The sequence below is a fragment of the Acinetobacter sp. NS-4 genome (assembly GCF_037402435.1).
Classification (GTDB): domain Bacteria; phylum Pseudomonadota; class Gammaproteobacteria; order Pseudomonadales; family Moraxellaceae; genus Acinetobacter.
The window spans coordinates 1-115,343 of record NZ_JBBEUE010000005.1; the positions used below are offsets into that span (position 1 = coordinate 1).

Annotated in this window: 106 protein-coding genes, 1 tRNA gene and 1 other RNA gene (1 of these 108 running past the window's edge); 60 read left to right on the forward strand and 48 right to left on the reverse strand. The window is 41.4% G+C overall.

The annotated features are described in order from the left end of the window. Positions 1-743: 743 nt before the first annotated feature. Entirely contained in the window at positions 744-956 is a 213-nt protein-coding gene (locus WAE57_RS05300) for a hypothetical protein (protein WP_337708907.1), read from the forward strand. A gap of 52 nt (positions 957-1,008) precedes the next feature. Here the strand turns inward: WAE57_RS05300 and bioB are convergent, their stop codons facing one another. Further along, on the reverse strand, positions 1,009-1,998 hold the full coding sequence (bioB, locus tag WAE57_RS05305; protein WP_086198036.1) for a biotin synthase BioB: 990 nt from the start codon (positions 1,996-1,998) through the stop codon (positions 1,009-1,011). A 303-nt stretch (positions 1,999-2,301) separates the two neighbouring features. Continuing rightward, the gene (gene queG / locus WAE57_RS05310) at positions 2,302-3,396 is read right to left on the reverse strand and encodes a tRNA epoxyqueuosine(34) reductase QueG (RefSeq protein ID WP_337708910.1); all 1,095 of its coding nucleotides are present in this window, start codon (positions 3,394-3,396) and stop codon (positions 2,302-2,304) included. A 24-nt stretch (positions 3,397-3,420) separates the two neighbouring features. Here queG and WAE57_RS05315 point away from each other — a divergent pair, with 24 nt between their 5' ends. Genes WAE57_RS05315 through WAE57_RS05325 form a run of 3 tightly spaced genes read left to right on the forward strand, consistent with a single transcriptional unit; the run spans position 3,421 to position 5,546 of the window. Next, the gene (locus WAE57_RS05315) at positions 3,421-4,911 is read left to right on the forward strand and encodes an NAD(P)H-hydrate dehydratase (protein ID WP_337708913.1); all 1,491 of its coding nucleotides are present in this window, start codon (positions 3,421-3,423) and stop codon (positions 4,909-4,911) included. Continuing rightward, positions 4,904-5,179, forward strand: coding sequence for an acylphosphatase (locus WAE57_RS05320; protein ID WP_337708915.1), 276 nt, complete (start codon positions 4,904-4,906; stop codon positions 5,177-5,179). The genes WAE57_RS05315 and WAE57_RS05320 overlap by 8 nt, the downstream gene beginning before the upstream one ends. Positions 5,180-5,216: 37 nt before the next feature. Next, positions 5,217-5,546 carry a hypothetical protein gene (locus tag WAE57_RS05325; RefSeq protein WP_337708917.1) on the forward strand — a complete coding sequence of 110 codons (330 nt, stop codon included), beginning with the start codon at positions 5,217-5,219 and terminating at the stop codon, positions 5,544-5,546. Positions 5,547-5,552: 6 nt separating this feature from the next. On the opposite strand, the gene ruvC is transcribed toward WAE57_RS05325, so the two are convergent. Continuing rightward, entirely contained in the window at positions 5,553-6,098 is a 546-nt protein-coding gene (gene ruvC, locus WAE57_RS05330; RefSeq protein WP_086175879.1) for a crossover junction endodeoxyribonuclease RuvC, read from the reverse strand. Between the two features lie 122 nt (positions 6,099-6,220). Here ruvC and WAE57_RS05335 point away from each other — a divergent pair, with 122 nt between their 5' ends. After that, entirely contained in the window at positions 6,221-6,796 is a 576-nt protein-coding gene (locus WAE57_RS05335; RefSeq protein WP_237786535.1) for an FxsA family protein, read from the forward strand. Positions 6,797-6,943: 147 nt separating this feature from the next. After that, positions 6,944-7,582, forward strand: coding sequence for a LysE family transporter (locus WAE57_RS05340; protein WP_337708920.1), 639 nt, complete (start codon positions 6,944-6,946; stop codon positions 7,580-7,582). Here WAE57_RS05340 and WAE57_RS05345 read toward each other — a convergent pair. Beyond that, complete coding sequence (locus WAE57_RS05345) at positions 7,579-7,767, reverse strand: hypothetical protein (protein ID WP_337708922.1); 189 nt, start codon at positions 7,765-7,767, stop codon at positions 7,579-7,581. The genes WAE57_RS05340 and WAE57_RS05345 overlap by 4 nt on opposite strands. Before the next feature lie 315 nt (positions 7,768-8,082). Here WAE57_RS05345 and WAE57_RS05350 point away from each other — a divergent pair, with 315 nt between their 5' ends. After that, entirely contained in the window at positions 8,083-8,325 is a 243-nt protein-coding gene (locus tag WAE57_RS05350) for a hypothetical protein (RefSeq protein WP_086175965.1), read from the forward strand. Positions 8,326-8,380: 55 nt separating this feature from the next. Here WAE57_RS05350 and metK read toward each other — a convergent pair whose 3' ends face one another. Beyond that, on the reverse strand, positions 8,381-9,547 hold the full coding sequence (metK, locus tag WAE57_RS05355; protein WP_086197974.1) for a methionine adenosyltransferase: 1,167 nt from the start codon (positions 9,545-9,547) through the stop codon (positions 8,381-8,383). Between the two features lie 713 nt (positions 9,548-10,260). Between metK and tkt the strand changes: the two genes are divergently transcribed. From tkt to WAE57_RS05370, 3 genes are all read left to right on the forward strand, one after another. Beyond that, complete coding sequence (tkt, locus tag WAE57_RS05360; protein WP_337708924.1) at positions 10,261-12,249, forward strand: transketolase; 1,989 nt, start codon at positions 10,261-10,263, stop codon at positions 12,247-12,249. Between the two features lie 164 nt (positions 12,250-12,413). Beyond that, positions 12,414-12,629 (forward strand): hypothetical protein, encoded by a 216-nt coding sequence (locus WAE57_RS05365; RefSeq protein WP_086175964.1) that lies wholly within the window; start codon positions 12,414-12,416, stop codon positions 12,627-12,629. 364 nt (positions 12,630-12,993) lie between these two features. Beyond that, on the forward strand, positions 12,994-13,578 hold the full coding sequence (locus tag WAE57_RS05370; RefSeq protein WP_337708927.1) for a YceI family protein: 585 nt from the start codon (positions 12,994-12,996) through the stop codon (positions 13,576-13,578). A gap of 72 nt (positions 13,579-13,650) precedes the next feature. On the opposite strand, the gene WAE57_RS05375 is transcribed toward WAE57_RS05370, so the two are convergent. Together WAE57_RS05375 and WAE57_RS05380 are read right to left on the reverse strand one after the other, a co-directional pair. Continuing rightward, positions 13,651-14,370: a glutamine amidotransferase gene (locus tag WAE57_RS05375; RefSeq protein ID WP_337708929.1), complete on the reverse strand. Its 720-nt coding sequence runs from the start codon at positions 14,368-14,370 to the stop codon at positions 13,651-13,653. 143 nt (positions 14,371-14,513) lie between these two features. After that, positions 14,514-16,025 carry an aldehyde dehydrogenase family protein gene (locus WAE57_RS05380; protein WP_086175871.1) on the reverse strand — a complete coding sequence of 504 codons (1,512 nt, stop codon included), beginning with the start codon at positions 16,023-16,025 and terminating at the stop codon, positions 14,514-14,516. Positions 16,026-16,229: 204 nt separating this feature from the next. Here WAE57_RS05380 and WAE57_RS05385 point away from each other — a divergent pair, with 204 nt between their 5' ends. Then, complete coding sequence (locus WAE57_RS05385; protein ID WP_337708931.1) at positions 16,230-17,411, forward strand: transcriptional regulator; 1,182 nt, start codon at positions 16,230-16,232, stop codon at positions 17,409-17,411. A 25-nt stretch (positions 17,412-17,436) separates the two neighbouring features. Here WAE57_RS05385 and WAE57_RS05390 read toward each other — a convergent pair whose 3' ends face one another. Beyond that, entirely contained in the window at positions 17,437-18,405 is a 969-nt protein-coding gene (locus WAE57_RS05390; RefSeq protein WP_337708933.1) for an alpha/beta hydrolase, read from the reverse strand. 242 nt (positions 18,406-18,647) lie between these two features. Further along, positions 18,648-19,820 carry an iron-containing alcohol dehydrogenase gene (locus WAE57_RS05395; protein ID WP_237786528.1) on the reverse strand — a complete coding sequence of 391 codons (1,173 nt, stop codon included), beginning with the start codon at positions 19,818-19,820 and terminating at the stop codon, positions 18,648-18,650. A gap of 355 nt (positions 19,821-20,175) precedes the next feature. Here WAE57_RS05395 and WAE57_RS05400 point away from each other — a divergent pair, with 355 nt between their 5' ends. Then, entirely contained in the window at positions 20,176-20,451 is a 276-nt protein-coding gene (locus WAE57_RS05400) for a hypothetical protein (RefSeq protein ID WP_086175867.1), read from the forward strand. A 425-nt stretch (positions 20,452-20,876) separates the two neighbouring features. Here WAE57_RS05400 and WAE57_RS05405 read toward each other — a convergent pair whose 3' ends face one another. The 3 genes from WAE57_RS05405 to WAE57_RS05415 form a co-directional block, all read right to left on the reverse strand. Next, the gene (locus WAE57_RS05405) at positions 20,877-22,952 is read right to left on the reverse strand and encodes a TonB-dependent receptor (protein WP_337708936.1); all 2,076 of its coding nucleotides are present in this window, start codon (positions 22,950-22,952) and stop codon (positions 20,877-20,879) included. A 183-nt stretch (positions 22,953-23,135) separates the two neighbouring features. Beyond that, positions 23,136-24,134, reverse strand: coding sequence for an ABC transporter substrate-binding protein (locus WAE57_RS05410; protein WP_337708938.1), 999 nt, complete (start codon positions 24,132-24,134; stop codon positions 23,136-23,138). 3 nt (positions 24,135-24,137) lie between these two features. Continuing rightward, positions 24,138-24,725, reverse strand: a complete 588-nt coding sequence (locus WAE57_RS05415; protein ID WP_086174364.1) for an ANTAR domain-containing protein — start codon at positions 24,723-24,725, stop codon at positions 24,138-24,140. Between the two features lie 446 nt (positions 24,726-25,171). Between WAE57_RS05415 and WAE57_RS05420 the strand changes: the two genes are divergently transcribed. The 13 genes from WAE57_RS05420 to WAE57_RS05480 all read left to right on the forward strand — a co-directional run bounded on the left by WAE57_RS05420 (position 25,172) and on the right by WAE57_RS05480 (position 40,666). Next, entirely contained in the window at positions 25,172-26,512 is a 1,341-nt protein-coding gene (locus WAE57_RS05420; RefSeq protein WP_237786523.1) for an MFS transporter, read from the forward strand. Between the two features lie 31 nt (positions 26,513-26,543). Next, complete coding sequence (nirB, locus tag WAE57_RS05425; RefSeq protein ID WP_337708944.1) at positions 26,544-29,090, forward strand: nitrite reductase large subunit NirB; 2,547 nt, start codon at positions 26,544-26,546, stop codon at positions 29,088-29,090. 20 nt (positions 29,091-29,110) lie between these two features. Beyond that, the gene (nirD, locus tag WAE57_RS05430; RefSeq protein WP_337708946.1) at positions 29,111-30,736 is read left to right on the forward strand and encodes a nitrite reductase small subunit NirD; all 1,626 of its coding nucleotides are present in this window, start codon (positions 29,111-29,113) and stop codon (positions 30,734-30,736) included. 206 nt (positions 30,737-30,942) lie between these two features. Continuing rightward, complete coding sequence (locus WAE57_RS05435; protein WP_337708948.1) at positions 30,943-33,723, forward strand: molybdopterin-dependent oxidoreductase; 2,781 nt, start codon at positions 30,943-30,945, stop codon at positions 33,721-33,723. Then, on the forward strand, positions 33,720-34,346 hold the full coding sequence (locus WAE57_RS05440) for an NTP transferase domain-containing protein (protein WP_086174359.1): 627 nt from the start codon (positions 33,720-33,722) through the stop codon (positions 34,344-34,346). The genes WAE57_RS05435 and WAE57_RS05440 overlap by 4 nt, the downstream gene beginning before the upstream one ends. Positions 34,347-34,479: 133 nt before the next feature. Then, positions 34,480-35,532 carry a GTP 3',8-cyclase MoaA gene (gene moaA, locus WAE57_RS05445; RefSeq protein ID WP_337708952.1) on the forward strand — a complete coding sequence of 351 codons (1,053 nt, stop codon included), beginning with the start codon at positions 34,480-34,482 and terminating at the stop codon, positions 35,530-35,532. A 1-nt stretch (position 35,533) separates the two neighbouring features. After that, positions 35,534-35,785, forward strand: a complete 252-nt coding sequence (locus WAE57_RS05450; RefSeq protein WP_337708954.1) for a MoaD/ThiS family protein — start codon at positions 35,534-35,536, stop codon at positions 35,783-35,785. A gap of 1 nt (position 35,786) precedes the next feature. Beyond that, positions 35,787-36,305: a molybdenum cofactor biosynthesis protein MoaE gene (locus tag WAE57_RS05455; RefSeq protein ID WP_337708956.1), complete on the forward strand. Its 519-nt coding sequence runs from the start codon at positions 35,787-35,789 to the stop codon at positions 36,303-36,305. 69 nt (positions 36,306-36,374) lie between these two features. After that, positions 36,375-37,298, forward strand: a complete 924-nt coding sequence (gene moaCB / locus WAE57_RS05460; protein ID WP_337708959.1) for a bifunctional molybdenum cofactor biosynthesis protein MoaC/MoaB — start codon at positions 36,375-36,377, stop codon at positions 37,296-37,298. Further along, positions 37,295-38,536, forward strand: a complete 1,242-nt coding sequence (locus tag WAE57_RS05465) for a molybdopterin molybdotransferase MoeA (protein WP_337708961.1) — start codon at positions 37,295-37,297, stop codon at positions 38,534-38,536. Before moaCB ends, WAE57_RS05465 begins: the two co-directional genes overlap by 4 nt. 14 nt (positions 38,537-38,550) lie before the next feature. Then, complete coding sequence (modA, locus tag WAE57_RS05470) at positions 38,551-39,312, forward strand: molybdate ABC transporter substrate-binding protein (protein ID WP_337708964.1); 762 nt, start codon at positions 38,551-38,553, stop codon at positions 39,310-39,312. Positions 39,313-39,339: 27 nt separating this feature from the next. After that, positions 39,340-40,023: a molybdate ABC transporter permease subunit gene (gene modB / locus WAE57_RS05475; protein ID WP_337708965.1), complete on the forward strand. Its 684-nt coding sequence runs from the start codon at positions 39,340-39,342 to the stop codon at positions 40,021-40,023. Between the two features lies 1 nt (position 40,024). Next, positions 40,025-40,666, forward strand: coding sequence for an ATP-binding cassette domain-containing protein (locus tag WAE57_RS05480; protein ID WP_337708967.1), 642 nt, complete (start codon positions 40,025-40,027; stop codon positions 40,664-40,666). A 138-nt stretch (positions 40,667-40,804) separates the two neighbouring features. On the opposite strand, the gene WAE57_RS05485 is transcribed toward WAE57_RS05480, so the two are convergent. The 4 genes from WAE57_RS05485 to cysS all read right to left on the reverse strand — a co-directional run bounded on the left by WAE57_RS05485 (position 40,805) and on the right by cysS (position 43,699). Further along, entirely contained in the window at positions 40,805-41,191 is a 387-nt protein-coding gene (locus WAE57_RS05485; RefSeq protein WP_237786511.1) for a carboxymuconolactone decarboxylase family protein, read from the reverse strand. Between the two features lie 190 nt (positions 41,192-41,381). Further along, on the reverse strand, positions 41,382-41,834 hold the full coding sequence (locus WAE57_RS05490; protein ID WP_237786510.1) for a universal stress protein: 453 nt from the start codon (positions 41,832-41,834) through the stop codon (positions 41,382-41,384). 302 nt (positions 41,835-42,136) lie between these two features. Next, positions 42,137-42,212, reverse strand: a tRNA-Gly gene (locus WAE57_RS05495). 65 nt (positions 42,213-42,277) lie between these two features. Next, the gene (cysS, locus tag WAE57_RS05500) at positions 42,278-43,699 is read right to left on the reverse strand and encodes a cysteine--tRNA ligase (protein WP_337708971.1); all 1,422 of its coding nucleotides are present in this window, start codon (positions 43,697-43,699) and stop codon (positions 42,278-42,280) included. Between the two features lie 420 nt (positions 43,700-44,119). On the opposite strand from cysS, the gene WAE57_RS05505 reads away from it, so the two are divergent. The 8 genes from WAE57_RS05505 (at position 44,120) to WAE57_RS05540 (ending at position 49,875) form a co-directional block, all read left to right on the forward strand. Next, the gene (locus tag WAE57_RS05505) at positions 44,120-45,097 is read left to right on the forward strand and encodes a KpsF/GutQ family sugar-phosphate isomerase (protein ID WP_237786508.1); all 978 of its coding nucleotides are present in this window, start codon (positions 44,120-44,122) and stop codon (positions 45,095-45,097) included. A 3-nt stretch (positions 45,098-45,100) separates the two neighbouring features. Then, positions 45,101-45,640: an HAD-IIIA family hydrolase gene (locus WAE57_RS05510; RefSeq protein ID WP_086174346.1), complete on the forward strand. Its 540-nt coding sequence runs from the start codon at positions 45,101-45,103 to the stop codon at positions 45,638-45,640. A gap of 41 nt (positions 45,641-45,681) precedes the next feature. After that, positions 45,682-46,230, forward strand: a complete 549-nt coding sequence (gene lptC, locus WAE57_RS05515; protein WP_337708977.1) for an LPS export ABC transporter periplasmic protein LptC — start codon at positions 45,682-45,684, stop codon at positions 46,228-46,230. Continuing rightward, positions 46,214-46,780, forward strand: a complete 567-nt coding sequence (gene lptA / locus WAE57_RS05520) for a lipopolysaccharide transport periplasmic protein LptA (protein ID WP_237786506.1) — start codon at positions 46,214-46,216, stop codon at positions 46,778-46,780. The genes lptC and lptA overlap by 17 nt, the downstream gene beginning before the upstream one ends. After that, positions 46,780-47,526, forward strand: coding sequence for an LPS export ABC transporter ATP-binding protein (gene lptB / locus WAE57_RS05525; RefSeq protein WP_086174343.1), 747 nt, complete (start codon positions 46,780-46,782; stop codon positions 47,524-47,526). Before lptA ends, lptB begins: the two co-directional genes overlap by 1 nt. A 162-nt stretch (positions 47,527-47,688) precedes the next feature. Further along, on the forward strand, positions 47,689-48,288 hold the full coding sequence (locus tag WAE57_RS05530) for a YigZ family protein (protein ID WP_337708980.1): 600 nt from the start codon (positions 47,689-47,691) through the stop codon (positions 48,286-48,288). Beyond that, positions 48,281-48,898 carry an acyltransferase gene (locus tag WAE57_RS05535; RefSeq protein WP_337708982.1) on the forward strand — a complete coding sequence of 206 codons (618 nt, stop codon included), beginning with the start codon at positions 48,281-48,283 and terminating at the stop codon, positions 48,896-48,898. Before WAE57_RS05530 ends, WAE57_RS05535 begins: the two co-directional genes overlap by 8 nt. 134 nt (positions 48,899-49,032) lie before the next feature. Then, entirely contained in the window at positions 49,033-49,875 is an 843-nt protein-coding gene (locus WAE57_RS05540; protein WP_337708984.1) for a universal stress protein, read from the forward strand. 143 nt (positions 49,876-50,018) lie between these two features. On the opposite strand, the gene WAE57_RS05545 is transcribed toward WAE57_RS05540, so the two are convergent. The 20 genes from WAE57_RS05545 to WAE57_RS05640 all read right to left on the reverse strand — a co-directional run bounded on the left by WAE57_RS05545 (position 50,019) and on the right by WAE57_RS05640 (position 75,671). Next, entirely contained in the window at positions 50,019-50,684 is a 666-nt protein-coding gene (locus WAE57_RS05545; RefSeq protein WP_337709286.1) for an O-methyltransferase, read from the reverse strand. Positions 50,685-50,819: 135 nt separating this feature from the next. Continuing rightward, a complete protein-coding gene (locus WAE57_RS05550; RefSeq protein ID WP_337708986.1) occupies positions 50,820-51,533 on the reverse strand; it encodes a D-Ala-D-Ala carboxypeptidase family metallohydrolase in 714 nt (237 codons plus the stop codon). Between the two features lie 142 nt (positions 51,534-51,675). Continuing rightward, complete coding sequence (gene fdxA / locus WAE57_RS05555) at positions 51,676-51,999, reverse strand: ferredoxin FdxA (RefSeq protein WP_004279936.1); 324 nt, start codon at positions 51,997-51,999, stop codon at positions 51,676-51,678. A gap of 199 nt (positions 52,000-52,198) precedes the next feature. Continuing rightward, positions 52,199-54,835 carry a DNA mismatch repair protein MutS gene (mutS, locus tag WAE57_RS05560; RefSeq protein WP_237786501.1) on the reverse strand — a complete coding sequence of 879 codons (2,637 nt, stop codon included), beginning with the start codon at positions 54,833-54,835 and terminating at the stop codon, positions 52,199-52,201. A 399-nt stretch (positions 54,836-55,234) separates the two neighbouring features. Then, positions 55,235-57,244, reverse strand: coding sequence for an alpha/beta hydrolase (locus tag WAE57_RS05565; RefSeq protein WP_337708995.1), 2,010 nt, complete (start codon positions 57,242-57,244; stop codon positions 55,235-55,237). A 130-nt stretch (positions 57,245-57,374) separates the two neighbouring features. Then, a complete protein-coding gene (locus WAE57_RS05570) occupies positions 57,375-58,289 on the reverse strand; it encodes a hypothetical protein (RefSeq protein ID WP_337708997.1) in 915 nt (304 codons plus the stop codon). Between the two features lie 111 nt (positions 58,290-58,400). Continuing rightward, complete coding sequence (cysE, locus tag WAE57_RS05575) at positions 58,401-59,210, reverse strand: serine O-acetyltransferase (RefSeq protein WP_086197918.1); 810 nt, start codon at positions 59,208-59,210, stop codon at positions 58,401-58,403. Then, positions 59,203-60,060, reverse strand: coding sequence for an RNA methyltransferase (locus tag WAE57_RS05580; RefSeq protein WP_337709001.1), 858 nt, complete (start codon positions 60,058-60,060; stop codon positions 59,203-59,205). Before WAE57_RS05580 ends, cysE begins: the two co-directional genes overlap by 8 nt. Before the next feature lie 33 nt (positions 60,061-60,093). Beyond that, positions 60,094-63,663 (reverse strand): DNA polymerase III subunit alpha, encoded by a 3,570-nt coding sequence (gene dnaE / locus WAE57_RS05585; RefSeq protein WP_337709002.1) that lies wholly within the window; start codon positions 63,661-63,663, stop codon positions 60,094-60,096. Between the two features lie 296 nt (positions 63,664-63,959). Next, positions 63,960-64,655, reverse strand: a complete 696-nt coding sequence (locus tag WAE57_RS05590; RefSeq protein ID WP_237786495.1) for a methionine ABC transporter permease — start codon at positions 64,653-64,655, stop codon at positions 63,960-63,962. Beyond that, positions 64,652-65,677, reverse strand: coding sequence for a methionine ABC transporter ATP-binding protein (locus WAE57_RS05595; protein WP_237786494.1), 1,026 nt, complete (start codon positions 65,675-65,677; stop codon positions 64,652-64,654). The genes WAE57_RS05590 and WAE57_RS05595 overlap by 4 nt, the downstream gene beginning before the upstream one ends. 73 nt (positions 65,678-65,750) lie before the next feature. Then, positions 65,751-66,623 carry a MetQ/NlpA family ABC transporter substrate-binding protein gene (locus tag WAE57_RS05600; protein WP_337709005.1) on the reverse strand — a complete coding sequence of 291 codons (873 nt, stop codon included), beginning with the start codon at positions 66,621-66,623 and terminating at the stop codon, positions 65,751-65,753. Positions 66,624-67,376: 753 nt separating this feature from the next. Then, positions 67,377-68,660 (reverse strand): phosphoribosylamine--glycine ligase, encoded by a 1,284-nt coding sequence (gene purD, locus WAE57_RS05605; RefSeq protein ID WP_337709007.1) that lies wholly within the window; start codon positions 68,658-68,660, stop codon positions 67,377-67,379. Positions 68,661-68,790: 130 nt separating this feature from the next. Then, positions 68,791-70,365 carry a bifunctional phosphoribosylaminoimidazolecarboxamide formyltransferase/IMP cyclohydrolase gene (gene purH / locus WAE57_RS05610; protein WP_337709009.1) on the reverse strand — a complete coding sequence of 525 codons (1,575 nt, stop codon included), beginning with the start codon at positions 70,363-70,365 and terminating at the stop codon, positions 68,791-68,793. 94 nt (positions 70,366-70,459) lie between these two features. Beyond that, positions 70,460-70,729, reverse strand: coding sequence for a DNA-binding transcriptional regulator Fis (fis, locus tag WAE57_RS05615; protein WP_001086304.1), 270 nt, complete (start codon positions 70,727-70,729; stop codon positions 70,460-70,462). A gap of 391 nt (positions 70,730-71,120) precedes the next feature. Beyond that, positions 71,121-71,996, reverse strand: a complete 876-nt coding sequence (locus WAE57_RS05620) for a DUF3426 domain-containing protein (RefSeq protein ID WP_237786489.1) — start codon at positions 71,994-71,996, stop codon at positions 71,121-71,123. Between the two features lie 3 nt (positions 71,997-71,999). Then, complete coding sequence (gene prmA, locus WAE57_RS05625; RefSeq protein WP_337709011.1) at positions 72,000-72,917, reverse strand: 50S ribosomal protein L11 methyltransferase; 918 nt, start codon at positions 72,915-72,917, stop codon at positions 72,000-72,002. A 133-nt stretch (positions 72,918-73,050) separates the two neighbouring features. After that, complete coding sequence (locus WAE57_RS05630) at positions 73,051-73,929, reverse strand: bile acid:sodium symporter family protein (RefSeq protein WP_337709013.1); 879 nt, start codon at positions 73,927-73,929, stop codon at positions 73,051-73,053. A 216-nt stretch (positions 73,930-74,145) separates the two neighbouring features. Further along, a complete protein-coding gene (locus WAE57_RS05635) occupies positions 74,146-75,036 on the reverse strand; it encodes a bile acid:sodium symporter family protein (protein ID WP_337709015.1) in 891 nt (296 codons plus the stop codon). Positions 75,037-75,173: 137 nt separating this feature from the next. Then, positions 75,174-75,671, reverse strand: coding sequence for a hypothetical protein (locus WAE57_RS05640; RefSeq protein WP_337709017.1), 498 nt, complete (start codon positions 75,669-75,671; stop codon positions 75,174-75,176). 254 nt (positions 75,672-75,925) lie between these two features. On the opposite strand from WAE57_RS05640, the gene mnmG reads away from it, so the two are divergent. After that, a complete protein-coding gene (mnmG, locus tag WAE57_RS05645; protein WP_337709019.1) occupies positions 75,926-77,806 on the forward strand; it encodes a tRNA uridine-5-carboxymethylaminomethyl(34) synthesis enzyme MnmG in 1,881 nt (626 codons plus the stop codon). Between the two features lie 43 nt (positions 77,807-77,849). Here the strand turns inward: mnmG and WAE57_RS05650 are convergent, their stop codons facing one another. Next, complete coding sequence (locus WAE57_RS05650; RefSeq protein ID WP_337709021.1) at positions 77,850-80,177, reverse strand: SIR2 family protein; 2,328 nt, start codon at positions 80,175-80,177, stop codon at positions 77,850-77,852. A gap of 372 nt (positions 80,178-80,549) precedes the next feature. Here WAE57_RS05650 and mhpT point away from each other — a divergent pair, with 372 nt between their 5' ends. Then, on the forward strand, positions 80,550-81,755 hold the full coding sequence (mhpT, locus tag WAE57_RS05655; RefSeq protein WP_337709023.1) for a 3-(3-hydroxy-phenyl)propionate transporter MhpT: 1,206 nt from the start codon (positions 80,550-80,552) through the stop codon (positions 81,753-81,755). 118 nt (positions 81,756-81,873) lie between these two features. Beyond that, complete coding sequence (locus WAE57_RS05660) at positions 81,874-82,200, forward strand: hypothetical protein (protein ID WP_337709025.1); 327 nt, start codon at positions 81,874-81,876, stop codon at positions 82,198-82,200. A 60-nt stretch (positions 82,201-82,260) separates the two neighbouring features. Here the strand turns inward: WAE57_RS05660 and glnG are convergent, their stop codons facing one another. Both glnG and glnL read right to left on the reverse strand, forming a co-directional pair. Further along, a complete protein-coding gene (glnG, locus tag WAE57_RS05665; RefSeq protein ID WP_086174317.1) occupies positions 82,261-83,742 on the reverse strand; it encodes a nitrogen regulation protein NR(I) in 1,482 nt (493 codons plus the stop codon). Beyond that, a complete protein-coding gene (gene glnL, locus WAE57_RS05670) occupies positions 83,729-84,838 on the reverse strand; it encodes a nitrogen regulation protein NR(II) (RefSeq protein ID WP_086174316.1) in 1,110 nt (369 codons plus the stop codon). Before glnL ends, glnG begins: the two co-directional genes overlap by 14 nt. A gap of 360 nt (positions 84,839-85,198) precedes the next feature. On the opposite strand from glnL, the gene rimO reads away from it, so the two are divergent. From rimO to lpxA, 12 genes are all read left to right on the forward strand, one after another. Continuing rightward, positions 85,199-86,542 (forward strand): 30S ribosomal protein S12 methylthiotransferase RimO, encoded by a 1,344-nt coding sequence (gene rimO, locus WAE57_RS05675; RefSeq protein ID WP_086197899.1) that lies wholly within the window; start codon positions 85,199-85,201, stop codon positions 86,540-86,542. Between the two features lie 58 nt (positions 86,543-86,600). Then, on the forward strand, positions 86,601-87,329 hold the full coding sequence (gene pyrH, locus WAE57_RS05680; RefSeq protein WP_337709029.1) for a UMP kinase: 729 nt from the start codon (positions 86,601-86,603) through the stop codon (positions 87,327-87,329). Positions 87,330-87,407: 78 nt separating this feature from the next. Then, on the forward strand, positions 87,408-87,962 hold the full coding sequence (gene frr / locus WAE57_RS05685; protein ID WP_337709031.1) for a ribosome recycling factor: 555 nt from the start codon (positions 87,408-87,410) through the stop codon (positions 87,960-87,962). Between the two features lie 6 nt (positions 87,963-87,968). Further along, positions 87,969-88,721 carry a polyprenyl diphosphate synthase gene (gene uppS, locus WAE57_RS05690; protein WP_237786480.1) on the forward strand — a complete coding sequence of 251 codons (753 nt, stop codon included), beginning with the start codon at positions 87,969-87,971 and terminating at the stop codon, positions 88,719-88,721. A 3-nt stretch (positions 88,722-88,724) separates the two neighbouring features. Then, the gene (locus WAE57_RS05695; protein ID WP_086174311.1) at positions 88,725-89,549 is read left to right on the forward strand and encodes a phosphatidate cytidylyltransferase; all 825 of its coding nucleotides are present in this window, start codon (positions 88,725-88,727) and stop codon (positions 89,547-89,549) included. Beyond that, positions 89,550-90,746, forward strand: coding sequence for a 1-deoxy-D-xylulose-5-phosphate reductoisomerase (ispC, locus tag WAE57_RS05700; protein WP_337709035.1), 1,197 nt, complete (start codon positions 89,550-89,552; stop codon positions 90,744-90,746). A 3-nt stretch (positions 90,747-90,749) separates the two neighbouring features. Further along, positions 90,750-92,105: an RIP metalloprotease RseP gene (gene rseP, locus WAE57_RS05705; RefSeq protein ID WP_337709037.1), complete on the forward strand. Its 1,356-nt coding sequence runs from the start codon at positions 90,750-90,752 to the stop codon at positions 92,103-92,105. A 41-nt stretch (positions 92,106-92,146) separates the two neighbouring features. Then, a complete protein-coding gene (gene bamA, locus WAE57_RS05710; RefSeq protein WP_337709039.1) occupies positions 92,147-94,663 on the forward strand; it encodes an outer membrane protein assembly factor BamA in 2,517 nt (838 codons plus the stop codon). Between the two features lie 36 nt (positions 94,664-94,699). Continuing rightward, positions 94,700-95,197 (forward strand): OmpH family outer membrane protein, encoded by a 498-nt coding sequence (locus tag WAE57_RS05715; protein WP_237786476.1) that lies wholly within the window; start codon positions 94,700-94,702, stop codon positions 95,195-95,197. A gap of 3 nt (positions 95,198-95,200) precedes the next feature. Next, complete coding sequence (gene lpxD, locus WAE57_RS05720; protein ID WP_237786475.1) at positions 95,201-96,268, forward strand: UDP-3-O-(3-hydroxymyristoyl)glucosamine N-acyltransferase; 1,068 nt, start codon at positions 95,201-95,203, stop codon at positions 96,266-96,268. A 5-nt stretch (positions 96,269-96,273) separates the two neighbouring features. After that, the gene (gene fabZ, locus WAE57_RS05725) at positions 96,274-96,759 is read left to right on the forward strand and encodes a 3-hydroxyacyl-ACP dehydratase FabZ (protein ID WP_171263214.1); all 486 of its coding nucleotides are present in this window, start codon (positions 96,274-96,276) and stop codon (positions 96,757-96,759) included. Beyond that, a complete protein-coding gene (gene lpxA, locus WAE57_RS05730; RefSeq protein ID WP_086174304.1) occupies positions 96,756-97,544 on the forward strand; it encodes an acyl-ACP--UDP-N-acetylglucosamine O-acyltransferase in 789 nt (262 codons plus the stop codon). Before fabZ ends, lpxA begins: the two co-directional genes overlap by 4 nt. Positions 97,545-97,592: 48 nt before the next feature. Here lpxA and WAE57_RS05735 read toward each other — a convergent pair whose 3' ends face one another. Continuing rightward, the gene (locus WAE57_RS05735) at positions 97,593-98,483 is read right to left on the reverse strand and encodes a YbgF trimerization domain-containing protein (protein ID WP_337709290.1); all 891 of its coding nucleotides are present in this window, start codon (positions 98,481-98,483) and stop codon (positions 97,593-97,595) included. Positions 98,484-98,777: 294 nt separating this feature from the next. On the opposite strand from WAE57_RS05735, the gene ffs reads away from it, so the two are divergent. Further along, positions 98,778-98,874: signal recognition particle sRNA small type (gene ffs, locus WAE57_RS05740), an RNA gene on the forward strand. Between the two features lie 321 nt (positions 98,875-99,195). Here ffs and WAE57_RS05745 read toward each other — a convergent pair. The 4 genes from WAE57_RS05745 to WAE57_RS05760 all read right to left on the reverse strand — a co-directional run bounded on the left by WAE57_RS05745 (position 99,196) and on the right by WAE57_RS05760 (position 102,183). After that, complete coding sequence (locus WAE57_RS05745) at positions 99,196-99,789, reverse strand: regulatory protein RecX (RefSeq protein WP_337709043.1); 594 nt, start codon at positions 99,787-99,789, stop codon at positions 99,196-99,198. A gap of 86 nt (positions 99,790-99,875) precedes the next feature. Next, the gene (recA, locus tag WAE57_RS05750; RefSeq protein WP_086174301.1) at positions 99,876-100,919 is read right to left on the reverse strand and encodes a recombinase RecA; all 1,044 of its coding nucleotides are present in this window, start codon (positions 100,917-100,919) and stop codon (positions 99,876-99,878) included. Positions 100,920-101,063: 144 nt separating this feature from the next. Beyond that, a complete protein-coding gene (locus WAE57_RS05755; protein ID WP_337709046.1) occupies positions 101,064-101,504 on the reverse strand; it encodes a S4 domain-containing protein in 441 nt (146 codons plus the stop codon). After that, a complete protein-coding gene (locus WAE57_RS05760) occupies positions 101,497-102,183 on the reverse strand; it encodes an HAD-IA family hydrolase (RefSeq protein ID WP_337709048.1) in 687 nt (228 codons plus the stop codon). The genes WAE57_RS05755 and WAE57_RS05760 overlap by 8 nt, the downstream gene beginning before the upstream one ends. 13 nt (positions 102,184-102,196) lie before the next feature. Between WAE57_RS05760 and WAE57_RS05765 the strand changes: the two genes are divergently transcribed. Further along, positions 102,197-103,051: a 3'(2'),5'-bisphosphate nucleotidase CysQ gene (locus WAE57_RS05765; protein ID WP_337709050.1), complete on the forward strand. Its 855-nt coding sequence runs from the start codon at positions 102,197-102,199 to the stop codon at positions 103,049-103,051. 58 nt (positions 103,052-103,109) lie between these two features. Continuing rightward, the gene (locus tag WAE57_RS05770) at positions 103,110-103,853 is read left to right on the forward strand and encodes a histidine phosphatase family protein (protein WP_337709052.1); all 744 of its coding nucleotides are present in this window, start codon (positions 103,110-103,112) and stop codon (positions 103,851-103,853) included. Positions 103,854-103,994: 141 nt separating this feature from the next. Here WAE57_RS05770 and rpsT read toward each other — a convergent pair whose 3' ends face one another. Beyond that, a complete protein-coding gene (gene rpsT, locus WAE57_RS05775) occupies positions 103,995-104,261 on the reverse strand; it encodes a 30S ribosomal protein S20 (protein ID WP_067724582.1) in 267 nt (88 codons plus the stop codon). Between the two features lie 215 nt (positions 104,262-104,476). Here rpsT and WAE57_RS05780 point away from each other — a divergent pair, with 215 nt between their 5' ends. The 5 genes from WAE57_RS05780 (at position 104,477) to WAE57_RS05800 (ending at position 109,358) form a co-directional block, all read left to right on the forward strand. Beyond that, the gene (locus WAE57_RS05780) at positions 104,477-105,142 is read left to right on the forward strand and encodes a nucleoside-diphosphate sugar epimerase (protein ID WP_337709057.1); all 666 of its coding nucleotides are present in this window, start codon (positions 104,477-104,479) and stop codon (positions 105,140-105,142) included. 12 nt (positions 105,143-105,154) lie between these two features. Further along, entirely contained in the window at positions 105,155-105,667 is a 513-nt protein-coding gene (rraA, locus tag WAE57_RS05785) for a ribonuclease E activity regulator RraA (RefSeq protein ID WP_237786468.1), read from the forward strand. A 24-nt stretch (positions 105,668-105,691) separates the two neighbouring features. After that, positions 105,692-106,468, forward strand: coding sequence for a glutathione S-transferase N-terminal domain-containing protein (locus WAE57_RS05790; protein ID WP_337709059.1), 777 nt, complete (start codon positions 105,692-105,694; stop codon positions 106,466-106,468). Positions 106,469-106,776: 308 nt separating this feature from the next. After that, positions 106,777-107,460 carry a response regulator transcription factor gene (locus tag WAE57_RS05795; RefSeq protein ID WP_337709061.1) on the forward strand — a complete coding sequence of 228 codons (684 nt, stop codon included), beginning with the start codon at positions 106,777-106,779 and terminating at the stop codon, positions 107,458-107,460. Continuing rightward, positions 107,457-109,358: an ATP-binding protein gene (locus WAE57_RS05800; protein WP_337709063.1), complete on the forward strand. Its 1,902-nt coding sequence runs from the start codon at positions 107,457-107,459 to the stop codon at positions 109,356-109,358. The genes WAE57_RS05795 and WAE57_RS05800 overlap by 4 nt, the downstream gene beginning before the upstream one ends. A gap of 438 nt (positions 109,359-109,796) precedes the next feature. Here the strand turns inward: WAE57_RS05800 and WAE57_RS05805 are convergent, their stop codons facing one another. The 3 genes from WAE57_RS05805 to WAE57_RS05815 all read right to left on the reverse strand — a co-directional run bounded on the left by WAE57_RS05805 (position 109,797) and on the right by WAE57_RS05815 (position 112,149). Then, positions 109,797-110,966 carry a cupin domain-containing protein gene (locus WAE57_RS05805; RefSeq protein ID WP_337709065.1) on the reverse strand — a complete coding sequence of 390 codons (1,170 nt, stop codon included), beginning with the start codon at positions 110,964-110,966 and terminating at the stop codon, positions 109,797-109,799. Positions 110,967-111,172: 206 nt separating this feature from the next. After that, on the reverse strand, positions 111,173-111,766 hold the full coding sequence (locus tag WAE57_RS05810) for a Maf family protein (RefSeq protein WP_337709067.1): 594 nt from the start codon (positions 111,764-111,766) through the stop codon (positions 111,173-111,175). Continuing rightward, positions 111,766-112,149, reverse strand: coding sequence for a DUF2237 domain-containing protein (locus tag WAE57_RS05815; protein ID WP_086174290.1), 384 nt, complete (start codon positions 112,147-112,149; stop codon positions 111,766-111,768). The genes WAE57_RS05810 and WAE57_RS05815 overlap by 1 nt, the downstream gene beginning before the upstream one ends. Before the next feature lie 141 nt (positions 112,150-112,290). On the opposite strand from WAE57_RS05815, the gene WAE57_RS05820 reads away from it, so the two are divergent. The 4 genes from WAE57_RS05820 to WAE57_RS05835 all read left to right on the forward strand — a co-directional run. Continuing rightward, on the forward strand, positions 112,291-113,478 hold the full coding sequence (locus WAE57_RS05820; RefSeq protein WP_237786462.1) for a phosphoglycerate kinase: 1,188 nt from the start codon (positions 112,291-112,293) through the stop codon (positions 113,476-113,478). Positions 113,479-113,627: 149 nt separating this feature from the next. After that, positions 113,628-113,900 carry a hypothetical protein gene (locus WAE57_RS05825; protein ID WP_237786461.1) on the forward strand — a complete coding sequence of 91 codons (273 nt, stop codon included), beginning with the start codon at positions 113,628-113,630 and terminating at the stop codon, positions 113,898-113,900. 123 nt (positions 113,901-114,023) lie between these two features. Next, positions 114,024-115,061 carry a class II fructose-bisphosphate aldolase gene (fba, locus tag WAE57_RS05830; protein WP_237786460.1) on the forward strand — a complete coding sequence of 346 codons (1,038 nt, stop codon included), beginning with the start codon at positions 114,024-114,026 and terminating at the stop codon, positions 115,059-115,061. A gap of 95 nt (positions 115,062-115,156) precedes the next feature. Further along, positions 115,157-115,343, forward strand: partial view of a DMT family transporter gene (locus tag WAE57_RS05835; protein WP_337709073.1) — the 5' portion only. Its footprint extends 680 nt past the window's final position; only the first 187 of its 867 coding nucleotides appear in the window; its start codon is at positions 115,157-115,159; its stop codon lies off the right edge, out of view.

Genomic DNA, 115,343 nt, shown 5'->3' on the forward strand with positions numbered 1-115,343 from the left:
CTAGCTAAATTAATCTCTGTTGCACTCTCATTTGAGAATCTAAGATAAAATTCATGATCTTGATTTTTGAATAAATTATTGTTTTTCAATATTATTTATATTTTAACATCCGGTAAAATCTAAGATTTTGTTATGTTTTCTTGTCTTTAATGATTGTCTTGTCACTTTAAGGTCTTAAAGGGAATTTTAATTTTGTAATTTTCATCATAAATTATGGTTAAGTTATTTGAATTGTCATAAAAATATGGTAATAAATAGTGGTGATGTTTTTTTAGTCACATTGATATTTCGGGATGAAATGTATTTTTAAAAAAGTTAAATTTTAAAAACAATGAGAAGGGAGTTGGGACGATGCTTCAATTACTTATGAAATTATTTTGCTTACATGTGTATGAATATGAACACATGGAAGAAATAGGGGAACATAAGGAATGCAGAAAGTGTGGAGTGAATAAGCCACTTTAATTGAATTATATTGAACATTAAAAAGTGAGCATAATGCTCACTTTTTAATTTTGAAAAAATAAAAATTAATAGTAAATGAGGACACGCCCTAGCTACTACAGTCTGTATTTTGGGAATTCTTTATAGAGCTAAACTCTATAAAACTGACATGAAAATAATTTTTTCAGCATGACTAACTGCAACTAAATAAAAAATGCAAAATGATTGAGAAAGCAGTAAAAATAAAAAAAGGATAAAATGTTACAATACACCTCTAAAAACTGTTTGAAACTGTATTTATGAGCATGGATTTTACGGCGGATACTTACATTGTAACTGATCGATTGGCAGACACTTTGGTCTGGTTAAGCCATCATCAGGATTGTTTTGATTCGTTCAGTTACGACACTTTTACTCAAGAGTTAGTGGTTTACCATGCCAATGGGGCGGATATTATTCGTGAGGGGAATTATCTCAATGCACATTATGGTATTTTGATTAGCTCTATCTAAATGCTCAAATAAAAAAAGCCCATATGGGCTTTTTTTGTACAAGATGAGAGGTTTAACTTGCCATTGCATCTACAGAAAGTTCTTTAACCGTCGGTTTGGCTTTTTCTGCAATCAAACCCAATTTATCAAATAATTGTTTGTCCTTGCCTTCGCCAGCATTCGGGGTGGTTAAAAGTTTCTCTCCGGAAAAGAGCGAATTGGCACCTGCCATGAAAGCCAGAGCCTGATCCGCATCAGACAAAGATTCTCGCCCTGCGGAGAGGCGGATATAGCTTTTTGGCATAATAATGCGGGCTACAGCAATAGTACGAATCCACTCGGTAATATCCAGTTTTTCCACATCAGCCAGTGGTGTGCCTTCAATAGGCACCAACATATTGATGGGTACCGATTCAGGATGAATTGGTAACGTTGCGAGTTCGTACAAAAGACCAATCCGATCTTTACTGTTTTCACCTAAGCCAACAATCCCACCACTACAGACTTTCATACCTGCTTGACGAACATGATCCAAAGTATTTAAACGGTCATCAAAGGTACGAGTGCTGATGACATTAGAATAGTATTCGCGTGAGGTATCCAGATTATGATTATAGTAGTCTAGGCCTGCATCTTTTAAACGTTCTGCCTGCGATTGATTGAGCATGCCTAAAGTCATACAGGTTTCCAAACCCAGTGACTTTACTTCACGTACCATTTCCAGCACATAGGGCATATCGCGTTCATGCGGATTACGCCAAGCTGCACCCATGCAGAAACGCGATGAACCGGAAGCAAGCGCTTCTTTGGCTTCCTGTATCACTTTATCTACTGCAATACGTTTTTCTGCTTCCAGTTTCGAATCGTAATGTGCCGATTGTGAGCAGTATTTGCAATCTTCAGGGCATTTGCCGGTTTTGATTGAAAGCAATGTGCTGACTTGAATCGTGTTGGCATCAAAATGTTCTCGATGAACCCGTTGTGCCTCAAAAACTAAATCCAGAAAAGGCTGGTTATATAAGGCCTGAATTTCATCTCGTGTCCAATCATTGCGTACATTCATGAATGAAAATCCATAATCATCATTATTCATTGCTTTTATCATACATAATTTATGCTAAAACCAAAGGCATAATTGACCAAATCTCATGGTATCTGTCGATTAAATTTCATCATTTTTCGTTATGATGAAATTGTATATTTAGTTACAAACTAAAGCTTTTTATTGTAAATATCGCTGCAAAGTTTTTTTATTATTTTTATAAGTTTGTTCTGATCTGGAGCTTATGTTTTTTCTTAGGGTAAAACTTTGTCACTATCTTGAATGTAAAAAAAGAGAATTAAATTTTAAATTTAGCTTAAAAATTTAATTGAATTTTAGCAGCTGTTCTTGAATCGCCCAATCAATATGGACTTGCACAATCTCATCATGTAAATCACGTGTCTGCTTTAAAGTTTCCATAATTTCTGTGGAAAATGGCGCATTGCCCAAACCAATCGCAATATTACGCATAAAGCTTTGGTAACCGGTGCGCCGTAGTGGACTACCTTCGGTATGGGCTAAAAAAGTCTGTTCATCCCAATGCCATAAGTCCAGTAAACTGACCTGATCCAGACCATGTCGCGGGTTAAAATCTTCTATGCTGGCTTTCTTGGCAAAACTGTTCCAGGGACAAATCAGCTGGCAATCATCACAGCCAAATACACGGTTACCAATCCCACGGCGCAATTCTTCAGGAATGATGCCTTGATATTCAATGGTCAAATAGGCAATACATTTACGTGCATCCAGCATATAGGGCTCAACAATGGCCTGGGTTGGGCAAATATCAATACACGCTGTACACGAGCCGCAGTGCTTGCTGGTTGGACCGTCAAAGGGTAAATCCAGCGAGGTAAATAGCTCGCCCAGGACAAAAAAAGAACCTGATTTTTTATGAATGAGCAGGGTGTGTTTTCCGGTCCAGCCCATGCCGGCATTTTCAGCCAAAGATTTTTCAAAGATTGGAGCAGAATCAGCAAAGGGACGAGATTCAAAATCTCCCACTTTTTCCCGAATTTTGCTGGCTAATGTTTTGAGACGGCCACGCATGGTTTTGTGGTAATCACGGCCGCGGGCATAACGTGCAATGATGGCGGCATTCGGTTCATCCGGTACATAACGTGGTTTGGGTGTTTCGACCAGATAATTCATCCGTACACAAATGATACTTTTAGTACCAGGCACCAGCAAAGTAGGATCGGCACGTTTTTCCAGATTTTCTTCCAGAAATTTCATGTCGCCGTGATAGCCACGTTTTAAATATTCCTGAAAACGCGGTAATTCTTCTTGAGCATCCGGTTTGGCAATGACACAATCACTAAAGCCTAATTGCAACGCCTGCGCTTTAATCCACGCTTTCAGCGCTTCAGGATCATGTTGATCTACAGGAATTTTTTGTGAAGGTGTGGAAGAAGCCATAATGATATAAAAAAAGGAAGAACAATGCCTCAGCAAGTTTACCATAGCCCTGTTTATCATAGCCAAAGTATTCAAGCCTGGGAACAACGCTGGTTTGCCAAGCAAAACAGTTCTTATGCGCTCATGCAGCAGGTGGCCTGGAGGATTGCGCAGCGTTTAGTTCCTGTTTTTCAACAGGGCAATATACAAAATATCGCAGTCTGCTGTGGGCAGGGCAATAATGCAGGCGATGGTTATCTCACGGCTAAATATTTAAAACAGTATGGTTTTAATGTTGATATTTATGCCGCTGAATTAGGTACATCAAAAGATTTACACAGCGCCTATCAGGAAGTAGTAGAGGCGAAAATAAAGATATATTCAGGTTTTACCTTTCAGAAACCCTATGACTGCTTTATTGATGCCTTATTTGGTATCGGTTTAAATCGTGAACTTAGCTCAGACTGGCAGCAAATTATTCAAACAATTAATGCTCAAACTGGTTTGAAAATTGCCATTGATATTCCAAGTGGCTTACAAGCAAATAGTGGTCAGCCTTTAACCTGTGCCATTAAAGCTGATTACACTTATACAGCTTTGGGCTTAAAAGCTGGACTGTTTACCGGACAAGGCAAAGAGTTTGTTGGACAGGTCGAGGTCATTTCCCTGATTCCTGCCGATGCAGAATTAAAACCGATAGCACAGCTTTCACCGCATAGCATTTCATTACCGCAACGTGAGGCTTTTGGTCATAAGGGCAGTTATGGTCATGTTTTGATTATCGGTGGTCATGCGGATATGGGCGGTGCGGTAATGATGGCAGCCGAATCTGCTTTTAGTGCGGGCGCGGGAAAAGTCACTGTTGTCTGCCATGAAAAACATCACACTGCAATTTTGGCACGTTCACCCAATATCATGCTACGCGATATCAACGCCTTGACCAAAGCTGAGATTCAGCAACTTTTAGATCATGTTGATGCGGTGAGTTTCGGGATGGGACTCGGCCGTGATAGCTGGTCAGAACAGCAATATTTTAAATGGTTCCCTAAAATCAATTCCTCTGCACATTTACATGTGGTGCTGGATGCTGATGCTCTATGGTTTTTAGCCGAGCATCCAGAAGCATTAAAACAGGATAGTTATGCAACACCGCATCCGGGTGAGGCAGCAAAACTGTTACATTGTTCGGTAAAAGAGGTTGAAAGCGACCGGATTACAGCAATTCATAAACTACAGGAAAAATATGCTGGCCAGTGGGTGCTGAAAGGCTCAGGTAGTCTGATTCTGGAAGATCAATTGTGGATTTGTACCGCTGGAAATGCCGGAATGGGAACGGGCGGTATGGGGGATGTATTGGCCGGTATGACTGCAAGTTTAAAAGCGCAATTTGCAGAAAAAATTCATCTGCATGAAATTGTGACTTTGCATGCTTTGGCGGGTGACTTATTGGCTCAGCAAGGCATACGTGGTGTGCAGGCTCATCATATGCATGATGCGGTATATCGTGTAGTAAATACAGGAAGCTGTGATGAATAAGGCGATGAAGTTGCTAATTCAGGGCAAGGTACAGGGAGTTGGTTATCGGCGTTGGTTTGCCAAGCAAGCCTTGGAATTAGAATTGAAAGGTTATGTCCAGAATCTGCAAACGGGTGAAGTTGAAGCCTTGGTTATGGGCGATGAACAGATCATTCAGGAGCTTTTAAAACGAAGTCTGCTGGGGCCGAATCGGGCGGAAGTATCCCGGATTATTCAAACACCAGTCCAGCCCGATGCTCATCTTAAAGAATTTAAAATCCTGTGTTAAATGAAAACTTGATAAGAATAATGATTAAGGGGAAAAGATGGATAAATATCTGGGGGTGGTTATAGTGGTGATCGTTTGTATAGGCATCGTCATCTATACGCAGCGCGCAGATGCTGGTTCAACCAGTAGGTCATTTAAAGACATTGTGCAAAAAGAATTTGGCAAATATAAAGTTGTTGAAAGAAATGATGTGATTCTTATAGGTGAATACAATACACATGACCAATTTGAAGAACGGATCATGATTCGGATTGATCCGAACCAGAAAAAGAATATAAGAAATTTTGGTCGGAGAGTGACTTTCACCTATAGCAAGCAACCCTCAGTCCGGGAAATGCGTCAAGATTTTGCGCAATATCTTTCATGAATTGACTTAGCGTCTGCGAACACTAGATCGGCTACGGCCACGTGCCATGCCACCTAAGGCATTCAGTACCGCCATTTTACTCATACTGCCAGAGGCATGTGCGTGACAAATGGCTGCGGCCAGTGCATCGGCAGCATCCTGTTGCGGTTTGATGCTTAAATTTAAAATTCGCATCACCATCATCTGAACCTGTTCTTTATCCGCTGCACCATAACCGACTACCGATTGCTTGATTTGACGAGCCGTATATTCAGCCACTTGTAAATCCAGATTCACCAAAGCGGCAATCGCGGCACCACGAGCTTGCCCCAGTTTTAGCGCAGAGTCCGGGTTTTGTGCCATAAACACCTGTTCAACTGCGGCTTCGGTAGGGCCATGAAATTTAACAATCCGTTCCACACCTGCAAAAATCCGTTTTAAGCGTTCAGGCATTTCCGGAGTTTCGGTACGAATGGTTCCTGCATCTACAAAAGTCAGTTTCTGCCCATCTCTTTCGATGATGCCGTAACCTGTTAAGCGTGAACCGGGGTCAATACCGATAATTAATGACATGCAAAGCCTTTAAAAATAAAATAATGCCCATATTGTTACATAAGCGTAGCAAAAAAGCTTGATAGTGATTAAGCAGTTAATGACTACACCTTATTCATTTTGTTGAGATTAGATTAATTTTCATGAAATTATTTCTTATTGTACTGGTTGGCTTAATCCTGGAAGTTTTTGTCTGGATTGGCGTGGGTGACCTCGTCGGCAGTATGTGGTACGTATTTTTCTGGTTTGTTGCAGCCTTCTTTATCGGTATGAACCTGATTCGTAAATATTCGGCAGGGGTCATGCCACAGATGCAGCAAATGCAAATGGGGCAAATGACAGGCGATCCTGCCTTGAGCAATAATTTACCTAAAATTTTGGCCGGTTTTTTCCTGCTGATTCCAGGTTTAATTACCGATGTTTTGGCATTGTTAATTTTGATTCCGGGCGTTCAGAATGCCTTTAAAAATGTCATGATGAAAACCATGGCAAAACGTCAGCAAGCCATGATGGATAAAATGATGGGTGGCATGATGGGCAACATGAATGGTATGGGCGGTGATGCTCAAGGACAGAATCCATTTGCCGATTTAATGCGTCAAATGCAAGGCATGCAACAAGGCGGTTCGCAGCGTCACGATTCCAGCATTATTGATGGTGAAGCACGTGAAGTAACGCCGGAAGCGAAAAAAATTGAAATGAAAGATGTGAATAAATAAATCCATCTTTTCTTTTAAAGTTGAAGCCGAATCATTATTCGGCTTTTTTATGTGCTTCATTTTTATCTAAAGTATTTAAAGCATGGAACCATGCAAAAAATTTAACAGGCGATATAATACTGATTTTTAAAAATCTTCCTTATTGCTATGTCATTGCTTTTGACCATTTGTGCACTGCATTTTGTTGCACAGCTTAGCCCCGGGCCGGATGTTTTACTGATTGCCAAAAGTTCAGCATCGACTTCAAGAGCCAATACCTTAAAAATTATTTTGGGAATTTCTTTAGGGATCGTAGTTTGGGTGGTGCTGACCTTGTTGGGCTTTAGCGTACTGATTCAACAGTTCCCATGGATTCAACAGGTTTTAATGCTCGTTGGGGGCTTATTTTTGGCACGTATGGGCTGGGCCATGTTGAATGGAGGGCTCAAAAACCTGCAGCAAGCCACCCGTTTAGATGACAATGCTCCCTCTGGTACAGCTGATGCTAAAAACTATTTATTGCAGGGACTTTTCACCAATCTCTCCAATCCCAAAACGCTGATTTATTTTAGTAGTGTTTTTTCTTTAGCCTTAAGTTCTTCCGCTTCAACACATTTAAAAACCCAGCTGGCTATCATTATTCCCATACAAACTTTTTTGGTTTTTACTTTATTGATGCTGATTCTATCCATGCCAAAAATTAAAACGGCATATCAGCGTTCTGGCAGTTATATTGATGTGATTTCGGGGGGATTATTCCTGATTTTTGCCATCTGGTTATGGTATGACGCATTGGCCATGCTTTAACTTTTTTTACTGGTATTATCAGTTGCAGGTGTATACGGGGGAGTAGTGGATATGACTTCCTCATTTTTTTGTGGCTGTGCATAACGATTGGGGCTTAATGTGGTTTCGGTATTTTCAGAGCCCTGATAGCTCCGACTACGGTTGGCACGTTCGCGTAAGCCGCCTTTTTTAATCAGTTGAACCATTCAATACTCCCAGTCTTCACTGCTATTTTAACTAAAAACATGAGCACATGGGAGAGGATTAAAACCTGCAGGTTAAATTGTGAGGTATTCCATTGTGTTACAAATAGTGTCTCTTGTTTTTGATGGTTAATGAATATATTTTATTAAAAATGAGTATTTGGGGTGAGTATTTAAAATATTTATATTGGAGTTAATTTTAATTATTGATAAATAAGCTTGTATCTTAAAAAAGACTGGCATAAGATTTTAGTGAGGCTCCAGTCTATCGGCTATAAGCGGATGGAAAATAAAAACAAAATTGGCAGGAGTATACTTATGTTATATCAATATCATTGTGCCTGTTGTAACAAGGTTGTTGAATCAACCGAAAAAGAATGTACAAATTGCGGTTCACATAATATTAAAAGCCCTTATGGTTTCTGGATTTTTTGTGTTTTAACATGCCTGGCTGCGGTAATTATCTTTAAAGTCGTACATGTTTATTTGCAAGACCATCAGGAAACACCGGTGCAAATTTCTTTACTCGATGTTTTAAATGGAGGAGGGAAAAGCAAATAATGTATAATTCCAGCAACAAAAAAGCCCACAGATGTGGGCTTTTTGATGAAAAAAATTACAGTCCAGCAGAGGCTTTAAGCGCTTCAACTTTATCTGTTTTTTCCCAAGTAAATGCAGTATCTGAACCTTGACGGCCAAAGTGACCATAAGCAGCAGTTTGCTTATACATCGGTTGAATCAGGTCTAACATGCGGGTAATACCATACGGGCGCAAGTCAAAGTGTTCACGAACCAATTGAATAATGAATTCTTCAGGCACTTTTGCAGTATTAAATGTATTGATTGAAATTGAAGTTGGCTCAGCAACGCCAATCGCATAAGACACCTGAATTTCACACTTGTCAGCCAGGCCAGCTGCAACGATGTTTTTCGCAACATAACGACCTGCATAAGCAGCAGAACGGTCAACTTTAGATGGGTCTTTACCAGAGAAAGCACCACCACCATGACGTGCCATACCGCCGTAAGTATCGACAATAATTTTACGACCGGTTAGACCACAGTCACCTACAGGACCACCAATCACAAACATACCGGTAGGGTTGATGTGGAATTTGGTGTCTGCATGGAACATTTCTGCAGGAATGATTTTCTTCACGATTTCTTCAATCACAGCTTCTTTAAGATTGGCTTGTGAAATTTCAGGATCGTGCTGGGTTGATAATACCACTGCATCTAAACGAACAGGCATGCCATTTTCATAAGCAAAAGTCACCTGACTTTTCGCATCTGGACGTAACCACGGTAAACGGCCATTACGGCGTAGTTCAGCCTGTTTTTCCATTAAGCGATGTGCATAAGAAATAGGAGCAGGCATCAAAACATCAGTTTCACGGCTTGCATAACCAAACATTAAACCTTGGTCACCGGCACCTTGATCTTCAGGTTTTTGACGGTCTACACCTTGAGCAATTTCAGGAGACTGTTTACCAATCATGTTGATGACAGCACAGGTTGAACCATCAAAACCAAGGTCAGAATGGTGATAACCAATACCATTTACGGTTTGACGTACAATTGCTTCGAAGTCAACATTTGCAGTTGTTGTGATTTCACCGGCAAGTACTACCGCACCCGTTTTTACAAGCGTTTCACAAGCAACCCGTGCATATGGGTCTTCTGTTAAGATTGCATCCAAAATAGCGTCACTGATTTGGTCAGCCATTTTATCCGGATGGCCTTCGCTTACAGATTCCGAGGTAAATACAGCGTACTCGCGCATAAGTCCTATCACAGTTAATTTTAAAGACCCGATATGTTACATCGAGTTAGACTTTTGGACTAGTTCTACACGACCAAAATGACTGAAATTATTTCAATTTCACGACTTTTTAATTGATATATGCATCCAAAAAACTGATAAGCAGAAGAAATTCGGCTTTAAAGCTGGAATTTAGGCCTGAACGAATTTTGTTAAGCAAATATTTAATCAGGGATTGAAAAGTGTGACTGCTATTGATTGGAAACTTTTATGGAGATTGGAAAATGTGTTTTATAATATGAATAAAATTATAAATATTATGTATTTATTTTATTTACTAGGTAAAAATTTATACTTAATAAAGCTTGAGATGATTAAATTGAATAAAAGTTAATACGATAAAAGTAAAAATTAAAAGATGTTGAATTTTTCAGTTGGTTATATTTAAGCTGAATTTTATTCATCTTTTTGGATTTTTCTGTTTATTCCTCAATCTGAAGGGTGGAGTTCAGTTTGCTCCAAAATAAATCAGTCATGACATTTATCCATGAACTAAGTGTTTGCAAATGATGTGAAATTGAGCTCTGCCTGCATTAAAATAAGCCCAGTCACGAATAAATAGTGAAATGTTGAGTATTAGGCTTTACCCCTTGCTGTTTTTTTAAGACAATATAGCCAGCTTTGAATTTTCCTATTCATCATATTCTTTAAACGATTTAGTTGGACTCTGACCTATGACAACCCCGCTTAACGAACGTCGTATTGCAAACGCAATTCGTGTATTGGCAATGGATGCTGTGCAAAAAGCAAATTCAGGACATCCAGGTGCTCCAATGGGGATGGCAGACATCGCTGATGTCGTTTGGCGTGAATTTTTAAATCATAACCCAACAAATCCACAATGGGCCAACCGTGACCGTTTCGTATTGTCGAATGGCCATGGCTCTATGTTGCAATATGCGTTATTGCATTTGACTGGTTATGATCTTTCTATTGAAGATTTAAAATCTTTCCGCCAGTTACATTCTAAAACTCCAGGTCACCCGGAATTGGGTTATGCACCTGGTATTGAAACAACCACTGGTCCATTGGGTCAAGGTATTGCCAATGCTGTTGGTTTTGCACTTGCTGAAAAAACTTTAGCTGCGCAATTCAACAAAGATGACATTAAAGTTGTTGACCATTTTACTTACTGTTTCCTAGGTGACGGTTGCTTAATGGAAGGTGTTTCTCATGAAGCATGTTCATTGGCAGGTACTTTGGGTCTCGGTAAACTTGTTGCTTACTATGATGACAACGGTATTTCAATTGACGGTGAAGTTGAAGGCTGGTTCTCTGACGATACAGAGCAACGTTTCTTAGCTTACGGCTGGCAAGTGATTAAAGTTGATGGTCACGATGCTGCTGCAATCCGCCAAGCAACTGTTGCAGCAAAAGCTGAAACTGCTAAACCTACTTTAATTATCTGTAAAACTGTGATTGGTTTAGGTTCTCCAAATAAACAAGGTAAAGAAGATTGTCACGGTGCACCACTCGGTAATGATGAGATTGCATTAACTCGTGAAGCGCTGGGCTGGAAAGAAGAAGCATTTGTTATTCCTGCTGATGTATATGCAGCTTGGAATGCAAAAGATAAAGGTGCTCAATCTGAAGCTGCGTGGAACGAAACTTTCGCTGCTTATGCTGCAAAATACCCAGCTGAAGCGGCTGAACTTAAACGTCGTTTAAGCGGTGAATTACCGGCTGATTTCGTTGCTAAAGCAGATGCTTATATCGCTGAAGTGAATGCAAAAGCAGAAACTATTGCAACGCGTAAAGCAAGCCAAAATGCTTTACAAGCACTTGTACCTTCACTGCCAGAAGTACTAGGCGGTTCTGCTGACCTTGCAGGTTCTAACCTGACTTTGTGGAAAGGTGCACAAGGTGTACAAGACAATCCAGCGGGTAACTACGTACACTATGGCGTACGTGAATTCGGTATGACTGCAATTGCCAACGGTGTTGCACTACACGGTGGTTTCATTCCTTACGTTGCTACATTCTTGATGTTTATGGAATATGCACGTAATGCAGTGCGTATGTCTGCACTGATGAAACAGCGTGTGATTCATGTTTATACTCATGACTCAATTGGTCTGGGTGAAGATGGTCCTACACACCAACCTGTAGAACAGATTGCATCTTTACGTGGTACGCCTAACTTAAATACATGGCGTCCATGTGACACTGTAGAAGCTTCTATTTCCTGGAAATCTGCATTGTTACGTAGCGAAGGCCCTACAGCGTTAATCTTCTCTCGTCAAAACTTGCCATTCCAAACACGTAATCAAGCACAAATTGAGAACGTGGCTAAAGGTGGTTATGTACTGGCTGAAGAAAAAGGCGAATTGAAGGCCATCATCATTGCTACAGGTTCAGAAGTTTCATTAGCAATGGAAGCACATGCACAGCTTGAAGGTGTACGTGTGGTATCTATGCCGTGTGCAGAAGAATTTGTGAAACAGGATGCAGCTTACCGTGAAGCAGTTCTTCCATCTCATATTCGTGCACGTGTTGCTGTTGAAGCAGCTCATGTCGATTACTGGTGGAAATTTGTTGGTCTTGACGGTCGTGTGATCGGTATGACCACTTATGGTGAGTCTGCTCCAGCGAAAGACTTGTATCAGTACTTCGGTATTACCACTGAAGCGGTTGTTGCAGCGATTAAAGAAATTACAGCTTAATTCATCACGAATTAACAGTTAAAAAGACGCCCCAGTAAAAGGGGCGTCTTTTATTTTTTAAAATAACGATATTTCAACGAATGATTAAAAATGAAGGTTTAAAATTTAATCATTCATTGGAGTATTCAGTATAAATGGCAGCGTGCTGCCAAAGCGAGGAAAATATGAGCCTTTATGATCAGATTAATGATGAAATTGTCCTGATGGATGCGGGTGAGCAAAAGTGGATCGGTCAAGATTTGCCGCTTGCAAGCATGATGGCTGTTGAACTGATGCTGCAAGATCTGCAAGAAGATAAAGTGATTAAAATCCGCCGTAAAAACCATGAGAAGCATACCGGTATGAAACAGGTGGATCGTATTCTGGTGGAAAAGTTATAGAGATGAAAACTCTGTAAAAAGCCCCAAATGGGGCTTTAATTATTTTGGAAATTTAGAAGTCATCTGTTGTGTACAGCCTAATTTGCATTACTTATCATCATGATTTTTATAAACTGTAGATTTTTGTATTAAATCATTAATAAAAAGACAAGAAAGCTGCAAGGGCATAAAATTGCAGATCACGATTTAAAATAATTTATGATAATTATCAATATATTAAAATAATAACATTGCATCGTTTCATTTATTGCCCTAGGTAAGCCGGTAATTGTTCTATTCTTGCAACATATCGTTTTATCTATATCGGTGAATTAAGATAAGAAAGGTATAGACTAATAACCATTCCAAAGCGAGATAATGACACATGAATTTCAAAGCAATAACTTTAGGTTTGGCGGTAGCATCGGTAGCAACATTGTCTTTGGCAAAACCGGTGGCTTACCAAATTGATCCAACCCATACAGCGACTGTATTTACCTGGAACCATTTTGGTTTTTCTACCCCATCTGCAAACTTTAGCGACATTCAAGGTACCATTAACGTAGATAATGCAAAACCTGCAAATTCATCTGTAAATGTGACCATTCCTTTATCGAGTTTAAATACCAACGTAAAAGCATTGGATGAGCATTTAAAAACAGCAGATTTTTTTGATGCAGCTAAGTATCCAAACATCACTTTTAAAAGTACCAAAGTTCAAGCTTTAGGTAAAAACAAATACAAAATCACGGGTAACCTGACTGTAAAAGATGTAACTAAACCGGTAGTTTTAGATGTAGTTTTAAACAAACAGGGCGTACACCCAATGACTAAAGCTGAGTCTATTGGTTTCAATGCAACGACTTCATTCAACCGTTCAGCATTTGGCGTAGGTGCTTATGTTCCGAATGTAGGCGATAAAATCACGGTAAACATTACCACTGAAGCCTCTGTTCCTGCGAAAAAATAAGTACGAATTGGCTCATAAAAAAGCACCATTGAGATGGTGCTTTTTTATTGGAAGTTAATTTAACAAGTTAATTTAAATTGCTGAAATCTGTTTAAGATATGCCTGCAATACAGTATGTGCCTGTACTTCTAATGCAGTGGCGTATTTTTCATTATCTGCGCGCAAAGCAGGGATGTTGATATTGGCTTTTCGTAACTCACAGGTATGGCCAATCAGCCATTTTTCCAGACTTTCTGGGGCAACTTCAAGATGAAATTGTAAGGCCAGAATATTTTTCCCCACAGAAAATGCCTGATGAGGATAAACTTCTGAACCTGCTAATAATGTAGCCTGTTCAGGCAAATCGAAGGTATCGCCATGCCAGTGTAATACAGCAGTTCCAGTTAATGGCTCAAGCAGATTATTTGCATGATCTGTAATATGGAGTTGGCTCCAGCCAATCTCTTTTTGATGGCCTGCATAAACTTTGGCACCCAAGGCATGGGCAATCAGTTGAGCACCCAGACAGATGCCTAAAGTGGGCAAGTTTTCTTTTAAGCGAACTTTTAGTAAGTCTATTTCTTGTTGTAAGAAAGGATAGTCTGCTGTTTCATACACTCCAATCGGTCCACCTAAAATAATGGTTAACCCTTTGTGCTGCATAGCCTTAGTTAAATCATCTACACCGGCTTCAAAATAACGCACCCGAAAACCGAGTTGATAAAAGACATCTTCTAATGCCCCCAAGTCTTCAAAGGCAAGATGTTGAATGGCATAAATGGTGTCGGGAAAATCTGGAGAGGCTGTAGTCATACTGTTTTTTCTAAGCGGTCAGGAATAAGAGCAATTTAGCTTGAATAGTCATAAAAATGAAGATTTCTCTAGGGACTCTTTGTAATTTAAAGCAAAAAAAGCGAACCGAAGTTCGCTTATTTATGCTTTACACAGATAGGTTTTTAGAAGAAGCCCATTGGCTTGGTGGCATAGCTCACCAGCAAGTTTTTGGTTTGCTGGTAATGATCAAGCATCATCTTGTGGTTTTCACGTCCAATACCTGATTTTTTATAACCACCGAATGCAGCATGTGCAGGGTAGATATGATAACAATTGGTCCATACACGACCCGCTTCAATCGCACGGCCTGCACGATATGACGTATGCGCTGAACGTGACCAGACACCTGCACCTAAACCATAGATGGTATCGTTGGCAATTTTGATGGCATCATCAAAATCTTTAAAGGTGGTCACTGCAAGTACCGGTCCAAAAATTTCTTCCTGGAATGTACGCATGTCATTGGTGCCTTTGAAAATGGTCGGTTCAATGTAGAAACCTTGGCCGACTTCATGGCGTGCTTCACCACCCGTCAGTAGTTCAGCACCTTCTCCACGGCCGGTTGCGATACAGCCAAGAATCTTGTCTTGTTGTTCCTGGGAAGCCTGTGCCCCAATCATGGTGTCGGTATCTAGCGGATGACCGGTCTTAATGCGTTTTACACGCTCTACTGCCATCTCTAAGAACTGGTCAGCAATACTTTCCTGAACCAAAGCACGTGATGGACAGGTACAGATTTCCCCCTGGTTCAGGGCAAACATGGTAAAGCCTTCCAGTGCTTTTTCTAGGTAGTCATCTTGTTGCGCCATGACATCTTCAAAGAAAATGTTTGGTGATTTACCGCCCAACTCCAAGGTTACCGGAATAATATTTTCGGTGGCATATTGCATGATCTGCTGACCGACAGCTGTTGAGCCAGTAAATGCAATTTTGGCAATACGTGGGTTGGTAGCCAATGGGCGACCCACTTCAACGCCATAACCATTCACAACGTTTAATACACCTGCAGGCAACAGGTCTTGAATCAGTTCAACCAGCACCAAAATACTGACCGGAGTTTGTTCAGCCGGTTTTAAAACAATACAGTTACCTGCAGCCAGAGCCGGAGCTAGTTTCCAGGTTGCCATTAAAATCGGGAAGTTCCATGGAATGATTTGTCCGACTACACCTAAAGGTTCATGAAAATGGTAGGCAATAGTATCTTCATCGATTTCTGAAATGCCGCCTTCTTGTGCACGGATACAGCCGGCAAAATAGCGGAAATGATCAATCGCCAAAGGAATATCGGCAGCCAGGGTTTCACGAATCGGCTTACCATTATCCCAGGTTTCAGCAACCGCCAAAAGCTCCAGATTGGCTTCTAAACGGTCGGCAATTTTTAACAGGATATTGGAACGGGTCGTTGGCGATGACTTGTTCCATTGTGCTTTGGCTTTATGTGCCGCATCAAGAGCCAGTTCAATATCTTCAACGCTAGAACGCGGAACTTTGGTGAAGGCTTTGCCATCTACAGGCGAAATATTGTCAAAGTATTCTCCTTTGACAGGAGCTACCCATTGTCCACCAATGAAGTTTTCATATTGGGCTTTAAACTGAACTTTTGAACCAGGTTGGTTAGGATCGACGTAACGCATATGTATTTCCTTTGCTTATTTTAGTGTCTTAAAACCGTATCTACAGCTTTGGTATATAAGGTACTTGTGTACATTATATGATTAGCATAACCTGAATAAGGTTGGAGAAAGGTTGGATACAAGAAGGTTTACAATCTTTTCAATCCAGCATAAAAAATAGCGATTACAGTGGATGTAAATCATGAATTGTTGTGAGAATAAGGAATGATGACAAAACAAAATTTGATGCAAAAAAGGCATAAAATTGATCAGTTTAGGCAAAGTAGCAGTTTATCTGTCTTACATGCGGAACAACTGGGTCAAAGTATTGCGAGTTCCTGGCAACGTTCATCCTCGGCCGAAATTCCCAAGGACCGTTTAGCCGCTCCACTGGTCCACTTACAAAAAGAAACCTATCCTTCGGCTTTGGCAAATGCCTTGCAACATTGTGCACAGGATTTAAAGCATATTGCCGAACAGTCTTCGATGGTGATTGCAGTCGGGGATATCGGTAGCACCATTATCTGGACGGCATCCAGCCCACAAATGCAGAGTGCAGCAGAAAGTGTGCATTTTATTGAAGGCGGGCAATGGCGCGAGGAACTGGTCGGAACCAATGCCTTGGCACTGTCATTAAAAACCCAGCAATCCAGTTGCGTTTTTTCTAACGAACATTACATGCCTTCCATTCATGATTGGGTCTGTTATGCTGCCCCGATTATTGATCCTTATTCCAAACAGGTGTTGGGGGTGATTGACTTGTCGACCACCTGGCAAAAGCATAACAGTTTGGGACTGCTTGCAGCGGAACGCTGTGCTTCGATTATTCAATCGGCTTTGCTGGAATACCAAAAGCAGCGTCTGTTTATTCGGGCTTTTTCTGTGCCTCAGGTTTTGTTTAACGGCAAGGTGCTGGTTCTGACCCCACGCCAAATTGAAATTTTGACCATCCTGGCCTTATGTCCACAAGGTTTAAGCCTGGATAATCTACATCAGGCTTTATATGGTGAGCGAAAAGTCAGTATAGGCACCTTAAAAGCAGAAATGTCACAGTTGCGTGATGTACTGGGTGGTATGCTGGGTTCCAGACCTTATCGGTTGTTGGCCCATGTCGAGGCTGACTTTTTATTGACAGAACAGTCTTTGGATGCCGGCTATATTGATTCGGCCTTAAAACTGTGCACCGGCATATTTTTAGCCAAAACGGAAAGTCCTTTTTTATGTGCCTGGCGCGATTGTCTGGAATCACGTTTAAGTGATGCCATCTTCAAAGCCAATGAAACCGATGTTTTACTTAAACATGTGGCACGTTTTCCTGAAGCGATTGATGCGGTGGAGCGCTTGATTGAGCTGATGCCCAGAACCCATCCCGTGCATCAAACTTTGCTTAAATATAAAGATAATTAATGCCAATATTGCTGCATCATTATCTTTATAAACCTTTCAGTTCTAGCCATTCAAACAGCTGTTGATAGACATTTTCGCGCACCGATTTTTCAGACAGCACCAAATCATGTAAGCCATTTTTGATTTCGCTGAGGGTGACATCACCTTTAATTTTTTTGGCATATTTGTCTATATGTTTGACATCCAGAATCACATCACTGGTTTGAGCATATTTATGCCATTTTTTCGGATTTTTGGTTTGGTGTGAATGCATGACCAAGGCAGGGACATTTAATGTCACTCCTTGATGAATTTCTTTTTGTGCTTCAAAAATTGCCCTTACAAAACTCAGGCGTACCAAAGGGTAGGAAGGCGGTTTCCAGTCCAGATTAAAGTACCATTCGCCATGGAAATTTTTATGCAGGCTGGGGGTATACCATTTATTCAGATTGCTGGGAATTTTTAAATCCGGACAAATTTTGCCGACCCGGCTTAAATTGGGAAGGCCGAGCTTTTTTTTGATCGGATTCATGTTGAAGTCATAAAAGGGACTATTGACCCAGAGTGCCTTAATTAAAGGATGATCAGGGTGATGTGCAGCATATAAAGTGGTGGTGAGTCCGCCTGTCGAATGGCCAGAGAGCAGAACGGCATCATGCCCTTCAGCCGCAATAATGTTTAAGGCTTCAGTAATTTCGGCATCGTATTCGGCAATTTCACGTACGTTATAATATTTTTGATGAGGCAGAATCGAGCGGCCATATTTACGTAAATCGAGTGCATAAAAGTCAAAACCATGCTGGTTAAACAATTCTGCCATTTCGGTTTGAAAAAAATAATCAATAAAACCATGAATATATAATACGGCTTTGTTTGTGGCTTGCGCTGCTTTTTTTCGGATTAAAGTAGCCGTAACTTGTCCTTCATAATCATCGGGGAAATTTAAAGTGGCCTGTTCATAGCCTGTACCTAATACATCTAATTGATAAAGGGGAAGGGTGCTGCCATTGCTCATTTTTATACTCATTTAGAATCATCTGCTTTTTTCTTATCCTTCCTGATGAGCAGTGATTTGTCAAATTGAATTATTTTTATAAAAAAAGAAGCAACCGCAGTTCTTTATCCTGTAATAAAAGGAACAGGATAAGCCAAGAAAGGGTACCGGATACTTTTTCTTGGCGCACTTCTTGACGAAGTGCAAACCTTGGTTGCTAAAAGTGTAAGTCAAAGATTGGAGAGAAGACTTACCTTGAGGACTTACAGCGCCGCTTTGAATATATCAACCACTTGAGCATGGCTGGCTTTACGTGGGTTGGTTAGCATGCATGCATCTTTCTGTGCATTTTCTGACATGATGGCTAAGTCGCTTTCTTTTACGCCCAATTCAGCTAAACCTGATGGAATGCCAATTGAGGCTGAAAGTTGACGAATCGCCTGGATCGCTTCATAAGCTGCTTCAGTTACGGTTAAGCCCTCTGTATTTACCCCCATTAACTGGGCGATTTTGGCATAACGGTCCGGGCAGGCAATCAGGTTAAACTCGCATACATGCGGAAGTAATACGGCATTACATACCCCGTGTGGCAAGTTGTAGAAACCGCCCAGCTGATGTGCCATCGCATGGACATAACCGAGTGATGCATTGTTAAAGGCCATGCCGGCAAGATATTGCGCATAGCTCATGGCATCACGCGCTTCCAGATTATTACCATTGGCAACGGCAGGGCTGAGCCACTCGCTAATCATGCTAATGGCTTTTTCTGCACAGGCATCGGTAATTGGATTGGCTGCAGTGGAAACATAGGCTTCAACCGCATGCGTCAAAGCATCCATCCCTGTTGCGGCAGTTAAGGCTGCAGGTTTGGCCAGCATTAATTTAGGATCATCAATGGCAATGAGTGGGGTACAACGCCAATCGACAATGGCCATTTTTACATGGGTTTCGGTATTGGTAATAATACAGAAGCGCGTCATTTCAGATGCAGTACCCGCTGTGGTGTTGATCGCAATCAGCGGTGTCATCGGTACGGTGCTTTTATCAATCCCTTCATAGTCACGGATATGACCACCGCCAGCGGTTACCAGGCCAATACCTTTGGCACAGTCATGCGATGAACCACCACCTAGGGACACAATAAAGTCACAGGCATGTTCGTTATAAGCTTGAACGCCATTATGAACATTAATATCGGTTGGGTTAGGCTCTGCACCCGGGAAAATGTGACTGTCTACACCAGCATCTTTCAAATAAGCTGCAATGCTATCTGCCACACCAAATTTGAACAGGCCTGCATCTGTCACAATTAAAGCTTTTTTTGCGCCTAAACTTTGTGCCTTTGCGCCAATTTCTTTGGCACAGCCTGGGCCGAAAAGTGAAACACAGGGAATATAAAAACCGTTGGTTTGATCTGCAATATTTTTAAAAGCCATGGTGCGATTCCTTCTACCATTCATTGTATTATCGGTGACCCTCACCGTGATTTGAGTATTCAATGAAGCGTAAAAAAATCCCACCTACCAAAAACCTACCATTTAAATTTTGATATTTTTTATGCCGAGATTGTAGAAAATTAAAATGCTGAAGGGCTTGGAATTAGCTTGAATGAGTGATACAACTTTTAATGTAAGAGATAATCTAAAAAATCATTTTTTAGGGATAAAAAAAAGGATTAACAGCAAATCTGCAAGGGCTATATTAGTATTTTGCTGATCGCAATGGATCATCTATTACTGAACACGCAATATTCTATTTGTATGATTGTTATATGAAATTTTAGGGGGGTGTATGGAAGCCGCACAAAAAAAAGATGTCACATTATTGCATGCCATACATAAAATTTTACTGCAGGAATGGGATCCCTTGGGGATTTGTTGTAATCCGTCCATGCGGGATGAATATGAGGATTATTTACCAAAAATTTTTAACATGCTGAATGAAAATGCAAGCGAGTCGGAAATTTTTGATTATTTATGGCGCATTGAACATAAGGTGATGGAACAAAAGGGCAATAAACAGCATACCTTAAGAATAGCGAGTTTGCTGAAAGCCTTGCTTGTTTAACATTTACCTTGAATGGGGCGATGGGTAGTTTATTCAAAGATTTATTTTTATCAGATCTCTTTCATAAATCAAAAAATGTTCAATATTAGATTTTTTTAAATCAGCACGGCCTCATTTGATTGATTTAATTTTTTTACCTTTTCGTAGGCAATCTCTCTACTTTTGAAAGGTCAAAAGTAGACAAAAACCTTTTGTTTCCCATACACGACTTCCTTGTCGTGATGGGAAACGTGTGGCATCCATGCCACACTCATGAATCCAATACCTACTAAAAATCTATTTTCAATTTTGGCTTTACGAACAATTTTTAGTTTCTAAAATAATTTGTGAAAGCAGTCTATTGACTCAATCAGAAACAAGCCTAGATACAACAAATAAAGTGTTATAAAAAAACCGGTGTCTGGCACCGGTTTTTACCTTTTAGTTTAGAATTTCTTTTCTACACTGATAAGTACACTTGGAATAGCGTGATTTACCCGTGATTCATACAGGCTGCCATCCGACTGTTTGGTTAAACGCTCTTTATAATCTGTACTTAAAACATTGCGTGCACTGAGTGTGGTTGCCCAGTCATCATTAAAGCGTTTGGTCACACTGATATCCATGTTAACCCGTTCATTGCTGGTACGGTCATAAGGCTGGTTATCCAAGGCACGGGTAAATTCAGGAACATAGTTCAGATTCACACTGCTGGAAAGACGCCAAGGCTGATAGTTATAAGACAAACCGGCACTTGCTGTATAAGGCGCAACATCACTGGCTAAACGTTGTTGATGATTGGCATCTTCAATTTTTGCACGTACGGTAGATAGTTGACCATTCAACATCAATGAATGTCCATTTTCAGTTTGCTTTAAGGCATAACGACCGGAAACCTCAACACCGTAAGTGGTGGCATTGTCCTGGTTAATCGGTCTTTCAACAAAACGACCGTTTTCCTGACGAATCACTTTCTCAATATAATCCTCAATTTCGCGTTGGTACGCCGTGATATTGATGCCGCCTGCCAGGGTGTTATAACCCAAGGTAGACTCAAAGGCGGTAATTTTTTCCGGACGTAAATTTGGATTGCCGCCACGGTCAGGGTTATTCAGGCTGCCGGCATCACTGTCGGTAGAAACAGAAACCGTGGGTAACAGCTGGTCTGTTTTTGGATTGCGGAACGCCTGGCTGATATTGGTTTGTAATGACCAATGATCGTCAAAATCAAAGCGATGAGCCCAAACGGGGCTAAAGTGCTGGTCACTATAATCTACCAGTCCTGAACGATGAATCCATTCCTGACGCGCACCCAAGGTTAGGGTTTGCCGGTCGCTAAACTTCCAGCTACCTTCGGTATAGAGTGCATAACGCTGTTCATCCAGTGTATCTGTAATATTGCTCTCAAGTTCACTCGAGCGAATATCACTACCAAATTTCAGTTGCTTGGTTTCACCAAACTTACGCACACCATCATAAGCCACACCATATTCATTCACGGTTTCATCGGTATAGCTGCTGAATAGCGGTGACTGGGTCGATTCAGTTTCATTTTGCTGTTCTACAGAAAGACGAATCTTGTCGGAATTGCCCTTGTCCTTGCGTTCATAACGGGTATTTAAACGGATACTGTCGTTCTTGTCATTTTGAGTCTGATCGCCACGGATACCGTCACTTTCATTATTACGATAGAACACTTCGGCAACCAGTTTTTGCTGGTCATCCAGCTGATACTCTACACGCGGTGCCAGCATTTGCGACTTGCGTTCAGTAATGCGCTTTTGTTCGCGGGTTTCGCTGCTGGTTTGGATCTGGGTGATCGAGGTGGTGTCATTCCACATCTGGTTGGCAGACATGCTGTATAACCAGGCATTATCACGACCATCGGCCTGAACACTGATATTTTTACGTTGTTCTTCTTGTTGATCCGATTTTGCCAAGCCATATCCCGCACGGACGGTTCCACTGATGCGGGCATGATCCAGCGGTTCTTTTAGAATAATATTGATGACTGCGGAAGATGCCACGGAGGCCTGAGCGACACTTGGCTGTTTGGTAATTTCAATCCATTCGATCATGTCTGGCGTGATGCTGTCAACAACCGACATGCCACCGCGTGGGCCACCTTGAACCGGTTCACCATTGATTAAAAATACCGGGGCACCACCGCCACGAAAACGCATAGCTGAAGCACCGCCACCTCCACGTGGACCTTGTCCCGGTGTGGGCATCTGAAAACCGGCGGCACGGCGTAAGGCATCATTCACGGATTGATCACCAAATTGCAGCATTTCTTCACGCGTGACAATGGTTTTCGCTACAGCACTGATATCGGCATCTTTGCTCTGGGTGGGCGTTGCTTGAAATTTTAGGGTTGCCAGTGTTTGTACCGGGTCTGTTTGAACAACCGTGCTGTTTGTTGTGGCATCGCTAATCGTGTCAGCCGCCCAGCTTGGGGAGATAAAACTAAACAGTGCACAACTCAGGGTGCTCCATTGCCAACGCGGTTGTATGCGTTTCATTATTGAATGTTCCCTATGTAATTTTGCGTAAGATAACGTAAAAATATGGAGAAAATTTGTGGGAAACTGCAGAAATGAAAATAAACCATAAAACTGGATTACAGCGATAAAATAATCAAAATGAATGGCTTAACCCCAGCATTGTGATTATTTTTTGTGGCCGGGGGCAATGCGGATGCTGCCTTATTTCGTCAAAGATAAAATACAGTTTTGGCTGATGTTTTCAATCATCGTATCATTCAAGTGAATTGGGTTGTCCCATTTCAGCATTTGCTGAGTCAGCCATTTAAAATCTTCTACCTTTGGCACAGATGTCTCATCGACAAAATTGCGGATAATATTTTGAATGGAATGGAATTTTTGTACATGAATGCTGTCGGAACATTGGAACTGAACAATATTAAAGTCAACTAGCATTTTCCAGACTTCGGTATAGTCCTCCAGCGTCTGCAATTCTTGCTGTGCTTTTTCAATCGCAGCCACTAAAGCACGGTGAGTATGAGGATGCTGTGCTGCCCAGTCGGCCGTGACAGCCAGTACCTTGTCTGCAATCTTGGGAATAATATCCTGACTGCTGGCCACAATCTGACTGATGCCCAACAGTTCTCCTTGAGTGTTCCAGGGTTCCCCGACACAGAAACCATCTATCACATGATTGCTTAAGGCTTCCACCATATACGGAGGCGGAAGGGTGGTGAGTTTGATTTTTTCTGCGACCTCAGCATTGGCAAGGGCTAACCATTCTCTTAAACAATAATGATGAATGGACTGCTTAAACACATGCGCCAGTTGAATTGATTGTTGTGTTTGTATGGCGGAGACAATTTTTTCTGCCGATTGTTGGGCATTATCTTGCGCTGAAATGTGCAGGTCGAAACATAATTTCTGGCTCAAACTGATAAAGGCGCGGTTATGACTGAGCACCAATGCCGTTTGTAAGGGAATGCCCAACTGGTCTTCACCTAGTGCTGCGGCAGGAAGCATGGCAGACAGGCAATGGGCGGCATCCAGAAAGCCGAAGGCCAGCCGGTCTCTGAGACTTGCCCATGAGGCTTCCTTGACTAAGGTAACCTCCAGACCAAGCTCTGCAAAAAAGCCACGCTGTTTGGCCCAAAGGATAGCCACACAGTCAAGCAAAGGAATGTAGCCAATCTGGATTTGGGTTTTTTCTAAATCTGTCATGGGCTAATCCTTGAATTGGTTTTGTAACAGTTGTTGGGCATCCAATAAACGCCGTGCCATTTCTCCAATGGTCATGCGATGGCTCATGGCATTTTTTCTGAGTAATTGAAATGCCTGATCTTCAGTGAGGGAATGCAATTGCATCATCAGTACTTTGGCTTGATCTACCACTTTACGGTCAGCCAGTTTATTTTTGGTCTCTTCCAGATCATCCAGTAATTTTTTATGTTTTTTATACTGGGCAATCGAAATTTCCAGAATGTTTTGTAGTTTGGCCGGATCAATCCCGTCCACGATATACGCCGTGACCCCGGCATCAATGGCACTTTTAATAGTGTCTTTATGACTGTTTTTAGTAAACAGCACGGTGGGTAAATCGAACTGGCTGACACAACTTTCAATAATGTCGCGATGGGGATGATCCATGTCCAGCAAAATCACATCTGCGTGTAACTGTTCTAAACGGAACAGGCTTAAATGGTCGATGGTCAGGCAGGCAACCACCTCGAAATGATGTTCGATCAGGGAAGCTTTTATATAGTTGGCACGTTCTTGATCGTCATCAATCAGTGCAATTTTTAGTTTTGGCATATTGAGCTAAATACCATCTAAGCAGAGCCAGAAAAATTTATATCTAATCGAAAGCAATTTAAATGCCAAAATTAATAAAACTCTATTTTTTTATAAGAATCAGACATAAAACTTGAATCGAACAGCGTATTGCACTGTCTTGATGCAAAAATGCGCTACGAGGAAGCACAAGTGCAGTTGCTGTGAATACTCATTTTGTTGTTCAGTAGAGCAGATGAAGCAACTGGTTTGTGCAAAAAAAAGTAAAACTTAAATAAAAATGTTAAAAAATAATAATTTAAAGATATTTTATTATTATTGGCACAGTCATTGCTTAATCTCTACTGAGTCAAAGACGACTCTAAAAATTTGTAAGACGGCCAACGATGTCCGTTCTGATCGAATCTGCTATGCAGCTATCCGCATAACAGATAACCCAATACGTTCAGTTCAGGAAGGAGAAGGTTATGTCTTCAAATTTATATGAAAAAAAGGCAACAAAAATAAGTCTTTTTAGTTTTAACAGCGCGGCGATGAGAGCCTTCCACATGAGTTGGCTCGCCTTTTTTGTCTGCTTCTTTGCCTGGTTTGCCTGTGCACCTCTAATGCCGGTCATTGCAGGTGAATTTCATCTTACTAAAGATCAAATCGCCAATATCAATATTGCCGCCGTGGCTATTACCATTATTGTCCGGCTGATTGTCGGGCCTTTATGCGACAAATACGGTCCACGCAAAACCTATACCGCATTATTAATTATCGGCAGTATTCCTGTATTTGGTGTGGCATCTGCCAACAGCTATGAATCTTTCTTATTTTTCCGCTTATTGATTGGTGCGATTGGTGCCAGCTTCGTGATCACCCAATATCACACCAGTATCATGTTCGCTCCAAATGTGGTGGGTACGGCCAATGCTGCATCAGCAGGTTGGGGTAATGCGGGTGGTGGTGCAACACAAGCGCTTATGCCGTTAATGCTTGCTGCCTTGGTGATGTTTGGTGTTGAACAAGCGATGGGCTGGAGAATTGCCCTGATTGTTCCAGGTGTGATGATGCTGATTGTCGGTGCGCTTTACTGGAAATTCACTCAAGACTGTCCACAAGGTAACTTTAAGGAACTTCGTGCGCAAGGCATTCAAGTCGGTAGCGATAAAAAAGGCGGTATGGCAATTCTGATGCATGCTGCGCGCAACTACCGTGTCTGGATTCTGTTTGGTGCCTATGCTGCGTGTTTCGGTATCGAAATCTTCATTCATAACATCGTGGCAATGTACTACGTCGAACATTTCAGCTTTGGCCTGAAAGAAGCAGGGCTGGCTGCCGGGATCTTTGGTTTGTTGGCGCTGTTTGCCCGTGCTTTAGGTGGAATTGTTTCTGACAAAGTGGCAACCAAAAAAGGTCTGGATGGTCGTACCAAAGTGCTGTTTACCATGATCTTGATGGAAGGTTTGTTCCTGATCGTGTTCTCACAAATGAACAGCGCAATGCTGGCGATTTTAACCATGACCGTGTTTGCCTTATTTACCCATATGGCTTGTGGTGCAACCTATGCACTGGTGCCATTTATTGACCGTGATGCTTTGGGTGGCGTAGCAGGCATTATTGGTGCAGGCGGTAACGTAGGTGCAGTTGCAGCTGGTTTCTTGTTGAAAGGCATGCTGGATATTCAAACCTGCCTGATGTTTTTGGGGGGATTTGTAGTCCTTGCAGCAAGTTTTGTTCTGATGATTCGCTTCTCGGTTGAACATAAAGAGAAGGAACAAAAATTGTATGAACAAGCAGTGCTTGAACGAAACAACATGGCTTAAATCAATAGATTAAAAGAATAGGAGAAGCAATATGAAACTGGTAATGATTGGCCATGGCATGGTAGGACACAAATTTATTGAATCCGTGCTTGAACATGCAGGTGATGAAGTTGAAATTACCATCTTGGCAGAAGAACCACGTTTAGCCTATGACCGTGTTCATTTAACCGAATATTTCACCGGTAAATCAGCCAAGGACCTCACACTTTGCCGTGCAGATTTTGCTGATGCTTATGGGATTGATCTGCGTTTAAGTACTAAGGTAACTGCCATTGATAGCTTAAATAAAACAGTCACGACCAATCATGGTGATGTCATTAGTTATGACAAACTGGTGCTGGCAACCGGTTCATATGCTTTTGTTCCTCCTATTCCGGGTAATGAGCGTGAAAACTGTTTTGTTTATCGCACCATTGAAGATCTGGATGCCATTCGTGCAGCCAGTTTAAATGCCAAGACAGGTGTGGTAATTGGCGGTGGCCTGTTAGGTCTTGAAGCTGCTAAAGCACTGCATGATCTGGACTTGGAAACGCATGTGGTGGAATTTGCACCCCGTTTAATGGCAGTTCAAATTGATGATTTGGGCGGTAAGGTTTTACGCGCAAAGATCGAAAATTTAGGCGTAAAAGTTCATACTCAAAAAGCCACACAATGTATTGAAGCGGGTAGCAATACCACGCATGTGATGAAATTTGGCGATGGTTCTGAACTTGAAACCGATATTGTCTTATTCTCTGCGGGTATTCGCCCACGTGATGAATTAGCGCGTCAAAGTGGACTCGCGATTGGTGAACGTGGCGGAATTGTGATTAATGATTATTGCCAAACTTCAGATTCGAACATTTACGCGATTGGTGAATGTGCGCTTTGGCAAAATAAAATCTACGGTTTGGTGGCTCCGGGCTATGACATGGCACGTATTGCAGCAAAACATGTCATGAATCAAGCCTGCAATTCATTTGCTGGCGCCGATATGAGCACCAAGCTGAAACTGATGGGGGTTGATGTGGCCTCGGTGGGTGATGCCCATGCCATGACCCCAAATGCGCTCAGCTATTTCTATGCCGATGAAGATGCCATGATCTATAAAAAGATTGTGGTGAATGCGGAAAAAACCAGATTACTTGGTGCCGTTCTGGTGGGCTGTGCCAAAGAATATAACGACCTGCTGCAAATGATGCTGAATGGATTGGAAATTCCAGAAAATCCTGAAAGCCTGATTATGCCGGGCTATGCACAATCAAGCGCCAAAGCTGGTGGCAGCGGTGTCGATTTACTGCCTGACAGTGCAACCATCTGTTCATGTAATAACGTGTCTAAGGCCGATATTTGCAGTGCAATTGCAGAGGGTTCAACTTCACTCGGTGCACTGAAAAAATGCACCCAAGCGGCAACAGCCTGTGGTGGCTGTGCGCCACTGGTCACGCAAGTGTTGAAGTCTGAATTGCAACGCCAAGGCGTGACGGTCAATAACCATCTGTGTGAACACTTTGCCTATTCACGCCAAGAGCTGTATCACCTGGTTCGTGTTAATGAAATTAAGACTTTTGATGATCTGATCGGGCAGCATGGTCATGGCTTGGGCTGTGATATCTGTAAACCAACGGTGGCAAATATCCTAGCATCTTGCTGGAATGACTTTGTATTAAAGCCAAGCCATGCCGGTTTGCAAGACAGTAACGACTATTATCTCGGTAATATTCAAAAAGATGGTTCTTACTCAGTCGTACCGAGAATGGCAGGTGGTGAGGTCACTCCTGAGGGCTTGATTGCCATTGGTCAAATTGCCAAAGAATACGGTTTATATACCAAACTCACCGGTGGACAACGGGTCGACATGTTTGGTGCGCAAGTGCATCAACTGCCTGAAATCTGGGAAAAACTGATCAATGCAGGATTTGAGTCGGGTCATGCTTATGGTAAATCTTTACGTACTGTGAAATCCTGTGTCGGCAGTACCTGGTGCCGTTATGGTGTGGATGACTCAGTCGGTTTGGCCATTTTTCTGGAAAACCGCTACAAGGGCCTACGTTCACCACATAAACTGAAAATGGCGGTGTCTGGCTGTACCCGTGAATGTGCTGAAGCACAAAGTAAAGATGTGGGGGTAATTGCCACTGAAAAGGGCTGGAACTTATATGTTTGCGGGAATGGCGGCATGAAACCACGCCATGCAGAACTACTGGCATCGGATCTGGATACCCAAACCTTAATCAGATATATCGATCGTTTCTTTATGTTCTATATCCAGACCGCAGACCGTTTGCAACGTACTTCGGTATGGCGTGACAACCTGGAAGGTGGTCTGGATTATTTAAAAGATGTAGTCGTGAATGACTCGCTTGGTTTGGCAGCTGAACTGGAACACCGTATGAACCATGTGGTCGGCACCTATCAAGATGAATGGCGTACTGCGGTGGAAGATATGGGAGTCCGTAAACGCTTCGTCACCTTTATCAACGCAAAAGTTGAACAACAAAATGATCCACACATTCAATTCGCTGAGGTTCGCGGTCAAATCCGCCCAAAAACCGAGGCTGAACGTGATGTGACACGTATTCCTGTTGTTGAAGCTTAAAAGAATGAAGGAGAAAGAATATGACAATTTTAAAAGAAATGAATGATTTAGATTGGATTGAGATTTGTAGCCTCGATGACATTACCCCGAATACCGGTGTGGGGGCTTTAATTGAAAACCAGCAAATTGCCATTTTCCGTGTCGGTAATGAAAAACGGGTCTATGCCTTAAGTAACCAGGATCCTTTCAGTCAGGCTTTTGTGATGTCGCGTGGCATTATTGGCGATTTGCAAGGTGAACGTGTGGTGGTATCTCCCATCTACAAGCAGCATTTCAGTCTGGCCACCGGACGCTGTCTGGAAGACAAAGACCAGAAACTGCTGGTATTTCCAAGCAAGATTGAAAATGGCAAGGTCTGGGTCAGCCCGACACCGCAAAAAACTTACATTACCAATAACGGCACTTCTCAGGAAAAAATGAAACTGGTGTTGGTGGGCAATGGTCTGGCAGGTATGCGCTGTCTGGAAGATTTGCTGGATATGGCGCCTGAACGTTATGAAGTGACCGTGATTGGTGAAGAACCGTGGGGCAACTATAACCGCATAATGCTTTCACCCGTATTGTCGGGTGATAAAAGCATTGATGACATTATGCTGCATCCGCATGCATGGTATAGCGACAAAAACATTCGCTTTATTGCTGGTGATGCCGCGGTAAAAATTGATCGCCCACGTAAGCAGGTCTATACCGAAAAAGGCGTGGTGGTGGATTATGACCGTTTGATCCTGGCGACAGGTTCCAAACCCTTTGTTCCGCCAATTCCCGGTTCGGACTTAAAAGGTGTGATCAGTTTCCGTGATATCTATGATGTCAACAGCATGCTGGAGTACTGCAAAACCAAGAAAAATGCAGTGGTGATTGGTGGCGGTCTGTTGGGGCTTGAAGCGGCTTATGGGCTCAAACAACGCGGCATGAAGGTGACAGTTTTGCATCTGATGGATCGCATCATGGAACGTCAACTGGATAGTCGTGCCAGCAGCTTATTAAGACAAAGTATTGAAGCCAAGGGTATTAATATCATGACTCAAGCCAATACCGAACAACTGATTGGCGAAGAGGGTCATGTTACTCAAATCAGGCTGAAAGATGGCACTGTATTAGACGCTGATCTGGTGGTTTTTGCCGTGGGGATTCGTCCGAATATGGCATTGGCGCAAAGTGCCGGCTTACGTTGTAATCGTGGCGTAATCGTCAATGACACTATGCAAACCTTTGACCCAAGTATTTATGCGGTGGGGGAATGTATTGAGCACCGTAATCAAACCTTCGGTCTGGTTGAACCACTTTGGGGCCAAGCCTTTATTTGTGCCTCACATCTGGCCGAACACGGCAGCCTGACCTTCAAGGCACCAACGGTTCCAACCCAGCTCAAGGTCAGCGGCTGTGATGTATTTTCAGCGGGTCGAATTGATTTAGAAAATGGTGAACCCCAGGACGATTACGAAGACATTATTTTGAATGATGAAAAACGTCAGATTTATAAACGCATTATTATTCAAAAAGATAAAGTCATTGGTGCAGTGCTGTTTGGTGATACTGAAGATGGTGCCTGGTATGCAGAGCTGATTTCTGACCAAACGCCAATCAGTAATATTCGTAATAAATTGCTCTTTGGTAAAGATTTTGCATTAAAGAAAGCAGGTTAGTTCATTCAGTAGAGAAAGCTTTATTGTGGATGTATCTCAGCGGTAAATAAAGCGTATGAATAGGTAGAAATCTCCCCTAACCCCCTCTTTGAAAAAGAGGGGAATAGCCTGACAAAAAGCTGATCAAATCAAGAAAAGCTCCCTCCTTTATTAAAGGAGGGTTGGGGAGGATTAAAGATGCTTAGGTAAGGAGCTAAGGAGCGATCATGAAGAGTATTCCCATTATGGAACTGCATAGCTCCACAGAAATAAATACCAAAATCACCAATACCACCTGTCCCTATTGTGGGGTAGGTTGTGGTGTCACTGCGACTGTGCAGGACACTGCTTTAGGGCAAAAAGTGTCGGTTGCAGGGGATGTCAATCATCCATCCAACTACGGCAAGCTGTGCATTAAAGGTAGCAATCTGGCCGATACCATTGGCCTCGAAGCACGCGTTCTCCATCCTATGCTTGGTCGCAAGAAAAAGCGTGAAAAGACCGACTGGAATACTGCAACGGATTTAATTGCCAATAAGTTTCAGCAATGTATTGATCAATATGGTCGTGACAGTATTGGCTTTTATGTGTCGGGGCAATTGCTGACTGAAGATTATTATGTGGTGAACAAGTTCGTCAAAGGTTACCTCGGTACAGCCAATATCGATACCAATTCACGACTCTGTATGTCATCTGCGGTTGCTGCACACAAACGTGCTTTCGGTGAAGATATTGTTCCGGCGAGCTATGAAGATTTTGAACATACCGACATGGTGGTGTTGGTCGGTTCCAATACGGCATGGTGTCATCCGGTGTTATATCAACGCGTCATGAAAGCCAAAGAGCAACGTGATCTGTTTGTGGTGGTGATTGACCCGCGTTTTACCAGTACCTGTGAAGCAGCAGATTTACATTTACCGATTTTACCGGGGCAAGATGTCGCTCTATTTAACGGCTTATTACAGTATCTGGCGCAAAATGGCCATGCAGACCCAGATTTTATTGATCAATATACGCAAGGCTTAGAACAAGCTTTAACATACAGTCAAACTGAATCGTCCATTGAAGATGTCGCTGTACGTACTGGTATTTCACTGGAAAAACTGCAAGTTTTTTATCAGAAATTTGCCCAAACTGAAAAAGTGATGACCCTGTTTTCCATGGGAGTGAATCAGTCTTCACAAGGGGTGAATAAAGCCAATAGCATAACCAACTGCCATTTATTGATGGGGAAAATTGGCAAACTGGGTGCTGCACCATTTTCCATGACTGGTCAGCCGAATGCTATGGGCGGTCGTGAAGTCGGTGGTTTAGCCAATATGCTGGCGGCACATTTAGAACTGGAAAACGAAAGCCATCAGCAACTGGTGCAAAACTTCTGGCAAAGCCCTTATATTGCCAAGCAGGCTGGCTTTAAGGCCGTTGATTTATTCCATGCGGTAGAAAGTGGCAAAATCAAAGCCATCTGGATTATGGCCACCAATCCTGTGGTGAGCTTACCCGATGCCGATCAGGTGAAACGTGCCTTAGATAAATGTGAATTTGTGGTGGTGTCGGATATTTGCCAAGACACCGACACTACACAATATGCCGACGTGCTGTTACCGGCTTTAGGGTGGGGTGAAAAAGATGGTACCGTCACCAATTCTGAACGCCGTATTTCCAGACAGCGTGCATTTTTAGAAGAGCCAGAACAGGCTAAAGCCGACTGGTGGGCGATCAGTCAGGTGGCAAAATGCATGAGCTTTGATGGTTTTGATTTTAACAATAGCCATGACATTTTTCTGGAACATGTCCGTTTATCGGCACATCAAAATGCAGACTTAAGCCACCGCGATATAACGCCACATTTCCGATATTTTAATTTAAACGGCTTAACGGATTTAACATTTAATCAATATGATGACCTAAAACCGGTGCAGTGGCCGGTCTGGACTAAACATCAAAAAGAAGACGCTGTCGCTCGGTTGTATTCCAAAGGTCAGTTTAGTCATGCGGATGGCAAAGCCAAATTTATTGCCATTAGCGCAGTTAATCCCGTCAATCAGGTGTGTAGCGAATTTCCTTTGATGCTGAATACTGGGCGGATTCGTGACCAGTGGCACACCATGAGCCGTACCGGTTTATCTGCCAATTTAAGTAGCCACCGTGCAGAACCGTATTGTGAAATTCATCCGCATGATGCCCTAAAATATGGGGTCAAAGATGGTGAACTGGTAGAAGTCAAATCGAAATGGGGCAACTGTGTTTTACGTGCGGCGGTCAGTGATGATATTCGTCGCGGACAGGTCTTTGCACCGATTCACTGGAATGATCAGGTCGCATCGGATGCGCGGATTGGCAAGGTCGTTAATCCGGTGGTGGATGCCATTTCCGGTGAACCTGAATTTAAACATACCCCGGTCATCATCCAGCCATTTTATAGCCAATGGCAGGGCGTATTTTATGTGCGTCAGGGCTTTGAAAAGGTCGTGCAATCTTCCATTCAAAACACCGTGTGGTGGACCAAAATCACTACCGCCAAAGCCGTGCGTTATGAACTGGCAGACCGTAAAAAATTTATCCAGACCACTGAACAGTTAAAAGAGCTGTTACCGTTTCAGGATGAAAGTTTTGAATGGCTGAACATTGAAGATCAAACCGCCCATATCAGTCATAGTATGGTGTTGAAGGATGGGCACTTGATTGCCAGCCTGTATATTGCACCGAAAGCTTTATTGCCGGACCGCGACTGGGTCGCAAGCCTGTTTAAGCGTGAACGTTTAAGTGCCATGCACCGTAAAGCCTTACTGGCAGGACAGCCAATGTCGATGGCCAACAATGAAGGTCCACTGGTCTGTAGCTGTTTTAAAGTCGGTAAAAACCGAATTATTGATACCATCAAAACCAAAAATATCACTGATGAAAAACAGGTTACTGCATGCCTAAAAGCGGGCGGTAACTGCGGTTCATGTTTGCCTGAAATTCGTGGCCTGATTAAAGCCTGTCAAATGGAGGCGGTAGAATGAGAAAAACATTAAAAAATGCTGTTTATCCGAGTACCGATCTGGTGATTTTAGCCGGGGGGCAGGCACGGCGCATGAATGGCATCAATAAGCTGTTGCAGAAATTTGATGACCAGATTCAACTGATCAAAATCCATCAACAGTTAAAATCCGATGTAGCGCACGTCTGGATTAACAGCCACCGGGATGATTCGATTTACCAGAAAATTATTCCCAGCATTCATTGCTATCAGGATGATGAAAGCGGCTTTTTAGGTCCACTGATGGGCATGAAAAGCGCCTGGGCACATGTACAGGCCGACTATGTACTATTTGTCCCCTGCGATGTGACCTATATCCCTTCACGAGTTCTACTCAAGTTGCATCAGGTTTTGGCGAAAAACAGTCTGGCAGAGGTGGCCTATGTAGAAATTAATGGTACGGCCCTGTATCCATTTTGTCTGCTTAAACGCAGTAGTCTACCTACCTTTATCAATCATCTCGAACAAAAACAGCGCAGTCTAAAACACTGTTTTGCCGACTTGCACGCCCAAGTAGCAAGTTTTAAAAATCGTGCCCTATTTTTTCACAGCATTAATTCACTGGATGAGCTACAGCAGCATCAACAACTTAAATTTCTGCATTAAAACAGAATCTTTTGCCTTTGGCACAAAGTTGGAACACTTATTGCAATTCTAACAATAACAAGATTGGGCACTTTAAATCTTGCGCACAACATCTGTGCAATGACAACAAGATGCCTGAAGATGGATGTTCAACATGAATATGATGACAGAACTTGAAACCGATGCGCGATTTGTCGATCAGTTTGGTCGCAGCAAGCGTAAATTGCGAATTTCAGTCACCGATCGCTGTAATTTTAAGTGTGTCTATTGCATGCCGGAACATCCTGAATGGATGAAAAAACACGACTTGCTCAGTTTTGAAGAGCTTTATCATTTTTGTGCTTTTATGGTGCATCGTGGCATAGAAGCGATTCGCATTACCGGGGGAGAGCCTTTAATGCGTCAAGGGGTGGTGCATTTTGTGGCACAACTGCAAAACCTGAAACCCTTGGGACTGAAACGCATCTCTATGACCAGCAATGGTCATTATCTCAAACAATATGCACAGGCTTTAAAACAGGCTGGACTGGATGATTTGAACATCAGTCTGGACAGTTTGGATGCTGATCAATTTAAACAGCTGACCCAAAAAGATTTAAGCCCCGTACTTGACGGAATTCGTGCAGCACAACAGGCTGGTTTGCCGATCAAAATCAATAGCGTATTGATGAACGGCATCAATGACAATCAGATTTTGCCGTTGGCACGCTGGTCAGTTGAGCAAAATATCCAGCTACGTTTTATTGAATTTATGCCGCTAGATGGTGAGCGTAAATGGTCGACTGCACATGTGGTCAGTGAACAGCAAATTTTAAATCATCTCGGTACTGAATTTACTTTAACCCAAAGGACAAATGATTCAGTGCAATCAGCTTCGGAACCAGCACGACAGTATTTTATTGATGGTCATCCGCTTGGAATCATATCCACCATCACTAACTCATTTTGTGGCAGCTGTGATCGGCTGCGTTTAACTGCACAAGGCGAGTTTTATAACTGCCTGTTTGCACCGCAAGGTTTGCAGCTAAAAACTGAAATTAAAGCACTGGCTGCATCTATACCTTTGATTGAACTAAGCTTACATCACACTTTATCAAATTATATCTGGAATAAAGAACAAGGCTTTCATGCCATAGAGCAACGTTTAAAAAATCAAAGTATGGATAAAAGCAGCCGCAAAATTAGTATGCACATGCTTGGAGGTTAAAATGCCACAGATCAAAATTCAAATTGAAGCCTTCGGTGCGGTAGAACGACAATTACCCGCAAATCTGGAAATGATGTGCAGCTCATACAGCACGGTTGCTCAGGTATTGGCTCAAGTAGCGCAAGATTATCCGGCAGCTTTTACCATGATTGAACGCTGTGCCTGCGCCATCGGTGAGGACATCATTCCCAGACAAACCCGGCTTGATGCAGACAGTACGCTGGTGCTGTTGTCGCCAGTGGCAGGAGGTTGAAATGACATTATTGAAAACATTTTCCAGAATTCAGGATACCGCCTTAACCCTAGACAGCTTTGATCAGATTCAGCAATTTCCTGAATGTGGCGGGATTGGAGTGTTTATTGGAACCGTGCGTAATCATCATGAAGGTAAAGCGGTTAAAGCGCTGAAATATACCGCTTATGCCCCTGTCGCGGAAAAAATGATCCGTCAGATTGAGCAGGAGATTCAAGCCAAATACTCGGTGTCTTATGTGCGAGTAATTCATCGTATTGGCGCTTTGGATATTGGTGAAAAAGCCATTATTGCCATTGCCTATGCTGCACATCGCCGGGAAGCTTTTGCCGCATGTGAAGAAGCCGTTGAACGGGTAAAACATGAAGTTCCGGTATGGAAAGAGGAATTTTATCTGGATGGCAGCAGTCAATATGTAGAAGGTTGCTGTATCCGTAAAGATACAGCGGAACAGGGGCATGCACATCATCATGCAGATAAACAATATGCACACGCTGATCATGCACATTGTCATCATTAAAAGCAGACTAATCTACTGATTGAATCAGGGTAGATGTCAGTCAACAGCAATATTTAAAGGAAATATGCAATGAAAAATGTCGGGATGAAAGCAGAGAGTTATCGTACTGCAGTAGCCACTGGGATTCTGCATGCCCCACCACATTGCATTGAGTTGTTACGTAATGGCAATACCGAAAAAGGCGATGCACTGAAAACCGCACGGATTGCGGGAATTTTAGCGGCCAAACGTACCGATGAACTGATTCCGCTATGTCATCCATTACCGATTTACCGTGCCGATGTGGAATATGAACTGTTTGATGCGCATGTCGAAATTATTGCTACCGTAGAAACCATTGGTCCAACGGGTGTGGAAATGGAGGCTTTAACCGCAGTCAGCCTGGCTGGGTTAACGCTGTATGACATGCTGAAACCTCATTGTGAACCGGAAGACCTATGTCTGGATCAGGTTAAGTTACAAAAGAAAAAAGGTGGCAAATCCCATTTTACCCGTGCTTTAAAAGAAGCTTTGCCTGCGTCTATCATTGTGCTGTCGGATACCGTGGCCGCAGGCAAAAAACCGGATACGGCAGGGAAAAATGTATTGGAAATTTTACAGGAAGCCAATTTTGGCCAGATTGCATACCAAGTGATTCCGGATAGCCCTGAACAGTTACTGGCACTGATCGAACAGCAAAAAAATGACTATCCGCTGATTTTAACTGTGGGTGGTACAGGGCTGGGGCCGAAAGATTTAACCGTGGAAACCATCCAGCCCTTATTAAAACGGGAGATTCCCGGGCTGATGGAAGCCTCACGCAGTTTTGGGCAAAAACGTACGCCTTATGCTGCCTTAAGTCGCGGTGTGGCCGGATATATCGAGAACAGTCTGGTGATGACCTTGCCGGGAAGTCGCCAAGGTGCCAAAGAATCCTTAATTGCAGTGCTGCCTGCATTGGTGCATTTATTTGATGTGCAAAAAAATATTCCACATCAAGGTGGCTATCAATGAATAGCCTAATGTCTGGGTGCGGAGCAGAGCCTGGTCTGATTACGGTAGATCAGGCCTTGAATTTAATTTTGCAGAAGCCCCAGAGCCTCGCCACGGAAAGTCTTGGCGTAAATCGAGCGCTAAACCGTTATTTAGCGCAAGATGTGTATGCTGCCATCAATCTGCCCTTATTTTCGCAAAGTGCCGTAGATGGCTATGCGCTGTGTGCCCAATCTGCAATTGAGCCGCGTAGCGAATTTAAACTGATCGGTGAAATTCGGGCCGGACAACAGGATGAGCTGCAACTCCAAGCCGGGCAGGCGGTGCGGATTTTTACCGGTGCCAAAATTCCGTTTGGAACCACCACGGTGGCGCGCCAGGAAATTGTCAAGCTCATCGATTCAGGCAAAATTGAAATAACGGAAAACTTAAAAGCCAATGCCGACATTCGTGATGTGGGTGAAGAAATTTCTATCGGGCAACTGCTGGCCAACAGGGGGCAGTTACTTTCTGTAGGTGCCATTGCATCCCTAAGTATGGCCGGCATTCAAAGTGTTGAAGTTTTTAAATATCCTAAAGTTGCGGTGGTGATTACTGGAGATGAGGTTGCAGAAAGTGTAGCTGACTTTACAGCAGGAAAAATTTTTGATGCCAATGGGCCTTTGATTGAAGCATGGTTTCAAAATGCAGGACAACAGGTCGAAATATTCCATGTGGCAGATACGGAAGATGCGGTTCAGGCACTCATTCAGGAATTATCGGCAAGTCATGACCTGATTTTAACCACCGGCGGAGTATCGGTTGGAGATTATGATTTTATTCGACCGGTAGCACTGGATTTAGGCTTTGAACAGCTGTTCTGGAAAGTGAAACAGAAACCGGGCAAGCCGATGTTCTTTGCAGAATTAACCCGAGATGACTGCACACGTTGCTATTTATTGGGACTACCGGGCAATCCCGCAGCAGTCTATGTAGGCATGCAAATTTATACGGCAACTTTATTAAGTGCCTTACAGGGACAAAAGCAGCAGCCAAACTGGTTTAGTGCAGTACTCACCCATGATTTAAAAATGGACAGCAGAGAACGTTTTTTAAGAATGTCCGCCAGTTTTGATCAGTCAGTTTTAAAAGTGAAAAGTCTGTCCAAACAGCAGTCGCATATGCTGAGCAATTTAATGCAGGCCAATTGTCTGGTACGGATTCCCGCAGGGAAAAGTTTGGCTGAAGGGGATATCGTTCAAGGCTTATTTATTCACTAATGAGGAAAATGCACATGAAAAATTTTCTGTTTTTATCAGTTTGTTTTGCATCTATATTTTTTGCAACCCATGCTGGAACAGTGAAACTTTATGCTGCGGCCAGTCTGAGCGATGCCATGACCGATATTGCCCATATTTACCAGGCCAAACATCCTCAAACTAAAATCGTACCTGTATTTGGTGCATCCTCAGCTTTGGCCAAACAGGTGCAGGCTGGGGCGAGCAGTGATGTATTTTTCTCGGCCGATCAGGACTGGATGAATTATTTGATCAAAAAGCAGATCATTCATCAAAACAGAGCCAAGTCCGTATTGTTTAACCAACTGGTGGCCATCAGTCCAAAAAATTTAAACATTGCATTTAAGCCACAGCCCAATTTTAAGTTTGCCCAAGCATTTAAAGGGCATCTTTGTACAGGACAAATGGAATCTGTGCCTGCGGGTAAATATGCCAAACAGAGCCTGATTCAGCTGAACTGGCTGGATCATTTAAAGGGTCGGATTGTCGGAACGGATGATGTCCGTTCAGCCTTGGCTTTTGTTGAGCGAGGTGAATGTGAGGTGGGGATCGTCTATAAAACCGATGCCTTGATCAGCCAGAAAGTAAAAATCATCGGTACTTTTCCGGCAAACTCACATAGCCGGATTGCGTATCCACTGGCTTTAACCAAGCAGGGCGAAAAAAATAAAGAGGCAGCGCAGTTTGAACAGTTTGTGGAAAAAAGTGCTCAAGCCAAAGTAGTATTTAAAAAATATGGTTTTAGCCTGAAATCTTAGGCAGATCACGGGGGAAATGGCTGAAAGATGTTAAGTCCGGAAGAACTGAGTGCACTTTATTTATCAGCCAAAGTGGCAAGTTTTGCGACCTTGTTTTGCTTGCCTTTTGCTATCGGATTGGCGTGGATATTGGCACGGCATGAATTTCGGCTTAAGTTTCTGGTTGAAGCATTTTTACAGTTACCGATGGTACTCCCTCCTGTGGTGCTGGGCTATTTACTGCTGGTGCTATTTGGCAATCAGGGCATCATTGGAAAATATCTGCACACACTGGGCATACAGCTGGCCTTTAACTGGAAAGGCGCGGTTTTGGCATCGATGATTGTGGCATTTCCCCTGATGGTGCAACCGATTCGGCTTTCATTTCAGCTGATGAACCAGCAACTGGAACAGATTGCCGGTTCACTGGGAGCGGCGCCGTGGAGAGTATTTTTCAGTATTAATTTGCCGCTGGCTATTCCCGGTATCCTGATTGGCAGCATTTTATGTTTTAGCCGCAGCCTGGGAGAATTTGGTGCCACCATTACTTTTGTGGGCAATATTCCGGATGAAACCCGCACCATTCCCATCGCGATTTATTCCTTGCTGCAACAATCCAATGGTGAAGATATGGCAATGCGCTTGGTGGCTTTATCACTCATTTTGGCTTTTAGCGCTTTGATTGCCAATTACTTTATTCTGCAAAAATATCAACGCAAATTGGGAGTCTGAAATGTTGAAATGTAATTTTCAATATCAACAAGATAATTGCCTGTTGAATATTGAACTGGAGATGCAGCAGTCACTTTTAGGCATTGTTGGTGCTTCGGGTTGTGGCAAGAGCACTTTGTTAAAAAATATTGTGGGATTATTAAAGCCTACTCAGGGTTATATCCAGTTTAATCAGCATATTCTGGTCGATACCCGGCAGAATATTCAGGTGCCGATGCATCAACGTAAAATCGCTTTAATTTTTCAACAGGCTTTGCTATTTCCGCATCTGAATGTAAAACAGAATTTGTGCTATGCAGAAAAAATGCTGGCTGCATCGGAACGAAAATTCCAGTTTGATGAAATTGTCGAGTTGCTTGATCTGAAGGCCTTGATTCAACGTAAAGCCCATCAACTTTCGGGTGGGGAAGCACAGCGGGTTTCAATTGGTCGGGCACTGTTATCTTCACCAAATCTATTGCTGCTGGATGAGCCGCTTACCGGACTAGATAGCCAGTTAAAACAGCAGATTTTACCTTTTTTAAAACGGATGAAAGATGAGCTAGACGTGCCGATGATCTATGTCACCCATCATAAAGAAGAACTGGAATATTTACAGGCTGAAACTTTGCAGCTCAGTCAAGGGAAATTGCAGCCTCAATAAAACGTTCAGATGGATGTGTCTAAATGACTCAGGCTATTAAAAATGAAATAGCCTAAGTTTAGAATAGTCTAACCAGACTGAATCATAAAATACTTAAGCTATTTCTATAAAAATCAAGCAAAAAAAACTAAAACACGCCTATTCAGGTTTTTGATATTCATTAATGACTTCGAGTGCAGCACGGAAAGCTTCCTGGGTAGCGGGTGCGCCACAGTATGGCAAGCTGTGTAATAATACTTCCTGAATTTCTTCTACAGTTGCACCGTTATTGAGTGCACCACGGACATGCCCTTTAAGTTCGGTTGGGCTTTTTTGGGCAGTTAAAAAAGCAATGGTGATTAGTGAACGATATTTACGCGGGAGAACACCTTCACGTTGCCAGGTTGAACCCCAGGCATGTTCGTTAATCCAGTCTTGTAACGGTTGAGTAAAGGCCACAGTATTGTCCTGTGCACGTTTTACAAAAGTCTCGCCCATAACTTCAGTACGAACTTTTAATCCATTTTCATAATCTTGTTGTGACATGTTTTACTCTTTGCATATCTATAAAAAAGATGTGCGCAAAGTTTATGCTTCAAGCATGATGATGTGTATTGGTTTATGGTCGTAATAGTATTGTCATTTTGGTGATATTACTCTGGCTTTTATTTTTATAAATGTTAAATCACTATAAATAAATTAACCCACATGATGTGGGTTAATTCAGGATTAAAAACTATGAATGGGTGTGTTTGACCACAAGTACAGGAACATGACTTGCCGTCAGAATGTCTTGTGCGATACTGCCAATAAAAGTCTTTTTCAAACCTGTACGCCCATGCGAGCCGACTACAATTAAATCAGCATTTAATTCATCGGCAAGTTCAGCAATGCCTTCACTCGGTGATTGTTTGGCTAAAAGTTTAGTTTCTGCTGTAATGCCTGCTTCAGAAAATCTGACAGCTAGCTCAGCCAATATATTTTTAGCATGGGCTTGGGCCTCCATAAAATAATCTGTGACTCCAGGTACATTTTTATAAAAACTGACACTGGTTAAAGGATCGATAACCACAATACTGACTATAGTCACTTTACTTCCCATGGCTTTAGCCAACATCATTGCTTGGTCAGCTGCAGCGAGAGAGATAGGGGAATCATCCACAGAAACTAAGATGTGCTGGTAACCCATGATGCTATCCTCTTGTTTCAAGATTCATTATCTGTTCAAAGATTAACATAGCTGGAATGAGGGGAGGGAAAAGGATAAAAATGTATCTTTTATACTTAATTCAGCAAAATATTAATCATATGAATTCACTAAAATATTTATTAAATCTGAAAATTATTTTTTGATTTATAATACTAAACATCAAACCTATTTTTATATTTTTAAGTTGAGCTTCCTTGGAGGCTCAAATTACCTAAAAAAATCAATGATAAAATCTTGTTATAAAAAAAGCCCTTATCAATGATAAGGGCTTTTTCGTATTCTGGAGCGGGAAAGGAGACTCGAACTCCCGACCCCAACCTTGGCAAGGTTATGCTCTACCAACTGAGCTATTCCCGCAATATGGAAGTGAATTATAGAGAGTTTAATTCAACTGTCAACTCTTTATGCTTCCAAATGTTTAATTAATCAGCACGACGCCAAATTGTTCCTTGACGCGTATCTTCCAGAACTACACCTTGATCGAGCAAAGACTGGCGAATTTCATCGGCTTTAGCAAATTCCTTGGCTTTTTTTGCATCTTTACGTTGCTGAATCAAATCTTCAATCTGTTGTTCTGACAAGCCTAATGCTTCCTGACCAATATCCGACTTCAAGAAATCATCTACATTGTGCTGTGCCAAACCTAAAATATTGGTCAAGTGACGTAAAGTAGAATAATACACTGCAGCCTGTTCGGCATTTTCATCTTTCACGGCACGGTTCAATTCTTTGTTAATTTCAAACAGCACAGCAATAGCTTCAGCGGTATTGAAATCATCACGCATGGCTGCATTAAAACGCTCAACTAAAGCATCATCTAAACTATCTACCGTTTTTTCACCATAAGCTTGTTGATAAGCTTTAAATGAATGATAGAAACGGGAAAGGGTATTTTTTGCTTCTTTTAAAGCGGTGTCAGAGAAGTTAACAGGGCTGCGGTAATGCGAAGAAACAATAAAGAAACGGATCACTTCAGGATGGAACTTATCCATTACATCACGAATGGTGAAGAAGTTACCTAAAGACTTCGACATTTTTTCGCCATCAACATTAATAAAGCCGACGTGCATCCAGTAATTGACATACTGTTCACCAGTTGAGGCTTCCGATTGCGCAATTTCATTTTCATGATGCGGGAAAGTTAAATCTGAACCGCCACCGTGAATATCAAAATGGTTGCCTAGGCAGCAGGTCGACATGGCTGAACATTCAATATGCCAGCCCGGACGGCCATTGCCCCAAGGCGAAGCCCAAGAAGGTTCGTTTTTCTTGGCATGTTTCCACAGTACAAAGTCAAAGGGATGTTTCTTTTCTACTTCAACATCAACGCGTTCAGAGGCGCCAGCCTGCATATCTTCAAGCTTACGGCCAGAAAGTCGGCCATATTTGGCAAATTTTTCTACTTCAAAATAAACATCGCCATTTGCAGATGGATAAGCCGTGCCGTTATTGACCAAGTTGCCAATCATGTTTTGCATCTGGTCAATATAATCCGTCGCACGAGGAGCTTCATCTGGATGCAAACAACCTAAATTTTCCGCATCTTCGTTCATGGCTTTGATAAAACGATCGGTCAATGCAGTAATGCTTTCGCCATTTTCATTGGCACGTTTGATGATTTTGTCATCAATATCGGTGATATTACGTACGTATTTTACATTCCAGCCCTGACTGCGCAGGAAACGGATAATGTAGTCAAATGCAACCATAACTCGAGCATGACCAATATGACAGTAGTCATACACGGTCATACCGCAGACATACATGTCGATATGACCTTCTTTACGAGGTACGAATTCTACTTTTTTACGTTGCTCTGAGTTATATAGAACAAAAGGTTGCATAGGTCTTCAAATTGTTTCTACCAAAAGATGGCTCATCTTAACCTAAGCATTTTTTTTCATAAAGTTAAAACGAAAAAATGCAGGATTTTTTTAGCAGGATCGTTCTGTGGAAACATCAAAAGGTGGACATTCTCAGTTTGTGGGAGGTGCAATGCTATACTCCGCTTAAATTAAAATAATGACTTAAAAAGATTAGGGGATAAAAATTGAATCAGCAATCATTCCAATTTATGTGAAATGAGAAGAATAGGGATATATTCTTTTTATCCACAAACCATAATTTCTGCACAATTCATGAAATCTTATACATATTAAAACGTGCCATTTGCATAGATATGATAAAATTGCGAAAATTATTTTTTGCTAGACTGAGTCAACTCTATATAGAGTTAAGGTAAACCTACTTTGAACCCACCAAATATGCCAAATCAAATAGACTTTCAAAAAGTCGCATTAGAAACTTTGCGTATAGAAGAACAAGCGCTAGAAATATTGGCGACGCAAATTGATGAACGTTTTAGTCGTGCCTGCGAAATTATTTTGCAGTGCCGAGGGCGTTTAGTCATTACCGGTATGGGAAAGTCAGGGCATATTGGCCGTAAAATGGCAGCAACCTTTGCCTCTACAGGTACGCCATCATTCTTTATGCACCCAGGTGAAGCGGGACATGGCGACCTGGGCATGCTGGTTCCTGGTGATGTGTTAATCGCTATTTCAAATTCGGGCAAGAGCGACGAAATTATGATGCTCATGCCCTTAATCAAACGCTTGGAAATTCCTTTAATCACCATTAGTGGGCATGACAAAGGCCCGATGCCGCAAAATGCGGATGTGGCTTTAACCTTGGGGAATATCCAGGAAGCATGTCCACTGGGTCTGGCACCGACCTCAAGTACCACTGCAACTTTGGCTTTAGGCGATGCCTTGGCGGTTGCCTTGCTTGATGCACGTGGCTTTACTGCCGATGATTTTGCTTTGTCTCATCCCGCTGGTGCTTTGGGCAAACGTTTGTTGCTACATGTCAAACACCTTATGCATACAGGCACAGAATTGCCAAAAGTATCTCCAGATACACCAATGAATCAGGTTCTATACGAAATTTCAAATAAACGCCTAGGTTTAACCACAATTGTGGATCAAAATGACGTTCTATTGGGTATTTTTACCGATGGAGATTTACGTCGCCTAATTGATAAGCAGCAGGGTTTTGATGTGAACTTGGCTGTTGCTGAAGTCATGACTAAAAATCCTTTAACCATTTCACAAGACGCTCGTGCGGTTGAAGCTTTAGAGCGAATGAACGAAAAGAAAATCAATCAATTTGTTGTCGTAGATAGTGCAAATAAGGTCATTGGTGTGATTAGCATGCATGACTTGATTCAAGCCGGGGTAAATTAATAAATGGCATCTTATATTTTATTGGAACAGGCGCGTCATGTTGAAGCCTTGGTTCTTGATGTCGACGGCATTCTGAGTGATGGTTTTGTCACCCTGACCAATACCGGTGATGAAATCAAGTCTTTTGATATTCGTGACGGTTTGGGCATGAAACTTGTACAGAAAGCAGGTGTGAAAGTCATTATTATTACTGGACGTAAAAGTAATATTGTGGAAAAGCGCATGTCCGATCTTGGTGTCGACCTGGTTTTTCAGGGCCGTGAAGATAAAGGTGTTGCATTACGTGAAGCCTGTGCCCAATTAAATGTTGCTCCAGAAGATTGTTTGTATATGGGCGATGACTGGCCTGATCTTTCAGCATTTGCGATTGCAGGCATGAAAGTGACGGTACCGAATGGTCATGTAGAAGTTCGACGCCGTGCAGATCTGGTCACACAGGCCATGGGCGGTCGTGGTGCGGTGCGTGAAATCTGTGACATGATTTTAACGGCCAAAGGAGCTTATGAAGAGCTTCTTGAAAAATATACCGCTGTCCCACATTAATTATTAAATAATCCATTGAATTTGAGTTAAGTACCACACTTATGGATACAAAAGTTTTATACGTAACTGCTATAGCAATTGCAGCTATAAGTGGTGGTTACTACTATTACAGTGGTAAGGGTAACAAGCTTGAGGTTGACTCAGCCAGAAGCATGACTTATTCCGCTGAAAAAATTAACCTGACTCAAACCGATGATAACGGTAATTTGCATGTCCGTGCCCAGGTGGATCGTCTGGAACAGGACTTGCAAAAAGAAACGGCAAAACTGACCAACCTCAATGCCTCAATGTATAAGAACGGCGCAGTAGATGCGACTTTTTATGCCAAAGTTGCAAATAGCTATGATGATAATGAACGCGTGGTTTTGTCAGGGAATGTAGTGGCAACCAAGCTGATGCAACAAGGCCAAATGCAGTTTCGGACTCAAGAATTAACCGGATATCCTGAAACCCGGGAAATTGAAACAGATAAACAGGTCATTGTGCAATCTCCGCAAGCTGAATTCGTAAGCCAAGGTCTGAAAGCCAATTTAAATGACGGTCAATACGAATTTTTTAATATTCGAGGAAAATATGAACCAAAATCTTAAGCTTACATTGTCTAAAACCTTGCTTAAGCAAGCAGCTTTAGTCGGTTTGGTTGTATTCTCGTCGGCAGCGGCATTTGCCATTCCTTCTGACCGGAATCAGCCCATTTCATTGGTCGCTGACCGTGCCACCTATAATGAAAAAACAGGTGTGACCACTTATACTGGTAATGTCATCATTGAACAGGGCACCATGAAGTTGCAAGCCAATTCAATTGTGGCAAATCTGAACAGTCAAAAACAAATCAGCACCATTATCGCGAGTGGCGGTCCTGCACGTTTCCAGCAAAAAACCGATGTCAATAAAGGCTTGGCCAAAGGTCAGGCACAAAAGATTTTATATAATGCCGAAACCGGTATCATCACTTTGACTGGCGGTGCATGGTTACAGCAAGATGGGGCGAGTATTCGCGGTAATACCTTGAAATACAGTATGAATAAAGGTGATGTAGAAGCAACGGGTACACCAAACAATACCGGCTCATCTTCAGGCCGTGTGCAAATTGTTATTCCGCCATCAAGCTCAAAATCTTTCCCGGGAGCACGTGATTAATGGATCAATCACTCAACCAGCCTCAAACGCTTTGTATTAAGCACCTTGCAAAAAACTATAGTAAAAGATGGGTCGTCAAGGATGTGTCTTTCCAGATGCAGAGTGGGCAAATTGTAGGCTTGCTTGGTCCCAATGGTGCAGGTAAAACCACAAGTTTCTATATGGTGGTGGGTTTGGTTCGTATGGACAAAGGTGAGATTCATTTAGATGATCTCGACCTCTCAGATTTGGCCATGCATGAACGAGCCCGTAAAGGTATTGGTTATTTACCACAAGAAGCTTCTATTTTTAGAAAACTGACGATTTCTGAAAACATCATGGCGATTCTGGAAACCCGTAAGGATTTGAACAAGCAGCAACGTCAGCAGCGTTTAAATGAATTGCTGGCTGACTTTAAAATCAGCCATATTAAAGATTCATTGGGAATGAGTGTGTCGGGTGGTGAACGACGCCGTGCTGAAATTGCCCGTGCTTTGGCCGCCGATCCTAAGTTTATGTTACTGGATGAACCTTTTGCCGGGGTCGACCCAATTTCTGTCGGTGATATCAAGGATATTATTCGTAACCTGAAAGACCGTGGAATTGGTGTATTGATCACCGATCATAATGTACGTGAAACTTTAGCGATTTGTGAGCATGCATATATTGTCAGTGAAGGTGCAGTGATTGCGGAAGGCACACCGCAAGACGTACTGGAAAATGAAACTGTACGTAAAGTCTATTTGGGTGAAGATTTTACTGTTTAATTAAAGTTTAATCAGAATGATCTCATCTTATAAATTACAGTATCATTTAACTTAAAATATTTTTTAAATTTAAGAAACCTTCTTTTATAGAAGGTTTTTTTGTATCTGCAAGTCGATGAAAACAGGCTATACTGCCGCTGTGTTGTTATTTATTCCAGATTTATGCCATTTACGATTGCATCCCCAGTTACTTTTGAAGAAGACATTAAGAAAAGTCATTTTCAGGCAATTGCTGCTCCTGTAGAAAATGAACAGGCAGTAAAAGACTTTTTAGAGCTGCATAAAGATATCACCACGACACATCAGTGCTGGGCATGGAAAATAGGCCACAATGTCCGTTTTAATGATGCTGGTGAGCCATCAGGTACAGCAGGCAGACCGATTCTGGCCACGATTGAAGGCAATGAATTAACCAATATCATCGTTCTGGTCAACCGCTGGTATGGTGGTATTAAACTGGGTACAGGCGGTCTGGTGCGCGCCTATGGCGGTTGTGCAGGGCAGTGCTTGTTACTGACGGAAAAAATCGAACTGATTGAAAAGAAAAAGGTCAGTTTTTCCTGTCAGTTTAATGAATGGGCTATTTTTCAATATGAGCTGAACCAGCAACATATCGAATTTCAGGAACAATATACTGCCACAGGTGTACAGGTCGAAGCCCTTTTACAAGTCCATCAAATCCAGCCTTTTGCACTGAAAATTCAGGATGTAACCCGCGGCCGTGAACAACTTAAAATTGTGGAAGAGCCAGACCATGACTGAGCAAGACCCGTTGTTAAAATATCGCGAACAGCATAAGCATCGTTTGAATTATATGCCCTGGTTATATTGGTCATTAAAACCGAAAAATCGTGGCTGGGCGGAAGAATGGCAAAAGGAATATCAGGCTTATTTAATGGAAATGGAAACAGTCGAGATTGGTGAAAACTGTTTTATTTCACCATTGGCCCATATTTTTGCCGAGCCGGGTCGCAAGATTAGCATTGGCGATAATACTTTCATTGCCGCAGATTGCACGCTACATGGGCCTTTAGAAATTGGCAATGAAGTCGCAATCAACCATCACTGTATTCTGGATGGTGGTAGAGCAGGGATTAAGCTGCATGATCAGGTCCGTATGGCCGCATACTGCCATCTGTATGCCTTTGACCATGGTATGGAACTGCAGCAGCCCATTTACCAGCAACCGGTACGTTCGCAAGGCATCGAAGTGGGGCAGGATGTCTGGTTAGGGGCGCATGTTGGAGTTAAAGATGGTGTAAAGATTGATGCTCATGCCATTGTCGGCATGAATAGCATGGTTACCAAAAATGTTGAAAAGGCAACTATTGTTGTGGGCAATCCTGCAATATTTATTCGTCATCGGGATTAAAAAATTTCAATAAAATGAATATGAATCAGCGAGTAAGTTTAATTACATAAAAGCATGCACAGTGACAAAGAGATATGCTAAGTTAAAAATAACAATTAGACTTACAGCCTGTATGGGCGAAAAGCGAGGCGAAAATGAAACGTGTAATCGCTTGTATTGATTCTTCTCCATGTGTAAATGCAGTTGCTGAAGCTGCGGCATGGGTTGCGAAGCAGACACAACGTGAATTGGTATTATTACAGGTTTTAGACTATTACCCAGCCAGTTATCATTTGGGTGAAATCAGTGGGGTAATTGGTTTTGAAAGTAATGCAATGTTACTGAAAGAACTGGCAGAACTTGAACAAAAACAAAGTGAACTGGCACTGGATTACAGTAATAATCTTTTAAATCACATTTCTGAAATGATTCAGCAAAAATATCAGATTAGTGCCTCGCATCTGCAAGAAAAAGGCGATTTTTTAGAACAAAGCTTTCATGTGCTTAAAGAAGATGACATAGCCATTATTGGCCGAGTCGGGGAGCGCTCTGCGGAACGAAACAGGCCGATCGGCAGTAATGTCGAAAATTTTATTCGTGGTGCAAAATGTACAATCATGACAGTTGGAGAACAGTTTAAGCCACCAACCCGATTTATTTTTGCCTATGAATATTCACCGACCTGTGTCAATTTGATGAAACGTGTAGCGCAAAGTGATTTATTAAAATTATTGCAATGCCATCTGCTATATGTCGGTGATCATCCGGAAATACTGAATGAGCCTTCACAGTATTTACGTGATGCTGGCCTTGATGTGGTGACTGAATACCGTTATGGTGATGTTTCGGAAAATATACTTGAATATCAAAGCGAACATGGGATACAACTGATATTACTCGGTGCATTTAGTCACAGTAAAATTCGCCAATTCTTTTTGGGTAGCGTGGCAACCAGTATATTCCGAAATTCAAGCGTACCGTTATTGGTGGTGAAATAAGTATTATCAATACTTTACAAATACGCTTAATAATTGGTCATAGTTATCCGCATAACTTGTGGATAACTATATGGACAGTATTTGTAAATAGCTAATAAATAAATAAAAAAACAAAAAGATTGTTTTTTAACCTTTGTGTCATATTATTTCACTATGGCGATAGCAAAGCCATCATGTCCTTTGCTTCCAACTGTTTGTAAGGCGGTACAGGACAGAATTCGAGGATGGTCTTGCATGGCGGCAAACATATCACGAATACCTTCAATACTTGGTTTGTGATTGTCGGGGTTAATGATATCACCAGCGCGAATTACATTATCCAGTACAATAATGGTCCCTGAATGTGACAGGTTTAAGCTAAGTTCCAAATACTCAGGATAACTCTGTTTGTCGGCATCAATAAACACAAAGTCAAAAGGTTCAAAATCGTCAGGTAATGCCTTTAATACATCTGCGGCACGGCCAACTTTAAGATCAATGGTCTGCGGAAGTTTGGCATTATCGATATTTTCCTGACCCAAGGCTGCATGGGTATCACGACCTTCAATGGTCAGGATATAACCATCCTCAGGCAGGGCACGCGCAAGCCACATGGTACTGTAGGCAGCAAAAGTACCCAATTCAAGCACACGCTTGCACTTGTTCATTTGAATAAGCATTTGCAGCAGCATGCCCTGATTGGGCGCGACGGCAAGGTGATCTGGAAAACCTTTATCTTCGGTGTTTTTTAATGTCTGTTGCAGAATGGGGTCTTCTGGAATTAAATGTGAATCGATGTAAGCATCAATCTCTGTCCACATTTGTTGCATAGTTTTGTCACCTGTGTTGCGATGCATGCATTTTAAACCTTTCCATTCAGAGTGCAATTTATCGTTTTGATTTATTGAAAATAGGGCAATAAAAAAGAGATCAGTAGGATCTCTTTTTTTCCACAATACACGATTTTAAAAATTACACATCGAGCTGTGGCGTGAGTGGTCTGGACCCCAGGTACGGTAACCTTGAGTGTCAATATGGATTTGACCAGAAGCATACAAGCCCAGCCCCATATTCAGGCTTTGTCCGTACTGCACCCAGAATTGACATAATTTAAATTTGCTATTTTCAATAAATGCATAATCTTCTGCTTGGGGCACTTCAGGCCCAATACGGAAATCGATCGCCGAATTAAATAAGTGGCGTGACGAATTTGCACCACCCGCACATTGGTTAAGTGGCAAATCCCGGTAAACGGAGGTCACTTCAAAGTCAGTAAGCACTTTGGCAGCAACCAGGTATTTAAAGACACGTAATGTCGCAATCTGATTGTTCCACAATTCACGATTTGGAATCATATATTGGGGACGGCCGCATTTTTGCCAGTCACGAGCGGTACGCAATAATTCAAAACTCGGGATAATATTACCCACCCCATTACGTTCCAGAAAAATTTCATATTCACGTACACGATGTAAATTATCACCTATTGCTATCCATGAATTATAAACATAAGGCACTGTTTTAGGGGGAATTTGGCGTTCCAGGCTAATGCGTTCTTGGGGTATGAAGATCCGTTTCCCATCGGGTGTTTGCCCTTGTTTATGAGGAGATGTGCTACATCCAATCATGACAAGTGGGATTAGGGTCAGGCCCAGTAATCCCTTTAAAACATGCTTCATTATAGAAATCAAATATTTATAAACACGAGCTATTTTAATCTAATTTGACGGATAAAATTTGAAAATATTGCAATCAAATGTATTTTTTCAGTATAAAAAAAGATCAGCATAGGCTGATCTTTTTTCAAGTCCAAGTACAGTATTATTTTTCCAAATACTGTAACTTGTCAGCTTTACCATTCCATTCTTCACGGTCAGCAGGCTGATCGCCAATTTGAGTGATATTTGGCCATTTTTGTGAAAGATCAGCATTAAGTTCAATAAAGACTTCTTGACCTTCAGGTAACTCATCTTCCGAGAAAATAGCATTAGCCGGGCATTCAGGTTCGCATAATGCACAGTCAATACATTCATCAGGATTAATTACGAGGAAATTTGGACCTTCGTAGAAACAATCTACCGGACAAACTTCTACGCAGTCTTGGTATTTACATTTAATACAATTTTCAGTGACAACAAAGGTCATGGCGACAGCTACCTAAAAAATATGGTTCTAATTACTCTTGCAGTATTTTAGGCAAAAATGCTGCTAACTAACAATTGCTTTTATTGATATTTGTTATATATAGCGCTGTTAATTTTGATAAAAATTGCATATTTCATTAAATAATTGTAGTAAATGAAAAAGACTTCTATTTAGAAGTCTTTTTTGGTGCAAATTTTGATTAGCTTTCTAATGCATCTTTTAATGCATAAATCTGTTGCAAGGCTTCCCGAGGAGAAAGGCTGTCTACATCTAGCGATCTTAACAGATTCAGTGCAGGCACATCTTTTTCAATTTCCACCACACGTTCAATGATTTCAATAGCAGGTTCATCAACCACACTAAATAAATCATTTTGTACGGCTTTATTGAGTTGCTGATGTTGCTGCTTTTCCAAAATCTTCAACCGGTTTTGCGCCTCTTTAATCACGCTGGCTGGAATACCGGCCAGTTTGGCCACCTGCAAGCCATGACTTTGACTGGCAGGACCATGCTGAACCTTGTGCAGCAAAATTAAATTACCGTTCAGTTCTTTGGCAGTAACATGGTAGTTATCAATTCCTGACTCTTTACCCAGTTCGGTGAGTTCAAAATAATGGGTGGCAAATAAGCACAGGCATTTAATGCGCTTGCTCAGGTCAATCACACAGGCCCAAGCCAAAGATAGACCATCGTAAGTACTGGTACCGCGTCCGACTTCATCCATCAACACCAAGGACTGGTTGGTGGCATGATGTAGAATCTGTGAAGTTTCCGTCATTTCCACCATAAAGGTCGATTTGCCGGTAGATAAGTCATCTGCTGAACCAATACGAGTAAAGACGCGATCAATTGGGCCTAATACTGCCGATTTGGCCGGTACGTAAGCACCACAGTAGGCGAGTAGACTGATCAATGCAGTTTGGCGCATAAAGGTCGATTTACCACCCATATTCGGCCCGGTCACAATGGCCATACGGTGGTTGTAATCTAAAGTGGTATCATTCGGAGTAAAGGCTGTCTTGCTTAAGGCTTCAACCACAGGATGTCGGCCGGCAACAATTTTGACCCCAATTTCAGGGCTGTATTCTGGACGTGACCAGTTACGCAAACGGGCCTGATGGGCAAAATTGGCCAGCATGTCAATCTGCGCAATCGCGCTACTCATCATTTGTAAATTGCCAATGTCTTGACGTAATTCATCCAGCAGCATTTCAAACAGCATTTTTTCACGCGCCAGGGCACGTGATTCGCTCGACAGAACTTTATCTTCAAAAGATTTCAGTTCTGGGGTGATATAGCGTTCAGCATTTTTTAAAGTCTGGCGACGGATATAATGATCCGGTGCCTGATCCGCCTGAGCACGGGTCAGTTCAATATAGTAGCCACTGACACGATTATAGCCAATTTTTAGGGTTGAAATGCCGGTGTTGGCACGCTCTTGAGTTTCAAGGTCGATCAGGAACTGGCCGGCATGATCACGGATTTTACGCAGCTCATCCAGTTCGCTGTCAAAGCCTTCTGCAATGACGTTGCCATCACGCAGTAATACCGGAGGATTTTCGACAATGGCAGACATCAGGCGTTGATGTAAGCCATGAAAATCACCCAGTTCATCATTCAATTGCTGAATTAGATCAGATTGCTTGGCTTGTGTCATCGGCTGAAGGGCATGACGTAAGAACGGAATTTGCGCACAGGCTTGACGCAGTTGTACCAGATCACGCGGACGCGCACTGCCTAAAGCCACACGACTCAATACACGTTCAATATCACTAATCTCTTTCAGGACCAGACGAACAGGAGACTCATGATAGCCATTCAGCATGGCGGCAATGGCATCCAGACGGGCATCCAGTATTTTGGTGTCGCGTAAAGGCTGCATCAGGGTACGGCTGAGCAGACGGCCACCCATTGCGGTCTGGCAGTCATTAATGAGCTGGAATAAAGAGGTGCCATGATCAAACAATGGTTCCACCAGTTCCAGATTACGCCTTGTGACCGGATCTAAAGCAATAAAGTCACTGCTTTGTTCCAGTTGAATGGAACGGATATGCGGCAGTGCAGTCTTCTGGGTTTCTTTGGCATAATGAATCAATGCTGCTGCAGCGGCTTTGGCAAGCGGTAAATGATCAATACCAAAACCGGAAAGAGTAGCTACCGCAAACTGGTCACATAAAGTTTTTTGCGCATTGTTCAGGTTGAAATCGACATTGGGACGGCGGGTTACAGGGCAGTCGAGCTGTTTTTTAATTTGCTCGATAATATTGGGGTCAACAATGTCTTCATCGACCACAATTTCACTTGGCATTAAGCGGGAAAGCTCAATGGCCAGCTGCTCGTGCTGGAACTCCTGTTGCTGGACTTTAAAAATACCCGCACTCAAATCCAGCAGTGCAATACCAATTTGGCCTTGCTGTAGGCACAGTGCAACCAGATTGGAAGATTGATAACTGTTTAACAGCGCATCATCGGTCAGGGTGCCCGGAGTAATGATACGGACTACACCGCGTTCAACCGGACCTTTACCGGTAACCTCACCCAGCTGTTCACAAATAACGACCGTTTCGCCTTTTTTGACCAGACGGGCCAAATAGCCTTCGGCTGCATGATAGGGAACGCCTGCCATGGGAATCGGTTCACCATTGGCCTTGCCACGATGAGTTAAGGTAATCCCCAATAATTTGGCTGCTTTGTGGGCATCGTCAAAAAACAGTTCATAGAAGTCACCCATACGATAAAACATCAGTGAATGTGGATGCTGCATTTTGACGCTCATGTACTGCTGCATCATAGGCGTTAAATTGGAAAAATCAGCCATGATTTCCGGGTAACTCATTGAGGTAAAATCCTTAAATATTTGAATACATTTAAATCGTTAAAACTTGGCTGTCTCACCAATTTCAAATTTATGCATAAATCTCTGCCAGTTAAATCCTAGACTTTGGCGCTGCTATTGTTGTCATTTTCAAGCCAACCCGATCTAGGAAAAAACTGAGTCTCATCTGCCCAGATATCTTATCAAATTTGCAGGAATTTCGAAAAATGCTTTGCAGTAAATGGGTAAAAAATAGAAAAACAGCAACTCTGCTGTGATGCAAAAGCAAACCAAAAATGTTTTAGCGTGAAGCAAAGATGAGTGGCAACGATTCAATCTGTTCATTCTGAGCCGATCGACCAGCAAAGTTCACTTTGCCTGACTTTGCCAGTCGATCTTTTACTGAGGTTTCAATGGACATTAAGGTTGATGCAAACTGAGTTTGGTCAAATGTAGTCGTAATATTCGACGCAGTTCCAAAACCGCTTCTGGCGTTTCCTGAATCGAATGGCCACCCTTGATGATTTTTTCCGAAGCAGCACCATCTAAATGCGCGCTTCTATAGGGCACCACATCATCAGTAATGATATTGGGATCATCGCTTGTAGTCACATTGCCCATAATGGAGTGGAACACCAAGCCTTTACGTGGCTGAATATCTTTGGTGAGTTCCATGAATTTGGATTGGTGACTTAAATCACTGGGGCCATTTTGGATGAGACCATGATCAATCTGCTGCAACAAGTCTTTAAAATCCAGATCCTGACTTTGTATGCTATCGCTAATTGCAGAGAGAAATGCGCCAGGAATGCGGATGATTTTACGTGCTGCCCTGGTAAACCAGCGATCGGCGTAATCAGTTCCTTTGTGTGGGCTTGCGAGAAAAATGGCACGAGAGAAATTAGGAATATCCTTCATCACCAAACGTTGCGAAATGATCGGTAATTTTTGATATTTATTTAACTGGCGATTATTCATCATCGATAATGCTTTTTTGGTGGTATCGGCATCACTGACCAAAAGACGGGCGATAATGCCGCCCATACTATGTCCAACCAGTACTGCATCTTTTTTGGCTGGTGCATTGGCATCGACCTGGGCAAAGGCTTGAGTGAGCAGGGCATAAATCTGAAAGCGGCTTTCAATAATCGGCATATTGGTCGAATAAAACACTTGCCAGACCTGAAAGTTTTCCCGCAGTACCGTATCCCCCATAATATCGTTGGTCAGACGAATCCAGGCTTCCGGGCTACTGGCCAGACCATGCACCAGTACAATCACTTTTTTATTCGGGTTATACGGTTCTAGCATGTATAAATGCGGCATGGTGAGATGTTCATCACGATTGATCAGGGTCAAATAAGCTGCTTTGCCCAGATTGTTTTGCGCCAGCCATAAGCCATACGGGGTAGAGAAGTTGGCAGCCAATGGGTAGTTTTTGCCGCCTACATTGACCTGTTCGTATTTATAAGGGTCAAAGGCTTTGAGTTCAAACTCTGCATTATTTAAAATATCTTTGACATTGGTTGCCGACTTGGGCTGTGCAGTCAGTGTGGCTGCCAGATAGCGCGCTTGATGAATATTCGGATTGATGCCATTTTTGTAACTAAAATTTATCGGGTCAATAATATAGGGATGTTTAGATTCACCGATATCCTCTTTGACTTGCGGTAAAACTAAAACAAATTCTGAACCAAAACCATCGCGGCGGGTGATCGAACGTAAACCTGAAAAGTTCAGATTATAACTGGAAAGCAATTGTTCAATTTTTTGATCTTTTAATTGAGGATAGTAATCGAAGTTAATGCTGTAAATGCTTTTACCGACTTTAATTTGCGGTTCTACAGTCGTGGGTTTGTAGCGTAAGCCATAGGCTGAAACCAGTTTGGCCAGGGCTAAATTATAAAAGTCACGAATCTGAACCTGCCGGTTATCAAAAATACGGCCTTGGGGTTCACGTTTGGTTTTAAACATATAGGCATAGCTATAGCGAATGCTTCGATCCAGCATATACAGTTGCTGATCTAAACATTGCTCATAGGTGTCTTGCTGCAGTTTTTGTTTTTCTTCAGAGCGGGTGCTGCTTAATATGCCGACTTTACAATCGGTTGATTTTTCGAAGGTTAAGGCTTTGGCTAAATAGATTTCACTTGCTGTAGAGAGCAGTTGTTCATCCTGAATTTGCGGAATTTGTTGCAGTTCCTGAATACACTGGTCGGGTTGATCGGAGCAAATTTTAGCTTCACGACCGGTCATAGACAGGACATTCAAGCTGGCTTCACTCAATTTATTGCGGGTCAGAATACTGTCACGTTCATTGGCAATCGAGACATTGATGGCTTGGCTTTTAACACTGACAATTTGACAACCTGTAAGCAGGTAACTACTCAGCAGCGAAGCAAATAAAACTTTATATATTTGTTTTGGCATAAAGATTGTCAACTAAGTATTGTTTGAATTTTTCTTCATCATACGATAATTCTTCTAATTTTCAATTCATGCACATAAAAATAGGCCGTACTGAACGGCCTATTTGAAATGCTCATTTAAGATTTAAAAATTAAGGGGCTTTAGCTGGATTAAGCACTTGCCATACATTCCAGCGACCTTGTTTTTCAATTTCAGTAATTAAACGGTCAGCAACTTCAGCTTCCTGCGGATATTTCACTTTGTAATTTTTCAGCACCTGAATTGCATTTTTCTTTTGTTCCATGGCAATGTAGTTATTTGCCGCACAAAGATAAGCTTCCTGCACACCCGCTTTCATGGCTTTATCTAAATAAGGAATGGCTTCACGTTGACCACCACCTTCAGATAAACCAAAACCAAACCAGAAGTTTGCTTCGGCATCATTAGTGTTGATTCTTAAAATGCGCTGTGCATAGGTTAAAGATTTGGTGGTATAGACTGAACCCAAGTCCAAGTTACGGGCCATTACGCTGGCTTTAAATGCACGGATCAACACATCAAAAGATGCATTGTCTTTAGAAGCCAGGGTATCCAGCTGCTGAGTCACTTGTTTGAGTTTAGCTTCAAAGCCTTTACGTTCCTGACGTTCAGTGAAACGAGGCGGGTAATGACGTGCCTTGCCTTCTACCAACTGCAAGAAGTCATCAATTTCAGTGATATCAAATTCATTATCACCGGCAATAACAGCATATTTTACATTACGTTGATTGGTGTTTACTGTAGGAATGATCAGCTTGTTGACATCAAGGGTTACTTTTTTCGACGGATCACTTGGTGAGGTCACCTCCATTTTTGTTACAGGCTGTGCAGCAGCTTTTTGTAATGCAATTTCAAATGGAGGAGGCGCATCATAGTTAAATGGATTCAATGCATAGAACGGAGCGGTCAATTCAGGTTCAGTGAAAACAATAGGGGAATTCGAATTTTTATCTTTTGTTGGTGTCGAGCTACACCCCGAAAGTAAAGAAACAGCAATTAAGGTACATGCCAAAGGCTTAAGAGTCATATGGATCATCCATTCATTTAATTTTAAAATTGGTCAGTCAGTATGTTCCTCAGTCTAAAAAAATGTTCAGGAACATACAAGTAAGCGCTTGTTAAGATTCAGATCAACTGGTTAAGCTTTAGATTGACTGCTTTGTGCTTCACATTCGCGGCGCACATCTTCAATGATTTTAAGTTCTTCAACACTGAAGGGCTGTTCATTTTGCTGCTGTTTTTTAAAAGTCGGATCAAGCAAAGATAAACGCTGGCATAAAGTATTCATGCGTTTTTCATTAAGTTGGATACGATCCAATAAAATACGCATGCCATCCAGAATCGGGTCGGACTGATCCGGTGTTGCTGCATAAGGCTGGAAACCAATACTTTCTGCATAATCACGACGACGCGCTTCTTCTGCATCTTTAGGCTGGTCTTTGGTAATAAAGCGCGCCGGATTACCGACAGCTGTGGTATTCGGTGGAACGGCTTTGGTCACCACGGCATTTGAACCGACCTTTGCATTTTTACCTACAGTAAATGGGCCGAGAATTTTTGCCCCGGCACCCACGACCACGCCATCTTCCAAAGTCGGATGGCGCTTGCCTTTATTCCAGGTGGTGCCACCTAGCGTTACGCCGTGATACAGGGTGACATCATCACCAATCTCGGCAGTTTCGCCAATCACTACGCCCATACCATGATCGATAAAGAAACGGCGGCCAATTTTCGCACCCGGGTGAATTTCAATGCCTGTGGCAAAGCGGCTAAAAGAAGACAGCAGGCGAGCCGAGCCTTTACACTCTTTTTGCCAAAGTTCATGAGCAACACGGTGCATAATCAGCGCGTGTATGCCAGGATAAGTGGTAAGAACTTCTAAAGTGTTTCGTGCTGCAGGATCGCGCGCGAATACAGCTTGTATATCTTCTTTGAGCTGCTTAAGCATTAGATTGATCCTCTGAAGAATCGGTTGTTTTGTCTGTAGATTTTTTCCATGTACCGTTATTTAACGCCTGTACACGGCTGAATATGCCACGAAGTAAATGATATTCCATACGATCTAATTGTATACGTCCAAATAATCGGCGCAAGCGTAAAGGCAATAATCGTGGGTTTTTCGGGTCCATAAATTCAATTTCAGCCAGCATTTTTTCAATATGCGGGTAAAACTGTTCCATTTGCTCATGGGTGACCAACGGTTCGTCCCATTGCATGTCAATACTGTCAGTCACGTGCATTGTTGCTTCAGGATCTTCCTTCTGCTCAGTCAACGCCATTGCTGCCATGCGCATTTCATAGCAAATCACCTGAATGGCTTGCGCAACATTGAGTACGCCGTAATCGTTATTGACTGGAATAGTGACGTGATAATTGGCCAGGGCTAATTCTTCATTGGTCAAGCCACGGTCTTCACGGCCAAAAATCACCGCAATTTCCTGTTTGTCTTGTACTACCGCTTGTAATGATTTTTCTGCCGCAGGTCGGGCATCCAGTAAAGGCCAGGGAATGGTACGGCTACGCGCACTGGTTCCAAAGACCAGATGGCAATCTTTAATCGCTTCTTCTACAGTGGGTACAATTTCAATCTGTTCAATCAGATCGGCTGCACCTGCGGCCAAGGCATCAATATCCGGATGCGGATAGGTTTTGGGCGCGACCAGTACCAGCTTGGATAGGCCCATGGTTTTCATTGCACGTAATGCGCTACCAATATTGGCTGGCAAGGTAGTATTAACCATGACAATACGCACATGGGAGAGATGTGCGGAAACCACAGCATTGTCAACTTGACTCATAATGTGTCCGATTTGAATTTAAATATTTAAAAATTAAGAATATTGACTGGCTTCAGCCTGATACATGTCCATCGCATCATCCATGCTCACATTGGCTGGAGGCGGCGGGACATTGGCAGGCCTGGCCTGTTCGTAACTGACGGCTTTGGCTGCTTTGGATTTAACCTGATATTCAATATGAATCACTTCTTTGCCAAAATAGTCACGTAATTTCGCCAGCAGTTCATCCAGTGGTGCCACGTTCCAGTTCAGGCCCAAGTTGATATCAGCAGAGGCATAGGAATAATCAATCTGTAATTGCATCGGGATATGATTACACATGTCGACATTACAGAATGGCGTTAAAATCTTGCGTAAATCCTGACTCAGTGAAGCGGTGAGATGTTCCGGGTTCAGCTTGATCTGAATGCTGTTGGCACGTTTTTGACGGATTTCATTCAGGCTAAAGGCTTTGGTCAAGCGTCCCATAGGGCGGTCAAAACCTTCACGCTCGTATATTTCGCCTTCAATCACCACTACTTTTTCATTCTGGATGATGTCTTTAAAACGCTGGAAACGTTCATGATTGGCCGACACTTCAATACGTGCTGTACCATCATCTAGAGTCACTATCATCCGGTTCGGGAAATTGGCGATATCTACAACCAAACCGGCAAATACGGTGGTCACACCACGACGGGTCGGGGTCAGTTCATTAATACGGACTGGAATAAAAGATTTGAGTTCCGGACGATACACATCAATCGGGTGGCCAGTTAAGTACAGGCCTAAGGTATCTTTTTCACCTTTGAGGCGGACTTCATCAGACCACGGTTTTACCGGTTTTGATGGTTTACGCTGAACTTCTTCAACTTCACCAAACAAATCCATAATACCGGTTTCACGGTTCGAGCGTGCCTGTTCAGCGGCTTGTACCGCTTCAGGGAGCTGTGCCATTAAATCTGCACGTTCAATCCCCAAACAATCCATAGCACCTGCACGAATCAGCGCTTCGAGGGTACGTTTATTGATTTTCTTTAAATCGACCCGGTGGCAGAAGTCAAATAAGTCTTTATAGGGGCCATCACTGACACGCGATTCAATCACCGACTGCATTGCTGCTTCACCCACGCCTTTGATCGCACCCAAACCATAGACAATGGTATTTTCGCTACTGGCATGGAATTGATAGATCGACATGTTCACCGAAGGTGGAAGCACTTCCAAATTGTTATGACGGCAGTCATCAATCAGGAACACCACGTTGTCGGTGTTCTGCATTTCCGAAGTCATGACCGCTGCCATAAATTCAGCCGGATAATGCGCTTTTAACCAGGCGGTTTGATAGGCAACCAGGGCATAGGCGGCGGCGTGTGATTTGTTAAAACCATAGCCGGCGAATTTTTCCATATAGTCGAAGATATGGTTGGCGGTCGCTTCATCAATATCTTTTTCAGCAGCACCCTTAATAAAGATTTGGCGTTGCTTGACCATTTCTTCAGGTTTTTTCTTACCCATGGCACGGCGCAGTAAATCCGCACCGCCCAGGCTATAACCGGCACAGAACTGCGCAGCCTGCATGACCTGTTCCTGATACACCATAATTCCGTAAGTCGGCTCTAGTACGCCTTCTAACAGTGGATGTAAATATTCAAACTCACCACCATGCATACGATGGATAAAGTCAGGAATAAGATCCATTGGACCCGGCCGGTACAAGGATACGAACGCGATAATCTCTTCAAACTTACTTGGGCGTGCTTCCTTGAGCATTTTTTTCATGCCCACGGATTCAAACTGGAATACTGCCGTGGTGTTGGCAGAAGCGAAAATTTCGTAAGCTGCTTTATCATCCAGCGGAATATAGGAAATATTTACCGGCTCGCTAATATCAGCACGTGCATTGATATGCTGAATCGCATCTTCAATTACGGTGAGGTTACGCAGGCCCAAGAAGTCGAATTTGACCAGACCGGCCGATTCAACGTCGTCTTTATCGAACTGCGCCACACGTCCTGTACCATCGGCATCACACATGACTGCTGAATAGTCGGTGAGTTTGGTCGGTGCAATCACCACACCACCGGCATGTTTACCGGTATTACGGGTAATGCCTTCAAGTTTCAGAGCCATTTCCCAAATTTCAGCGGCATCATCGTTGTCAGGATTGGATGGATTGGTGACAATGTCTTTCAGCTGTGGCTCGGCTTCTATGGATTCTTCCAGACTTAAACCTAAAGGCTTGGTGGGAATCATTTTAGAAATACGGTCAGCCAAACCATAGGATTTACCCAGAACACGTGCTACGTCACGGATTGCACCTTTAGCAGCCATCGTACCGAAGGTTGCAATTTGCGATACCGCATCGTGACCATATGTACGAGCTACATATTCAATCACGCGGTCACGACCGGCAATACAGAAATCGACGTCAAAGTCGGGCATCGATACACGTTCCGGGTTCAAGAAACGTTCGAACAGCAGGTCATAGCGCAGAGGATCAAGATCGGTAATCTTTAAGCTATATGCAACCAGTGAACCTGCACCTGAACCACGACCCGGACCCACAGGTACGCCGTTACCTTTAGACCACTGAATGAAGTCCATCACGATCAGGAAGTAGCCCGGGAAACCCATGTCGAGAATAATCTTCACTTCAAAGGCTAAACGCTCGTCATAAGGTTTGCGGATTTCTGGCCAGTCTTCATCGCGCTTTTCAGGCGGATAAAGAAAGTTAAGTCGTTCTTCCAGACCTTGTTCGGACAAATGGGCAAAATAGGTATCAATGGTATGGCCTTCCGGAATCGGGTAGTCCGGTAAGTCATTAAAGCCTAAGCGTAAAGTGACGTTACAACGCTTGGCAATGTGGTAGGTATTTTCAATCGCTGTTGGAATATCTGAAAATAGTTCAGTCATTTCCACAGCGGTTTTAAAGTACTGTTCAGGGCTATAGGTTTTAGGACGGCGGTTATCACCCAATACATAACCATCGGCAATACAGACCCGTGCTTCGTGGGCTTCAAAATCATCACGTGTAATAAAGTGCACATCGTTATGGGCGACTACGCCAATATTGTATTTTTTTGCAAGTTTGACGGCTTCTTCAATAAAGGCATCTTCATCAGGGCGGTTGGTGCGAGTCAAAGCCAAATAAACCCGATTGCCAAATTTTTCAATCCATTCCTGAAGGAGGGGTTCAGCCTTATCTGGATTTGATGTGATCAGCATTTTGCCGACATCAGATTGCATGCCCAATAGCACAATCAGGTCTTGATGCTGATCTAAAATCCAGTCTTTTTGCACACAAGGAATATCAAGTTGCTGCCCTGAAATAAAACCTTCAGAAACCAGTTCGGTCAGACTGCGCCAGCCTTTGTTGGTCATGGACAACAAGGTCACGCGATGTTCAGCATTATTCAGGCGGATTTCTGAACCTAAAATGGGTTTAATGCCTTTATCGAGACATTTTTTATAAAATTTTACTGCGGCATGCAGGTTGGATAAATCTGTTAATGCGAGGGCAGGCATATCTTCATTTGCTGCAGCTTTGACTAAGTCAGGTATACGTACGATCGATTCTGTAATTGAAAATTCTGTATGAATACCAAGATGAACAAAGTGCATAAATGAGTCCCTGCAAAAACCACTGGATAGTTTAGCATGCTCTAGGAAAAGTCATGGACTAATATTTAGCTAATTCAAGTTCAAATTTTATTTTTTGGCTGGAAAAATAGCCGGGATTCCTCAGGAAATTAAAACCTCATCGCTGCAACAAAATGAAATGGATTTTAGAATTTTGAGTTCTCTATCAAGGCTAGAAGATGGAGTGTGTAACGATCCGCTTATTCAGATTTATATTTTTGATAAAAAAAGCCCTCCATGTGGAAGGCTCTTAAATGTGGGGGATTAAGGTTATAACGTTATCTTAAACGTGACAGCCATTCACCAAAGGTTTGTACAAATTGCACCAGCAATAATAGCACAATCACGGTCAAAATCACCACACTGGTATCAAAGCGCTGATAACCATAAGAAATGGCAAGATCACCAATACCACCGGCACCGACCGCACCCGCCATTGCAGTGGCACCAATCAGGCTGATGGTGGCAGTGGTCAGGTTTAAAATCAGTGAACTGCGTGCTTCAGGCAAAATAAACTTGAAAATAATTTGCAGTGGCGAAGCACCCATGGCTTGTGCTGATTCGATAATGCCTTCATTCACTTCAAGCAATGAAGTTTCAATCAATCGGCCCATATAAGGACCAATATAAATGGTCAGCGGCACAATTGCGGCCCATGTACCAATTGATGTCCCCACCAGCAATTTGGTCAGTGGAATAAAAGCAATCAGCAAGATAATAAAAGGCAGTGAACGCAGCGCATTTACAATCGGGTTTAAGCCATGATAAATCACCCGGTTTGGCAGAATGCCTGCCGGACGGGTCACCAATAAAATGATGGCCTGGATAAAGCCCCAGATACAACCAAACAGCATGGCAAAAAACACCATATGAAAGGTTTCTTGCAATGCTGTCACAAATTGATCAATCGACAGCGAACTTTTCCAGTAAGGTGCCGTGATTTCTGTCAGCCATTGAACGAACAAATCTCTCATGCGCTGACTCCAGATTGCTCAACTTTGACACCATTTTGCTTGAAAAATGCAACAGTCTGTTCAATTACAGCAGGTTCACCTAAAAGCTGTATAAACATTTGTCCAATCACTGAACCGTTAATTTCAGTCATATTGGCAAACAAGATATTCAAGCTGATATCAAACTGTTTAATCGCTGCCTGTACCACGGTTTCTTGCGCAGAAGTACCCAAAAATTGCAGGCTATAAATGCTGTTATGATTTTTGTTTTCCAGGCTATTTAAAATGTTTACCGGTAACTGTTGTTGCAATACAGTTTGAATAAAATTCTTGGTGGTAGGATGCTGTGGCTGACTGAAAATTTCTAGTGTCGAACCCGTTTCGATGACCTGACCTTGTTCCATTACCGCAACATAATCACACACAGATTCAATCACGTCCATTTCATGGGTCACCATGACAATGGTAATGCCTTGTTCTTTATTAATCTTTTTAAGCAAATCTAAAACAGACTTGGTGGTTTGCGGATCCAGTGCAGAGGTCGCTTCATCACAGAGTAGAATTTTAGGATGATTGGCAAGGGCACGGGCAATACCGACACGCTGTTTTTGACCGCCAGACAGTTCATCCGGATAAGCATCTTTTTTATGCTTAAGATCAATAAACTCGAGCAATTCTGCCAAACGCTTTTCACGATCGGCTTTGCTCCAGCCCAACAATTTCATTGGCATTTCTATATTGGCTGCTACAGTTTTGCTCTGCAACAAATTAAAATGCTGAAAGATCATGCCAATGTTGGCGCGTTCCTGACGTAATGAACGTGCATTTAATGCGGTAAAATCTTTTTGATTAATGATGACTTGACCATCATTTGGTCGTTCGAGCAAATTAATCAGGCGGATTAAGGTACTTTTACCCGCACCACTATAGCCAATAATGCCAAAAATACTGCCAGCTGGAATCTGTAAATTAATTTGATCCAGGGCACGAATTGTTTGACCTTTAAGCTGATAGTGTTTTGAAATATTTTTAAATTCAATCATATGGTCAAAAACTATCTATAAAAAGAAAAACAGGCAAAGAAGCTTTGCCTGTTTAGATGAACCAATTATATTACTATTTTGCTTCAGTGAGATAGCTAATCGGTTTATTTACGTCAACTTTAGTACCACCAAACTTTTCCTGAACGTATTTGTTCACTGCTTCCGTATGGTAAAGCGCGCCCACTTTTTTTAGTACAGGGTCATTTTGACGACCTTCTGCAACGGCAAGAATGTTGACATTTATTTTTGTGCTTTGGTCTACTGGCTCATAGTAAATAGAGTCTTTCAGTACATTTAAGCCACCTTCCATTGCTAGGGTATTACCCAGGACAATCGCGTCGACTTCATCTTTTACACGTACTGCAGTGGCCATCTGAATCGGTTTAATTACAATCTTTTTATTGTTTTCAACAACATCGGCAGGGGTACCTTTTACGTTGTCAAAATTAGCTTTTAATTTTACCAAACCGGCAGATTGAAGTAACAATAATGCACGTGATTCATTTGCACCATCGTTAGGAATGGCAATGGTTGCACCGGTTTTGAATTCATCCAGTTTCTTCACTTTACTTGAGTAAATACCCATTGGTTCCAGGTAAGTGGTAGAAAGCGGAGCAATCTTGTCTTTATTGGATTCGTTGAAAGCAACCAGATAAGCATAAGACTGGAATGCATTCACATCAATTTCTTTATTTGCAACAGCAGTGTTCATAGACACATAATCGGTGAAGTTTTTCACTTCAAGTTTAATGCCGGCAGCTTTGGTTTCTGGAAGTGTCGCAATATAACGCCAGATTTCAGCATCAGAACCTGTAGAAGCCATAGTGACAGTTTGCAGACCATTTGCGTCTTTCGTTTGAGCTGCATCATTTGCAGGTGCTTCCTGTTTACCACAGCCAGACAAGCCAACTGAAAGACCTAAAATAAGACCAAGGAGCTTTTTCATGTATATGTCCTAGTAAATTTAATTTGGCGATAAATTTACGAATATGTCATTGGAGAGATTAAATCAAGTGTGAATCAGATTAACTGATTGATGCAGGTGACTTTAAAATGTCCTTTTCATCAACGCAATTGGATATCAGTAGCATCATGGAGAGAGGTTTTTTTGTTTGAATAAAGCAAATTGCTGTAATCAAACAATTTTCATGATGACTTATTCCTAAAAATTGGACACATCATAACAATTTTTTTTTATGCATAATAGTGATTATAAATCCGATATTTAGCTTAATTTTGTATAATAAAGTGAGGCGTTTTTATAAATTAACTCATAAAACAATAGATTAAATTTATTGAAATGAGTAAAACTGATAATTAAAAAAATTTTGTTTCTATATAAATTTTTTGAAAATACAAAGCTGAAAAAGGGATAATGATAAAAAATTTTTAATTGTTTGGTATTGATTCATTTTCTAAAAGATAAAGTTCATTAATTAACATAAATTCTCGTATTTGCTTTTTGTAGTGTTTATTGATTTCTCCGTGCGCGCGTTCATTTCTATATGCTGTAAAAATGTTAGTGAACAAGCGTCCTATAGCATTTGATACCTCTTCATTATATTGTTTACTCGATAGAAGTAGGGCCTTTTCTATATTCTGTTGTGTTTGAAGCATAAATCCTAAGACTTCTAAACAATCTTGAGTATAGCAAGTAAAAAACCCGCACTAGGCGGGTTTTTTTGCTGAATTAAATCAATCAAGCATTTTCACGTGCAATCGCACGGTAACCAATATCTTTACGATATTGAACGCCGTCGAAAGTTACTTTTTGGCAAAGCTCTAAAGCTTTAGCTTGTGCTTCACCAATGGTATTCCCCAGTGCGGTCACACAAAGTACGCGGCCACCAGCGGTTACGATTTCGCCTTTTTCATTGGCTTTTGTACCAGCATGGAAAACTTTGGCATCTGTCATTTCAGTATCTAGGCCTGAAATCACATCACCATTGCTTGAAGTTTCAGGGTAGCCTTTAGATGCAAGCACGATGCCTACAGTCTTGCGCTCATCCCATTCAGCTTCTGCAGGAAGGTTACCTGCAATACCTGCTTCAACCAGATCCACCAAAGATGATTTCAGACGCATCATGATTGGCTGGGTTTCAGGATCACCGAAACGACAGTTAAACTCGATCACTTTTGGTTGACCTTGTTCATCAATCATCAAACCGGCATACAAGAAACCTGTATAAACATGACCATCTTTTTTCATGCCTTCAACGGTTGGACGCATCACTTCATTCATGGTTTTTTCGAATACATCCGCAGTAACAACTGGAGCAGGAGAGTATGCACCCATGCCGCCTGTGTTAGGACCTTGATCGCCTTCAAAAATGCGTTTGTGATCTTGAGACGTTGCCATTGGTAGAATGTTGTCGCCATCAATCATACAAATGAAAGACGCTTCTTCACCGGCAAGGAATTCTTCGATCACAACACGAGAACCAGCATCGCCAAATTTATTGCCCGCCAGCATGTCATCAATGGCATCAAATGCTTCTTGATTGGTCATGGCAACAATCACGCCTTTACCCGCAGCAAGACCATCAGCCTTGATTACAATCGGCGCGCCATTTTTTTCAACAAATGCTTTTGCTGCATCGACTTCGGTAAATACATCATAAAAAGCAGTTGGAATGTTGTGGCGTTTTAAGAAATGCTTGGCAAATGCTTTAGAGCCTTCAAGCTGCGCTGCAAATTGAGTTGGGCCCCAAACTTTTACACCAGCTGCACGGCAGGCATCAACAACACCGTTTACTAGCGGCGCTTCAGGACCCACAATCACCAGTTCAACTGCATTATTTTTTGCGAAATCGATAATCGCAGCATTGTCTAGAATGCTTAAATTCACGTTTTCACATTTATTTTCAGTTGCTGTTCCAGCATTACCGGGTGCAACAAAAACTTTAGCGACTTTTTCATCCTGAGCGATTTTCCATGCCAATGCATGTTCACGACCGCCATTACCCAAAACTAAAATATTCATCGGTTCATACTCCATGAATCGAAAATGACATAAAGTCCTCAGCCTAAAAATAGGAGAGGACTTTATGCAAGATTAGAAATCTGTTTTAAACCACATGTATGGCTTTGTCATTACATTCTAAGCTGTGTACTTAGTGGCGGAAGTGACGCATGCCAGTGAAGACCATTGCAATGCCAGCTTCGTCAGCCGCTGCAATTGTTTCTTCATCACGCATTGAACCGCCCGGTTGAATAATGCATTTGATACCCACTTTTGCAGCGTTATCAATACCATCACGGAATGGGAAGAATGCGTCAGACGCCATTACAGCACCTTCAACTACGAGTCCGGCATGTTCCGCTTTGATTGCAGCAATACGAGCTGAGTTTACGCGGCTCATTTGACCTGCGCCCACACCAATAGTTTGACGGCCTTTCGCATATACAATTGCGTTAGATTTAACGTATTTCGCAACTTTCCAGGCAAAAATCATATCGTCGATTTCAGCTTCAGTAGGTGCACGTTTAGTCACAACTTTAAGGTCATCTTTAGTGATCATGCCTAAATCTTGATCTTGTACTAACAAACCACCATTTACGCGTTTATAGTCAAGTTGAGATTGGCGTGCATCAATTGCAGGAAGCTCACCACATACCAGTACACGTACGTTTTTCTTCGCACCTGTTACTTCTAAAACACCTTCAGCGATGCTTGGTGCAATAATCACTTCAACGAATTGACGGTCAACAATCGCTTGTGCAGTTGCCACGTCTAATTCACGGTTAAAAGCAATGATGCCACCGAATGCAGATTCAGGGTCAGTTGCATAAGCTAAATCGTAAGCAGCTTTAATGCCGTCTAGAGATACTGCAACGCCACATGGGTTTGCGTGTTTTACAATCACACATGCAGGTTTAGCAAATGATTTAACACATTCAAGCGCTGCATCTGTATCTGCAATGTTGTTATAAGATAATTCTTTACCTTGTAACTGTTTAGCAGTTGAAACAGAAGCTTCTGTTGCAGTTGACTCTACATAGAAAGCAGCTGATTGATGTGGGTTTTCACCATAACGAAGATCTTGTGCTTTGTTCAATTGTGTATTGAAAGTACGCGCAAACTTGTCTGCTTGACCTTCTTCTTTACCAACGCGAGCGCCAAGGTAAGAAGCAATCATGCCGTCATATTGAGCTGTATGTTCAAAAGCTTTCACTGCTAAGTCAAAACGGGTTGCATGAGATAAAGCACCTTCAGCTTTAAGCTCAGCTACCACAGTTGCATAGTCAGAAGCATTTACTACAATGCCTACAGAAGCATGGTTTTTCGCAGCAGCACGAACCATTGTTGGACCACCGATGTCGATATTTTCGATCGCATCAGCAAGTGAACAGTTTGGTTTTGCAACAGTCGCAGCAAACGGATAAAGGTTTACAACCACCAAATCAATTGCATCGATGTTGTGTTCTGCCATCACAGCTTCATCTAGACCACGACGAGCCAGAATACCACCATGAATTTTCGGATGTAGCGTTTTTACACGGCCGTCCATCATCTCTGGGAAACCAGTGTGCTCTGAAACTTCAACTACGGCAACATTGTTGTCTTTTAACAACTTGTAAGTACCACCCGTAGATAAAATTTCTACCCCAAGAGCAGCAAGGTCTTGTGCAAACTCAACAATACCAGTCTTGTCAGAAACAGAGATTAAAGCGCGTTTAATAGTCATGATCTTCGTCACAGTTTTCAAAGGAACAGATTAAAACAAATAGGCAAAATACAGGTAAAAAAAATGCCTGCGGAAGCCGCAAGCATTTTATCATTTATTCACTCATTAAACCGTGAGCTTTTAACTTTTTACGTAAAGTACCACGGTTTAGTCCGAGAATCTCGGCAGCACGAGTCTGATTGCCACGCGTATACTCTAGAACTACAGACAAAAGAGGCTTCTCCATTTCTGCCAGCACCATGTCATACACCTGAGAGGGTTGCTCGCCTTGCAATTGTGCAAAGTAGTGGCGAACTGCGCGATCTACGTGAATACGAAGAGCGACATCAGATTGTGCAGTAAAAATAGGAGACTTGCTATTCATGCGAATTAATCCGAAAAATCAAATATCACTTGGGTAAAGAGATATATAAAAGTGGTCTATAGAAATTCAATGAGTTCTAGTTTTAGATCCTAAAACTAGAACTCTAAAACTTGATCATTTAGCTTGCCACAACTCGACGTTTCTGATCGAAATTTAAGCGTAACAATAGATTAATATTTGTTACCACTCAAAATCAAAACAAAAAAATCTACTCTATACGCTATATTTAATAAAGCGCATTTCAGTTAGACGATTTTGTTGTAAAAATTTTCGAGGAGTTTGCAGCACTAAGCTTTCGTGGCGCGTATCATAGCATTGTCTAAGAAAAAGTGAGCAAGAAAACTGCATTTTTTTTACATTTTTTTGTATTTTTTAATAGTTTTTTTTAATTTTACGGACGAATTATTTCTAAACTATAAGTGTCAAAGCTTTTACGTGCCACCGGAACACTAAATTTGAATTTAAAAGGACTATTCTGGGGAATTCGTTGTATCCCTTGCAGGCTGCTGATCAAATATTCAGAAGGTATAAAGGAATAAGTAGATATGGTTTGACCATTCTCTTTCAAATTTACCCGAATAATAGGAAGTGCCAAACTTTGGGTGTGGTAGTTAATCAATTCGCCTGTGAACTGGGTTTGTTGTTTGGAAATTTGTTTAACCTTTAGCTTGTTGGTGGAAATAAGATGATAATTCTGTTCCATAATTGAACAGCTAAAGCTCTGGCAGACAGTGTTAAATAGCGCACTAAATACCGGGCTATTATTTAAAATTTTCGGGTTAAACCAAAAAAACTGCAAAATAAGTAAACTGACTAAGCATAAGTTAATCGTTCCCCATAAAACATAGTGCCACGCACCATATTTTTTCTCTTGTTCGGCTTTTTCTGACCAATTCAGTGTAGGGTAATTACCAATAGGTTCGGTACTAAAATAATTTAAGTTATTGAGATAGGTTTTTAAATCAATATTCGAGTTTTCAACTTTACGGTCGAAAATGTTTAATAAATGTTGTTCTACGTGTGGATGGCTAATGAGCTGATCGGGAGACAATTCATTGGATGAATGTGTTTCTCGCTTGAGATTTAACGAAGAACTAGCAGGAGGAGTAGAGGAAGTATCTTCTTTCTCTACTACCAGATGGTTCAATGCATTAAAATTGGTCGAGCATTTTGCACAACAAACCATGCCCCGAGCAACTGTAAGTTGAGCCACAGAGACTTTGTACTTGGTCAAACAGTTAGGGCAGGAGGTTTGTTTTTCGCTCATAGTCTATTCAAGATTTGTAGGGGTATTTTGGCGTTTACCCGAAATTCGACACCAATGTTCTTCACGTTTTTCGACTTGCAGTATATCAAAAAATTCAGAATAAACACTAGAAACATCAGCAACTTGCTCTTCTAATATGCCGGCAAGTGCGAACTCTCCCTCAGATTTAACCAAAGTTGCGAATTCAGGCGCAAGGGTCATTAACGGGCCTGCAAGAATGTTGGCAACAAACACATCGGCTTTTTGATTTTTAAGTTCTTCATTGAACTCATCCGGTAAACCTACAAACAGGTTCTCCAGTACACCATTCAATTCAGCATTTTGTTGGGTTGCTAAAACAGCTTGAGGGTCAATATCAGTCGCATAGACTTTTTTAGCACCCAGCAATAAAGCAGCCACGCCCAAAATGCCTGAACCGCAGCCATAATCGATCACAATTTTATCTTTCACATCGGTCTTGCCTAACCATTGCAGGCAAAGAAAGGTACTTGCGTGGTTGCCGGTACCAAACGCCAGGCCTGGATCAAGCTTGATATTTACGGCATCGGCTTCAGGAGCTTCCATCCATTCAGGCACAATCCAGTATTTCTCGGCAATCTGGATCGGTTCATAAGCATCCATCCAGGTACGTTCCCATTCCTGATCTTCAAGAAATTCATAACGTACTGGTGCTTCAGGCATTTGAGCAGTAATAAAGGTAATCAGTGCATCAACATCAATTTTTTCGTCATCTTCCTGAGCATAGATGCCGGTCACAATGACTTTGTTCCAGAGTGGAGTTTCACCTGGAAGTGGTTCAAGCAAGTCCTGATTTTCAGCATCATCTAAAGTTACGCTCACTGCACCTAATGAACTTAATAGTGTTTCAGTGAAATCGACTTGAGCTTGCTCAACAGTAATATGAATTTGTAACCACTTCACGGAGATAACCTAAATTTGTCTTTATAAAGATGCCATTGTAACGGAACTTGGGCTGAAACAACTATATATTGATAAAAACTATCCTGAAAAAGAAAAGGACGTCCATGTACGTCCTTTTTTTATGGAAGCTGAATCAGGTGGGGATAGCGGCCGCTGGATGAGCTGCGAATTTATTCAAAAGCATGCCAAATAGCCCGGCAAAGATATACATAAAAATAGAATATACCGCAGCTGGCATGGCTATGGTGGAGTTGGCCATAACGGTAAGCGCAATGGTCATGGCCAGAGTACTGTTGTGGATGCCAATTTCAAATGCACAGGCACGCGCCTGGGCACTATTAATGCCAAGTAGCCGAGGCACGAAATAACCAATACACAGGCTAAACATACAGAACAGTGCAGTAGCTGCTCCCACTTGAGTCAAGTACTCAGCAATATTCTGACGTTCACTCACAATAGCACCAATAATAATTGATATTAAAAATATGACAGCGAATATACGTAGCGGCTTATTTAATTTTTCTGTGAAATGTGGAGCATAGTGGCGAATCAGCATGCCTATACAGACCGGGATGATGATAATGGCAAAGACCTGAATAATTTTACTGAATTGAAGATTGATTTGCTGAGCGTCTTGCATGAAATGTGCAATAGAAAAATTTACAATTAAAGGTAGTGTTATGGCTGCAATGACTGAATTGATTGCAGTTAAGGTAATATTCAGTGCAATATCACCCTTGAACAGATAGCTAAACAAGTTGGCTGTGCTGCCACCAGGTGAAGCTGCAAGCAGCATTAGCCCTACCGCAAGTAATGGGGGAAGCGCCAAAACCTTGCAGATCACAAATGCAATACTGACCAGTACAACCAGTTGGCAAAATAGCGTAATTAAAACGGCTTTAGGATGTTTGCTGACTCGGGCAAAGTCTTTGGGGGTTAACTCCAGTCCCAAGCCCACCATAATAATAGCCAGTGCTAAAGGTAGTAAAATGGTAATGATCCCTGAATCCATGTGAAATCTCCTTTTTTATTTATTTTTCTTGATTTAAGTTTGTACTGATTTTTTCTATGTAACTATATATAACTATCCCGATTGAATAGAAATATGAACACATATGCAATACAGGTTACTGCTCCTGTTTTACATAAATGTATAAATTGAATTTATTTTTTATAGGGGGGGTGCAATATGCTCTATTGAGGCATTTTTCAACAGGGCAGATGTATTTTAACTATTTAAAGTATGTGCGTTACTTTTATTGAGCAGTTGGGGATTTTTGTTCAGGATATAACCAAATGCAAAGGCAAACACATACATAAAAATAGTATAAATTCCTGCCGGAATGGCAATCGTAGTATTTGATAACACGGAAAGTGCAATAGTCAGCGCAAAACCTGTATTGTGAATCCCCACTTCAAAGGTACATGCTCGTGCCTGCCTATCGGAAATTCCTGCTAAATGGGGAACCAGATAACCCACTAAAAAACTGATGAGGCAAAACAATGCCATGGCAATGCCAATCTCGGAAAAATATTCAGTGAGATGAAGCCTTTCTTTATAGAGCGCATACAAGAAAATCGAAATTAAAAAGATGACTGAAAAAAATCGCATAGGTTTATTGAGTTGTAATGCGGTTTTTGGCGTATACGAACGAATCAGCATACCTAAACAAACCGGAACAAAAATAATTAAAAAGACCTGAGTGATTTTTTCAATAGGCATGGCAAAGCTTTGAGACTCGCCTAAAAAATAATGCATGGATAAATTGACAATAAAAGGCAGGGTAAAGGTGCAAATAATAGAATTAAGGGCTGTAAGGGTAAGGTTTAAGGCCACATCTCCCTTAAAAATATAGCTAATCAAATTTGCTGTAGGGCCACCAGGAGAAGCAGCAAGCAACATTAAGCCAATAGCTAAAAGTGGAGATGGCTTAAATAAAATACAAATAAAAAATGCAACGCCCACCAAAATGACTTGTTGTGAAAATAAAGCTAAAAAAATAGCTTTGGGGTGATAACGGATACGAAGAAAATCTTTAACTGTAAGTTCAAGTCCTAAGCCCACCATCATGAAGGCAAGTATAAGAGGTAAAAAAAGGGTAAAGAGTCCTGAATCCATGGAATATCCTTTTTTGTTTTTATCTTTTGATATCCTTAGAGTTTAAACAAGATTTTTAAATAAGCAATATATGAAACGGGTAAAATTCAAGTATTTTACCCGTTAATAATTTGAATTAAATTAACTTTTTATGGAGATTACTGCGGTTGCATCTCAGGTTGTGACTGCATTTGAGGCTGAGTTTGCATTTCAGGTTGTGATTGCATCTGATGTTGCATTTGTGGTTGTGACTGCATCTGTGGTTGAGATTGTTGCATTTGCATTTGCATTTGCATTTGTGATTGAGAAGGACGAGGTGGCATATAGCCTAAAGCACATTTACCTTTCATTTCGCTACCATTAATGGTTGCTGTTGTTGCTTTGTTATCTCCATTACTACATGTGGAGTAAAGTTCGGGTTCATCTCCCCTAATAGACGCATTTTTTGAAGAAGGGAAGAATTGGGTTTCACACGTACCATTCCAGATCACAGCACGGTAGGCAAAAGTGACTGGCGTTCCCTGAGATTTACCTTTACAGACCTGCTGGTACTTTTGCGCATTATAATCCGTGTCAGACTTGGCATTGACCGAAGCTGCAAATGAGGCGAAACATAAACCGCAGAGCATTGAAGAGAGGAAAATATTCTTATTCATCTTTGATACCTTTGTTTGTAATGTACCACCTGTTTAGCTTAAAAAATAATCAAATTAAAACAATGCGAATCAAGTAAATATTGAAGATTAAATGTTTCATTTCTATAGTAGGTCTGAAAAGCAAGATTACATTGCAACATTAGCAGAGTGAAAATCAATTCATTGCTCAGTGAGAAATTCGACTCATTTTGTCAACTTATTTTGCTCAGTTTTGATATAATACTCCGTCATCATTTTTTATCTCTCAAACCATTATGCATTATCCTAAAGTTTACGATGTCATTGTTATCGGTGGCGGTCACGCAGGTACCGAAGCAGCTCTCGCTGCAGCGCGTATGGGTCGACAGACTTTGCTCTTAACTCACAACATTGAGACTTTAGGGCAGATGAGCTGTAACCCGGCCATTGGTGGTATTGGTAAATCTCACCTGGTACGTGAAATTGATGCCTTGGGTGGTGCAATGGCATTGGCTGCCGATAAAGGCGGTATTCAGTTCCGTATTTTGAACTCACGTAAAGGTGCGGCAGTACGTGCAACGCGTGCACAGGCTGACCGAATCCGTTTTAAAGCGGCAATTCGTCATACCCTGGAAAATCAGGCCAATCTGGATATTTTCCAGCAAGCTGCAGATGACTTGATTGTTGAAGGCGATACCGTTAAAGGTGTGGTTACGCAAATGGGTATTCGCTTTGATGCGAAAACTGTTGTGTTAACCACGGGTACTTTCTTGGGCGGTGTAATTCACATTGGTCTAAACAATGCATCAGGTGGTCGTGCGGGTGATCCTCCATCCATTTCATTGGCTGCGCGCTTACGTGAATTGAACTTGCCGGTAGGTCGTTTAAAAACAGGTACGCCGCCACGTATTGATGCACGTTCGGTTGATTTCTCTGTCATGACACCACAGCCGGGTGATTTCCCGTCTCCGACCATGTCATTCATGGGTGATGCGTCTATGCACCCTGAACAGATCAATTGCTATATTACCCATACCAATGAACGTACCCACGACATTATTCGTGGCGGACTCGACCGCTCACCGATGTATACCGGTGTGATTGAAGGTGTAGGTCCACGTTACTGCCCATCGATTGAAGATAAAATTCATAAATTTGCCGATAAAGACTCGCATCAAGTGTTCTTGGAGCCTGAAGGTCTGGATACGCATGAGCTTTATCCAAACGGTATTTCTACTTCGTTGCCGTTTGATGTGCAGTTTGAATTGGTTCGTTCTATCCGCGGTATGGAGAATGCACACATTCTTCGTCCGGGTTATGCGATTGAATATGATTACTTCAATCCGCAATCTTTAAAGTTCTCGCTTGAAACCAAATCGATTAATAACTTGTACTTCGCAGGTCAAATCAACGGTACAACCGGTTATGAAGAAGCCGGTGCACAAGGTTTATTGGCTGGCTTGAACGCTGCACGCCGTGCATGGGATCAGGAACAATGGACACCTAAGCGTGATGAAGCGTACATGGGTGTACTGGTTGATGATCTGATTACACTCGGTACCAAAGAACCGTACCGGATGTTTACCTCACGTGCGGAATACCGTTTGATGCTGCGTGAAGACAATGCCGATCAGCGTTTAACTGCCATTGGCCGTGAAATGGGGCTGGTGGATGATGAGCGTTGGGCATCTTACTGTGAAAAAATGGAAGCGGTAGAAACAGAAAAAGGCCGCTTGCAACACCTTTGGGCTGCGCCAAACAATCCGATGGGTAAAAAATTCGTTGAAATGACTGGTGCAGATCTGTCTAAAGAATGTTCTGCTATTGATTTGTTAAAACGTCCTAACATCAGCTTTGCTCAAATTGCGGAACTTACAGGTTCAGAAGTTTCTGCGTTTGTGGGTGAGCAAATTGAAATTGCGGTGAAGTACGAAGGTTATATCAACCGTCAGCAAGAAGATGTAGCGCAAATGAAGCGTCTGGAAGAAACACGCATTCCAGCAGACTTTGATTATGATGTGGTTTCAGGTTTGTCTCGTGAAATTACTCTTAAACTGAAAGATGTGCGTCCTGAAACATTGGCTCAAGCAAGCCGTATTCCAGGCGTAACACCAGCAGCTGTTCAATTGGTGATGATTACTATTCGTAAGAATAATCAGGCGAAAAAATCTGCTTAAGATTTTTAGTAAAAAAAAGCCTGCGATATGCGGGCTTTTTTATTTAAGGGGCTTTATCTACTTTTTCTTCTTTGGTTTTGAGGCGATCTAGAAGTTCAATGAACCATTGTTCATTGCGGACATTATAAAGGTCATCATTTTTATTAAATTTATAGGATGAAATAGGTATATTCAGGTTTTCACTAATCAATAGGTATTCTTTAGCTTTTTTTTGATCATTAATGAGTGAGTAGTAACATCCTAATAAATGGCTTATAGAATTATCTTCATTGTATATTTCAAGCCATAGTTTTGAAGCTGAAGCTAAGAATGTTTTATTTTTTATAAGTTTGCCTAACTCGAATAAAGCTATAGAGTAATTCTTTGTTAGGTATAGATTTTTGATATCTAAATATTTTTCATGGTATTTAAGTGTTTTGTGATATAGATCTTCATTATTTTTAATTTGTGCTAGAGCTAATTGGGCTGCTCCATAATTTACTATTAGATTAATGTTTTCAGGGTGTGAAACAAGTTCTATTTTACAATAGTTGATACTTTTCTTAATTCTATTTTCATCACTTTGTAATTTTGCTATGCTGATAAGTGAAGCGCTATAATTAATAATAGTTGTAATATTTTCGGGTTCTAGCTCTAAGGATTTTTCTAATAGCTCAATGGATTCTTCTAGATATTGATTAGAATCTGTTGTGGCTATCTTAGAAAACTCATATAGTGCATTTGCATATGAGTTTATCGTATCGAGATGGTTTGGTTTTAATTGTAAAACCTTATTGTATAGTTCTAATGTTCTTCTTATATAGATATTTTTTTTATTAATTTTAGCTAAGTGATATAAGATGTTAGCATTTTCAATTAAGCATAAATAATCATTTGGTGATATTTTTATAGCTTTTTCGATCTGTTCTAAAGCATTAAGAAATAAACCTTCGTTTTGTTTGTATATTGCTAGTTTCCTAAGTGATATTGCATAAGCACATAGGGTGTAAATATTATCAGGCTCGATTTTTAGTGCATTTTCAAAAAGTTTAAATGACTTTTCATAGAGGTCTTCACTATAGTGGTGTGCAGCAAATTTGGTTAATGCTAAAGCATATCTTCCTATAATTGTTACATCTTTAATATTAGAATTTATATCAAAGCATTTTTCATAGAATGAGAGTGATTTTTGAATACGCTCTCTCTCATCAGATAGCATTAATTGATAAGCGACTTGAGAATATGCTTGGTAAAAGTTAGGCTCTAGCTCAATTGCTTTGTTGAAAAAAGTATTAAACTGTGACTCATTCTTATTTAAGAAGGTTAAAGATTTTCCTAAGTATGCTGATGCGATAATCTTGGTAATTGGTTTAATAGATAAGTCTAGATTTTTAACTTGATTGATAACGGCTTCAAATTTTTTAGCATGTAGAAGTTCCACTAATTTTATTATGGTAATAGTAGGTTTATTGGCATCAGCAATAGCTAACGTTTTCTTGGTATCTTCTAGTATGTCAATTTCACTATCTGATGTAGGTAAAGGAAACTGATTTACAACCTCACAAACACCTTTTAAGTGTTTAATTGGATCTTTAAATAATTCGGTCGGGAAACATTTTAGTTCTATTGCAAGTTCTAGAAGAAATCGATCTGCATCTTGTTCGCCAATAAAGTTGCGATGATTTGGATTTATCTCAATGAATTCTTTAACATTATTATTAGGTTCTTTAGAATAATCAATCCAAAATAAGCGATGTTGACCAATAAAATTTTCTTCTACTAATTTAAAGAAAGCATCAGCGCCACCGCTATAGCCAATAAATAATGTGGGAGAATTATTGATAGTATTTTTAATAAAAGTTTTTAATTTTTCGGCTTGTTTTTCTGTATCAATATCTGAGTTTGCGAGCTGAAAGCCACTCCATTGGCCATGAAGGTGAATAATAGATTGATTAGGGATGGCACTAAAGTATTCTTCTGATAAAACTTTAAGATCATAAGTTGGTGGATAGAAATTATCTAAGCTACATGCACGATTAAGAATATTGTCAAAGTTAAACGTTAAAACTTTACCAAGATAGCCATTTTTTAAAAGACTTGATAAGGCAATATGTGCCCAATTAATTTTAGATTTTTTAATATGTTTTTCAATTAAGTTTTTTTGTTCGCTTGGTACGAGTTGACTCATGCAAGCGCCATAATCTTTCCTCTGCTCATCATTGAGTGATTTAAGGTGGCCTTTAAATCTCTTGTTAATTTCGCTTATAAGTTCGTTTGCCAATGGCATTCCAGCACTTTTTGAACAACCAGCTCCAGTAAAGACAACTAAAGGAGTTCCTTGTTTTTTGCTATCTCTTATAATCTTTGCAATATCTTTAACTGAAAAGCTCATTTTATAAATTATTAAAAAATATAATTTTTTTATTATATGAAATCTAAATCAATTTAACACTGCTTTTTCTCTTAGTAAAAACCCGCTGAATGCGGGCTTTTTATCGTTTAATTTTAAACCATTGCTTTTGACTATGGTTTAATCATAAATAACTACCGAAAACATAAGTATTTGAAAATGTAGATTAAATTATAAAAATAAGATTTAAAAAGTCTTTTTATTTAATCTTTTAAGTCTAATTCAATGAATATCTGTTGTAGTGAGGGACAATAAACCCGACCATTGTAGTGGTATTTATTTGAAAGGATTGATCTGAAAATAGCGAAGCAAATTGCTGCAGGGTAATTTGCTTACTATGGACGGAGTTCAATCATGGCACAAATACAAACAGCTAAAATGCAGAAATTCTTAACGGTGTTTCTGTGTTTTTGGGTCGCATTTTTTGAGGGTTTTGATCTTCAAGCCCCCGGTATTGCAGCAAAAGGAATTGCTGAAACATTTGCTCTAGACCAGGTGCAAATGGGCTATGTATTTAGTTTAGGTGTTTTTGGGATGTTGTTTGGCGCATTCTTTGGCGGCCGAGTAGCGGATTATTTAGGTCAAAAGAAAGTTTTAATGCTTTCAATTGCAATTTTCGGCCTATTTATGTCACTCACTGCAATTGCGCCGAGTGTTGAAATTTTATATGCAGCGCGCTTCTTTACCGGCTTAGGCTTGGGTGCAGCAATGCCAACCATGATTTCCGTGGTAGGTGATGAAGCGAGTGAAGCCAATCGCGGTAAATTGAATAGCTTGATGTATTGCGGATTACCAGTAGGTGCAATTTTTGTTGCGGGTTTGGCTATCTTATTTAAAGATATTTCTTGGCATACGCTTTTCCTGATTGGAGGCTTGGCGCCATTAGCACTGCTCCCATTCATGGCAATGATTCTTAAAGATAAGCATAAGGAGGTTGCTGTTGAGCAAGCCGCGACTGAAGTTGTTCCATCTATGGTGCAGGTATTGTTTAAGCATCAGCAATATAAATATACGATGCCGCTTTGGGTAGGTTTCTTCTTTACCCTGATGATCAATTATATTTTGATTAGCTGGTTACCTAATTTGCTGATGGAGCAAGGCTTGGAAAAACCACAGGCTTTCATGGTGATGCTGGTATTCCAGGTAGGCGCTGTAATTGGTACTCTGGCTTTGGGTTATTTGCTGGACCGTTTAAAACTGTGGCAGATGGCAGCAATTATCTATAGTGGTTTATTTATTGCCCTTGTATTGTTATTTACTTCTACCTCTATTCCAGTACTTGTTCTGGCCGGGTTTATGGGCGGGATTTTCTCGACAGGTGGCCAATCAATTTTGTATGGCATTTCACCGATTTTCTATTCGGGCACAGGTAAAGTGACAGGCGTGGGCAGTGCGATTTCTTTGGGTCGATTAGGTGCCATGACTGGGCCATTATTGACAGGGAAAATCTTGGCGATCGGCTTGGGAACTTCGGGGATTTTAATGGCAAGTTTACCTGCTGTGGTCATTTCAGCAGTGGCTGTGACTGCGTTATCGCGTTATAAATCGGCACATAAATAAATTTGTAAATTTTATAAAAGGGAATCCTCGAGATTCCCTTTTTTTATTGAGGATTTTTAAGGATTCACTTTACTGGAGTTTGTTAATATAGTCGGATAGAAAACTGAATCTAAATGTTATGAGCTATCAACTGATCGAACTCGATATTCAAGCCACAGATAATATCCAATGTCCACACTGTCAGCAGCAGGTGATCAATTGGGCTGAAGAGCAATATATACAACCCTGCGAGCATGTATTATTTGTCGCCATGGATATTGGTTTTGAATATATGACTGATGAATTTGAGCAAACCATGCCACGTTGTGTAGATGATTTGCATGCTCATGATGATCAGGTGAATATGTTTGCCGAAATTGCCAAATCAACTTATCAGGATTATGTGATTTTTAAGTCTGATCTGGGGGTGGAGGGATATTTTCGTTATATAGGTTTTACTGCCTGAATAGTGTCTAATAAAAAAGCTCCCGAAGGAGCTTTTGTTTTTTAAATGGGTAGAAAAAGTTTAGCTTTCTATCACTTCTTCTTCAACGTCATCATCTGCCGTGTCCATCCCCAGTTCTTTGAGCTTGCGAGTCAGCGTGTTGCGACCCCAGCCCAGCAATTCCGCAGCATGGCGTTTACGACCACGAGTTTGCTGTAAAGCCGCGGTAATTAAAGTGCGTTCAAACATTGGAGTGGCAATGTCCAAAATCTTCATCTCACCGTTTTTCAGTTTCTGAATGGCCCATTGACCCAATAACTCATCCCAATGATGCAGTGAAATACGGTCAAAGGTATTGTGCGGCTGCGCATCTTCACCTGAGCGCTGAATTGGAATCTGTTTTAATTCTGAAGGAAGATCTTCAGGATATACTTCACGACCGGTAATCATCACTGTAAGCCAGCGACAGGTATTTTCTAACTGACGCACATTGCCTTGCCAAGGCAGTTGTTGCATATATTCTTGGGTTTCAGGACGCAAGATCTTAGGATTTACGCCGAGTTCTTTACCCGCGCGAGCCAGGAAGTGCTGTGCCAGCATAGGAATGTCTTCACTACGATGAGCCAGTTTTGGAATATGAATACGGATCACATTCAGACGGTGATACAAGTCTTCACGGAAGCGTCCGTCATGCACCAGTTTTTCCAGGTCTTGGTGCGTTGCGGCTACAATACGCACATCGACCTTAACCGGAATATGTCCACCGACACGATAGAACTCGCCATCTGCCAAGACACGCAGTAAACGTGTTTGGGTTTCAAATGGCATATCCCCGATTTCATCTAGAAATAGCGTACCGCCATTGGCTTGTTCAAAACGGCCTTGGCGCTGTGAATTGGCACCTGTGAATGCACCTTTCTCATGACCGAAAAGTTCAGTTTCAATCAGGTCCTTCGGAATGGCTGCCATATTCAAGGCAATAAAAGGTTTGCTGCTACGCGGTGAATGGCGGTGTAGCGCATGAGCAACCAGCTCTTTACCTGTTCCAGATTCACCATTAATCAGCACAGTAATATGCGATTGTGACAAACGGCCAATGGCACGAAACACTTCCTGCATGGCAGGTGATTCACCAATGATTTCAGCAGACTGAATTGGAGGAGCAATTTTGGCAGATTCTTGCTGCTGTAATTTGGCAATGTGCAGAATGGCACGGTTGACCAAGGCCAAGGCTTCATCAATATCAAACGGTTTAGGTAAATATTCAAAAGCACCGGTTTGATAACTGGATACAGCAGATTCCAGATCCGAATGCGCAGTCATAATAATGACTGGTAAATCTGGATGACTGGTTTTGACTTTGCTCAAGAAGGTCAGACCATCAATGCCGGGCATACGAATGTCAGTTAAAATTACATCGGGGGTATCTATGCTGAGCTGATCGAGTGCAGATTGTGCTTCTTCAAAACTGGTAACGTCAAAACCTTCTTCTTTAAAAGTTTTTTCCAATACCCAGCGCATGGCACGATCATCATCAATGACCCATATTTTATTTCGCGACATGGTTAGACTCCCAAGGTAAATATAAGCTAAATACTGTTTTTCCTGGAACAGATTGGCATTCAATCATTCCACTATGTTGGTGCATTATGTTTTGCGCAATACTCAAACCGAGACCGGTACCTTTAGCACGTCCTGTGACCAAGGGGTAAAACACCGATTCTAAAATTTCTTCTGGTACACCCGGACCGTTATCTTCAATATCAATTCGTACCGCGGAGCGTTTTAATACACCATTAATAGTGACCAGACGCTGAATCCGGGTTCTTAAAATCAGTTCAGGCTGATGGTCTACAAAAAACTCTTTGTTTTCCATCATGGCTTGCACGGCATTGACGCTGATATTGAGCATGACCTGAATCAGCTGGTCACGATCTGCCATGACTTCAGGCAAGGACAGGTCATAGTCACGGGTAATTTTGATTTTCTTTTTGGTTTGATTGGTAATCAGTGAACGGACACGTTCCAAAGGTTCATGCACATTGACCAGTTCATAACTTGGCAACTGGCGAGAACCCAGCATGGTATCGGCCAAATTACGTAAACGGTCTACTTCACTAATAATAATGTCGGTAAATTCTTCATATTGTGGATCGTTCAGGCTGCGCGCCAGTAACTGGGTGGCACCACGGATGCCGCCTAAGGGGTTTTTGATTTCATGTGCGACACCGCGAATCAGTTGCCGAGCGACCTGGTGTTGCTGAATCAGGTTTTCTTCTTTGGATATTTTCAGCATCCGGTCAATCTGGTTTAACTCGATCAGTAGAAGCGGGTGATAGGGTTTTTCCGAGTTGATTTGTGAAACGGTATAATCCACATGAATATCTTTAAAGTTGACGCTAATGGTAGCTTCACGACGCGTATAATGTTGTCCGGTTTTAAAGGTATTTAATAGGGCTTCTTCAGTATTAAACTCATCATCGGGCATATGCAGCAAATTTAAAACCGGTTGTCCCGCCGCACGCAGTAAACTAATGTCGAATAAAGATTCACAAGAAGAATTTAAATAAAAAATATTAAGGTTACTGTCGACCAATAAAATTGCGGTGGTTAAATTATCCACTAAAAGGCGGTAGTCGATAGCGACGGGTTGATCCATTAGCGAAAGTATCCTGTGTTAAAATAGCGCAATGGCATCTGCACTTCTTGTCATTTCTCCCTGTTATGGGACATTCAACGAGTTAAACGTTGTCGAAATAAAGCAAAATGCACGCCAACTTTGAGCATGGGTATAAATATAAATTCTGCCGCTATAAAAGTGTGCTTTTTTGTTTTTAATGACAGAATTTCAATTCCATAGTAATGGAAATAAAATTATTGGTGAACCAAAATAGTGCATATTAAATATTTGCTAAAAATATAGGCATATTTTGGTGCGTAATGCAAAGAGTCGGGATTTCAGCTGTTTTTATCAGTGGAAAAGACATACAATACGCGCATTACAGTGGAGTGCAGATTCATGAAATCCCCCAAAGTCGGTTTTGTTTCTTTAGGTTGTCCTAAGGCATTGGTAGATTCCGAACGAATTTTAACTCAGTTAAAGACTGAAGGTTATGATGTAGCATCAGATTATGATGGTGCTGATTTAGTTGTTGTTAATACCTGTGGTTTTATTGAATCTGCAGTACAAGAATCTTTAGATGCGATTGGCGAAGCCATGAGCGCAAACGGTCGTGTGATTGTGACCGGCTGTTTGGGTAAAGATGAAGACAAAATTCGCCAAATGCACCCGAATGTCTTAAAAGTGACGGGTGCTGCGGCATATCAAGAAGTGATGGAGGCCGTACACGAGTACGTCCCGGAACCACCAAAGCATAATCCGTTTATTGACCTTGTTCCTGAACAGGGTATCCGTTTAACGCCAAAACACTATGCCTATTTAAAAATATCCGAAGGCTGCAACCACCGTTGTACCTTCTGTATTATTCCAAGCATGCGTGGTGACCTGGTTTCACGTCCGGTTGGTTCGGTTTTAAACGAAGCCCAAGCGCTGAAAAAAGCCGGTGTAAAAGAAGTACTGGTGATTTCTCAAGATACTTCGGCCTACGGTGTGGATACTAAATATAAATTAGACTTTTGGAATGGTCAACCGGTTAAAACCAAATTCTTCGATATGTGCGAAGCTTTGGGTCAACTTGGAATCTGGGTGCGTTTGCACTATGTCTATCCATATCCACATGTAGATGCTGTGATTGACTTGATGGCGCAAGGTAAAATCCTGCCATATCTAGACATTCCTTTTCAGCATGCCAGCCCGCGCATCTTAAAATTGATGAAGCGACCAGCGCACAGTGAAAATACTTTAGAACGCCTAAAACTTTGGCGTGAAAAGTGCCCTGAGCTGGTCATTCGTTCTACATTTGTGGTGGGTTTCCCGGGTGAAACTGAAGAAGATTTCCAAATCCTGCTGGAATGGTTAAAAGAAGCTCAGCTGGATCGCGTGGGTTGCTTTACCTATTCACCTGTTGAAGGTGCGACAGCAAATGACTTGCCGGATCATGTGCCGGAAGAAATCAAGCAAGATCGCTATGAACGTTTTATGCAAGTTCAGCAAGAAATTTCAGCAGCCAAACTGCAAAAACGTATTGGCCAAACCATGACTGTACTGGTTGATGATCTGGAAGAAGAATTCCCGGTTGCTGTGGCTCGTTCGTATGCAGATGCGCCTGAAATTGATGGCAATGTCTTTGTGGAAGATATTGATAAAAGCCAGATTAAAGCCGGCGATTTGCTGGAAGTCGAAATTACTGATGCAGATGAATATGATTTATATGCCAAGTTAATTCAGATTAAATCTGCCTGATTTGTAATTTAAGTATACGAATAAAATTTTAGATATTGGAAGATTTGGAGATTTCCTGATGATGGACTCAAAAAAGCCCCGTTATGAACGTATTTTATTGAAACTTTCTGGTGAAGCACTTGCTGGAAATAAAGACATGGGTATTGATGCACAAGTGCTTGATCAAATGTCTTTAGCGATTGCTCATCTGGTTGGTTTGGGTGTTCAGGTAGGTATTGTGGTTGGTGGTGGTAACTTGTACCGCGGTAGCCAATTGCAAAAAGATGGTTTGGTTGGCCGTGTAACCGGTGATCAGATGGGGATGCTTGCTACTGTGATGAACGGTTTGGCATTACGCGATGCCTTGGTACGTCGTAATATTAAAACCCGTTTAATGTCTGCTTTACCCATTGGTGCAGTGGTTGAATCATATTCAAGTCGTGATGCCATCCGTCATTTGACTCAAGGCGAAGTATGCGTATTTGTTGCCGGTACAGGTAATCCGTTCTTTACGACCGATACAGCAGCTTGCTTGCGTGGTATTGAAATTGAAGCCAATCTGATCTTGAAAGCAACCAAAGTGGATGGCGTTTATAACAAAGATCCAAGCAAATATGATGATGCTGTGAAGTATGAAGCACTTACATTCGATCAAGTACTGGATGAGAAATTGGGTGTGATGGACTTAACCGCGATTTGCCTATGCCGTGATCATAACGTACCACTTCAAGTTTTCGATATGAACAAAGCTGGTTCATTGCTTTCAGTCGTAATGGGTGAAAAAGAAGGGACTCACGTTACGAATTAATGTACGTGAGCCTGAAAGCTCTTTATACTACACGCTATTTAGTTATTACATCTCTTAGAATTAAGTAAGGAAGATCATATGATTAACGATCTTAAAAAAGACAGCGAAGACCGTATGAACAAGACTTTAGAGTCTTTGGAACATGGTTTTGCCAAAGTTCGTACTGGTCGTGCACACCCATCTATTTTAAATGGTGTGATGGTTTCTTACTATGGCTCTGACGTTCCATTGAACCAAGTGGCAAACGTTGGTGTTGAAGATTCACGTACATTGTTGGTTCAGCCTTTTGAACGTTCAATGGTGTCTGCAATTGATAAAGCGATCCGTGAATCAGACTTGGGCTTAAACCCGATTACTGCGGATGCGATTCGTGTGCCCATGGCTGCATTGACTGAAGAAACCCGTCGTGACATGCAAAAAGTTGCACGTACTGAAGCAGAAAATGCCAAAGTTGCCATTCGTAACATCCGTCGTGATGTTTTGGGTGACATTAAAGTTTTATTAAAAGAAAAAGAAATTTCTGAAGATGATGAACGCCGTGCATCTGATGATATCCAGAAAATCACCGATAAATTTGTTGCTGAAGTAGACAAGCGTCTTGCTGCGAAAGAAGCTGAATTGATGAAGGTCTAAGATTGAATGACCGTATCAGAAGACAGTAAGCATCTTCCAAAACATGTTGCCATCATTATGGATGGCAACAATCGTTTTGCAAAAAAAAAGCAAATGCAAAAAGGTGCAGGCCATCGGGAAGGTAAGAATGTCCTCGATCCGATTGTTGAGCACTGTATAGAAAATCAAATTCAAGCCTTAACCGTTTTTGCATTTTCGAGTGAAAACTGGAATCGTCCTCAGTTTGAGGTTGATTTACTCATGAGCTTGTTGGAAGAAACCATTCATGAGCAATTGCCACGTATGGAAAAATTCAATATTGCTTTGCGCTTTATCGGTGACCGTTCACGGTTATCTGTGCAATTGCGCGAGTTAATGTTGCAAGCTGAACAAAGGACTGCTAATTTCGACAGCATGACTTTAACCATTGCTATCAGTTACGGTGGTATGTGGGATATGGCTCAGGCTGCAAAACAGATTGCAGTAGATGTGCTGGCAAAAAAAGTTGCGGTTGAAGACATTGATGTTGAGTTGTTTGGACAGCATGTCTGCATGGCCGATTTACCTGCTGTGGATTTGCTCATCCGTACAGGTGGTGATTATCGCTTGTCGAATTTTTTACTTTGGCAAGCTGCTTATGCTGAACTTTATTTTACCCCCACCTTGTGGCCTGAATTTACTGTTGAAGAATTAGATGATGCATTCGCCGTCTTTGCTGGGCGTGAACGTCGCTTTGGTAAAACTTCAGAGCAAATCCAACAAGAGAAAATTGAGAATTAATAAATGTTAGAGCGGATTATAACCGCATTGGTATTGGTAGCAGTCGTACTGAGTTGTATGTTTGCTACACAGTCTCAGTATCCAATGTTTATGCTGATGATTGTTGCAGCAGGGGTGGCTGGGTATGAGTGGTTTAAGCTTATGCCAAGAAAAAATAAAAATCTGGTTAAGCCTTTAGCATGGGTTTACGGACTTGCCACTGCAGCTTTAGCAACCTTGGCCTTATATTTTAATGATATCGCTCTGCTGCTTTGGGCGGCTTCCATTATTTGCTGGATACTCAGTATCTTTTGGGTTAAATCGTATCCAAGCTATGATGGATGGTACAATTCCAGCCTCAAGGTGATTGGATTTATTTTAGTTTCTGCTGCGGTTACCGCAATTTTCTCTGTATGGCATAGCTCTCCATGGTGGCTCATGTACCTGTTTTTACTGGTATGGGGTGCAGACAGTGGTGCTTACTTTGTTGGGCGTAAACTGGGCAAGAAAAAGCTTGCTCCGGATGTCAGTCCAAACAAATCAGTAGAAGGCTTGTACGGTGGTATTTTTACCGCCATGCTAATTGTCGTAGCAGTAGAAATTCTTTATCTCGATTTAACCCTTGCCCAGCATATTTTATTTTTAATTTTATCTGTAATTACGGTATTTAGTTCGGTTCTGGGTGACTTGTTTGAATCCATGATCAAACGTCGTGCTGGAATTAAAGATTCAGGTCGTATTCTGCCAGGACATGGTGGTGTACTTGACCGTATTGATTCATTGCTTGCTGCTGCTCCAATTTTTGCAGCAGGCATGTATGTTTTAAAACTTATTGGTGTAGATTTATAGATGTCACAATCTGTTTGTATATTAGGTGTAACGGGTTCAATCGGTCAAAGTACCTTAAAAATTCTGCAACAGCATCCTGAAAAGTATTCTGTTTTTGCAGTCACGGCGCATAGCCGAATTTTAGAACTTGTTGAAATATGCAAACAGTATCGACCAAAAGTGGTGGTTGTTCCTTCCAGTCGAGTTAAAGAACTACAACAATATTTTAACGATCAGTCCTTAACTGATATTGAAATTTTGACCGATGAAGCTGGTTTGATTGCTGTTGCCGAGCATGCTGATGTTGATGTGGTGATGGCAGCAATTGTCGGTGCTGCAGGTCTATTGCCGACCTTGGCCGCGGTTAAGGCTGGTAAGCGTGTGCTGCTTGCCAACAAAGAAGCACTGGTAATGTCGGGTGACATCATGATGCAGGCTGCACGTGATTATCAGGCTGAATTGCTACCTGTTGATTCTGAACACAATGCCATTTTTCAATGCTTGCCTGAAGGTTATTTTCACAACGAGAGAAATGGACAACCGAAGCAAGGTGTATCGCGTATATTGCTCACTGCATCTGGCGGGCCATTTTTAAACCATAGCCTGGAACAATTACAAAATGTGACGCCTGCACAGGCCTGTAAACATCCGAACTGGTCTATGGGACAAAAAATTTCAGTTGATTCAGCAACTTTAATGAATAAAGGGCTGGAGTTAATTGAAGCCTGTCATCTGTTTGCAATTTCAGAACAGTTTGTAACAGTGGTGGTACATCCACAGAGTATCATTCATTCTATGGTTCAGTATGTGGATGGTTCGACTTTGGCACAAATGGGTAACCCTGATATGTGTACACCAATTGCGCATGCACTTGCATGGCCAGCACGTATTCAAACTCATGTGCCTGCACTCGACCTGTTTATGAATCAGCAATTGGATTTTCAGGAACCTGATACCACACGTTTTCCGGCATTAAAACTTGCACGACAAGCCATGCAAACGGGTGGTTTGGCCCCCGCGATTTTAAATGCTGCCAATGAAATTGCAGTTGCGGCGTTCTTGAAAAATAACATAGGCTTTACTGAAATTCCTCAGCTGGTAGAACAGACCTTAAATCAGGTCGAAGGTGGTGCTGCAGAATCGATTGAACGTATTTTACAGGTCGATCAAATTGCGCGAACTGTCGCCCAGCAAATTGTCATCAATAAAGGAAGCTAAAACATGAGTGCCTTGTTTATTATTGTGGCAGCAATACTTCTTCTTGGACCGCTTATCGCGATACATGAGTTTGGGCATTATATTGTTGCACGTAAACTGGGTGTTAAGGTTTTAGTTTATTCGATTGGTTTTGGACCCACTTTGCTGAAGTGGACATCTAAAAAGTCTGGCATTCAATATCAGCTTTCCGCATTGCCCTTAGGTGGTTATGTGAAAATGCTGGATGAACGTGAAGGGCATGTTGCACAAGAAGATTTACCCCGAGCATTCAATCGTCAGCCTCCCTGGAAGCGTATTGCAATTGTTGCTGCAGGGCCATTGATCAATCTGGTTTTTGCCGTGTTATTGTTCTGGATTTTATTCATTCCAGCGCAAGAGCAACTCAATACCCGGGTAGGTAAAGTGTTACCCAATACACCTGCTGCTACAGTTCAAATGCAGGTTGGTGACAAAATTACTACAGTTGATGGAACAGCGGTCAATACGTGGGAAAAATTAAATTTTGCCTTGGTGGACCGTGTCGGTGAAACAGGTTTTATTGAAATTCAGGCCGATCGTCACGGCCAACTTGAAACTTTTAACTTACCTATTCAAAGCTTTTTGAAAAATCAGAATCAGTCTGCATTAGATAGTTTAGGCTTTATGCCATACCGTCCACCTATTGCTCCTGTGGCAAGTAAGCTGAGTGAAGATGGCGCGGCTATTCGTCAAGGGATGAAAGAAGGCGATAAAATAGTTGCCATTGATGGCGTGAAAATGAAAGATTGGTTCGATGTGGTTCAAATTGTTCAGGCTTCGCCAGAAAAATTATTAAAAATAGATGTATTACGTCAAAATCAACTGGTACATTTGCAAGTGATGCCGCAAGCTAAACGTGACAACATGGGCAATGTTTCAGGTGTACTTGGTGTACAAAGCATCCCCGGAAAAATAACCATTCCTGAAGAATATAAGCAAACCATTCAATACAGCCCCACTGAAGCATTGGTGATGGCTGTTGATAAAACGGGTCAAATTTCAGGTATGATTTTGAACTCGATCGTCAAAATGGTACGTGGTTTAATTGGCGTGGATAATTTATCTGGACCAATCACCATTGCCAAGGTGGCAGGGCAAAGTGCAGAAATGGGTTGGCAAACCTTTATCTCATTTATGGCGTTAATGAGCGTGAGTTTGGGTATTTTAAATTTATTGCCTATTCCAATGCTTGATGGTGGACATTTGGTTTACTATGTTATTGAGTTAATTCGTGGTAAACCTGTTTCTGAACAAATACAATTGGTTGGTTTAAAAATTGGTATGGTACTGCTCGGCAGCATGATGCTCCTTGCATTATTCAATGACTTCATGCGTTTATAACAACGTAGATATGTAATAAATTAACATCGGAAAAGACTGGCATGCAGCACACACATTTATTTATGCCTTTGGCACTCGTTAGTGCAATGGCAGCAGTACAACAAGTATATGCAGCAGATGAATTCATTGTCCGCGATATCAAAATTGACGGACTTGTTCGTTTAACGCCAGAAAATGTTTATGGGATGCTGCCTGTCAATGCTGGCGACCGTGTCAATGATGCAACTATTGCAAATGCGATTCGTGCTTTGTATGCCACCGGTTTGTTTGATGATATCAAGGCATCTCAACAAGCAGATACGCTTGTTTTTACGGTGATAGAACGCCCAATCATTTCAAAGGTTGAGTTTAAGGGAAATAAACTTATCCCTAAAGAAGCCCTGGAAGAAGGGTTGAAGAAGATGGGTATTGCAGAAGGCGAGGTTTTGAAAAAATCTGCTTTGCAAACCATCGAAACAGAACTTGAACAGCAGTATATGCAGCAAGGTCGTTATGATGCCGATGTTAAGGTAATCACCACTGCCAAACCGAATAACCGTGTAGATTTAACCATTGATTTTGTTGAAGGCAAGGCGGCAAAAGTTGTTGATATCAACATCATCGGCAATACCGTTTTTAAAGAAAGCGAAATCAAGCAGGCTTTTGCGGTTAAAGAAAGCGGTTGGAGTTCAATTGTTACCCGTAATGACCGTTATGCGCGTGAAAAAATGGCTGCCAGCCTTGAAGCTTTACGGGCTTTATATTTAAACAAAGGTTATATTAATTTCAATATCACCAACTCAAGTTTGAACTTGAGTGAAGATAAAAAGAATATCTTTGTCGAAGTGGCTGTAGAAGAAGGTGAGCAATTTAAATTTGGTGAAAGCAAATTCTTAGGTGACGCACTGTACAAACCTGAAGAATTAAAGGCTCTGCAAATTTACAAAGATGGTGAGATTTATTCTCAAGAAAAAGTCAACGCAGTCAAACAGCTTTTACTGCGTAAGTATGGTAATGCAGGTTATTACTATGCTGAAGTCAATATTGTTCCGCAAATTAATAAAGAAACCAAACTGGTTGATTTGAATTATTATATTAATCCAGGTCAGCAAGTTACGGTTCGTCGTATCAATTTTACCGGTAATACAAAAACTGCCGATGAAGTATTGCGTCGTGAAATGCGCCAGATGGAAGGTGCATTGGCCAGCAATGAAAAAATTGATTTATCTAAAGTTCGTCTAGAGCGTACCGGTTTCTTTAAAACTGTTGATATTAAACCGGCACGTATTCCAAATGTCCCTGATCAGGTGGATCTGAACGTCAATGTTGAAGAGCAGCATTCAGGTACCAGTACTCTGGCAGTAGGTTTCTCGCAAAGTGGTGGTGTAACTTTCCAGGCAGGTTTAAGCCAAACTAACTTCCTGGGTACAGGTAATAGTGTTTCGATTGATTTATCCCGTTCGGAAACACAAGATTATTATAATTTGAGCGTAACCGATCCGTACTTTACCATTGATGGTGTCCGTCGTGGTTATAACATGTACTACCGTAAAACCAAGCTGGATAATAACTATAACGTCAACAACTACGTGACAGACAGTTTTGGTGGCGGTATTACTTTTGGTTATCCAATTGATGAAAACCAAAGTGTGAGCGCCGGTTTAAATATTGATCAGACTGATGTTACTACTGGTCAGTATGTTTCAACTTATGTGCGTGATTATTTGTTAGCGAATGGTGGTAAAACCAAAAAGACATCTACTTACTGTACGGTAGATACAGTATTAGACCCTGCTACTGGTGCATACAACTGTCCAACTGGCAGTGAATCAGCACCATTTGGTAGTGAGTTTACAGGTGACTTCCTGACTTATAACTTAAACTTGGGCTGGTCTTATAACACCTTAAACCGCCCAGTTTTTCCAACATCTGGTATGTCACATCGCGTGAATGGTGAAATTGCATTACCAGGCAGTGATGTGGAATATCAAAAAGTCACTTATGATGCACAAGCCTTCCAGCCTTTAGGTAAGGGCTTTGTATTACGTGGTTACGGTAAGTTGGGTTATGGTAATGACCTGCCATTTTATAAAAACTTCTATGGCGGTGGTTTTGGCTCGGTTCGTGGTTATGATAATAGTACTTTAGGTCCTAAATACCCTGGAGTTACCTATAATGAGTCAAGAGCAAAAGACTATGATCCGGAAGATGTAGGTGGTAATGCTTTAGTGCAATTTGGTACGGAATTGGCCTTGCCGTTACCATTTAAAGGCGATTGGACTCGCCAGGTTCGACCAGTACTGTTTGCTGAAGGTGCGCAAGTTTTTGATACTCAGTGTAATGTTCCATCGGGTAATTTATATTTATCAGGCAGTAAGCAAGATCCGGGCATCGATGCGAAAAAGTATTGTGAAGACAACTTTGGTTTTGATGCTAATAACATGCGTTATAGCGTAGGTGCTGGCTTTACCTGGATTACCATGATTGGGCCATTATCTCTCAGTTATGCTTATCCGTTAAATGATAAAGCCGGCGATAAAACAAAAAATATCCAGTTTGAAATCGGTCGTACTTTCTAAGTACGGCCCTGAACAGGTTTAATAAAGGATATTTGCATGAAGAAAATATTAATGAGTTTGGCTTTTGCCGGTTTGGCAAGTACATCGATTGTACATGCTGCGGGTTATGGTGTGGTTGATTTAGAAAAAGTGGTAGAAAATAGCACTTATTTAAAACAGCAAAATCTTTCTTTACAACAACAAGTAAAGCCGCAAACTACCAAGCTTGAACAGTTGGCTAAGCAACTGGAAGCTCTGCAGCAACGTGCTCAGCAAACGCCTAATTTATCAGATGCTGAAAAGCAAAAAATGTCTGTGCAATTTCAGACTCAGCTAAAAGAGTTTAATACGCTGCAGCAAAGTGTACAGTCAACCGTTCAGTCTACGATTCAGGTGATGAATAAAACTTTAGGGACTCGAGTCAAGCAAGTGGCAGAACAATTGCGTAAAGAAAATAACTTAGATGTTGTTTTGAATAAAAATTCTGCACTTGCTTATGACCCTAAATATGATTTAACTGATAAAATGATTCAAAAGGTTAACGTTATTAAGTAATCAATGAATCCTAGACAATTTCGCTTAGAAGATCTTGCCCGTCTGGTACAGGGTGAGCACGTAGGTCAATCTGATTTAATATTAGAAGGGTTGGCCAGCTTAGATGCGGCTCAAGCGAAACATATTGCATTTGTAAATGCTGATAAATATCTAGATCAGGCACGTGCTTCAAAAGCAGGTGCGTTGATTGTTACTTCAGCTCTAAAAAATCAGTTAGATACGCACAATAACTTTCTTGTGGTCGATAATCCTTATCTTGCTTTCGCAATCCTGACGCATGTTTTTGAAAAGAAAAATCAGCATCAGGGAATAGAAAGTACAGCACAAATTCATCCTTCTGCAATAATTGCCGATAGTGCCTATATTGGGCATTATGTTGTCATTGGTGAACATTGCGTGGTGGGTGATCAGACGGTCATTCAATCACACGTTAAAATTGATGATGATGTAGAAATTGGTAAACAGTGTTTTATTGATTCACATGTCACTTTAACCGGTGAAACAAAAATTGGTGATCGCGTCCGTATTCATGCCAATACTGTGATTGGGGGAGAAGGCTTTGGTTTTGCTCCTTATCAGGGTAAATGGCATCGTATTGCACAATTAGGTTCAGTTAAAATCGGTAATGATGTCCGCATTGGATCAAATTGCAGTATTGACCGTGGTGCACTCGATGACACCATTTTGGAAGATGGTGTCATTATTGATAATCTTGTGCAAATTGCCCATAACGTAAAAATTGGTGCAAATACAGCACTTGCTGCGAAATGTGGTATAGCCGGTAGCACAACAATTGGCAAAAACTGTGTACTGGCTGGAGCAGTGGGAGTAGTAGGGCACATTAATATTGCTGACAATGTCACAATTACCGGTATGTCAATGGTCACAAAAAGTATTTCTGAGGCAGGAAGCTATTCTTCAGGTACACCGATGCTGGAAAGTTTGCACTGGAAACGGGCTGCGGTACGCTTTAAACAATTAGCAGATGTGCCATTGACCCAGTTACTTAAACGGCTTGATCATATACAGGCTCAAATCGAGTCCCTTGAATCAACTTTTAAGCGTAAATAGATATGATGACTGAGTCGAATACTCCTGCATTTACGAAACCTGAATTGCCAATGCACATTCAACAAATTCGTGAATATTTACCTCACCGCTATCCATTCTTATTGGTCGATCGCATTGTAGATGTGACTGACAATGGCATCGTGGGCTATAAGAATGTTTCAATCAACGAAGAGTTTTTACAGGGGCACTTCCCGGGCTACCCGATTATGCCAGGCGTTTTGATTGTTGAGGCATTAGCTCAAGTCTCTGGTATACTTGGTTTTATTATGAATAATGAAAAACCTGGTCCAGGTTCATTGTTTCTTTTTGCGGGTGTTGAAAAAGTCCGTTTTAAAAAACAGGTCGTTGCTGGTGACCAATTGGTATTAAAATCAGAATTGGTTATGCACAAACGTGGAATTTACAAATATAATTGTATAGCCACAGTGGATGGCGTTGTAGCAACAACTGCGGAAATTACGGTTTCGCATCAGAAAATAGAGCAGGCATGAGTAATAACGATTTAATTCACCCAACCGCCATTATAGACTCATCTGCAGTCATTGCTGCAGATGTACAAATTGGCCCTTATTGTATTATTGGGCCACAGGTCACCATTGGTGAGGGCACCAAGCTACATGCACATGTAGTGGTTGGTGGTTATACTCGTATTGGGAAAAACAACGAAATATTCCAGTTTGCGAGTGTGGGTGAAGTTTGTCAGGATTTAAAATATGCTGGCGAAGAGACCTGGCTTGAAATTGGCGATCACAATTCAATTCGCGAGCATTGCAGCTTGCATCGTGGTACGGTTCAGGATCAAGGACTCACCAAAATCGGTAGCCATAATTTATTGATGGTTAATACTCATATTGCACATGACTGTATGGTAGGCGATCATAATATTTTTGCCAATAATGTCGGTGTTGCTGGACATGTGCATGTAGGCGATCATGTGGTTGTGGGTGGTAACTCTGGTATTCACCAATTCTGCAAAATCGATTCTTACAGCATGATTGGTGGCGCATCGCTGATTTTAAAAGATGTACCTGCTTATGTGATGGTTTCTGGTAATCCAGCACATGCCTTTGCAATGAATGTTGAAGGTATGCGTCGTAAGGGATGGTCTAAAAATGTGATCCAGGCCTTACGTCAAGCCTTTAAATTGATTTATAAAGAGGGTTTAACAACCGAGCAGGCCATACAGCAGATTCGCACGGATTTGTTGCCTGAAGCACCTGAGGCACAGTTATTGATTGATTCTTTAGAGCAATCTAAACGTGGTATTGTTCGTTAAGCGAATATAGCTAAAAAAGACACCCGTTTGGGTGTCTTTTTTTTGTTTTTATTTCTTTAAATATCCCACTTCTTCAGATTTAGGATAATTTTTTTGCAGTTTGGTTTTAAGCTGCGTGGCAAGGGTAGTGTTGTGATCGACATCTTTGGCTATATTGTAGAGTTGATATAGAGAGCGTGAGGCCTTTGCAGAATTGGGGTATTGATTGACCACAATATTATAGTTCTTTTTAGCTTCGCTATAATTGGTGGGTTCAATCGCCAGATTAAATTCAGCGAGCCAAAAATAGGCATTACTAATGTAGACACTATTGGGATTATTCTTAATAAAGTTTTGCATGGGCGCAATAGCTTTTTTTGCACCGCCTTGTTTATAAGCATCTAAAGCGACAGTATAGGCTGCTTTATCCAGTTTAGCTGAAGACTGAGCGTTAATGGCCATTGCTTGCGAATTGGCGGCTGTTGCCTTAGTAGTTGGTGCTTGCGTATTTGTAGTTTTGGCTGCTGGTCGTGTGTTGGGTGCTACTGGGGTTGAGCTGGTTGTGTTGGTGCTGGGTGAAGTATCCTGTTGGTTATCCTCCTCTGGAGTTGCACTTTCCGGGTCAACCTTTTGTTGCAATAACTCAAGACGCTGGTCCAAGTCAGTATAGCGATTGGTCAGTTCGTGTTTAAGCTGTTCAATTTCGTTGTCCTGTTCTTCAATTTTCCCACGCAAGATACGAATGTCATTTTCTAATTGCTGGTTTTTTTGCATGATTTGCCAATTCAGATTGGTTGGTACATTGGCAACAGCTGCACCTGAATTAATGGCGACATTGTTAGCACTAGATTCAATACTGCTATTTTGACTTAAATCACGTGATTCAATCGGGACATTGGCATAAAGTGAAGCGGAACCCAATAAGGTGAGTACACATAAAGCATGCTGTTTGAGCATCATAAAAACATCCATTTTGTATTTTTCGGTACTTTCTAAACCCAAGATTTTAGAGTGTGACCATTTAAAAGACATGACGACATTAAAAACGTCCAGCTCATGAAATGCAATATGCATTTACAATCTTGTCGTAGTTTTAAAGTAATTGATTGTGCTGGTAGAAAGCAGGTAAAAATGCCGTTTACACTGCATATTGTTTTTTAAATAATCAAATGAAATTGCTGTGGCTAGAAAAGTGATTTGAACGCTTGCAAGTTAAATAAAAATCTCTATACTCTGTTCTTGCAATGGTAGCCCTGCCGGTTACTTCGCAATTGTACTCCACGAACCCCGCCAGGACCGGAAGGTAGCAACGGTAGTGGAAATATGATGTGCCGAAGGCTTGCTGGTAGGGTTGCCACCAGTTTGTAAAAATATTAAAAAATAATAAACATCACACTTCCTATTATTTCCTCAATATCTCGTTATTTTAAAATTACTCGCAGCATTCCGGAATTGAATATTCAGAAATTAATGGTTTTTTATGAGCGGATGGTGAACGGTTTCAGTCATTTGCACATTATGACGGAATCGAGTCAGCACAAATATATAAAGCTTTATGAATATCTGGATCAATATGATCAGATCAAGACTTTTCTGCGGAAAAATTTCGAATATAAATATAATCATTAAAATGAATAGTGATACTTTCTAAATCGGTTCACATCTAAAAATTCTAATCATCTTCACGACGACTAATGGCTTTGAATATCGCATCAAGGTCAAATCCTCGATACTGTAAGAAGCGTATTTGTTTGGCCTTCAGTTTAGGATCTCGTTCTACAGTTTTGCCGAATTTTTTCACTTTGAGCTGATAAGCTTGCTCATTCCAGTCAGTTTCCTTTAATTCTTCCTGAATCAGTTCTGTATCAATTTTCTTGTTTTTCAATGCAAACTTAATCCGGTTTGGACCTTTACCTTTGCGTTTCTGGCTGGACAGCAGCATTTCGGCTACACGCTGGTCACTTTGATAGTTCTCGGTTGCCAGTTCATCTACCAGTTTTATCACTTCATCACGATCCATCGCATATAATGCCAGCTTTTCGACCAGATCGGCCTTGGAATATTCTTTGCGTGTGAGTACGGCAAAAGCATATGAGCGTAACCGGGTGCCGGTTAAGCCTTGAGCTTTAGGCTGTGGATCAGTTTCAAAATGTAGAGCATCTGGATTGGATGGATGTGAGCAGATAGAAGATTCAGCAGGGGATTCATCAAATTGTTGCTTGAGTGCTTCATAGTCAAGCATTTTGGGAAATTTTGGATTACTCATATTGTGTATCTATCACATCAAATAAAAACGCCCCGTAGGGCGTTTTACAGTTTAACTCGAAAAATTCGACTTTAACATCATGCTTATTAAGCATCTAGAAAGTCTGGCTCTTCTTCATCTTTTTCTTCAATTGGCTTGGTCACTGGGGTTAACAGCTTTTCGCGAATTAGGCGGTCAAGTTCCTGTGCAATTTGAGGATTTTCCTCTAAATGGCGGATAACGTTGTTTTTACCCTGGCCAATTTTATTGCCTTGATATGAATACCAGGCACCGGCTTTTTGTACCAGTTCTTGAGCTACTGCAAGATCAACCAGTTCGCCTAGTTGGTTCACACCTTTACCATACAAAATCTGGAATAACGCTTCTTTGAACGGAGGCGCCATTTTATTCTTCACGACTTTCACCCGTGTTTCAGAACCGACAATTTCGTCACCTTCTTTCACTTGACCAATACGACGGATATCCAGACGTACAGAAGCGTAGAATTTAAGTGCGTTACCACCAGTTGTGGTTTCAGGGCTACCGAACATTACACCAATCTTCATACGAATCTGGTTAATGAAGATCACCATACAGTTCGAGCGTTTTGCATTGCCGGTAATTTTACGTAGTGCCTGACTCATCAAACGTGCTTGTAAGCCCATGTGCGAGTCGCCCATTTCGCCTTCAATTTCTGCGCGAGGCGTTAGTGCAGCCACGGAATCGACAACGATCATGTCAATTGCACCAGAACGTACCAGCATGTCTGCAATTTCAAGTGCCTGTTCGCCATTGTCCGGCTGAGAGACCAACAGGTTGTCCAAGTCTACACCCAATTTTCGGGCATACTGAGGATCAAGCGCGTGTTCGGCATCAATGAAGGCACAAGTACCCCCAGCTTTTTGACATTCTGCAATCGCTTGCAAGGTCATTGTAGTTTTACCTGAAGATTCAGGACCGTAAATTTCAATGATACGGCCTTTAGGTAGACCACCAATACCGAGCGCGATGTCCAGGGTTAAAGAACCTGTAGATACGGCTTCAACTGCCAGTACAGTGTTATCGCCAAGACGCATCACTGTGTTTTTACCAAACTGTTTTTCAATCTGGCTTAGGGCAGCATTCAGCGCCTTACTTTTATTATCATCCATCTCACAACCTCAAAACGATGTCACAAAAATATTAACTTAAGTGGATGAGTTACTTTAAAACGTGTTCCACCCAAGTATAGTGACAGATTCATTCTTTATGTTCTATATCAATTCGGTCGAGTACGACAGAATATGACGCTTAAATTAATCATGACTATAAGACCAGTCTTGGTCAAATTGCTGATCATTATCTTGTTTAAATTTACTGATTTGCCGTCGATCTTTTTTACTCGGTCGATGTTCGGGTCGGGCTAGATTATGCAACTTTCTTTGGGTTGTAAGCAACTCTCGTTTTGCAATACTGACTTCTGTTTCTTCATACAGGAGTTGGGCTATTGGGGCAGCTCCGCGATTTCCTGACAAGGCCTTTATCACAATGGTTTTCCGCTCAAAACCTTGTTGAATGGTCAGTTCCATTCCGATACGTACTTCTTTGGAAACCTTGACCCGTTCACCGTTATGATGGACTTTACCGCCTTCAATTGCAGCTTTGCAGATGGAGCGCGTTTTAAAAAAACGTGCTGCCCATAACCATTTATCGATACGCATACTTTCAACATGCTGCTGTTGAGAAGAATTAGGCATATATTTTCAAATCCTCAGCTTGTTTTAACATGGCTATCAAGTCAGTTAAATCTTGTAAAATCGGATAAGGACTTTCTGTCCTGACCACTCCTTTAGATGAGGGCTGGGCAAGGGTAATTAAATTGCGAATGCCAAATTTTTCTGCCCCTTTAAGTACTTTTTCCGTATCATCAATAAAATAGGCCTGATCGATTGAAAAGGGATGCAGTGCATGCAGTTTTTGCCAGAATTCGATATTTTCTTTAGCATAACCGATAAGTTCACTGCTGATAATAACATCGAAATAATGCGCGATTTGGGTCTGTTCGAGTTTGAATTTTAAACCTTCACAATCGGCATTGGTTGCAATCCAGCAGGAATAGTCCTGGGCTTTAAGATATTGCAGTAATTCTACACACCCTGCACGTAAAGCGACTTTATGTTTAAACTCATGTTGTAGTGCAAGGGTGTCTACACCTACCTTGGCACTCCAGAAACGGGTGGAATACCAGTTTAAGGTATGATTGTGTTGCTGATAAAATTGAAATAGCGCTTGGGTGCTTTGTTCGAGTGTGCAGTTATGCTGGGCAGCATAACGAATGGGAAGTTGATGATTCCAGATGAAATCATCATAAGCAAGATCAAGAAGCGTGCCATCCATATCAAAAATGATGGTGGGTTTTTCTGAATAATTCGGCATATGAAGGTAATCTATGTTTAGAGCAACGACAGCACCGCAAGATGCTTTGATTTTACAGTTGGTTCCCATTGTGACACAGGCATGTGAAATTTTGCGAGCAGAATATCAGGCCTATTGTGCGGGTAAAGTCTTCGATGTAGAGCATAAACATGACAATTCTCCAGTGACTCAGGCAGATTATCGGGTCAATGAATTTATCACCAAGGCATTAAAGCAGACTTTTCCGCTGATTCCTTTATTGTCGGAAGAAGGTGACAATAGCCAACGCAAGCAATGGCAGAATTTCTGGTTGCTTGACCCCCTGGATGGCACCAAAGAATTTCTGCATAAACGCCCTGAATTTACAATTAATTTAAGTTTGGTAGAAGGTGCATATACCACCTTTGCGCTATTGGCCATACCGACTGAACAAACTATATATTTTTGTCCCAAACAAGGCTTGCCTTTAAAATTTGAAATTCAGACCCGGCACTGGCTGCAATATCTAGACGATGAGCAGTCTAAAACTGTTCAGGTGGGTTTAAGTCAAAGTAGTCAAAACAAGCCCAAATATGCCGAATATCTGGATATTTTAAAAAAGCAGGTTGAAGTGGTAGAGTTTAAGGCGGGTAGTGCTTATAAGTTTTGCATGATGCTGGAAGGGGAAGTGGATATTTACCCACGTTTCCATCCGACCAGTGAGTGGGATACCAGTGCAGGACAATGCCTGATTGAGCGCATCGGTGGTGGGCTGGTCGATTTTAAGGGCAGACCTTTTTTATATAATCAGCGCGATAGTCTGCTCAATGGCGGCTTTATTGCTTTTCGTAATATCGAGATGAAGAATTTAGCATTCCAGACTCTAGGACTTATGGCGAACATCGATTGAGCAGATGCTTTAACATGCTATAGTGTATTCAACCAGATTCAAATTTTTTGGCTGCATCATGGCGTTAGAACTGCTCCCTACAAGTATGCTGAAGGCGATTGATTTATTGCCTGATGCCAAAACCCCTGTGACTTTATTTACCCGTCATTCTATTCGTGAGGTGGTTACAGGACAGGGCTTGGCTGGCTATGATTTACAGTTAACAGAACAGGGACGGGAGTTGGCCCAGACGTGGGGAAGCTATTTAATTAATAATACTGATCGTAGTATCCAACACTGCATTTCCAGTCCTATACAGCGCTGTGTCGATACGGCCGCTTTAATGATCCAGGGTGCTGATGCAAGTATACTGGCACAAAATACCCATCATATTGAAATTGTCGAGCAAGGTTTGTTGGTCGAGCCGGGAAGTTTTGTGCTTGATATCAAACAGGCAGGTCCATATTTTCGAAAACAGGGTGCTCTGGGTTTTATTAACAGTTTTGTTAATAATTCTTTACCCGGAATGAAACATCCTATTTCTGGTGTGGTTGATGTATTGGAACTGATTTATAATACCCATCCACAAGATCATTTCGGTTTAAGCTTGGCGGTCAGCCACGATACCATTTTGGCTGCCATTATTGCGGTTATTTCCGGCCGGAATACGATTAGCCGGGAAGACTGGCCAAAAATGATGGAAGGTTTATTTGTCTGGTTTGAAGGGGATGAGTTTCTGGAGTCTAAACTGAAATGGATCTGGCGTGGTGAAGTGAATGAGCTGTCGATTCGGGAGTTTCATAACTTGGAAAAAATAAAATAAAGAATTATGGGCTTTAAAAAATTCAGTTTGTAGCAAGAATTTTTAACTATTTTATATTTTTAGAATTGACGAATCTTAAATCCATTCATTTTTATATAGGCACAAAAAAAGCCCGTAATGGGCTTTTTTCAATGCAACAACTTAGTTAGCTAAAGCTTTAACTTGTGCATTTAAACGGCTCTTATGACGAGCTGCTTTGTTTTTATGGATGATGCCTTTATCAGCCATACGGTCGATTACAGGTACAGTTGCTTTATAAGCTTCTGTAGCAACTGCATAGTCGCCAGCTGCGATAGCAGCTACTGTACGTTTGATATAAGTACGAACCATTGAACGTAAGCTAGCGTTGTGTTTACGTGCTTTAACGTTTTGACGAGCACGTTTTTTAGCTTGAGCAGAGTTTGCCACTCGTGCACTCCTTGAATTAGATTGGTCTGGGCGGGCTGAAATTGCAACTGAAAACCTTCATCAGAAGAATTATCACCAGCCCGTAAACAAGTGCCATATTGTGATTAAACTATGGCGTTAAGTCAAGTCTTGACTTGATTTGACAACATTTTAGATGCATAAAAAGTATAAAGAAACCGTTACATTAGAAATAACCTATAGAGATTGCTTAAAAAATGACTAAATCAATTAAAAGTGCAATTGTGATTGGAGCAACAGGTTTGGTGGGACGTGAACTCCTGAAGCGGCTCAGCCTCATTGAAAGCTGTGAAAAAATCACAGCAGTGGTGAGACATGAAGATCAGCAGCTTAAAAGCTTAAAAAAAGTACAACAATTTATTTTAGAGGATTTTCTTTTACTCAACGATGAAGATGTAAACGGATATAGCCATGCTTTTAGTTGCTTAGGCACCACCTTAAAGAAAGCAGGCTCAAAAGAAAATTTTTATAATATCGATTATGAAATTAATGCACATTTTGCCGACTTATTTGAATCGACCCCGACCCATTACTTGTTGATCAGTGCCATGGGCGCCAATGCGCAATCAAAAATTTTTTACAATCGGGTAAAAGGCGAGCTGGAAAGTCATATCCAGAGCTTAAACCTGCAAAGCGTTTCTATCCTGCGGCCTTCATTGTTGTTGGGTGAACGGATAGAACAACGAACTTTGGAAGATCTGAGCCAAAAGCTGTACCGGAAATTCTCGCATTTGGTTCCCAATACATTCAAATATAAGCCAGTGACAGCAGAGCAGGTGGCTCATACTATGGTCGAGGCAGCGCAAACTCAAACTGAAAAGTTTGAAATTTATGATAATTTACGCATACAAAATTCCAAATGAGGGAACTATAAAGTGTCTAATCCAGCATTCGTAACATGTGACTTACTTGATGACAATCCAGAAAAACAGATTCAGGTCGTGACACCATCAATGGATGGTAAATTTTTTAAAAGCTATGGCGCACGCAAAAGTTTTGGCGGTCAGGTAGTGACAGTGAAATGCTTTGAAGATAATTCACGTGTCAAAGAGCTTCTTGCAACCGACGGTACTGGTAAAGTGCTGGTGGTGGATGGCGGGGCATCCATGCGCTGTGCCTTGATGGGTGATATGATTGCCGAGTCTGCGGTTAAAAATCACTGGAATGGGGTGGTGATTTATGGTTGCGTGCGTGATGTCGATGCAATTGCCGAACTGGATTTGGGTGTACATGCATTGGCTGCAATTCCACAAAAAAGTAATCGCAAAGGCATAGGCGAGGTTGATTTAACTTTGTATTTTGGTGGTGTAAACATCAATTCTGGCGATTATATCTATGCTGATAACAACGGCATTGTGATTACCAATGAAAAATTAGTCGATTTATAACGACGATGATACAAGGATAAAAATATGGTGAATCATCAAATTAAAGTGATCCAGGCCCTGGCTTCGTCCTTGACGGCCGGAGGACGAGGCGTCAGTGGTACAGCCTTTCCAAAGCAGCCTGAAAAATCACTCAAACTTTATGAATTTGAAGGTTCGCCATTTTGCCGCCGTGTACGCGAAGTACTGACCTTGTTGAATTTGGATTATGAAGTCTATCCTTGTCCTAAAGGCGGACAAAAGTATCGAAAAATAGTCAAGGAAAAAGGCGGAAAGAGACGATTTCCATTTTTTATTGATGAAAATACCGGTACTGAAATATACGAGTCGCAAGCCATCATTGATTATTTATTCAAGCATTATGGTAAAACAGGAACAACGCCAAAAAAATTTGCACATTATCCTAAAATACCTGTCGTAGCTTTAGCCGGTACCATCGTGAATGGTGCACGTGGCGTCTGGATTAATCCGAAAATCAAAGACCGTGCAGCACCTGCACAACTGCTGGAATTATGGGGTTTTGAAGCCAGTCCTTTTACCCGTATTGTGCGTGGAGTATTAAGCGAACTGGAATTGCCCTATGTTTACCATAACGTGGCCAAAGAGCGCTGGCAGGATATGGGACCAGCAGTGTTACGTTTTAAGCCTGGAAAATATGAAGCTCTTTCCGGAGGCAAACGTGAAAAAATCGTGGCAGTGATGGGGCGTGATATTCAGGTGCCGTATTTGATTGATCCCAATACTGGAGTAAAAATGTTCGAGTCAGCCGATATTGTCAAATACTTAAAGCAGCAATATGGTTAGTAACCCCATATGAACCAAGAAACCGCTAAAGCAGCGGTTTTTTTGTATATGGGATGAAATCAAGCTGAAAGCAAAGCATCCCATAGACTGCATGATATTCAGAATATTGAATTGATCAATGCTGGATTAATTATCGATTGAACTCTAGAGGGTTTATTTTATGGTGTTCATTGAGGCTGATTGACAGCAGAATAGCAAATAAGATTGATGTATTATTAGTATAAAAGTCATTGAATTACCAAGTTTAAGGGATATCCTTAAGATCGTTTTTCTCGCTATAGTAAGCGGTTATAACAGGGGGGTGGTTTGTGTCAGAATTAGAAACAATTTTACCAGTACCAGTTTTAATTGTTGAAGATGAAGATCTTATTCAAGAACGATTAAAAAATATATTGACAGAATTGGGTTATCGCAAAGATATGCTCATTTTTGCTAAGGATTTGCAGCAGGCTTTTGTGGAAATAGAGCAGCAACCTATTTCTTTGGCCCTGGTTGATCTTGGACTGCCCGATGGCAATGGCATAGAGCTGATTGAAAAACTGCGTATATTGGATAACAATGTCCTGATTTTGGTGATTTCTGCATGGAGTACGCAGGAAAGTTTATTTTCAGCAATCAAGGCTGGTGCGACAGGTTATGTCTTGAAAGAACGTGATGATGCAGAAGTCAAGTTATCTATTCGCAGCATTTTACGTGGTGGGGCACCGATTGACCCTTTTATTGCACAAGAAATTTTAAAACAGATATCGGCTGCGGTCATACCGGCCAGCCATGATCAGAAACTCATAGATTCAGAAATGGAGCTGTTAACCAATCGGGAAACCGAAATTCTGAATCTGGTTGCGCAAGGGATGAGTAATCGGGAAATTGCTGAACAACTCTTTGTTTCTAAATATACGGTTGAAAGCCATATTAAACATATTTACCGAAAATTATCGGTCACCAAAAGAACCAAAGCCGTCAGTGCCGCACGATCCTTAGGGATTTTATGAAGCAGTTTATTGTGCATTGCTTTTTTATTCTTGTTCTAAGCCTGCTGAGTCAAATCAGTTCTGCTGAAATAACGGAAAGTATTAATGCACAATGCGCAGCGCATATTCATTCTATTCGTACTGTTAAGACCAGTTCAGTCACTATTTTACCGCAGCAGGGATGGCAAACTGTAGATTTGCCCGATCAGTGGCAGAAGCGCTGGAAAAATTATGATGGAGCAGCCTGGTACAAAATTCAATGGAGCTGGTCCTGCCAAAATAAGGCCAAACTTACAGAACCAGTTGCTTTTTTAATTGATTATATTAATTCTGCCGGTGCTGTTTATTTAAATGGCGATTTACTCTGGAAGAATAAAAATCTAAAGGAACCGCTGTCAAAAAGCTGGAATGTACCACGTTACTGGATTTTACCATTAGCTGGGTTAAAGCCTGAGAATAATGAAATTTTGATTTATGTGAGAGGCAATGCTTTTCAATCTGCTGGATTAGGAAGAATTTTTTTTAATGATGTGCAAACGATTTATGATGTGTATCAAAAAAAAATATGGGAGCGCAGAACTTTATTTCAAGTAAATATCGTTTTATCAGTCACCTTTGGTGTGATCTGCTTGGTGATCTGGTTATTAAGACCTAAAGAAACTGCATTTGGATGGTTTGCCTTAAGTTCGATGTTGTGGGTGATGTTTATTTCAAATGTTTTAACTACAGAAACATTTCCTTTTCCGACAAGTTTAATGGCAGCTCAATTTAATTTAGTTTTCTTTGTGCTTTATATCATTAGTTTTTGTATTTATTTATTAAGGTTTATTCAAAAGCATTTGGCTAAAGTCGAGCCTGTTGTTTATTTTGTGACTGGGCTTACAATCGTGGGTATTTTTATTACCCCCGAAGCTCAGATTTATCTGATTTTTGCGTTGATATTTTTGATATATGTCAGTTTATTTTTTCTCACTTCTTTCTATATCAGTTATCACGCCATTCGATCGAGAAGAATAGATTATATCTTTTTATCCATTTGCCTGATGGGTATTCTATTTTTTACCTTATTTGACCTTTTCTTATTATCAACATATACGGGAACTGATGACGGACCTTTATCTCCCTATACTGCACCAATTATTACCTTTTTTCTGGTGATGATATTGGGAACACGATTGTCAAATAATATTAAAAAAGTAGAAGCATTTAATGCACAGCTTGAAGTAAAAATTCAGCAAGTGAGTGAAGATTTAAGTTCCAGTTTAAATGAAAAGCATCAACTCGAGCTTGAAAATGTCAAATTACAGGAAAGAATTCATTTATCGCATGATTTACATGATGGGTTAGGCGCATCTTTAGTTCGCTCGATGATTTTAGTGGATCAAAGCGCCCATAATATTTCGAATAAGCAATTTTTATCGATGCTTAAATTATTAAGAGATGACCTCAGACAAATTATCGATAGTGGTTCTTCTGCAGATAATAAAATTCCAGTTAGTCCTATATTGTGGGTGGCACCAGTGAGGCATCGTTTTAGTCAGCTTATGGATGAGCTGGATATTCATTCTAAGTGGATTTTTCCGCCTGAATGGCAGGCAGTGCCTAATGCTTTACAGTGCCTCACCTTAATACGGGTATTAGAAGAGAGTCTGACTAATATTATTAAACATAGTCAGGCCAAGCATGTAAAAATATCGATGGTTTATATTACAGAAAATCAGTTTATTTTAAATATAGAAGATGACGGTATTGGTTTTGATGCTGAATGTGTGGCGCAACAAGGATTAAGTATTGGCATGCGCAGTATGAATATGCGTTTGCAGCGCATGGGTGCCGATTTTAACTTATCTTCTGAGCCAGGCTGCACCATCATTCAGGCGATTGTGCAACTGAAATTACCGAAGTTAACTATTGATTGATCGTCAGTGATATGGATATAAGATATCAAGATGCGTTCAATTATTTTTTATAAAAATTAATTATAGTGCTCACAGAAGATTAATTCTCATGAATCATGCTATTCAGCAATTAGAAGACTTAAAAAGCATGAGGGTACAAGATTTAGATCAGCTCTTTCAAAATAGTCAGTGCCTAAATCGGAAAATCACTTTTTAGTGATCAGCCAGTTTTAATCATCAATCATAACTTAGGCAATAATCCACTGTGGGGCAGGCGTTATCATAATGAAATGGTACAGATCAGTTCACATATCTACTTGGCAACGTCTCATTATAAAATAGGCAATAAATTAAAATTTGTGAGTTATTTTGCTTTTGACCTGTCGAAAAAATAAATGTGAAAATTCTAAAAATATAAAAAAAAGGGGAAATCATTATTTCCCCTTTTTAGAGTTTTATTTATTCTTCATCTGTTGCAGGCAATAACATCAAAATTGATTCATTTAACAAATTGACAATATCTTCGAAAATATCTGGATCATAAAGATTTTCATCCAATAATACTGAACCGCCATCAGCCAACTGTTTTAAAAGTGGTGCAAAAGCTTCAGAAATACAAATGCCTTCACCATTTGCCCAAAACAGCAACTCGTTTTCATCTTCAGTATAAAGCAGACGTGATGCCGGCTCGAGCATGAGTGAATAACCCTGCTCCAAAGCTTCTTCCAAATCACCGCTACCAATCGCTTCTGCCTCTGGAATATTTTCCGGATATTTTGCTTCTGACATCAGGCTCATCAGGGCATCTTCAAGCACAGTCGGATTTTGCAATTGTGCCAAAAGTTCGGTTTTTAAATACTCCAGCTCATTTTGGGTGATTTGACCAATCGGGCTGATCTTGTCACGCAGAATATCTTTCAACGGATTTTTAAGCAGCTGATCGTCTGCAAATTTGTCACTAACTCGATCCATCATTTCCGCTACATTCGGCATGCGGAAACCGAAAGAGAAGGTCAGGCAGTCATCTTCAGCTACGCCGTAGTGGGACAAACCTGGTGGTACGTACAGCAAATCACCCGGAGCAAGTACCTCGTCAAAATGAACCTCCATTTCAGGGAGCAGTTTTAACGGCTGTCCTGCAACGAAGTCAGCATCTGCGTCGCACATTTGTCCCAATTGCCAGCGGCGATGACCATAACCTTGTACCAAAAACACGTCATAAAAGTCGAAGTGCTTACCTACAGAGCCACCTTTAGGTGCATAAGACAGCATGATGTCATCGCGACGCCACTGGGGAATAAAATGAAACTTCTTCCATAGTTCTGCCAGATCAAATGAATAATGATCCACAGCCTGTACCAGTAATGTCCAGAGCTTAGGCATCTTCTGGAAATCAGCTTTGATTAAAGGCGAAGATTTGACAGACCATTGATTTGGATCTTTGTCCTTTTGCTTGATTAAACGGGCGCTGACATTTTCGTCTAGCGCCAGTTCCATCACGTCATCAGGTTCTAAAAGATTTGCAATTTCAGGGAGCGCATTACGTACCAGTAATGGTTTTTTTTGCCAGTATTCGGCAAGGAATTGTTCAGCGGTGATTCCGCCGAGAACATCAAGAGCTTGGGACATAAATAAGACTACTTAAGATTATGCAGGTATTTTCGCTTGAGTAGGGGAATGGTGCAAGTTGTAGTTAAAGCTTATTAAATAGTATTTAAAAACTTCATTGAGATAACTGCTTAATCTAATTATGGCCGTGCGAAAAGCGGCTTCAGCACAACCATAACAGCTAAGGATTTTCAGAAAAATTCGAATGAATTATTTTCCGGAAAAAATTAAGGCACCAGCACATTCAACTGACGCAGAATATGACACAGCTGAATCATCGGCATACCCATCAAGGTGGTTTGATCTTGTCCCATCATTTGTTCAAACAAGCTAATCCCCAAGCTTTCACACTTGAAACTGCCCGCACACATTAAAGGTTGATCGACTTCAATATAACGCTCGATTTCAGCCAGGCTCAGTTTACGGAATTTGACTTTATAATGTTCTACCAAGGTTTTTTCAAAACCGGTTGACTGCTGCTGTACGCTTAATGCAGTACTGAAATAAACGATTTTGTCCGAATTGGCCTGCAATTGTTTTACCGCTTTTTCTACGGTTAACGGTTTGCCAATAAAAATATCCGGCGCACCTTCACGCCAAGCCACCTGATCTGAGCCAATCACGATCGCTTCGGGATATTGTTCTGCAATCCTTTTAGCTTTTTCAAAAGCCAGTCGCTGTGCCAAATGGTCGGCATGATCTTCACCACGAGGCGATTCATCAATATCCGGTACCATGCTCTGATAGTCGATACGCAGACGATTCATCAGGTCTTTACGGGTTTGACTGCTTGAAGCCAAAATAATTTGGGGAGTACTCATTACACTGCATATTCCATAAGCACATCAAGCGGGACGTAAGAGAGCACAGCTTGATGGCAAGCTTGTATTTTAATAGGGGGAGCGATACCAGCCTGATACGCTTCAACCCAACGGGTCACACAAATGCACCAGAAATCCCCCGGTTCCAAACCGGGAAAATCAACCTCTGGTAAAGGTGTGATCAGGTCATTCCCTATTTTTTGCGAAAAATTAAGAAACTCAGCGGTCATTTGTGCACACATCGTATGCTGACCTAGATCTGTAGTCGCCGTATGACAAAAGCCGTTACGAAAATAACCGGTAATAGGAGAGTAGCAACAGCTTGCCAGGGGTTCGCCTAAAACATTTAAACGATTGATATTTGGATCTGGGTGTATAGACATAAGCTCTAAATCATTATGTGGCTTTTGACTATGATAATCAAAACTTTGTCTTTCGACAGCTTTTATGCAAAAGAAGCTAACCTTTTTCTACATAATCATTTAAAATCGGGGCGTTTTTTATATCTATAAAGTGAGCTATACATGAACTTTCAGCGTATGACTGACCTGGATTTGGCAGGTAAGCGTGTACTAATTCGTGAAGATTTAAACGTTCCTGTTAAAAACGGTGTAATTACCAGTGATGCACGTTTACGCGCAGCATTACCTACCATTAAAGCGGCCTTGGAAAAAGGTGCTGCAGTAATGGTTTATTCACACCTTGGTCGTCCGGTTGAAGGTGAGCCAAAACCTGAACAGTCTTTAGCACCAGTTGCAGCTTATTTAACTGAAGCTTTGGGTCAGGAAGTAAAACTTTTCACTGACTATCTGGATGGTGTTGAAGTTACAGCGGGTCAAGTGGTACTTCTTGAAAACTGCCGTTTCAATGCTGGTGAAAAGAAAAACAACCCTGAACTTGCACAAAAATATGCTGCGCTTTGCGATGTATTTGTGATGGATGCATTTGGTACGGCACACCGTGCAGAAGCGTCAACTGAAGGCGTGGCACGTTTCGCAAAAGTGGCAGCAGCTGGTCCTTTACTTGCAGCAGAACTGGATGCTTTAGGCCGTGCACTTAAAACACCTGAAAAACCAATGGTTGCCATTGTTGCAGGTTCTAAAGTGTCAACTAAACTTGACGTACTCACTTCACTTTCAGATATTTGCGATCAAATCATCGTCGGTGGCGGTATTGCTAATACCTTTCTGGCTGCGGCAGGTTTCAATGTAGGTAAATCATTATGCGAAAATGATTTAATCGACACCGCCAAAGCCATTGCGGCAAAAGTATCTGTACCCCTTCCAACTGATGTTGTGGTTGCAGATGCAACTGAAATCAACTTTGATGATTTCTTGGGTTCATTGGCTGCTGCTAAAGCAGTTGTGAAAAAAGTTGAAGATGTTGCTGACAACGACATGATCCTTGATGTTGGTCCAGAAACTGCCAAAGCATTTGCTGAAATTATCAAAACTTCAAAAACTATTCTTTGGAATGGTCCGGTAGGCGTGTTTGAAGTGGATCAGTTCGGTGAAGGCACGAAAGCACTCTCTTTAGCAATTGCAGAATCTAATGGTTTCTCTATTGCAGGTGGTGGCGATACTTTAGCGGCAATCGACAAATACGAAGTTGCAGACAAGATTGGTTATATCTCAACAGGTGGCGGTGCATTCCTTGAATTTGTTGAAGGCAAAACGCTTCCAGCGGTTGCTGTACTTTTAGAACGTGCTTAATTAAGCCGTCTAGCTGCAATCAAAAGGTTGACTTCGGTCAGCCTTTTTTCATTCCTTTTTCATTTTAGGTAGTCATTTTTTAGTCATAAAAATGCAATATATCTGCAATAAAATCCTCATCATTAAATCTCCTGTGGTAGGAAAATGTGATGAACCTGAAATTAACACTTGCAGCACTTGTGATTTTACCGTTGGCTTTGACAGCCTGTGCCAAGAAAGATGAAGCCCCTAAAACGGAAACTGCTGCTTCTGCAGCAGCGGATGAACAAACCACACCAGAACAGCAAAAAGCAATTGATGCCTTGGATAAGCCTGTCCTGGATGAAAAAAATACCGATGTACCTGCTGAAGTGGCAAATGCACCAGCAGATGAAGCGACTGCCGCTAGCGAGGAAGCTGCTTCTACAGCAACTGCACAATAAGTTTGTGGTTTTTTATTTAAAAGTCCCTGCATAAGCAGGGACTTTTTTTTGAAATAGTGTGTTTTGTTGCTGAATTGAAATGATTCAGCATGTAGAATATGGCGCATCACCTGGGAGGATATTATGGCTCTAATCTCGATGCGCCAGCTCTTGGATCACGCTGCAGAACACAACTACGGCGTACCAGCGTTCAACGTAAACAACTTAGAACAAATGCGTGCAATTATGTTGGCCGCAGACGAAACCAATTCACCTGTAATCGTTCAGGCATCAGCCGGTGCTCGTAAATATGCAGGGGCTCCGTTCTTACGTCATTTAATTTTGGCAGCAATTGAAGAGTGGCCACATATTCCAGTGGTTATGCATCAAGATCATGGTACTGACCCTGATGTATGCCAACGCTCTATCCAGTTAGGCTTTTCATCTGTAATGATGGATGGTTCATTGGGTGCAGATGGTAAAACGCCTACAAGTTATGAATACAATGTAGACGTAACTCGTCGTACAGTTCAAATGGCTCACGCTTGTGGCGTTTCAGTTGAAGGTGAAATTGGTTGCCTGGGTAGCCTTGAAACCGGTATGGCTGGTGAAGAAGATGGTGTAGGCGCAGAAGGCGTTCTTGACCATTCTCAACTACTTACTTCAGTTGAAGAAGCACGTTCGTTTGTTGCTGATACCGATGTAGATGCCTTGGCGATTGCCGTAGGTACTTCACACGGTGCGTACAAATTCACGCGTCCACCTACAGGCGACATCCTGGCAATTGACCGTATTAAAGAAATTCATGCGGCATTACCAAATACCCACCTTGTCATGCACGGTTCAAGCTCTGTGCCACAAGAATGGTTGGCTGTAATCAACGAATTCGGCGGCGACATCAAAGAAACTTATGGTGTACCTGTTGAGCAACTGGTTGAAGCAATCAAACACGGTGTACGTAAAATCAATATCGACACTGACTTACGTTTGGCATCAACGGGTGCAATGCGCCGTATGATGGCTGAAAAACCAAGCGAATTCGATCCACGTAAATTCTTTGCAGAAACTATTGTTGCAATGAAACAAATTTGTGTAGATCGTTATACGGCATTTGGTACAGCAGGTCATGCAGACAAGATTCGTCCAATTTCTTTAGAGAAAATGGTGAATCGTTATAAATAATCTTCAAGATTATCTATAATCAAAAGCCCACAGTGATTGTGGGCTTTTTTGTATCTAATTCTTGATCCATTATAAATAAGGAAAATATCCAAAAGATGGAACTTATATTGGCTGCAGCGTGCTGTAGTGTCGTCATCTCTATTCTTTTAAAACTATGCAAAGCCAAAGGTTTTGATGCCTTGCAGATGATTGTCTGGAATTATGCTTCTGCGAGTCTGTTGTGTTATCTGTGGTTTAAGCCGGATTTACAGCATATTTCAGTTATAGATACGCCGTGGTGGC

Excerpts from the sequence above, each read along its gene's own strand:
- WAE57_RS05745 (WP_337709043.1), bottom strand. The coding sequence starts at position 99,789 with ATGAGTAATCCAAAATTTCCCAAAATGCTTGACTATGAAGCACTCAAG.
- WAE57_RS05410 (WP_337708938.1), bottom strand. The coding sequence starts at position 24,134 with ATGACAGATTTAGAAAAAACCCAAATCCAGATTGGCTACATTCCTTTG.
- WAE57_RS05640 (WP_337709017.1), bottom strand. The coding sequence starts at position 75,671 with ATGAATAAGAATATTTTCCTCTCTTCAATGCTCTGCGGTTTATGTTTC.
- WAE57_RS05570 (WP_337708997.1), bottom strand. The coding sequence starts at position 58,289 with ATGACTCTTAAGCCTTTGGCATGTACCTTAATTGCTGTTTCTTTACTT.
- fis (WP_001086304.1), bottom strand. The coding sequence starts at position 70,729 with ATGAATAGCAAGTCTCCTATTTTTACTGCACAATCTGATGTCGCTCTT.
- pyrH (WP_337709029.1), top strand. The coding sequence starts at position 86,601 with ATGATGGACTCAAAAAAGCCCCGTTATGAACGTATTTTATTGAAACTT.
- mutS (WP_237786501.1), bottom strand. The coding sequence starts at position 54,835 with ATGAGTTACCCGGAAATCATGGCTGATTTTTCCAATTTAACGCCTATG.
- uppS (WP_237786480.1), top strand. The coding sequence starts at position 87,969 with ATGACCGTATCAGAAGACAGTAAGCATCTTCCAAAACATGTTGCCATC.
- modB (WP_337708965.1), top strand. The coding sequence starts at position 39,340 with ATGTTAAGTCCGGAAGAACTGAGTGCACTTTATTTATCAGCCAAAGTG.
- WAE57_RS05320 (WP_337708915.1), top strand. The coding sequence starts at position 4,904 with ATGAATAAGGCGATGAAGTTGCTAATTCAGGGCAAGGTACAGGGAGTT.
- WAE57_RS05650 (WP_337709021.1), bottom strand. The coding sequence starts at position 80,177 with ATGAGCTTTTCAGTTAAAGATATTGCAAAGATTATAAGAGATAGCAAA.
- WAE57_RS05545 (WP_337709286.1), bottom strand. The coding sequence starts at position 50,684 with ATGCAACAAATGTGGACAGAGATTGATGCTTACATCGATTCACATTTA.
- queG (WP_337708910.1), bottom strand. The coding sequence starts at position 3,396 with ATGGCTTCTTCCACACCTTCACAAAAAATTCCTGTAGATCAACATGAT.
- WAE57_RS05510 (WP_086174346.1), top strand. The coding sequence starts at position 45,101 with ATGGCATCTTATATTTTATTGGAACAGGCGCGTCATGTTGAAGCCTTG.
- WAE57_RS05405 (WP_337708936.1), bottom strand. The coding sequence starts at position 22,952 with ATGAAACGCATACAACCGCGTTGGCAATGGAGCACCCTGAGTTGTGCA.
- WAE57_RS05820 (WP_237786462.1), top strand. The coding sequence starts at position 112,291 with ATGAACTTTCAGCGTATGACTGACCTGGATTTGGCAGGTAAGCGTGTA.
- WAE57_RS05530 (WP_337708980.1), top strand. The coding sequence starts at position 47,689 with ATGCCATTTACGATTGCATCCCCAGTTACTTTTGAAGAAGACATTAAG.
- WAE57_RS05735 (WP_337709290.1), bottom strand. The coding sequence starts at position 98,483 with ATGATGCTCAAACAGCATGCTTTATGTGTACTCACCTTATTGGGTTCC.
- fba (WP_237786460.1), top strand. The coding sequence starts at position 114,024 with ATGGCTCTAATCTCGATGCGCCAGCTCTTGGATCACGCTGCAGAACAC.
- lptC (WP_337708977.1), top strand. The coding sequence starts at position 45,682 with ATGGATACAAAAGTTTTATACGTAACTGCTATAGCAATTGCAGCTATA.
- mhpT (WP_337709023.1), top strand. The coding sequence starts at position 80,550 with ATGGCACAAATACAAACAGCTAAAATGCAGAAATTCTTAACGGTGTTT.
- WAE57_RS05415 (WP_086174364.1), bottom strand. The coding sequence starts at position 24,725 with ATGCCAAAACTAAAAATTGCACTGATTGATGACGATCAAGAACGTGCC.
- bamA (WP_337709039.1), top strand. The coding sequence starts at position 92,147 with ATGCAGCACACACATTTATTTATGCCTTTGGCACTCGTTAGTGCAATG.
- tkt (WP_337708924.1), top strand. The coding sequence starts at position 10,261 with ATGACAACCCCGCTTAACGAACGTCGTATTGCAAACGCAATTCGTGTA.
- mnmG (WP_337709019.1), top strand. The coding sequence starts at position 75,926 with ATGCATTATCCTAAAGTTTACGATGTCATTGTTATCGGTGGCGGTCAC.
- WAE57_RS05375 (WP_337708929.1), bottom strand. The coding sequence starts at position 14,370 with ATGACTACAGCCTCTCCAGATTTTCCCGACACCATTTATGCCATTCAA.
- WAE57_RS05450 (WP_337708954.1), top strand. The coding sequence starts at position 35,534 with ATGCCACAGATCAAAATTCAAATTGAAGCCTTCGGTGCGGTAGAACGA.
- WAE57_RS05630 (WP_337709013.1), bottom strand. The coding sequence starts at position 73,929 with ATGGATTCAGGGATCATTACCATTTTACTACCTTTAGCACTGGCTATT.
- WAE57_RS05810 (WP_337709067.1), bottom strand. The coding sequence starts at position 111,766 with ATGAGTACTCCCCAAATTATTTTGGCTTCAAGCAGTCAAACCCGTAAA.
- WAE57_RS05380 (WP_086175871.1), bottom strand. The coding sequence starts at position 16,025 with ATGCGTTACGTCGATCCTAACCAACCTGGTTCAAAAGTTCAGTTTAAA.
- WAE57_RS05390 (WP_337708933.1), bottom strand. The coding sequence starts at position 18,405 with ATGAGCAATGGCAGCACCCTTCCCCTTTATCAATTAGATGTATTAGGT.
- WAE57_RS05400 (WP_086175867.1), top strand. The coding sequence starts at position 20,176 with ATGGAAGCCGCACAAAAAAAAGATGTCACATTATTGCATGCCATACAT.
- frr (WP_337709031.1), top strand. The coding sequence starts at position 87,408 with ATGATTAACGATCTTAAAAAAGACAGCGAAGACCGTATGAACAAGACT.
- moaA (WP_337708952.1), top strand. The coding sequence starts at position 34,480 with ATGAATATGATGACAGAACTTGAAACCGATGCGCGATTTGTCGATCAG.
- glnG (WP_086174317.1), bottom strand. The coding sequence starts at position 83,742 with ATGTCGCGAAATAAAATATGGGTCATTGATGATGATCGTGCCATGCGC.
- WAE57_RS05300 (WP_337708907.1), top strand. The coding sequence starts at position 744 with ATGAGCATGGATTTTACGGCGGATACTTACATTGTAACTGATCGATTG.
- recA (WP_086174301.1), bottom strand. The coding sequence starts at position 100,919 with ATGGATGATAATAAAAGTAAGGCGCTGAATGCTGCCCTAAGCCAGATT.
- WAE57_RS05325 (WP_337708917.1), top strand. The coding sequence starts at position 5,217 with ATGGATAAATATCTGGGGGTGGTTATAGTGGTGATCGTTTGTATAGGC.
- purD (WP_337709007.1), bottom strand. The coding sequence starts at position 68,660 with ATGAATATTTTAGTTTTGGGTAATGGCGGTCGTGAACATGCATTGGCA.
- WAE57_RS05490 (WP_237786510.1), bottom strand. The coding sequence starts at position 41,834 with ATGGGTTACCAGCACATCTTAGTTTCTGTGGATGATTCCCCTATCTCT.
- metK (WP_086197974.1), bottom strand. The coding sequence starts at position 9,547 with ATGCGCGAGTACGCTGTATTTACCTCGGAATCTGTAAGCGAAGGCCAT.
- WAE57_RS05435 (WP_337708948.1), top strand. The coding sequence starts at position 30,943 with ATGAAGAGTATTCCCATTATGGAACTGCATAGCTCCACAGAAATAAAT.
- WAE57_RS05595 (WP_237786494.1), bottom strand. The coding sequence starts at position 65,677 with ATGATTGAATTTAAAAATATTTCAAAACACTATCAGCTTAAAGGTCAA.
- fabZ (WP_171263214.1), top strand. The coding sequence starts at position 96,274 with ATGACTGAGTCGAATACTCCTGCATTTACGAAACCTGAATTGCCAATG.
- lpxA (WP_086174304.1), top strand. The coding sequence starts at position 96,756 with ATGAGTAATAACGATTTAATTCACCCAACCGCCATTATAGACTCATCT.
- WAE57_RS05565 (WP_337708995.1), bottom strand. The coding sequence starts at position 57,244 with ATGCCAAAACAAATATATAAAGTTTTATTTGCTTCGCTGCTGAGTAGT.
- WAE57_RS05350 (WP_086175965.1), top strand. The coding sequence starts at position 8,083 with ATGTTATATCAATATCATTGTGCCTGTTGTAACAAGGTTGTTGAATCA.
- WAE57_RS05385 (WP_337708931.1), top strand. The coding sequence starts at position 16,230 with ATGATGACAAAACAAAATTTGATGCAAAAAAGGCATAAAATTGATCAG.
- WAE57_RS05465 (WP_337708961.1), top strand. The coding sequence starts at position 37,295 with ATGAATAGCCTAATGTCTGGGTGCGGAGCAGAGCCTGGTCTGATTACG.
- WAE57_RS05485 (WP_237786511.1), bottom strand. The coding sequence starts at position 41,191 with ATGTCACAACAAGATTATGAAAATGGATTAAAAGTTCGTACTGAAGTT.
- bioB (WP_086198036.1), bottom strand. The coding sequence starts at position 1,998 with ATGAATGTACGCAATGATTGGACACGAGATGAAATTCAGGCCTTATAT.
- ispC (WP_337709035.1), top strand. The coding sequence starts at position 89,550 with ATGTCACAATCTGTTTGTATATTAGGTGTAACGGGTTCAATCGGTCAA.
- WAE57_RS05815 (WP_086174290.1), bottom strand. The coding sequence starts at position 112,149 with ATGTCTATACACCCAGATCCAAATATCAATCGTTTAAATGTTTTAGGC.
- lptB (WP_086174343.1), top strand. The coding sequence starts at position 46,780 with ATGGATCAATCACTCAACCAGCCTCAAACGCTTTGTATTAAGCACCTT.
- WAE57_RS05440 (WP_086174359.1), top strand. The coding sequence starts at position 33,720 with ATGAGAAAAACATTAAAAAATGCTGTTTATCCGAGTACCGATCTGGTG.
- glnL (WP_086174316.1), bottom strand. The coding sequence starts at position 84,838 with ATGGATCAACCCGTCGCTATCGACTACCGCCTTTTAGTGGATAATTTA.
- WAE57_RS05765 (WP_337709050.1), top strand. The coding sequence starts at position 102,197 with ATGTTTAGAGCAACGACAGCACCGCAAGATGCTTTGATTTTACAGTTG.
- WAE57_RS05580 (WP_337709001.1), bottom strand. The coding sequence starts at position 60,060 with ATGAGTCAAGTTGACAATGCTGTGGTTTCCGCACATCTCTCCCATGTG.
- WAE57_RS05805 (WP_337709065.1), bottom strand. The coding sequence starts at position 110,966 with ATGTCCCAAGCTCTTGATGTTCTCGGCGGAATCACCGCTGAACAATTC.
- WAE57_RS05755 (WP_337709046.1), bottom strand. The coding sequence starts at position 101,504 with ATGCCTAATTCTTCTCAACAGCAGCATGTTGAAAGTATGCGTATCGAT.
- lpxD (WP_237786475.1), top strand. The coding sequence starts at position 95,201 with ATGAATCCTAGACAATTTCGCTTAGAAGATCTTGCCCGTCTGGTACAG.
- WAE57_RS05315 (WP_337708913.1), top strand. The coding sequence starts at position 3,421 with ATGCCTCAGCAAGTTTACCATAGCCCTGTTTATCATAGCCAAAGTATT.
- WAE57_RS05825 (WP_237786461.1), top strand. The coding sequence starts at position 113,628 with ATGAACCTGAAATTAACACTTGCAGCACTTGTGATTTTACCGTTGGCT.
- cysS (WP_337708971.1), bottom strand. The coding sequence starts at position 43,699 with ATGCAACCTTTTGTTCTATATAACTCAGAGCAACGTAAAAAAGTAGAA.
- WAE57_RS05345 (WP_337708922.1), bottom strand. The coding sequence starts at position 7,767 with ATGGTTCAACTGATTAAAAAAGGCGGCTTACGCGAACGTGCCAACCGT.
- purH (WP_337709009.1), bottom strand. The coding sequence starts at position 70,365 with ATGACTATTAAACGCGCTTTAATCTCTGTTTCTGACAAGACTGGTATT.
- WAE57_RS05505 (WP_237786508.1), top strand. The coding sequence starts at position 44,120 with ATGCCAAATCAAATAGACTTTCAAAAAGTCGCATTAGAAACTTTGCGT.
- WAE57_RS05370 (WP_337708927.1), top strand. The coding sequence starts at position 12,994 with ATGAATTTCAAAGCAATAACTTTAGGTTTGGCGGTAGCATCGGTAGCA.
- dnaE (WP_337709002.1), bottom strand. The coding sequence starts at position 63,663 with ATGCACTTTGTTCATCTTGGTATTCATACAGAATTTTCAATTACAGAA.
- nirB (WP_337708944.1), top strand. The coding sequence starts at position 26,544 with ATGAAACTGGTAATGATTGGCCATGGCATGGTAGGACACAAATTTATT.
- WAE57_RS05365 (WP_086175964.1), top strand. The coding sequence starts at position 12,414 with ATGAGCCTTTATGATCAGATTAATGATGAAATTGTCCTGATGGATGCG.
- WAE57_RS05760 (WP_337709048.1), bottom strand. The coding sequence starts at position 102,183 with ATGCCGAATTATTCAGAAAAACCCACCATCATTTTTGATATGGATGGC.
- moaCB (WP_337708959.1), top strand. The coding sequence starts at position 36,375 with ATGAAAAATGTCGGGATGAAAGCAGAGAGTTATCGTACTGCAGTAGCC.
- lptA (WP_237786506.1), top strand. The coding sequence starts at position 46,214 with ATGAACCAAAATCTTAAGCTTACATTGTCTAAAACCTTGCTTAAGCAA.
- WAE57_RS05780 (WP_337709057.1), top strand. The coding sequence starts at position 104,477 with ATGACTAAATCAATTAAAAGTGCAATTGTGATTGGAGCAACAGGTTTG.
- rimO (WP_086197899.1), top strand. The coding sequence starts at position 85,199 with ATGAAATCCCCCAAAGTCGGTTTTGTTTCTTTAGGTTGTCCTAAGGCA.
- WAE57_RS05800 (WP_337709063.1), top strand. The coding sequence starts at position 107,457 with ATGAAGCAGTTTATTGTGCATTGCTTTTTTATTCTTGTTCTAAGCCTG.
- WAE57_RS05695 (WP_086174311.1), top strand. The coding sequence starts at position 88,725 with ATGTTAGAGCGGATTATAACCGCATTGGTATTGGTAGCAGTCGTACTG.
- WAE57_RS05480 (WP_337708967.1), top strand. The coding sequence starts at position 40,025 with ATGTTGAAATGTAATTTTCAATATCAACAAGATAATTGCCTGTTGAAT.
- ruvC (WP_086175879.1), bottom strand. The coding sequence starts at position 6,098 with ATGTCATTAATTATCGGTATTGACCCCGGTTCACGCTTAACAGGTTAC.
- WAE57_RS05660 (WP_337709025.1), top strand. The coding sequence starts at position 81,874 with ATGAGCTATCAACTGATCGAACTCGATATTCAAGCCACAGATAATATC.
- WAE57_RS05340 (WP_337708920.1), top strand. The coding sequence starts at position 6,944 with ATGTCATTGCTTTTGACCATTTGTGCACTGCATTTTGTTGCACAGCTT.
- WAE57_RS05550 (WP_337708986.1), bottom strand. The coding sequence starts at position 51,533 with ATGAAGCATGTTTTAAAGGGATTACTGGGCCTGACCCTAATCCCACTT.
- WAE57_RS05600 (WP_337709005.1), bottom strand. The coding sequence starts at position 66,623 with ATGAAAAAGCTCCTTGGTCTTATTTTAGGTCTTTCAGTTGGCTTGTCT.
- fdxA (WP_004279936.1), bottom strand. The coding sequence starts at position 51,999 with ATGACCTTTGTTGTCACTGAAAATTGTATTAAATGTAAATACCAAGAC.
- WAE57_RS05395 (WP_237786528.1), bottom strand. The coding sequence starts at position 19,820 with ATGGCTTTTAAAAATATTGCAGATCAAACCAACGGTTTTTATATTCCC.
- WAE57_RS05420 (WP_237786523.1), top strand. The coding sequence starts at position 25,172 with ATGTCTTCAAATTTATATGAAAAAAAGGCAACAAAAATAAGTCTTTTT.
- rseP (WP_337709037.1), top strand. The coding sequence starts at position 90,750 with ATGAGTGCCTTGTTTATTATTGTGGCAGCAATACTTCTTCTTGGACCG.
- WAE57_RS05535 (WP_337708982.1), top strand. The coding sequence starts at position 48,281 with ATGACTGAGCAAGACCCGTTGTTAAAATATCGCGAACAGCATAAGCAT.
- modA (WP_337708964.1), top strand. The coding sequence starts at position 38,551 with ATGAAAAATTTTCTGTTTTTATCAGTTTGTTTTGCATCTATATTTTTT.
- WAE57_RS05715 (WP_237786476.1), top strand. The coding sequence starts at position 94,700 with ATGAAGAAAATATTAATGAGTTTGGCTTTTGCCGGTTTGGCAAGTACA.
- WAE57_RS05455 (WP_337708956.1), top strand. The coding sequence starts at position 35,787 with ATGACATTATTGAAAACATTTTCCAGAATTCAGGATACCGCCTTAACC.
- WAE57_RS05770 (WP_337709052.1), top strand. The coding sequence starts at position 103,110 with ATGGCGTTAGAACTGCTCCCTACAAGTATGCTGAAGGCGATTGATTTA.
- WAE57_RS05790 (WP_337709059.1), top strand. The coding sequence starts at position 105,692 with ATGGTGAATCATCAAATTAAAGTGATCCAGGCCCTGGCTTCGTCCTTG.
- WAE57_RS05620 (WP_237786489.1), bottom strand. The coding sequence starts at position 71,996 with ATGAGCGAAAAACAAACCTCCTGCCCTAACTGTTTGACCAAGTACAAA.
- WAE57_RS05590 (WP_237786495.1), bottom strand. The coding sequence starts at position 64,655 with ATGAGAGATTTGTTCGTTCAATGGCTGACAGAAATCACGGCACCTTAC.
- WAE57_RS05335 (WP_237786535.1), top strand. The coding sequence starts at position 6,221 with ATGAAATTATTTCTTATTGTACTGGTTGGCTTAATCCTGGAAGTTTTT.
- WAE57_RS05540 (WP_337708984.1), top strand. The coding sequence starts at position 49,033 with ATGAAACGTGTAATCGCTTGTATTGATTCTTCTCCATGTGTAAATGCA.
- WAE57_RS05635 (WP_337709015.1), bottom strand. The coding sequence starts at position 75,036 with ATGGATTCAGGACTCTTTACCCTTTTTTTACCTCTTATACTTGCCTTC.
- nirD (WP_337708946.1), top strand. The coding sequence starts at position 29,111 with ATGACAATTTTAAAAGAAATGAATGATTTAGATTGGATTGAGATTTGT.
- cysE (WP_086197918.1), bottom strand. The coding sequence starts at position 59,210 with ATGCTTAAGCAGCTCAAAGAAGATATACAAGCTGTATTCGCGCGCGAT.